The organism is Pseudomonas sp. YQ_6, from assembly GCF_043103245.1.
Classification (GTDB): Bacteria; Pseudomonadota; Gammaproteobacteria; order Pseudomonadales; family Pseudomonadaceae; genus Aquipseudomonas; species Aquipseudomonas alloputida.
The window spans coordinates 1-102,899 of the sequence record NZ_JBICJR010000007.1; the positions used below are offsets into that span (position 1 = coordinate 1).

Here is a 102,899-nt window from a genome sequence, read left to right on the forward strand (position 1 = left end):
AAGCGAAAAGCGAAAAGCGCTTAGCGCCGCACCTGCTTGAGGGTTTCGGCAATCAGGAATGCCAACTCCAGCGACTGATCGGCATTCATCCGCGGATCACAATGGGTGTGATACCGGTCAGACAACGCATCCTCGGTGATCGGCCGGGCACCGCCGATGCATTCGGTGACGTTCTGCCCAGTCATCTCGATATGGATACCGCCGGCATGGCTGCCCTCGGCCTGGTGTACCTGGAAGAACTGCTTCACCTCATCCAGAATCTGCGCAAAATCGCGGGTCTTGTAACCGCTGCTGGCCTTGATGGTGTTGCCGTGCATCGGATCGGAACTCCACAGCACCTTGCGCCCCTCGCGCTCGACAGTGCGGATCAGCCCCGGCAAGTGGTCGCCAACCTTGCCCGCGCCCATGCGCACGATCAGGTTCAAACGCCCCGGGTCGTTGGCCGGGTTGAGCGTGTCGATCAGGCGGATCAGCTCTTCGGGGTTCATGCTCGGGCCAACCTTGACCCCGATCGGGTTGTGCACGCCACGCAGGAACTCCACATGAGCGCCATCGAGCTGGCGGGTGCGGTCGCCGATCCACAGCATGTGCGCCGAGCAGTCGTAGTAGTCGCCAGTCAGGCTGTCCTGGCGCACGAAGGCTTCTTCATAGTTCAGCAGCAGCGCTTCGTGGGCCGTGAAGAAGCTGGTTTCGCGCAGTTGCGGCGCACTGTCCAGGCCACAGGCACGCATGAACGCCAGGGTTTCATCGATGCGATTGGCCAACTGGTGGTACTTGTCGGCCAGCGCCGAGTTGGCAATGAAGTCCAGGTTCCACTTGTGCACCTGGTGCAGGTCGGCAAACCCGCCTTGGGCGAACGCGCGCAGCAAGTTGAGGCTGGCGGTGGCCTGGTGGTAGGCCTGCAGCAGGCGTTCCGGGTCCGGAATGCGGCTTTTGGCGTCGAAACCGATGCCGTTGACGATGTCGCCACGGTAGGCGGGGAGGGTGACGTCGCCGATGGTTTCATCGCCAGATGAGCGCGGTTTGGCGAACTGCCCGGCCATACGCCCCACTTTCACCACCGGGCAGCCGGCGGCAAAGGTCATGACAATGGCCATTTGCAGCAACACCTTGAAGGTGTCGCGGATTTTTGCAGCCGAGAACTCGGCGAAGCTCTCGGCGCAATCGCCGCCCTGAAGCAGAAAGGCACGGCCTTCGGTGACCTCGGCGAACTGCCGGCGCAGCTCGCGCGCCTCACCCGCGAACACCAGCGGCGGGTAGCTGGCCAGGGTCTGTTCAACCTTCAGCAGGTGCGCGGCATCGGGGTAGGTCGGTTGCTGCTGGATCGGCAGGGCGCGCCAGCTGTCGGGGCTCCACGGTTGGTTCATCTTGGGCTCGGTCTTGTCGGTTGTAGGCTATGGGCCATGGTAACAGTTGGCGCTGCGCTTGTTGCATCAAGGGTGTTGGCGGACAATGCGCGTTTTTGCGCAGGTGGGTGGTGGACATGACGGCGGAACGGCAAGAGCGGCTGCTGGCACGGGTAGAAGATGCTTTTGGCGTCATCAGCGTGTACGAAGTAGACGACTACCGGTTTCTGGAATTCGGCGATGCGATCGAGCAAAGCTGCGTGTTCACGGCCGACCCCAGCTGGCTGGAGTACGACTACACCCGCGCCATGCTGGTGGGGGCGCTGTGTCACGAACTGCCGGAGAGTGCGCTGTTTCTGGGCCTGGGCGCCGGCACGCTGACCCAGGCCTGCATGAAGTTCCTGCCGCTGGAAGACATCGAGGCCATCGAGCTGCGCCCGGATGTGCCGCGCCTGGCCATGGATTACCTGGGCCTGGACGACGACCCGCGGCTGTATGTGCGCATCGGCGATGCCCTGGAGCTGTTGCCCACGGCAGAGAAGGCCGACCTGCTGTTCGTTGACTTGTACACCGACCATGGTCCTGGGGTCGGGCACCTGGCGTGGAACTTTCTGGAGAACTGCCAGCAGCACCTGAACCCGGGCGGCTGGCTGGTGATCAACCAATGGGCCACTGATGATGGCAGGCCGCTGGGCGCGGCATTGCTGCGCGGGTTGTACCACCGGCATTACTGGGAACTGCCTGTGAAGGAGGGCAATGTGATTCTGCTGGTGCCGGCAGACCTGGAGCAGTCGCTGGACCTGGACGGTTTGAGAGCCCGGGCCGAGGCGCTGGCGCCGCGTTTGGGGTACAGCCTCGAGGGGCTGATCCGCGAGATTCGGCCGGCTACCTGAAAGGCTCAACCGCTCCGACACCGAGCGCGTAAGGCTTAAAGGGATTATCGATTCAGCCTGTTGCGCGCGATGGCCCGATACTGGCCCTGCCTCCATGAAAATTTTCCTCACGTACGCGACTATTTCAGGTATAGTACGCGCCGGTCTTTTAGCGGACCTCAAAATCAGGTGGTGCAAATCCTCCGAGTCCAGCTTCGGCTGCGCGTCCGCTAGGCGGACCTTCCCAAGTTTTCTTTTTCAATCGTTTTCGCAAATCCCCGCCGCCAAAGCTGCCTGGGTGACCTGACGGTCTTTCAAGGCATGTGCAGCTTTGGAGCATGGGTCTTTGCGGATGCACCTAGAGGCAGACCCATGACCCAGGAAACCGGCGGCTTCGCCGCTCTCGATCTTAACCCGAACATTGTTGCTGCCGTTGTGGCTACCGGCTACGAAGAGCCGTCCGCCATTCAGCAACAATCGATCCCGATCATCCTCGCCGGTCACGACATGATCGGCCAGGCGCAGACTGGCACCGGCAAAACCGCTGCCTTCGCCCTGCCGATCCTGAACAAGATCGATGTGAGCAAGCGCGAACCGCAAGCCCTGATCCTGGCGCCAACCCGTGAGTTGGCGCTGCAAGTTGCTACCGCTTTCGAAACCTACGCCAAGCAGATGCCGGGTGTGAACGTTGTCGCCGTCTACGGTGGTGCCCCGATGGGCCCACAGCTGCGTGCGATCCGCAACGGCGCGCAAATCGTCGTGGCCACCCCGGGCCGTCTGTGCGACCACCTGCGTCGTGACGAAAAAGTCTTGTCGACCGTACAGTACCTGGTACTGGACGAAGCCGACGAGATGCTGAAGCTGGGCTTCATGGACGACCTCGAAGTGATCTTCGACGCAATCCCGGCTACCCGTCAGACCGTACTGTTCTCCGCAACCCTGCCGTCGTCGATCCGTTCGATCGCCGAGCGTCACCTGCGTGAACCCAAACACGTCAAGATCCAGACCAAGACCCAGACCGTTACCGCGATCGAGCAGGCCCACCTGATGGTCCACGCGGACCAGAAGATCCCGGCTGTGCTGCGTCTGCTGGAAGTGGAAGAGTTCGACGCGCTGATCGCCTTCGTGCGTACCAAGCAAGCCACCCTGGACCTGGCCGCCGCGCTGGAAGCCAAAGGCTACAAGGCTGCTGCACTGAACGGCGATATCGCCCAGAACCAGCGTGAGCGCGTGATCGACTCGCTCAAGGATGGCCGCCTGGACATCGTCGTCGCCACCGACGTCGCTGCCCGTGGCCTGGACGTACCGCGCATCACTCACGTATTCAACGTTGACATGCCGTACGACCCGGAGTCCTACGTACACCGTATCGGCCGTACTGGCCGTGCCGGTCGCGATGGCCGTGCACTGTTGCTGGTTACCCCGCGTGAGCGCCGCATGCTGCAGGTGATCGAGCGTGTTACCGGGCAGAAGGTTGCCGAAGCGCGCCTGCCGAATGCCCAGGCCGTGCTGGATGCCCGCATCAAGAAGCTGACCTCGAGCCTGGCGCCGCTGGTAGCCGAAGCAGAAGCCACCCATGGCGAGCTGTTCGACCGCCTGACCACCGACCTCGGTTGCAGCGCGCGCGCCCTGGCGTCGGCCCTGCTGCGCAAGGCCACCAATGGCCAGGCGCTGGACCTGGCGGCGGTAGAGCGTGAGCAGCCGCTGGTGCCGAGCTTCGCCCCGCGTGGTGAGCGTACCGAGCGCGGTGAGCGTGGCGAGCGTCCTGATCGTGGTGACCGTGAGCGCCGTGCACCGCTGCCGTTGGCCGAAGGCCGCGTGCGTTGCCGTACCGCCCTGGGTGCCCGTGATGGTATCGCTGCCAAGAACCTGCTGGGTGCGATCCTCAACGAAGGTGGCCTGGCGCGTGACGCTATCGGCCGCATCCAGGTGCGCGACAGCTTCAGCCTGGTCGAGCTGCCGGAAGACGGCCTCGAGAAGCTGCTGTCCAAGCTCAAGGACACCCGCGTGGCTGGCAAGCAGCTGAAGCTGCGTCGCTACCGCGAGGATTGATCCTGGCGTAATGAAAAAATCCCCGGCTTAGGTCGGGGATTTTTTTTGCCTGTACCGGCCCTTTCGCGGGCAAGCCCGCTCCTACAGGTACCCCACAGATTTCAGTACCTGTTTAGTACCTGTAGGAGCGGGCTTGCCCGCGAAGCGGCCCTTCAGTCGAACCGATAGATGTCCATCCCCAGCGCGCCCAGGGTAAATCCCTGATGCACCACGCCGAACTTGCTCCCGGCCCCAAGGGCAAAGAACAGCGGCAGCAAATGCTCATCACTGGGATGGTTGCGCACCGCAAACGGCGCCTGCTGCCGGTAATCCAGCAACGCCGCCTGGTCATCCTCCTGCAGCCGGTCTACCACCCAATCCCTGAACGCCAGCGCCCACGGCTCGATCACATCCGGCCCTGCATGCCAGTCCAGCTCACCCAGGTTGTGGGTAATGCTGCCCGAACCTATCAGCAGTACATCCTCGGCACGCAACCCCGCCAGTGCCTGGCCCACCTTCAGCTGCAGCGCCGGCCCCATGTGGCTGGGCAGGGAAACCTGCACCACGGGAATGCTCGCATCCGGGTACATCAGCGACAGCGGCACCCAGGCGCCATGGTCGAATGGGCGTTGCATGTCCAGCCGCGCGGGTAACCCCGCAGCCTTCAACTGCTCACTGACCTGGCCAGCAAGCCCGGGCTCGCCCGGCGCCGGGTACTGCACCGCATACAGGGCCGGTGGGAAGCCGTAGAAGTCATGCCAGGTTTCGGGCTGTGCGCTGCCGGTGACCAGCAGCTCGCGGCTTTCCCAGTGTGCCGACACCACCACGATCGCTTTCGGCCGAGGCAGCGCGTTGGCCAACCCGGACAGTGCCGGCCCGCTGGCGCCGGGTTGCAGGGCAAGCATGGGGGAACCATGGGAAATGAACAGGCTGGGCAGCATGGCGGGGTCCTGAAGGTTAAGATGCAACCATCTTCGATTAAGTACAGATCGAAATCCAAACCAAGTTTTACCGACAAATCATCAAAAAATCGGGAGTGATCATGGAACCAGCGTTCTGGCAGCAACGGTGGGCCGACAACCAGATCGGCTTTCACCAAGCGCAGGTGAACCCCTATCTGCAGACGTATTGGCCACAGTTGCAGTTGGCGCCCGGCAGCCGTGTGCTGGTGCCGTTGTGTGGCAAGAGCCTGGACTTGGCCTGGTTGGCAGGGCAGGGCCATCGCGTATTGGGTGTGGAGCTGTCGCGGCGGGCGGTGGAGGATTTTTTCCGTGAGCACGGGCTTGAGGCCGAAGTGCGGCAGCAGGGCGCATTTGAGGTTTGGCGCAGTGGAGATGTGCAGCTGTGGTGTGGCGACTTCTTTGCCTTGCGGGCAGAGGATGTGGCTGACTGCGTGGGGCTGTATGACCGGGCGGCGGTGATTGCGCTGCCGGTGCAGATGCGTGCGCGGTATATGCAGCTGTTGTCGGGTTTGCTGCCGGCGAATTGCCGTGGGTTGGTGGTGACGCTGGAGTATGACCAGTCATTGTTGGCCGGGCCGCCGTTTTCGGTCAGGGATGAAGAGCTGAGGCAGGGGTTTGCGGGGTGGCAGGTGGAGCAACTGGAGGCTGTGGAGGTGATTGAGGAGAGCCCGAAGTTTGTGCAGGCCGGGGCGTCGAGTTTGTTGGAGCGGGTGTACCGGCTCAGCCGGTAAGCAGATAGGGCAGGCTGCGCCGGCCCATGTGGGAGCGGGCGTGCCCGCGAAACAGGCGACGCGGTAGATGGCACCGGCTTTGCCGGTGTTCGCGGGCGCGCCCGCTCCCTCAGAAACTGCGTGAGGCCGGGTGAATAAAAAAGGGCGACCGAAGTCGCCCTTTGTTTTTATCAGGTGGATCAGCCGCGCTGGCGCAGGGCCTCGATGCGGTCTTCCAGCGGTGGGTGGCTCATCAGCAACCCAGCCAGGCCGTGCTTGAGGCCGCCATTGATGCCGAAGGCCTTCATGGTGTCCGGCATGTGCACTGGCAGGCCTTGTTCCACGCGCAGGCGCTGCAGGGCGCCGATCATTGCCGCGGTACCGGCCAGCTGCGCACCGGCTTCGTCGGCGCGGAATTCGCGGCGGCGCGAGAACCACATCACGATCATGCTGGCCAGGATGCCAAGGATCAGCTCGGCAACGATGGTCGCCACATAGTAGGCAATGCCTTGGCCCTCTTCGTTCTTGAAGATGACCTTGTCGACAAAGTTGCCGATGATGCGTGCAAAGAACATCACGAAGGTGTTCACCACGCCCTGCACCAGCGCCAGGGTGACCATGTCGCCGTTGGCAACGTGGCCGATTTCGTGGGCCAGTACCGCGCGCACTTCATCGGGCGAGAAGCGCTCCAGCAGGCCCTGGGACACCGCGACCAGCGCGTCGTTGCGGTTCCAGCCGGTGGCGAAGGCGTTGGCCTCGTAAGCCGGGAAGATACCCACCTCAGGCATTTTGATGCCCGCTTCGCGGGACAGCTCTTCGACCGTTTGCAGCAGCCATTGCTCGTGGCGGGTGCGCGGCTGGCTGATGATCTGGGTGCCGGTGGTCATCTTCGCCATCCACTTGGAGATGAACAGCGAGACGAGGGAGCCGGCAAAGCCGAACACGGCGCAGAACACCAGCAGGCTGCTGAGGTTCAGATCGACCCCGTTGGCGGCCATGAACCCGTTGAAACCGAACAGGCTCAGGGTAATGCTTGCAACCAGCACCACCGCGAGGTTGGTGGCTACAAACAACAGAATGCGCATCATGGTTGTTACGTTCTCCTGACGGATGAGTTGTCGCTTACTGCGGGGTATATAAGGGGCCTGCCGCGCCGATTCAATCGGGGGACTATTTCAAACTGTGTACGGCGGAGTATGGCAGAGGATGGCGTGTGGGCTGTGGGATAGAGCGTTGCAGGATGTAAGAAACATTCGGCTTGGGGTTGCGTCAAGGCCGCTGGGTGTTTGCCGCAAGTGGTGTGGCGCCTGTGAGATCGAGCGCCGCTCGCGCGGCGCTTCGCGGGTAAACCCGCTCCTACGTTTGTTTCGGGCCAATTATGCCTGTGGGATTTGCGCGCGAACGCCCTGGCGCATGGCTCGATATCGCGTCGTACGAACAAGGCGATCGCGCGCTCCTGGCACAGGATGGACTGGCCCGAAACAAACGTAGGAGCGGGTTTACCCGCGAAGCGCCGCGCGGGCGGCGCTCGATCTGCGCCCCACCACCACCACCTCGTCGAACCTCTCGTCGCCCCCACGGCGCTCCCATCAAATCCTACTGCGAATAACCCTTCAGGAAATTGCCGATCCGGCCAATTGCTGCTTCCAGGTCATCCACGCGCGGCAAGGTCACCACGCGGAAGTGGTCCGGCCACGGCCAGTTGAACGCCGTCCCTTGTACAATCAGCAGCTTCTCTGACAGCAGCAGGTCAAGGGCGAACTTCTCGTCGTTGAGGATCGGGCAAACCTTCGGATCGATCCGCGGGAACGCATACAGCGCCCCCATCGGCTTCACGCAGCTGACACCGGGGATATCGTTGAGCAGTTCGTAGGTGCGGTTACGCTGCTCCAGCAGGCGGCCTGGCGGTAGCACCAGGTCGTTGATGCTCTGGTAGCCGCCCAGCGCGGTCTGGATGGCGTGCTGGGCCGGCACGTTGGCGCACAGGCGCATGTTGGCCAGCATGTCGATGCCTTCGATGTAGCTTTGTGCGTGGTGCTTGGGCCCGGAGATGATCAGCCAGCCGGAGCGGAAACCCGCCACCCGGTACGACTTGGACAAGCCGTTGAATGTCAGGCACAGCAGGTCCGGGGCCAGCGAGGCGGTGCTGATGTGCACGGCTTCGTCGTACAGGATCTTGTCGTAGATCTCGTCGGAGAACACCACCAGGTTGTGCTGGCGCGCCAGCTCCAGCATGCCCAGCAGCAGCTCCTTGGAGTAGACGGCGCCGGTCGGGTTGTTCGGGTTGATGATCACCAGCGCTTTGGTGTTCGGGGTGATCTTGGCCTTGATGTCCTCAAGGTCAGGGAACCAGTCGGCCTGCTCGTCGCACAGGTAGTGCACCGGCTTGCCGCCGGCCAGGCTCACGGCGGCTGTCCACAGCGGGTAGTCGGGGGCCGGGATCAGTACTTCGTCGCCGTTGTTGAGCAGCGCCTGCATCGACATGACGATCAGCTCGGACACACCATTACCCAGGTAGATGTCCTCGATGGTGACGCCTTCGATTTCCTTCTGCTGGCAGTACTGCATCACGGCCTTGCGTGCGCTGAACAGGCCCTTGGAGTCGCTGTAGCCCTGTGCGGTGGGCAGGTTGCGGATCACATCCTGAAGGATTTCATCAGGCGCCTCGAAGCCAAACGGCGCCGGGTTGCCGATGTTCAGCTTGAGGATGCGGTGGCCTTCCTCCTCCAGGCGTTTGGCGTGCTTGAGCACTGGGCCGCGAATGTCGTAGCAGACATTGGCGAGCTTGTTCGATTTGCTGAACTGCATGATGGGATCCCGATTGAGAAAACGCGCTACGCCCCGCCGAAAGGTTTGAAAGGGCAGGAAGCGGGTGCCAGACTGAACGCCTGGCACACGAAGCCAACTAATATACGTGCCACCCGCGCCCCGGAAAAGACGGTGTGGGGTGAAATTCAGCCTGCCGAGGTTTCTACATGAAAAAGATCGAAAAAACCCTGGACGAATGGCGGTCGATGCTCGACCCCGAGCAGTACCAGGTCTGCCGCCTCAAGGGCACCGAACGGCCATTCAGCGGCAAGTACAACAGCGAGCGCCGCGACGGCATCTACCACTGTATCTGTTGCGGCCTGCCGCTGTTCGATGCGCAGACCAAGTTCGACGCCGGCTGCGGCTGGCCGAGCTTCTACGCGCCGATCGAGGACAGCGCGATGATCGAGATCCGCGACACGTCCCACGGCATGATCCGCACCGAGGTCACCTGTGCCCGTTGCGACGCGCACCTGGGGCATGTGTTCCCTGACGGCCCGCCACCGACCGGCCTGCGTTACTGCATCAACTCGGTGTGCATCGACCTTCGTCCGCGCGACTGACCGGAGCCCGATCATGGCTGCAACGATGCTGAACATCCCCTGCGTGACCCTGGGCGGCGAGCACAAGACGCTCGGCGACTTCCCGGGCAAGGTGCTGTTGGTGGTCAATACCGCCAGCCAGTGCGGATTTACCCCGCAGTACAAAGGCCTGGAGCAACTGTGGCAGGCCTACCGCGACCGTGGCCTGGTGGTACTGGGTTTCCCGTGCAATCAGTTCGGCAAGCAGGAACCTGGCGATGCGCGGGAAATTGCGCAGTTCTGCGAGCGTAATTTCGGCGTGAGTTTTCCGCTGTTTCGCAAGGTCGAGGTCAACGGCCCGGGCGCTCACCCTCTGTTCGTTGAACTCAAGCAACGCGCCCCGGGTATTTTGGGTAGCCAGAAGATCAAGTGGAACTTCACCAAGTTTCTGGTCGACCCGGCCAGTGGCCAGGTCAAGCGCTATGCCCCCACCACCAAGCCACAGGCCCTGGAGGCGGACATCGAGCGATTGCTCAGCCGCTGAAGGGCACCCAATGGTCGACCAGGGCCAGTAGCTCTTCGCGGCGGAAAGGCTTGGCCAGGTAGTCGTTCATGCCCGCCGCCCGGCAGCGTTCGCGCTCTTCGGGCATCGCGTTGGCGGTGAGGGCGACGATGGGCAACTCGGGCCAGCGGCCGCTTTGGCGGATACGCCGGCTGGCCTCGTAGCCGTCCATCACCGGCATGTTGCAGTCCATCAGCACCAGGTCGAATTCCTCACGCGCCAGCAGCTCAAGGGCTTCCGCACCCTGGGTGGCCAGTTGCACCTGGCAGCCGAGCTTGGCCAGCATGCCCTTGGCCACCAGCTGGTTCACCGGGTTGTCTTCTACCAGCAGTATCCTCGCACGGCCTTGCTCCTGGGTAAGGACCGGGATGGCCAGCGGGTGTTCGGGCTCATGGCCTTGCAACGTGCGGCGCAGGGTCTGGTACAGGGCGTTGCGTGCCAATGGTCGGGCCAGCTGGTGCAGCGGTGCCAAGGCCAAGGACTGCTCGTTGGGCAGGAAGTTGCCGTAGGCAGTCACCAGCAGAATCGGGGTTTTCAATGCCGGGCGCAGTTCGAACAGGTGCTCGACGTCGTCGGTGATCAACAGGTCGACCACTGCCGCATCCAGCGTGGCGTAACTGTCATGGCGCTGGTAGGTCAGGCCCCAGGCGGGCAGCAAGTCATGTAACAGTTCATTGAGCCCGCTGCCGGCTGCGCTCAGTGCGGCCACGCGGCCATGCAAGGGCGCTGGCGGGATGGCTTCGGTGTGCACGGTCAGCGGCAGCTCGGCGGTAAAACTGCTGCCAAAGCCCGGCTCGGAGCGAATGTGCAGGTGGCCTTGCATGGCCTTGCACAGGTTGCGCGTCAGCGCCAGGCCCAGGCCGGTGCCACCGTACTGGCGGGTGATGCCGGCGCCGGCCTGGGTGAAAGGCTGGAAGATGCGCGCCTGGGCGTCTTCGGGGATGCCGATGCCGGTATCCCGTACCTCAAGACGCACACCACCGACAATGGCCGCCAAGCGCACATCGACGCGGCCGAAGCGGGTGAATTTCAGCGCGTTGGACAGCAGGTTGCTGACGATCTGCCGCACACGCGTGGGGTCGCCGAGCACGCTGCTGGGGAAGTCGCTGGCGATCAGGCAGGTCAGCTCCACACTTTGCGCGGTGTTCTGCGACAGCAGGTTGGCAGTGTCTTCCACCATCGAGCCCATGTCGAACGCAATGCGTTCCAGTTCCAGCTGGCCGGCATCGAACTTGGACAAGTCGAGAATATCGTTCAGCAGCTCTACCAGCACCTTGCCCGAGTCGTGGGCGATAGCCAGTTGCTGGCGTTGTTCGCTGGGCAGCGGGTTGTCCAGCGCCAGGGCGATCATGCCCAGCATGCCGTTGAGCGGGGTGCGGATTTCGTGGCTCATGTTGGCCAGGAAGGCGGCGCGAGCCTGGGCCATGTCCAGCGCTCGGCTGCGGGCTTGTTCCAGCTCCTGGTTGGACAGGCTGAGGCTGCTGTTGCTGGCCTTGAGCTCGTTGGTGCGCGCCGACACGATGTCTTCCAGCTCGTTCAGGTACTGGGTCAGACGGTTTTCCGCAGTGCGCCGCTGTTCGATCTCGGTGGCCATGCTGACGAACTGCTGGTTGGCGACCTTCACCAGCACGCCGATTTCGTCGTGCTCATGTCCGTGTGGGCATTCCAGGCGCGTTTGCCGGGGTTTGCGCGGGTCGCTGCCGCTGAGTGCGCCAATCACCGTCACCAGCGGCTTGGTCAGCATCATGTAGAACAGCGCCAGCAGGAGGCCGGTGAGCACCAGGCTGCGGGCAAAACCATTGAGCAGGGTGATGCCGGCACGTTCGAGAAAGCGGCTGCCGAAGGCGAAGGTGTCGATGTCCAGGTACAGGGTGCCCAGGTATTGCTCCGGCATCTGGGTCAGGTACAGGCGCTCCTTGAACTGGCGTTGCTCGCCGAACAGGAAGTCGCTGAGTGGCCGGGAGCGGTCCTGCAGTTTTGGCCGCTCGACATCGGCCAGTACCGTTTCGTTGTTGTCGATCAGTCGTGCGCGGATGACGGCCGGCGACTGCAGCAGGCCGCGGGTCAGCTCCAGCGCCAGTTCCGAGTCGATGTTGTAGGCGATGCGCGAGGCCGGGTTGTGGCTGATTTGCAGCAACGCGTTCACTTCACGGTTGATGGACGCGTCTTCGCTGGCATAATCGATGCCGATCTGGATGAGACTGAGCAATGTTCCCAGGATGAAGCCGACCAGGACTGTCAACCGGGCTTGCTTGTATGACAGGCGATTGGTGAACTTGATATCCATGAGTCCCGAGCCGGTTTCCCGTTCCTTGCGCTGCGCAAGCATAGCCGAATAGCCCCGGCTGCTGGTGGGTCTGTCTGTTCATTTCAGTTGATCGCCAAGCGGGGGCCGCTTGGCGCCCCTTCGCGGGCTTGCCCGCTCTCACAGGTACAGCTTAGCCCCAGGCTGAAGGCAAGCCCTGTGGGAGCGGGCAAGCCCGCGAAGGGGCGCGCAGCGGCCTCCAAAAAACTGAAATTGTTAGGAGTCGTCATGGACGCTCGCTTGATCGCTTTTCTGGACCGCGCCGAATCGGTACTGGCGCGCCTTGAACCCCTGTTGCCGGCACAACGCCCGCACATCGACTGGGGCACCACACTGGCCGCGCGCTGGCAGCGTGATGGCCGCAGCGGCTACCTGCTGCCGCTGGACGTCAGCCTGGACATCCGCCTGACTGACCTGATCGGTATCGACAAACAGCGCGACCAGCTGGGCCGCAACACCCACCAGTTCATCAACGGCCTGCCAGCCAACCACGCGTTGCTGTGGGGCTCGCGTGGTACAGGCAAGTCGTCGCTGGTACGTGCCCTGCTGGCCGAGCACGCCAGCGCCGGCCTGCGCCTGATCGAAATCGAACGTGACCACCTGGCCGACCTGCCGCGGGTGGTCGAGCAACTGCAGAAGCTGCCGCAACGCTTCATCCTGTTCTGCGACGACCTGTCGTTCGAAGCCGGGGAGGGCGACTACCGGGTGCTCAAGAGCGTGCTCGACGGCTCGCTGGAGCAGGCCCCGGACAATGTGCTGCTGTACGCCACCTCCAACCGCCGCCACCTGGTGCCCGAGAAGGAAAGCGACAACGAGAACTGGAAGCGTGTCGACGGCGAGCTGCACCCCAGCGAAGCGGTGGAGGACAAGATTGCCCTGTCTGACCGTTTTGGCCTGTGGCTGTCGTTCTACCCGTTCACCCAGGACCATTTCCTGAATGTTGTGGAGCACTGGATTGGCCAGTTGGCGCAACCTGCAGGCCTTGCCTGGCAGCGCACCGAAGAACTCGACATCCTCGCCGTGCGCTGGGCCACCGGCCGCGGTAACCGTAATGGCCGTTGTGCCTATCAGTTCGCCCGCTACTGGGTCGGGCTGCAATTGCTGGAGCAAAAGTAAATGATCGACCTCAATGCCAGTGGCGCCGGCCTCGAAGGCTATAACCTGCTGGCGGCGCAAGTGCAGGCGCTGTTCGCCGACGAGCGTGACTTCATCGCCAACGCCGCGCAGTTTTCCGCGTTTCTGTATAACCAGGTGGACGACCTGAACTGGGCGGGGTTCTACCTCAACCGCAACGAAGAGCTGGTGCTGGGCCCGTTCCAGGGCCAGGTGGCGTGTGTTCGCATTCCGTTCAGTAAAGGTGTGTGCGGGGCCGCGGCGGCAACGCGGCAGACCCAGCGGGTCGAGGATGTACATGCATTCCCGGGCCACATTGCCTGTGACAGCGCCTCCAACAGCGAGCTGGTGATCCCGTTGGTGAAGGACGGCAGGTTGATTGGCGTGCTGGATCTGGATAGCCCGACGGTCGGGCGGTTCAGCGAGGCGGACCAAGTGGGGCTGGAGCGGTTGGCGGCGATCTTTCTGGCGTTGACTGACTGCTGATCGATGTTGCCTGTGCCGGCCTTTTCGCGGGCAAGCCCGCTCCTACAAGGGCCTGTGTCCGGCCGCCGATGTGTGTCCACCTTTGGTGTAGGAGCGGGTTTACCCGCGAATACGGTGGCGGCGACAGCGATGAATGACCAGGGATATTGGCCAGCAGCCCCGGCCCTTTCGCGGGTAAACCCGCTCCTACAACGGCCTGCGCCCAACACCCGAAGTGGGTACACCGCCGTGTAGGAGCGGGTTTACCCGCGAATACGGTGGCGGCGGCAGCGATGAATGACCAGGGATATTGGCCAGCAGCCCCGGCCCTTTCGCGGGTACAGGTTAACCAATCAGTCGTAGATCACCTTCTTCTTCCAGGTTTCTTCCTCATCGGTCTTGAGCCCATCGGTCAATTCGTTGTGCTCGTCCTCCGCCGGTGCCATGCGGTCCAGCACCTGGGCATTGGCCCGGGCCAACAGTTTCTCAAGATACGTCAGCTGCTCTTCATACACCTTAGGCTCGGGCTGCTTGCGCAAATACTGCACACCGCGCTCGAAGGCCAGGCGCGCCTGGCCGGGCTGGCCTTTTTGCAGGGCCTGTTGGCCGAGGTTGTTGAAGAACTCTATATGCAGCAGCACCAGGATATGGCGGATTTCCTTGACCCAATGCTTGGCCTCGACGGCGGGCAAGAAGCCCTCATGGGCAGCGCGGGTCACCTGATTGTGCAGCGCCTCCAGCAAGAAGCGTACGTCCTTGGCCTTGATCTCGGTGTGGATCGGGTTGGGTGGGTTGTTGACCGGGATCTTGTCACCCAGGGCAATCAGCCCTTCCAGTTCGGCGATGCGCGCCTTGTACTCGGCATTGCGCTTGTCCACCGCCAGCAGGCGCTGGTTGAGGTTCAGCTCCAGGCGGGTCAGCAGCAACTTGAGGGCCGGGGTCATGAACTGGCCGGGGAACGTCTCGGTAATCTCGCCACAGCGGCGCAGGCGGTCGGCGAGCTCGATCTTCATCCGGGCGCGCTCAAGCTTGCCATTCTCGACCACATTGTTGAGGTAGCCGATCACGATCAGCAAGGCGATGCCCGCCACGATGAGCAGGGTGATCAGAAGTGGTGTCACCGTTAATGCCTCATGAATAGGTTTGCATGATTGAGTGTAGGAGCGAGATTGCTCGCGAGAGGCCCTGACAGCCATTCTCTTTTTCTATCGGCAAACTGTGCCATGACTGGATGCTGGCACATTAATGCTGACTTGACGCCAGAAAATCAACGCCAAACCCTGGCAGGGGTACCAAAACAGCGCTGGGTGTACCCGGAAGTCATTGATTTAAATAAATTTCTACAAAGGGGTTGACGCCTTCCCGAACCATCCATAGAATGCGCGCCACTTGCAGCGTAAAGCACACAGCGAAACGCGGCAGGGAGTGAAAGCAGGCAGTAATGCCAGCAGCGTGTCCCCTTCGTCTAGTGGCCTAGGACACCGCCCTTTCACGGCGGTAACAGGGGTTCGAGTCCCCTAGGGGACGCCAATGCGGGAATAGCTCAGTTGGTAGAGCACGACCTTGCCAAGGTCGGGGTCGCGAGTTCGAGTCTCGTTTCCCGCTCCAGTTTCTCCGGCACTGCTTAACGGCGGGGCAGGAAAAGAAAATCCAGGCTGAATCGTGAGGTTCATGTTCTGGTGCACTGAAAAGTGTTGTGTGTCCCCTTCGTCTAGTGGCCTAGGACACCGCCCTTTCACGGCGGTAACAGGGGTTCGAGTCCCCTAGGGGACGCCAAATGCGGGAATAGCTCAGTTGGTAGAGCACGACCTTGCCAAGGTCGGGGTCGCGAGTTCGAGTCTCGTTTCCCGCTCCAGTTTAAATACTGTGGCGTCTATGCGGTGCAGTGGTGGTGAAGGCTGTAAAGGCGCTTCACGCCGAACGTGGTAAAGCTTCAAATTGCGGGAATAGCTCAGTTGGTAGAGCACGACCTTGCCAAGGTCGGGGTCGCGAGTTCGAGTCTCGTTTCCCGCTCCAAATCAAGATCTACAGAGTTCCATGAGATTCTGTAAATCCTCGAAAACAGACGCTTCGGCGTCTTTTTTCGTTTCAGCGCAGTTCGCCCGAATCCATCATCAGCCTTGAAATTCAATGTGCCACTGCTAGGCGCCCTTCGCACAGACGACAGTGCAAAGCCTGCGGGGGCTTTGAGGGCGTGGTTCCTTGTCGAAGCCGGTTTCCTTGATCAGCAGAGGGAGTGGTTTTTGTCAACCCACCAGTGTCACGGGTACGTAAGGGAACGGGATCCAGGTGAGTTTGTTGTCCACGCTGAAATAGCACAGGATGTCGATCTGATAAGAGACCGTGAACACGCTCAGCGCTGCCGGGGTTACCGAACCTACCGTCATGATCCCTGTTGCCGACGTTACCGGGGTCGCGTCTGTGACCACGACAGGAGCGTCGCCTCCATCGTTACGCTTGCCGGTGATGTGCAGCCTGACGAACTGACTGGTATCCCTGAGTGGCCACGTGTTGAGGGTAAAGGTGGCTTGGTCTCCCATCCCACTCAGGCTCAGCTCACCACTCTGGATCGCCTCACACTGAGGCGCGGGCAGATTGGTGGGGGTTCGTACCGTCAGCGTGTGAAGCCCGGATGTATGAGTTGTGCCGCGACGGGTTACCGTGTAATACAGCGCAAGGCTACTGCCCATGCGTGCCGCAACGTTGGTTCTGGGGATGGGGCAGGCAATGTCGCCGGTAGCCACCTCGACGGGGGCGTCATAGGCGCCGTGTTCCCCTGGGTTTGCCCAGTATACCCTCACGCTGTCAGCGGGCTCGAAGGGGTTACCCGCTTTTATGATGATGGTTGCGCCATTCGAGGCCCGAACCGGGTCCAGCGTGCTGCTGCTTCCCGTACTGCCCGTTTCCTTCAGGTAGGGTGTGGAGAAGTTCACGGGTAACGGAGTGGGTTTGGCGTCCAGCAGCACAATTTGCGACTGTAGTTCTGGCGTGCCCAAATAATCCTGAACCGTGTACCGCGCATAGCGTAGGCCGTCAGCCATATCACGGATGTGCTTGCCTGGGATGATCACCTTCAGCGGTTTGTTGATGTCTCCCTGTGTTACGGGCCTGCTCCCCGCCTGGTGCATGCCGGAGGGGGAGGTGGACCAATACCAGGTCAGCACATCACCCACACGGATACCTGAATAAAGGGGCACAGTGGCCTCCAGTTCTTCATTGTGCTCCACCAGATAGGCGTCGGTGACACCGTTTTGGACTACCTCAGGGTCGAACACCAGCATGTTGTCCGCCGGTAGTTGAGGGGGCGTTCGGTCGATGGTGATGTGAAAGGGTAGTGAAGACGAAGGGTTGCCGCTGTAGAGCTTTACATGATGAAACAGGGTATGTCTCCCCTCGCTGAGCAACAGGTGTTGCGGTACGTGGAGGAACAGGTCGTCCTCGGGCACCGGCGCTGTCCATGACTTTTGAGCGACTGCTGTATCGTCCCAGTACAGCGTCAGCGTTTCCTCACCCATTGCGGGATTGGAGTTCTTCCACATCTTGAACCTGACTTCAAGCGGCTGATGCGTTGCGCTGAAACGCAGTAAATGGGTTTCGCCACCCTCAAGGTCTGGTAGCAGCGCCGCGATCTCGGGTGGATCGAGTGGGTCTGCCTGAGTGGTCCGCCCCTTGAGCGAGGACCAGAGTGAACGGATCAGGGTAATCAATGGCATGGCTTGGTCTCCTGTCAAGGACAAGCATTGAGTGCTGATTTGTGCCCTGCGTGCGCCGGACTGCGCCGCAGGGTGCTGCAATCACCAGTTGTAACGGACGCCCACGCTCACCCCCCAAGGCTGTTCGAGCTGCTCGCCGTTGGCATAGTCGAACTCCGCATGTACCTGCCATTGCTGGTCCCAGGCTGCCACCACACCGGCGCCCAGTTCGGCGCGCGAGCCCGCCAGGTCATTGTCGAGGCTGTTGCCGTTCACCTTCACGCGGTTGTTGTTGACGAACTCGTGAGCCCCGGCAACCCGTACATAAGGCTGAATCATGCGGCCCTGGCCGTAGTCGAAGGTGCGCCCGGCAGTTGTACCCAGCTTGCCCTGCAGCGAGCGGGTGTCGTCACCGCTGGCCTGCAAGCCATTGGCCAGGTGATACGACTGACCTTCGATGGCCATGGCTGCCAGTTGGGCATAAGGCTCGATGAAGTAACCATCCTCCAGCTTGATATGCCGACCGGCCTCCAGTGACACCCCGATGCCGTGATTGCTGTAGTCGCCTTTGGTCTTGCTGCCATCACTCAACTGCACATCGGCACGGTTCTGGTAGCGGTTGACTTTTACAACGCCATCGAAGTAGTAGCCGTTTTGCGAGTCGAGCCAAGTGGTGTAGGCCCCCATGTGGTAACTGTCGACCTTGCCCGAGCTGCCGCCCTGCAAGTTGAGGTCTGAGTTGCTGTAGCCCGCTGTGACCCCGATCAGCCAGTTGCCATCGCCGATTGGCAGGCGACCGTCGGCACCGAACGACAGCCCTTGTTGCTGCTGCTTGTAGCCGAAGCCGGAGGTAGAAGCGTTGAACTGGTTGCCATAGCTGCGCATCCAGCCACCCGATGCGCCGTCGTTACGGCGTACCTCACCCATGCGGCTGCGCAAGGTGGTAAGTTCGCCATACCAGACGGTAGGGGCGGTATTGGCCAGTGCCAGGATGGTCTTGGTGCCATTGCTGAGCGAGCGCATCGAGGCGTCCAGGTACCAGTCATTACCGCGCTGGGTCAGGCCATAGGCGAAGGTGCCCAGGTCAACCGGGCCGCCCGCCAGCGAGAAGCTCGCATCGCCTGCGGCGGTATGCACCAGATGCAGTTCGGTGTCGGCCAGCGGGTCTTTGCCTGTGCTGGTCACGCGGATCTCATGGTTGCCGGTGGCGGCACCCGTCACCTCGAGCAGGTCGCTTTTGCCGTCGGCAAAGTCGGCGTTCATGATGAAGGTGCCGCTACCTTCCAGGTTGGCCACCTGCAAGGTGTAGAACTCGCCATCATCACCAAACGCCACTGCGCCGCCGTCCAGCGCCAAGTCCTTGAGCTGTGCGTCGCCAGTCATGGTCCATTGGCCACCGCTGTTCAAGGCCAGCAGGTCAAGGTTGTGCAGGCGGCCTTTGAGGGTTGCCTGGTTGGCCAAGGTCAGCTTGCCGCTGCCGCCTTCGGCGACGACGATATCGCCCTCCAGGGCGCTGGCGCTGACCAGGATATCGGCGGTGCCGACGGCGCCGACTTCCACCAGTGTGCCATTACCGGCCTTGAGGGTGGAGCCGTTCAATACCTCGATCCTGGCACTCGCCGGTGCGTTCCCCGCCGTAGCGACGGCAATGGCAGAACCGTTCAGGCCCTCTACGTGGCTGGCATCCAGTACCACTGTGCTGGTTCCGGCGGGCTGGCCGCTGTCGCCACGCACGCGGAGGCCATCCTGGTCGCCGACGATGCGGCTGCCTGCAGTGGCCTGCAGGTTGCCATCGAACAGGTTGATCCCGGCACTGTTGGTGTTGGTGCCAGTGACTTGGCTGGCTGACAGCGTCAACAGGCTATTGTTGATGACCGCGCCCACCGCGCCGCCGCTGATGGTGCTGTCAAACGCGTCAACCCGTGCGTCGCTGCCTATGGACAGGCCCTGGAAGGCAGATGTCACGCGGCTGTTGCTGATAGTGGCCCCGGCCGCGCTGATGCGCAGGCCTGCGGCGTTGCCAGTGGCGTTTACCTGGCTACCATTGAGCACCAGCCTTGAGCCCTCCAGCACCCTGATGTCACGAGTAATGGCGCCGTTGGCCGTGAGGGTGGCGCCGTCCATTACCGTGTAGTTGTCAAGTGCTGCGCTGCCATCGATCGTTGTGTCATTCTTGATCGGTGTCTGGGCCCAGCTGTCCGGGCTGAGCAGGAGCGCAGGGGCCAATGTGGCTGCGCGCAGAACCTGGCGTAGGGGCAAGGGGGAGAATGCTGACATACGAATACCTGTGTCTTGTCCAAGTCGGAACCGGCCAGCGCCTGTTGCAGGCTGGCCATTGGCGCCGAAGTCTATGGATTTAGCGGATATTTCCTGTAGGAAAAGCCTGATTAAGCTCGCGGCTTTTCCTATCTATGAGCGCGGGCTACCTTGCCAGCCCGTCCTTGGGCGCCCCGTTCATGGAACCGCACAGGTGCCTGTTCCAGCAGTGCCCAGGCTGACCACAGCTTCGGCTGTTTTCGATGTGACGGTTTCTCCCCCGTGCTGGAAGCTGTACTGCACGCGGCCGCGACCATCCGCGCCAAAACCAGTGGGGTCATAGATACTGAGGATGTGGGGATTGTAGGGTTTGACTTCCCAATAAAAGCCCGCAGCCGCTTCTGCTGCGTTGATTGTGCGGGGCTCGGTCAATCTGGCTGCCGGGATCTCATTATCCCCGGTGTAGCCACCCCATCCAGTCCATGTCAGGGTTACCTCAACGCCATTGGGCAGGTACTGGTTCAGTGGTGGCACGAACACCTTGAACGCAGGGTCGCCAGTTGGGTTCAGTGGATCTTCCCAAAGGGATTCACAGTTGAGGAATCTATTATTGTACAGACGTTGAAACTCGGGAGCGTCCGGCTCGATGACAACGGCGTTGGCATTGACCACTGCAGTAGGCGAATTTTGCTCGTTACCTACCCCGGTCGCTTTGCGGATGGTGTAGTGCACCGGTAGCGTGGGGTTATTGCTGGCATTAAGTATGTAGGTCCAGGGAAGCGGCCGCTCGATATCTGCAGGGTGGCTTAAATCGACATCATACCTAGCCTCGGTGACCAGCGTGCCGGCCCAATAGAATTCCATGATGTCAGTATCTTTGGCATCGTCATGACGTTTGACCTTGAACGTTGCCGCCTCGCCGGTATCACTCCGATCCAGCACGTTTTCCTGTTGAGAGTTCTTGCCCCAGACCGCAGGGGCGTCGAGTTTGCTGTTGATGGGGTCTGGCCAAGTGGGGTCGGGGTCGGGGCGGTCGGGGCCTGCGACAGAGAAATCAACCTTCAGTGTGGTGCTTTCTGGGCCATAGGGAACACCATGGCGCAGTACACGATAACTGACGTCGGTCTCTAGTTCGGTATCTGCGGCGCCATAGGCTTCACGCAGGCGATCGGGCGGTACACTGATGTAAAACGGCAGATTACGCGAGCCAATCTCTTCGGTGAAAGGTTTGGAGGCGCCCCAGGTGACCTCGACAATGTCGCTTCTCCGGTAGTTGGTATAGTCGACTTCAACCGTGACGCCTGCCTGCGCATCGGCCAGGTCGATCATGCCATCACCTTGGGCGAGGGGTACTACCGGCGCTTGCAGCGCGGTGGGTAATGACCCAAGGTTTACATAAACCTCTGCGATCTTGGAGATGCGGCTGCGGTTGGTAGCTTTATCCAACAGGATATAAACAATGTAGAAGTGACCGTCACTCAGGCTTTCTATGTCGGTCTTGGTTATCAGCAGTTCCCGGTTCGCGGGTAGTGTGCCATGACCAATGGGGGGCGGTATTTGCCCCTCAACCGGAACGGTGTCAGAGTAATAAAGTGCGTAAGTATCCTTTTCGTCCTGATCAGTATAAGGCGGTAATGTTACTGTCAGGCCGTTTGGGTTGGTGCTGAAAAAAGCGTCTGTCACCACGTTTCCATTGAGTGCCGCTGGTTCAGGTTCAACAGCATCCCACGGTGGTGTTTTATCGAAAATCAGATCGATTGCGGGAGAGTATTCTGGCGTAGGTGTATTGTACCTGTCGATTCTATAGCGCAGTTGGCGCTTGCCATCACGGGGGTAATCAGCTTTGGGGATCTGCAGCGTCGTAGGGAATACACTGTCCTTATCGTATTGGGCGCTGGCGCCAACTTCCAGAAAGTCACCGACACCTGGCCCGTCAACGATAGCCATTTCCAGTTGCAATGTGTCCTTGTCACCCAGGATTGGGTCGGGCAGGTTTAGCCATGCCTGTATGAGCACATCAAGGTCTGCATCGAGGACGTCCTTGTTCAAGGTCCCGTCCGCTAGGTCGACTATCCCTTGGACTTCAGGGGGCGCCAGGGCATCGACCTGCTGCGTCGCCAACCTGGCAATACGCTGTTTTTGATAGTCAAGACGTGCTTTTGCTGCAAGTAGACGTGCCGAGTCATTGCTCATGCGAAGTGCTCCCATACACATCACGATAAGGAGGGGCCGGGTTGGCCTGCTACCGGTTGTTGGTGAGAGAAGGCTAGCGTGGAGTGGAAGTTGTGGATACTGGTAAAAATGCTAGGTGGGTCGATAATAAGTAAATAAAAAGCCGGCTCAGTTTATATGCTGCAGCCCAGGGGCGGGCTGCAGGCACTTGTTGAGCGGGCTTTTAGGTGGTATCTGCCAGTGGTTTGACAATGAGCTGTTTCAGCTTTAAACAAGTACGAGTGGATTGTATTGCTCAGTCAAAAGAGACCACTAAAAATAAAGCGATCGTAGCCAAAGTTTCTTCCCATGAAACTCCTTAATAAAAAACTTGGCCCTTCGCCGCTGCCAGCAGCTGCACCACTAATGTCCTCCGCATTGTTAACTACTTCCGACACTGCACCCGTTGGCGTTGTACTAACCGCTTTGCTGCCAGAGAAAGCCAACTTGCCCACAGAGAATGCTACTTTGCCAACTGCTACAGAGGCAGCTGTTATACCCAGAATCATTGCCGCCGTTCCCGCCGCCTCATCGTTGTTGATGACTGAAACTGCCTGCGCTGCGGTACCGCCAAGGGACAGCCCTGCAAAGAGGGTGTTCGTGAGCGTTCCTTTAATGGTGGTAGCTGCAACCTTGACCAATAATCTTTGCACGAAACCGGCGGTACCTGCTCTGACGGCCATGGTCGCAGCGCTCATCCCGGCTTCCGCGGCAGGGCCGAGTGCCCCTACCGCAGCCAGTGACGCACCTGCGGTAAATACTGCTGCAACGGTAAGCGCTACCCCAAGGCCCAACATGATCCAGTTCAATGTGCCGCCACCAGGCTTCCTGCGCCCCAGCCAGTTAGGGTCATCTTCGTCAGGGCGCCGCGGTCTGCCACCGTCGCCCGTGGCAGTCAAGCCGCTGGGGTCGCGCAGGGCAATCGGGTTGTTCAGGCAGTAGGTGTAGGGGTTCAGTTCACCGGTGTCGAACACGCTGCGCGGATCGGGGCTGTTGAAGCGCCTAAGCCCCGGATTATAGGCACGCATGCCCCGCCCCAGCAGGTACCAGTCACTGCCTTCATCCAGTGCCTCACCGTTGAAGCCCAAGTTACTGTGGACAGGCACCGTGACGTGCCGCTGACCATAGGCGCTGTAGCGTATGTCGCGAACCGCGCCAGCTTCGCATTCGGCGATGACACTGTGGCTGGAATCGGTTTGCAGCAACAATGTTCTGGCGGGGGCATCGCTTTGCTGGGCCAGTGGTATATCGGCATGGAAGCTAAATCGTGTGTAGTTGCCGTCCTGGATGGCCAGACTCAGTCGGTTCTCGTCGAACCACAGTTGCCTTGGCGAGCCACTGGCTGTCTGGCTGGTCAGTAGTTGCCCTTCACCGTCGTATTGATATTGGCTTTGGCCTCTGATTTGCAACAACTGGCTTTCTTCGTCGTACTCCAGCACGCGGCCATGCTGGTCGACCGTCAGGTTACCATTGGCATCATGGAAGAATGTGACGGTTTCTGGCGTACTGCCGCTCGTGGAGAGCGTCAACGATTTCAGCAGGAAACGGTCGTCTTTGTTGTATTCATACGTCGCACTCTCACTGGTGCCGTCATCAAAGCGGGTGAAGCAAACACGAATATTGTCAATGCTGTCGTAATCGAACGCCTGTTGGCGGGGGGTGCGGCCTGCCTCGTCTTTGGGGATCTCGCGGCCGCTGTATTCGACCATGCTCAGTCGCCCCAGCCGGTCGTAGCGGAATGCTTCCCCGAGCACAACATCATCATCAGGCCCGGGCCCGTCGTGCAATACGCGGCTTTGGAGCAAATTGTCCTTGCCCCACACCTGAGTCAACGTAGGCAAAGGCCTTGTGTCTAGCTGCTGGGTGCGCTTGTTTTCACGCCCATGGTCGTCGTACTCAAGAGATGTGGTCAGTGTGCTGTTGTTAACTGTGTCGGTGCTGGTTACGGATATCAGCCTGCCCAGGCCGTTGTAGCCGAAGCATGCCAGCAGGTTGCCTTGGCGTGTCGCCGTGATGAGCCCTTTCTCGTCGTATTCATGGACGGCAGTCATGCCCCCGGCATCTTTGCTCGATGTCAGGCGGTTGTGGAAGGTGCGGACATACTCGGCCGTGCGCGGCACATCGCCTGCCGTTTCGAGGGTTTCGCCGGTCAACTGATCATGCGCATTGTAGTGATAGACCCGTTTGCCGTTGGCACCGCGCGACTCCTTCATCCTGGCTGTGATCGGGTCATAGATGTACTCGTCGCCTTTTTCGTCAGCATTCACGCGCATATGGGTAGGAAGAGGGGAGAGCGCCAGGTTGTACTCGTAGCTGATGGTATCGCGCGCGCCGGTGATCATGGCCGCTGGTTTCGATTGGCCGGGTTTGTACCGCAACTCCTCGGTGCGCTTGCCAATGGTGCGCGAAGTCACCTTGCCCACCCCGTTATAGCACTGGCTGCCCACCTCGAAGGGAGGGTCGGACTCGCGGTTGGAAAAGGCGGTGATACTGGTCGACCATTCGGCGTCCGTGTGGTGGGCATAACGATGCTCGATACGCGTTTCGGTTGGCCGCGTGCTGGCACTCAAGCGGCCGAACGGGTCGTATTCGAATGTTGTCTCATACTGGCGTTCATCGATTTTGCTCACGCACCGGCCAAGGCCGTCGTAGTGCATCACCTGTTCCGCCTCGATCACATCGACAGGGCTCAGGCGTTCTATCCGTACCGCCTTCTCGAACGCGTTGCTCCAGGTCCTGACCTTCTCGCTTTTCTCCGTTTGCTGCGCCACCTGCAACCATGTGGTCTTGCACACATTCCTGTTTTCATCTTCCACGGTGGGGTCGAAAAGCGTGTGTTCCTGAACGTTGTCGTGGCGGATCACCACACTGCGCCCTTCCCAGTTGTCGTACAGGTATCGCTGGGCCAGGTACGGCACGTCGGCAGGGAAGGGTTTGCCCTCCAGCCAGTCGTACTGCCTGTCTTCAATTTCGCGTCCCCAGGCGTCGTGCACCAGTTCCTGGACCTGGAACAAAGCGTTGGGCCTTGTCGGGTCTATATGGCTCGCCAGCACCTGGTGCACGCGGCCCAAACCATCGAACCGCGTTTCAGTGATCACGGATGTAGGTGAGGTATAGCGCTGGCTCGCCTGCTCACCCTCTTCGGCACAAAGCGCATACTCATTACTGCGCACCGCTTCGCTGGCGCCACCCCCTGCCACGACTTCAAAGATCTTGCGGTGCAGTTTGTCGGTGACGATGCGTCTCTCTACCCTGTCCTCGTCGTTGCTCAGCACCAGTTCGCCAGAGAACAGTGAGTGCCCTTCGCTGGTCTGCATGCTGGCCTGGTCATGCCCCACGGTGTCATGCACCGTTTTCAGCACGGTAATTGGAGCCAAATCATGCAAGCGCTCGTCGTGCATCTTGTCCCAATCGAGCGTCTCGAACTGGTAGGCATAGTCAACAGTGCTTTCCAGCATTTCAGGCTGGCCCGGCTCGCCAAAGGCGGGGTTCGGGAAGCCCGTGGTGCGTTTTTGCAGGCGACCATGTTGCAATGGCTCTGCCAGTTGCACTTCTTCATTTTCCTGCTCGTGATAGTCATAGGCCGTGACTTTCAGTGTGCGATCGTTGTGGCTCAGTGTTTCGCTATGAAGGGCACACCAGCTTTCCTGCCCGGTCGCTTCGCTGCTGCTGGCCAGTACTTTGATTTGTTTGTACGTATGCGTCGTGACCAGTGTCTGGGCGTTTCCACCGTGCCCAGCCGCCGGTGTCACGGTTTTGGTGTGTAGGTCGCACACAAAGTTTTCAGCATTGCCTGGGTAACCCGCATCCCCATTTCGGTACCAACGGTTTGTCTCCACGACGCCGGTCGCTGCTTGCTGCATCAACACATTTCCGTGATCGTCGTACTCGACCCTGATGGTTTCCACGCGTTGACGGCCGCTATCGCGCAGCCGCCAACGGGTTTCGATTTTGATCGGGTACTGACAGGCGTTCACTTGCTCCTCGAAGCGCCCGGGCTTCAGGTTATATGTCGTGATTTTCTCTTCAATGAAATTGCCGATGACTTCAGTGTTGTCGGCGTTCAGCTTGGTGCCCCGATACACAGCTTCACGGGTGTTCAGGTGAAACTTGTTGAACTCTCGGACGGTGCTGCGTACGGGCCTTTCATCCACCCAGAGTGTCTCTGTGGTGGCATAGTCATAGTCGATTTCCTTGCGGAACAGGTTGTCCAGGCCATCGTCTATCCACTCCAGTGGTGCATTGCCACCCAGGAAGTTGTGACCGTTGCTGGAATAGGTGTAACGCGTGTCGATCGGAGGTTGCTTATTGCCTGGGTGCTGCACATGCTGTGTAACCCTTGGCAGCGGGTCCAGGCCCGAACCGATCGGGAACTGGTGGCCGTAATCATCGTATTTCAGTTCTTCGAAACCGCCCGCAGGGGTGTACACCGTGCTGATGCAATCGACATTCCTGACGCTGATATAGGAAAAACGCCAGCTCGCCTGGTTGTCGGTGGGCAGTTCGATGCGGGTTACCCGGTTGTTGGTGCCCAACACCATGGTATAGGTGGCGTTACCCGTGTCAGTTGGCATCCTCAGCTGCACATCACCGTTACGAACGGCCTCCAGCAGCGTGACGCCGCGCATGTCGGTGATCTTGGTCAACATCGGGAAGCCGTTATGGGTGCCGTATTCCAGGTTCAGCCAATGCCCCTGGCGGCTGAAGATGCGGGTCGGCACCGCCCTGCCATTCGTGCTTGAACCTTTTCGCTCGAGCACTTCCACCATGCCGGAGCGGTGCACCACCCGCCAGCGGTCTTCAGCGTCCTCATACAGGTGGAACGTGTCGATCTTTTTCTCCGACATCGTCAACTGGTTGGTAGCGCCAACACGGCCGTCGGCTTTGAACGTTTCGCCATTGGCCAGGGAAATGATCCTGCGTTTCTGGGCAGGGTCGAACTCGGTGGTGGGCAGGCTCCAGCCCCTGCCAAAGCCGCGGTCCTGTGTGTTCAGTTGGCTGTAGCGTAGGTTCAATTCGATTTCAGGCGCCAACAGGTCACTGCCGTAAAACGCGGAGAGGGCGATTTGAAAGGAATAAAGGCCCGTTCGCGAGTCAACACCGCTCTGCATGTGATTGAAAAAATTGAAGGCATTGGAATTGATACTGGATTCAGTGGCCATGATGAAGAGCGCTCCAGGGGTGAGGTACGGGATGCATAAGCACGGACACTAGCAAACGGCATAACAGTTGCCACCTGTTAAAAGTGCTAGTTTCGGCAAGGCGGGCCAAGGTGTAAAAAATCCCCATCGAGATCAGCAGTTAAAATCAGTGCTGATCAAAGCAATTAATAGGGTGGGGATTAGCGAATGAAACTTCGCAAGCGGCATGGCGAGCAATCCGAGGGCTTAATGGCTTCAACTGCGGCGCTGCCGCGCCCCGAGATTCCGTTATTGAAGGGTGATTCGCTGAGTCTTGATGACTTAGGGGCTGAAGCGCTGAAAACGTACATCAAGTACCCAGGAATAGACCTGGGGCATTTCGTCGCTCCGCGCTTTTTCGGGTGTGGTGCACTGGGGGAAATTCACGACCGTGACCCAAACCCGCTAGAAGTGACTGATCTGGAGCCTGATGGCAGTTTCTTGATTGAAATAGATAATAGCCTGCTGCAAGGCCTGGACAAGGGCTATGCGTTCTATTCATACGCGCGAACCGATATTCGGGGTAACGTCATGCCAGGCCCGGCCCTGGAAGAGTCATCCGGCCGGCTGTTTTTTTATATCAACAAGCAAGTTGAGCCTGCTCTGATGTTGCCGCCGCCGCACTTTATGGACAGTGACGGTCTTGTAATTGACCTCGAACGCTTGAAGGGAGATGGCCGTGTTGTTACCACCCATTATCCCTTCATGACGGCGGGTGATAACGTTGTGCTTTCATGGAAAGACGAATTTGGTAATTCCGAAAATTACACCAAAGAGCTGGGTGAGGGCTCTGGCGAGCCATTGGTTTGGGTAATTGACGAAATCAAGTTTTTAATAGCCGGTGGGTGGTGCGAGCTGAGCTATACCGTCAACTATAAAAACGGTGGAATAAGCCAGTCTCCGGTCCAGCGCTTCACCATCAAGCTAAACGCGGGGCAGTCGCCAAGTTTGCCCCCCCCGGTAATACCGGGGCACAGTGGCGGCTGGCTCGACCCGGCCAAGTATGGGGACGGCTTACCGGTTGAAGTGGATGATTACGGCATTCGACACGGTGATGAACTGCTGCTTACGGCTGTGAGCAAGAAGGTTAGCCGACACATGCTGCGTATAGACCGTTCAATTCTGGATAGCAAGCGCTTGCGTTTTCTTGTGCCGGCGCAATGGTTGCAAGAACACATCGGTGAAGCGGTAAAGCTGACTTGGCAATGGGCCAGGGTGGGCGGGGCAGCCGACTCCACACCCTTGGATTTTGTCTTGAAGAAGCCGTTGGTTCTTAAGCCTCCGTTCAACCCGGATGCTACACAGCAAGAACCTGAGCCGGGCGAGGAAGTTGATCCAGAGATGGTTTCATTCGCTTTCATCAGCCCGAGTCTTTTGACGTTGGGGACAAAAATCCGAGTGCCGCAGGAGTCGGAAACCAATGATGGCAAGATAACCATGTACTGGGAGGGGTTTGGTACTACAGGTAAGTACCAAACCGATAAACCCACTGTCGGTAATCCCTGGGAGTTCCAGATTCCCCGTGCTGTGATACCTGCCAATTTTGGCAAGCGGGTCAAAGTGTTTTATACCGTTAAAGATGCTGATGATGGCGAGCAACGCTCACCTGCCTATGGCTTGAAAATTCAACCACTGACATCCGATGCTTTTCGAGCGGTTCAGTGCCCGGACTTTGCGACCTCGGACATTCCAGTGTCGCAGGTTATCGATAGTGTAACGTTTACGTTGAACAGTAATAGCTGGCTTTTCTTCGCGCAGGGCCAGATTGTACGCGTTTATGTTACGGGGAAGTCAAAGCCGGGCGAGCCCTCCTTGCCAGAAGAAGTGATACGCGATGACAAGCCGGTCTCTGCGGATGAATGGAATGAGGGTTGGTTGCGAATGAGCCTGAGCAAGGAGTATCTGTTGAAGCTCGAGGAGAATACTCATTTCCATGTGTACGTAAAAGTCAGTTTCGATGAGGGTACAAGCTTTGTTCAAGGCCGGACTGCCGAGTTCAAGGTAGTGCCTTGAATTCCAGGTCTTGCGGCAAGTGTTGGTTAGATGACTCGTGATCGGTGAATGTCACTGATTTGTTATTTTTGTGAGGATAGAACCATGGCTGAATATAGCTTTGAACAATTGTATGCGTGGCTGCTAGAGGAAAAGCGCAGCCTGAAGTGGGGCATGATTTCTTTCATGGACAGGGAAAAGCTGAATCGTCTGCTGCTGCAGGTTTACATTCGTCGGTTCAAAACAGACTCTTACCTCAAGCCCTTGACCGGGAGTATCGAGAATGGCCCGGACCGGCGTTTTGCACTAAACCAATTTACCCTGGATTGGCCGCGATTGGGCTTCCTGGGCGGGGACGCCAACGATTCCACCGCGCGCTTGACCACACAGGTCATGTCGGGAACACAGTTGGGTTTGCGTAACGCAGCCGGGGAGTGGGAAGTTCGGGAAATACGCGAAACCAGTCCGCTGCTGGGGCCGGAACTTAACCTGAAACTGCTACTGGCCAACGTGCCCGGCGTGGTAGGTGAAGAGGGGCGCGTGCGACTTGACTTGAAAGAAAGCTCCGACTTCAGCATTAACGTATCAGACGACCCCGGTGAGCAACGGCTGGTGGGTGAGTGGTTCAAGCAAAAGTTTGACGGGCTGGAGGCCCCAGAACGTGTGTTTACGCTTGGCCAGATAGAAGCAGGTGGTGATCCGTTACTGCGCGCCAAATCGTTTGCCTTGCGCACGCAGGCACGCAAGCGCGACCCAGACGATGACGAAGGCGCGGTACTGGCCATGGTGCGCTTTGAAGGGGATGAAGAAGGGAACATCCCTGGAAATGATTTTCGCTACCTCCTTCCCAATGACATGTCCTATGACGCGACGGTGTTGGTTGAACCCTCGCGAATCATGTTGGCACAGTTGGTCGAATCCCTGAAAACGGTCGTGCGTGGCGTCGAGTTTGACGTTGTTCACGACGAAGAGGGCAGGTTAGTAGGGGCTGTGGCTAAAAGTGGAGAGATGAGCATTGCAGCGCAGACGCTAGAGCATAAATTCACCACAGACCCAGATATGCTCGGGCGAACACTGAACGTGACCTTTAAGGTCTTCATGGATGAGGTTGTAATTAAGCTTGATAAGGTTTTTAAAGTTTCGATCAATGATGATGAGGTAGAGATCGAGTGGCACGTTACAGGTGTAATGGCCATTGAGCCGATATCTCTTGATGATGACACAGGGATGATTGGCAGGACGTTGGATAAAGATTGGGTAGATACTTCTGAGTTTTACCGGCGCACTCAGGATGATTTCAGCTATAAGTTTATTTGTTCATATGAGCTTGATAGTTCAGGTGTTGCCTTGAAGTTTGTTGCTTTGAATCTGGAGGAGATTCATGCGCCGGCGCCTGTGATTGGAAATATTAAATTTCCCGAGGTGCCACCAGTTGATCAAGATTACTGGATTATTGTTAATCTCATGATGTTTTATCTTTCGTTCATGATTGTTCAGATTCACAGTTTTCTGCACGCTGTATTCAGCGCGGTTGAGGGTGTAGAAACCCCAAGTGTTGAGGTGCTCCTGCGTGAAGCGTTTGAGACAAATTTTGAATTTACCAGCCCCCTCCGTGAATTGGTCGATAACACCATCAAGCTTAATTTTGGCAATGCCCTTATCAGCCAGTCTCTTTACGCTCCTGGTGATCTCGTCTTCTTTGGCGCTGTCAATCCGACCGTAACCGCGTTCGCCATCGATCCCATGCAACATACCCTGGTGGCGGGAAGCGCGCCCTTGCAGTTCAACACGGTCCCGGCGCACCCCGGCCTGATTCGCTGGACGTGCGAGCCTGTACTGGATTCTGTTTCCAACGGGCAGATTGGTTCGATCGATGAACATACCGGCTTGTACACACCGCCGGCTGCCTCGGATTTCGATGGCGACTTTGTACGGCTGCGTGTCAATGCGCGGCACATAGACACCGACTTCAGCAGTTCGGCACTGATGACTGTCTTGAGGTCGGGTTTGCACATCAGTCCGCTCCTCTATGTGACACAGGTCAACAGCACGCCCCCCACGGTCAACTTGCGAGCCGGCTACCTGGGTGATGTAACGAACTTGAAGTGGGAGCCGCCTCAATATGGCCAGTTGGCCGCCGACGGTAAGACTGCAGTTTATACCCCCCCTGCAGTGATGCCCCCCCTGGATGGCTACCCTGACGAGCTTGCCTCTTTCGCGCTCGATAAAATTACGCTGAGTGATTCCACTGATGGGGAGACCGCGCGCGTCGCATTGGTAATCACCGAAGGCAATGCGGGGCTGCCAATGAAAATTACGCGTGAAGTGGATGTTGCGGCTGGCACTGTGCAATTGAAAGCCAAGGTGGGTAACGTTGAATTAACTCCGGCTCAAGCCCAATGGAAAGTAGTGTACGGCTCAGGTGTCATCGACCCCAATACCGGTATCTATACCCATGATGCGTCCAGCAGTGATCCATTTGCTGTGATATCAGCAACGCATGATACGGTTTATTACGGCGTTTCTCACCAGTATGTAGTGCAAACTTTGCCCCCGGCGAGGCTGGAGGATGCTGTGCGCGGCGTAGGTGCTTTCCAACTGCCCAAAGTATAAAGGAAGATTCGTCATGAGCATGAACAAACCGTCATTGCTGGGTGATTGGTTGGTCGATAACCCGGACCTGATGAAATGGGACAGTATTACGGGCGTGTGCCTGACCGCAGGCAATACCGCGCTTCGGCAAACCCATGCCACCCATCTAAGCCAGGGACACGAAATTACAGATTTATCTGGCCAGCTTGAAATCGACATGAGCGATATCGTTTACCACTTTGCAGGGTACCAGTTGTCAGGGCCACAAGTGGGCATTAATCGCGCGAGTTACGAGAGCACCCGGTTGGAAATGGTGGCCAACTTGCATGGTGGAACCCTGGTCATGACCGAAGGCGGCAATAAAGTCCTCAGCCTATCCGAGCATGATGCGCTACAAGGCCTTGAGCTTAAACAACAAGCCAGCGCAGATTTCAAGAATGGCGCATTGGTGCTGGATGTGTCCAAAGGCGAAGACATGCGCCTTGCAGTGAGTGAGCACGACAGCGAACAACTGTTGGCGGGTGACTGGTTGCGTCAGCAATTGCCAGTAGAAGCCGAAAAACTTGAGTACCCGCTGGTCAAGGGGTTGCAGGGGCAACCGGAGCTTGAATTGAGGGTTGCCCAGCTTGCCACACAGGCGGATGCCCAGGACAAGGGCGACACCTTGGTCGTGTTTGCGTCTTCGCAGTATGGCAGTGCGGGGGACTTGCCCAATATCAATGGCGATTTCCCACGTCTGCTGCCAGACCCGCCTGAGCCAGAAGATGCGGTGCAGTTGCTCAGTGCACGTGTGCTACACCGTAATGCCTTCCTCGCTGGTTTCACCCAGCTGTTGGACGGGGGGCGTTTCAGCTACCGCAGTGAAGACGGGCGGCTTGTCGAGGTGGTTGCTGAAGCGGGCACCTTGCAGATACCGCCTACGAATTATGAGTCCCAAGGATATATCTTTGCCGCCAAGCCCTTCCAGATAGGCGCGGCAGGTGGGGTTACAGCCACTTTCGAGCTGGACCTGATCACCTTGCAGTGGCATGGCGAGGCCACGATTGACTTCAGCTGCCTAGCCAAGGGTGAAGAGGTACCTTCGGAGTTCAATGCGGATTTTGCCCTGTCGCTGCGACACCGTTTTTATTTGCTACCCAACATTGAAAACGATCAGGGCTTGCTGGAAGGGCAGTTTTTCTCCCCCTGGCCGGAAGCACTGGAAGCCCATGCCCGGCGCGGCCTTCCCGAGGGTGATGAATACGAGGAACTGCGCTTGCAGGCAGGGGACTTTGCGGCCTACGCGGTGAAGCGGGCAATCCTGCTGGCGATTGCAAAAAAACTCAACCCTGCAGCCCCGGAGCAGTGGATGGAAGCGCTGACAATCGGGGGTGGCCATACCATAAAGTTCAACCCTGCCGACCTGGCGTTTCCCGGTGCGCTGTTGGCTTCGGGTTCGCTGAGCCACGATGCTGCGTTTCGCATTCGCGATGACGATGTGAATGTGCTCGCGGGCGGCTTCCATGAATTCATAGTGGATAACCCGCACAACGAGGCGCTGACCTGGACATTGGAAACCCTCCCTGGCGGGCCTTCCGACCCTGGCAGCTTCGTCGATGGCAAATTCCGGGCACCTCCTGCGCACACCTTGCAGAGGCGCTCGGGGCAAGTGCTGGTGATCGCCTCCAACGAGGCGGGCCAGAGAAGCGTTGCCGTCGTTACGGTGCTGCGCCAGCCACTGACGGTCAACCCATTCATCACCGTGATGCAAGCCGGCACACAGCGCCTTTTGAATGCAGGGGTGCTGGACGAAGCGTCCCTCGAAACCAAACCGCTGAAATGGACGATGGTCAATCCTGACCCTGAGTACAGCGGCGAGAAGTTGGAAGAAGACCAGGGGCGTCGTTGCCGCTACATGGCCAAGGCAGCCGATTCGAACGAAGAACAAACCTATTGGGTGGAATCGTTTGAGGTGGAGCTCGAAGAGCCCGCCGGCAAGCAGGCCGTACATGTGCTGGTCACCCTGCGGCAGCCCATGCTCAGGGTGAAGTTGGCCACTGCACCAAAGCGCGATGGCAGCATGCAATTTGAAGCTTACGTAGGTTCGAACAAAGACCCGGTGGCCGCACAGTGGCGCCTGGCAGTGGGGACGGGGCAAATCGACCCTGACACCGGCCTGTACGTGCCCGCGCAGAGTGGGCCGCAATCCCCCGGCATTGTGGTGATTGCCTCCCATGAATCAGAGGGGTACGGGCGCTTTGAAGGGCACCTGATCATGCCCTCGCAGCCCGACCGCTTTACTGCCTTGTGCCAACAGATGCTGGCATCGAAGACGCGCTCGGTATGACCCACTCGCGTTCACTGACAGGAGAATGACATGTCAAACCCCATTTCCTATGTGTTGCAGCGGATGGACAAGCGTCCCATTACCGAAGGTTGGGGGGCCGTTGCGGCGTTCAGCCGCGCGCGCCTTAACGAGGTGCTGCTCGAGCAATACAAACAGCGTTTTAGTGCGTTGAGTTTCGTTCCGCTGTTCAATGCAGACGTCGACCATGAAGACCATATCCGCACACAAAGCGTGTTGCGCGGGATCGAATTTGGCCCGCCGCTGCTTTCATTTGCCAATGCGTCGCTGGAGAACTCCACAGCACAGCTGACCTTCCCTATCCTGGCCGGGGTCTACAGGCGTCAATCGCCATTGGCAGAAAACCTGCAGACGCGCTTCATCATCGATGCGTCCATGGGTTATTCGCTGATGATGAACGTCGACCTCAAGCTGGTGACCGGCGAGATCGACCGGCGCGGGAGGGTCACGCTGGACCTGGCGGAGGCGTCCAGTTTCAGCTGCAACCTGGGGGGTGAAGACGAGCACCTCAATGGCCTGATCACTGCCGCCATGCTGGATTGGTTCAAACGGTTACCCGCGCACCAAGGCCAGTTCGAATTGGGCATGATTGACTTCTCAGGCTACTCGGCTTTGTCGCCCGTCAACTTCACTATCCTGACCCAGCCGGCGCCAGGCGCCAAAGTCTTGGGGGCGGACAATTATGGCGACGGTGCGGTACTCACCTTCATTCAGTTGCGGGCAAATACGCAGCCAGGCCAGATACCAAAGTCGTTTCCCTACCTGATTCCCGATGACCTGGACGAAGACGGAAGCGAGCTTTATTCGGCGACCATCGTTGTGGACAAAGCCCTGCTAGGCCATGTGAGTGACGACAATCTGGATGTTCTGGCATCGATACTGTTCGGGACGTTGCACAAGTTCGAGGAGCGCGAACGGCATACCCCGCACGACCTCGCAGTGTTTGGCAGCATTGTCGCTGTACCCCCGTTATATACCATCGACTCGCCCACCACTACCGTGCCTGCGGGCGGATCAGTCAAGTTTACCCTGCGCGATCAGGCAGGGGAGGAGGTGCAAGCCAGCCAATGGTATGCCCGCAGCCGCCAGAGCCATTTGGCGGTGGGCGATGGTGAAATCGGCCCTGATGGTCTTTACCAGGCTGTTGGGCTTGAGGATATTGGCCATCACAGCCTGACAATCTTTATTACAGCCGAGCTTGATTCTGACGATGGTAAAGAAACGCATCGCGTGACCACCCAACTGATCGTGCAGTTCGAGCAGGTTCAGATCGCGCCGCGGGTGGGTGTGTTTGCCGCGCGCACGCCGATTGCACTGAGCGCGGCCATGCCGGGGGGCAATATCGAGTGGTCGCTGCTCGGAGATCCGCGCGGTCAGCTTGCGCAGACCCACGGCCACCGAAATTCCTATACCGCCGAAAAGGCGGCCAGCCGGCGCCAGCTGACTGTCCAGCAAGTGCAAGCCACAGGCAGCCAGCAGCGTATGTCGACACTGGTCATGCTCAATGGTTTGCAATCGATGGTCATCGACCCTGTACGTGCAACCGGCCTGAAGCCAGGTGAGGTCGTGCCGCTGATAGAGCGAGACCCGGAATTACTGCCAGACGCACGTCGGCGCTGGAAACTGATCGGCCCGGGTACCCTGGATGGCGAAGGTAACTATATCGCCCCTTCAGGTGAAGAACAGGGCGCCAGTGTCGTGACCTGCGAGTTGGTGGAGAATGGCGTGGTGCTGGCGTCAGGCTACAGCTTGCTCGAATTTGGCGAAGCGCAATTGGTGGAAGAGGGCACCTGGATCAGGTTGAAGAGCTATACCATCACCGTACCGGGAGGGACCGAGCAAGGTGCCAAGGGCGAACTGCTGAGGAACGGGTTCCAGTCTTTACGGCTGCAGGTAGTTATCGAAACCGAGCCTGTGGATGGCCAGTACTATAAATTGACTGCAGACGAACGCGCCACCATCGGCTTGACCATCAAGCAAGATAAACAGGAAGTGGCTTCGCTGCCTGATCACAACAACCCCAGTGGCGGCTTGGATGCAGCCGACAAGAGAGTTTGGGGTATCCGTCGTGTGGCTAACCGTTTTGATTTGGTGTATTCGCAATTGGCCGAGGCGCTTCCTGCCAGAAACGAAGAAGCGATAACCCGGCAGGATCTCTACCTTCATACCAAGGCGCGGGCAGGGCAGGCGACCACCTTCTACAGTATGTTCTTAGCCGACGCGGGGGGGCCCTATCAATCCGATGATAACAGCGGCAACGTGGGGGCCACGATTGAAATAACGCCCAAATCACCTCCTGTCTTCGGGGAACAAAACTATTCCTGGACGCGCGTGCGTGTAGAAGGTAGTACGGGTCTCCCGAACGAACCCGGTGACCCGGCGTTCGATTATAATTTGGTAACGCAGGATTACTGGATACTCAAGTTGATTAACAGCAGCTTCGAAACCATCGAGTTTCTGGCGCGGAACGCATCGGACCCCCATATCAGCACTTCCATGATTCGTTGGGAGTCCGAAAACAAAAACGAGGTAATGTTCAGTTTTACCGGTTCTATCTTCCGGGACAGCGAAGCCAAGGACGCCGCTAAATGGAATTCAGGGGAGGCTAATAGCGTCCCTATCGACTTTGATGAGAACTTGTCAAAGCTCATGGCCAACCGAGAGGAACTGAAAAAAACAGTATTTGACGATGTTTTTGAACAGGGTACCTTGGTAATCACTAATCATCGGGTGATGGATTTCGACTACGTCGGGGGAGAAAACGCTACGCGTGATCAACTTTCGAGATCCCTGGTGGTTTTGCTACGGGATCGACAGGGTAATGCCCATTATCGGCGCTTCGCCTACAGAGGCCCCACTACGCTCGGTCATCGAAACTACATCGACCATACTTTGTTCACGCCAGTTTAAGCGGATGGGCCGCCTGCTGCGCGGGCGGCCTGTTAAATATATTGAAAGGAGTGTAATCATGAAACTCTGCCAGTCTGCGTGGTGCGTTGGTATGCTCTCGGCTTTGTTGTCAGTGGTGACAGGTGTTTATGCACTTGACAATCCTTCCGAGGCGAAAAGCACGGCACAAGTGTATTTTGCGGGTGGTAAGGATGAGCCTGATGCTGGAAACACCTGCTCAATTGAAATAGAACCGAATGGACCTCATAAATTTAATTTTCCGAATAATGGTTGTAAAAACGACGATATGTATTGGTATCGAGTCGAGAACGCCCCGTCGGGTACATTGATCACAATGTACTCCGAGGCTCACTGTCCCGATGGCGAAAGTTGGTGGTTCACAATTAGAACATATATACAGCCGACAACAACCGGCTGGCGAAAGATCGCAGATTTAGGGCCGGCCGCACTGAAATCTATTGTTACGGGAGGTGTTCTTCTTGATCAAAAGAAATATTCAGAGGGTTCCCAAGTGGGCGGTAAACTCTCTTGCGTGAAAATTGACCTCTAATCCCGAGCTACTCCAAGGAGAACGATGATGTCCGATGAACGTTCGGTGCATTCCAACGCCTTCAACTTCATGAGCCACTTGACGGGCGGCGTCGATTCACGCACGGGCTTGTACACTTTCACCGCCAAGCTTCGCAGCATTTCGGGCAACGACCAGTCGGGGCCCGAGTTTGACGTGACGTTGCGCTATAGCCCGCTCAGCCTTGCCGACAGTGGTTTTGGTACAGGCTGGAACCTGCGCACCACCGAATTCGACCCTGCCCAGAACCGCCGGATCATTTCCCTGGCCAATGGCGAAACGTTCAAAGCCGACGGCCGTGCCGGCGCTACCAACCAGTTGACGATGTCGGAGAAAAAGATCGACACGTTCCACCTTTATGAGGACGCTGAAGACCGCTGGCGGGTGGTGCACCGCTCCGGCGTGGTGGAAGTGCTCGAGCGAAAAGGTTCGAGCCCGTACGTCAGGGCAGTGCCGACCCGCATCTTCAGTCGCCAGGGCCATTGGCTGAACCTGGAATACGGCACCCATAACGGCTTTCCGATGTTGACCAAGATTACCGACATGCGCGATGTCACCTTGTTGGAAGTCGTTCGCAATGACAATGTGCAGTTGACGATGCCGACAGACACGGGTATCGCCACCTATACCCTGGTGTTGGGTACCGGCAACCGGGTGGACCGCATCGAACTGCCCATCGACAACCCGGTGGACCGCGCCGGGCTGCGCATCGAAAAACCGCCGAGGTGGGGCTTTACGTATAGCCGCATCAGAGATATCTATTGCATCAGCACGGTCTACACCCCTTCGGACGGTAAGGATGAACTCACCTATGGTGATGGCGGCCACCAGTTCCCGATCGGTTCGGGCCTGGACCCCCTGCCAAGGGTTACACGGCATGTGCAGCACCCAGGCCATGAGCAACCTTCGATCGACACGCGTTATACCTATTCCAGCAACGGTTACAACTTCCTGGGTGGCAATGCACCGCTGACCTGGGTAAACGATGGCCTGGACAATCTGTTCCGCCAGGTTATCGACTATGACTATGCCACCACAGAGACACTCTGGGTTGATGAAAAGCCCGTACGCAGCACCGTCCGCGAGTTCAACAAGTTCCACCTGCTTACCAGGGAAACGACCTATGTAGGTGAGGCGCTGAATGCCGACGAAACCGAAGTTATCGGCAACCAGATCAAGGAAGTCCAGACGGGGTATAACCTCAAGCCTGGCGCCCTGTTCAAGGAGCAGCCAAAGTATTGTCAATTGGTCCACAGCATCGATACGTCCTGGTGGTTGAAGGACGACCCGTCCGCCAGGTTCACGTTGGCGGAAGCCAGCACCTACGACGATCACGGCAACCTGAAGACGCATAGGGCCGTCACTGGTATTGAAGAGACTTACACTTGGTATGAGGCAGAAGAGCCGGGCTTCCCAGGCCATGCAGAAGGCTTCGTTACCTACCTGAAGGAAAAAATCCAGAAGCCGGCAGCCGGCTATCCCGGCAGTGCTGCGGTTCGCACCACGCATTACACCTATCAGCAGTTGCCAACGCTGACCAGTGCCCAACCGCATACCCAGCAACAGAACTGGCTGGAAGTGCAGGTCGAAACCTATACCAGTGGCAATGAAACAAAAGCTACACACCATGCTTTTGAGCAGGCTAAGGATGAAACGGGCAATGAGGCTGATAAACCATTGCAACATGGTCGCCTCAAGAGCCAGCAAACGCGCTACCCGAACCCGAAAAAGGGTGAACCGAACGAACCGGACACGCTCGACACCCTGATGGCGCATACTTACACCTTCGAAACACTCAGCTGGGATGCTGCCGAGGGTCGGGGCCCCTTGGTCAAGGGCACCATGAAAGTGCTGCAGGACAAGCAGCTACTGACTGGCTACGACGGCACCAACAAGGAAATCAGAGTGCAGCGCTCCCTGGCATCGGGAGAAACGGTGCTCAGCCGTGATGAAACCAATACGGAAATCATGACCGTATGGGACGCACTGCTGCGCGTCGAGCGGGAGATTGTCAGCCCGGGCAAGGAAGAAGAGGCGTTTAAACGCTACGAATATCAACTGAGCAACGACGAGGGCGTTCAGGCCACCCAGACACAATACGATGTGAAGGGTGTGATGACTGTGGCCTATTTCGATGGTGCCCATCGCACGATCAGGGAAGAACGGGAAGACCCGGACAATGGTCTGCCCAAAGGGGGTACCAAACCCATCTACACGGCCCGGTTCGACGCATGGGGCAGGTTGCTGGAAGAGACTGAAATTGACTGGCTCAAGGGCCGTGACCTGCCTTTGAAAAGCGGCTACAAGTACGATGCCTGGGGTGAGCAACTATGTGTCGTCGGCCCTGATGGCGTAGGCGAGTTCGCGCAAACCAACCCGATCGGCGATGGAGAAACCGGCCCGATCAAACGCGAGTGGCGGCAGAAGGTGCTGGACGCTGAGGGGAACGAACTGGAAAACGGCGCCAAGACCGGGGTCACTGAAACCCAGCTGAACCGCTTTGAGTTGCCTGTGCAGGTTCGACGGTGGGTGCAGGAGAAGCCGACTGATGAACAGGAAACCGTACTCAAGAGCGAGACGCTGACCCAATACGATGGATTGGGTCGCAAACATCAGGAAGAGTCAGGGCTGGGTAACGCGGAGCAAAAGCAGAGAGAAAAATTCACCTACGATGGTCTCGATCGCCTGCTGGCTCATGAACTACGTAAGGATGAGGTTGTTTACAGAACCTTTGCGGCACACACCGACAAGGACTTACCCATCACCATTCGGGTGAATGACCTTGAGCTGCTGGGTGAGCAACACTTCAACGGCCTGGACCTGATGGATTGGTCGAAAACCGGTGGCCGTTTACAGGAATATGAATACAAGACGGGTGAGCTCAAACCCAACAAGGTAAGCACGCCATTGGGTGTTATCGAATACGATTATCGTCCCTACCTGACAGAAGAACCTGTGCTACGAAAACTGGGGGGCAAAGAAGCCAATTATGTGTTCGACAAGCAGAACGCACGCCTGGAAAGCTGTGTCGAGGCCCAAGGGCAATCGATTTCGCGCACGTACTACAGCACGGGTGAAGTACGCGTTGAAACGCGTGGTGAATACGACATGGAGTATGGCTATAGCTACAGGGGGCGAATGGAGTCGTACCGGGATGTGCTGAACCAGACCCAGATCAATGAATACGACAATGTGGGTCGGCTTGATACCACCACACTGGGAGACCTGTCGAGCCAATTCGCATACGACGACCTGGGGCGTACAGCGAGCTATGCAACCACTGATGCATCAAGCGACCCGGTCAATACGCTTAAAACGACGTTGGAATATGATGACCTGGAGCGCGAGCGTTCGCGAACGTTCACCTTCAGCCAAGGGCCCGAGCAAGTACTTACCCAGGAATATGACGAATTTGACCGCATCATTGAACGCGTTCTTGCAGAAGGCCCTGCGACACCGCCCACCGTGCTGCGTAAAGAAACGTACAGGTATGATTTGCGCGGTCGGCTGGTCGATTATACCTGCGAGGGCGACCTGTGCCCAATTGACCCTCATGGCAAGAAGATAGCCCGCCAGGTGTTTGGCTTTGACGCGGTGGATAACATTCGTCAGGTTGTGACGCAATATGACGGCGGTGGGCGTAATCTGGCGATCTACCATTTCACAAACCCTGCGGATCCTGCTCAGCTTTCAGGCATTGAAAACAAAGTCGACGATCTTGAGCCCACTCATACAGAGCTTTTTTACGATGAAAATGGCAACCTGACACACGACGAAGCTGGTCGTATTCTGGAATATGATGCGCTCAACCGTCTGATCAAGGTGACAGACCCTGAAAAAGGGGAGTGCCTGTACGGTTATGACCCGCAGAATATTCTGAGTTCGACCGAGAGTGAGGCTTGATACTGCAACCTGAACCTGGATCAATCCGGCGCCCAAGTCCTTAATGGACGTTGGGCGCCTTTTTGTCCGCTCGGTTCAACGGTAGCGAAGGGTGAAGTTCAAAGCGCCGAACGCGTCGCCGGCAACGACTGCGCTGGCCTCGTCAGTCTGGTAGAAGCGTGCGCCAAAATTCAGCACGGTGGTGTTTTCCTGGATCGGTTGGAGGTGCTCTTCCCGTTGCAGCGGTAGGGGGGTACCGTCATCTTTCAGCACCTGGATGCCAACCCCTTCCGCTGTGGAGTCAGTGGTGAGCGTGAATACGCCGTCCAGCCCCGGTACGGGGGTCGACCCCTTGGTGGGTTCGAGTTCGATGGTTGCCATGGTCAGTCCCCCCGGGTCTGTCTTGCAGTTGCTCAGGGTAATTGAAAACGGCACGGTCGCTGTTGTGGTGCCTTTGCCGACGAAATGTGATTTGTCCCATGTCTGCAGCTCTACGGGGGTGTCGCTTATCGGGTCGCCGATGAGGGCGCATTGGGTTTGCAACACCTGGGCCTGTAACCGATAGCGCAGTACCAGGCCCAAGCCTGTGGCATCGAAATGCCCGGTGAACAGTTCGGTGTCTATCGTATGCTGGCCGGGGGCAATATCCCCCGTTTTGACCAGGGTGACCTCGCTCGTGATACCGCTGAGCTTGAAGCCCCCAAGCTGGTTGTTGGCCTGCATGGTCGACCGCATCGGGATGAAAGGGTTGTGTGGGCCACCCTCTGGCATGAAGAAAGTGGGGACTGCGCCGTTGAAAGGTGCCCGTAGCCGGATGCGCGCGCCGACCCCGTCGATGTTGGTTTTCAGGATATAGCCATCGGAGGGCTCACCTTCAACGGGGGGGAGCGGGTCGGGAAATACATCCCTGGCGTTCATGTCGAAACGCCAGAGTACGTCGCCATCGTTGAAGCAGAGCAGTTCCGAGCGTGGCATGGACTGGGTATACGAGGACAGGTTGGGTGTGCCGATGGCGCTGCCTGGCTCGGCGTTCGCAGGGACATGCATCACGCCGCTGAGTATGCGCGTTATGGTCATTGGCTGGCTGCCGACGGTCCAATTGCAGCGGTCGGCGGCGTGGGCTTGATAGCTGCTGAGCAGCGCTATGGGCAGCGCCCAAGGCATGAGGCGTTTCATTCGCAGTTCCTGGTGTTGAGCGGCCGTTCTGGGCACGAGTTGCATGGCGAGAAGGGCGCGGGTGAAGTCATTCACATGTCAGCGATAGCACGCGATAGCCTTGCTGTTGAGCAATGGTCTGCGGGTCCAGCGCGAAGCTGCAGCGGTTTTCGGACGCTTCGCCCCAGCGCGCTTCAAGGCGCTGCAGGCCGTCGGCAACAGACACCATCACGCGGCCTGCCGGGCCGATCATGCCCAACACGTTTTCATTGGCGTCGTGGAGCTGGCTGCCAAAGGGCAAAGGCTGCTGGTCTTTGGTGGCAAGGGTCAGCACCACACGGTTGGCGCGACGGGCCTGGAACTGGGTTTTGATGACTGCGCCGCGGCGAGGTATGGCATTGGCGATGCCGTTGCTGATCTCGACCTCCGGGTTCAGCCGGTCGGTGTCGAGCACGAGCTGGTTCAGCCGGTAGGGACGCAAATGGGGAACCAGGGCATAGCCTTTGGTGTTGGTGCGCACGGCGCCGTGGCTCTGTAACCCCACGTCAGCGGTATCGGGGACATGCAGCAGACCAATGGTTTCGCCCAGGTAGGGCCCGAATTCCAAACCATCAGCGTGCAGCAATGCCGCGCCACTCATATTCAGCGACAGGCTGCTGTAGTCATCCGATACCGAGAGGCCGGCGCCGAGGGTTGCCTGAGGTGCCTGGTAGGCCACGGAAAGGCCGGCGCTTTGTTGCCGCTGTTCGCTGGATGCGACTGTGGCATTGTAGCTTACGCGGTCCACTTGGCCGTTCAACGCTGCCCGCTGCGAAGTACCGTGGGCAGAGTTTTGCAAGTCAAGGCTTAAACTGCTGCTGCGGCCGAACTCCAGCGGCAGGGATACGCTCAGGCCAAACTGACGGTCACTGCCCGAACTGTTTTGCGTCAGTGATTGCGACCCGTAGAGGTTGTAGCTGACGCCGTTGTGCGAGGTGTTGAAATTGAGTTGGAACTGACGCTGGCTATCGCTGCGTTGCCAGTAATCCTGCTGCGAAAGCGTAAGGCTGAGTGTGCTGCGCTCGCCCACACGCTGGTTGATCGAGCCCTCTATTCGGCTACGCCGGCTGCCCAGGAACAATCGGTCGCTGCTGCGCTGGCTGACCCACTCGTCGAAGTCTCGATAGCCTTGGGTGGAATAGCGATACCCGGCAAAGCGCAAGTGTGTGCCGTTGTTGAAGGCTTTGCTGTATCTGGCGCCATAGCTCATGCCTTGCAGGGAATGATGTTCCATGGGGGCGATATCGCTGCGTGCATGGGTGATATCGAAGGAAAGCGCCCCAATTGTCCCCAGGTCCCGTGCGATGCCGATGGCGCCGGCGGTGTAGCCTTGGCTGGCCATCAAGCCGCCATACAGGGTGGCATTCCAGACCATGCCCAAGGCCATTGTTCCTTGCCACAGCAGCGGGTCATCTTGGCTTTGGGCCGGGTTGTAGCGGCCCAGCGTGGTGCTGTAGCGCCAGACCCCGGGACGAAGCAGGTTGGTAATGCTGGCATAGGGCTGGATGAACCGCCGCACCTGGCCATCGGCTTCGGTCAGTACCACCTCCAGCTCGCCCGTGGCGCCCACGTTCAGGTCGTCGATAGCGTACGGGCCAGGGCTGACATACGTTGAGTAGATCGGGTAGCCGTTCTGCCACACTTCGAGTTTGGCGCGCGATTGCGCCACGCCGCGCAGGGTGGGGGCATAACTGCGCATCGCGTCAGGCAGCATGTCGAAATCGGAGGCAAGACGCACGCCGGTGACTGGCACGCTGCGGAATATGTCGCTGCTGGTGAAGGTTTCGCCCAGCGTGATGTTGCCCCAACTGCCTGGCAGGTCGTGCTGGGCGTAGGTGTAGGAACGGTCCCAGGTTTGCCGGCCCTGCTCGTCGCGGCGCCAGGACTGGTTGCTGCGCAAACGCCAGCCGGCGAGGTTGATGCCGCTGTTCAGGAACAAATCCTGGCTGTTCTGGCTGCCGCGTCCGCGGCTTTGGCTTTGCTGCGTGGCCGCCTGGTAACTGACGAAGGCGGCCGGTATGCCATCTTCCCAGCGCGCCGGGTCTACCTGGCCTGCCATATCGCGCTGCAGTGCGATTTGCGGTATGGAAATAGCCAGTTGCAATAGGCTGGCATCGAAGTCGACGCGTGCGCCCGGCACCAGCCTGGGCAGGTCGAGGCAGGCGTTTTCAAGTGTGGTGGGGTCAGAAATGGCATCCAGTCGCAGCCCCAGTTCGGCCATCAGGCCGGGGGGCAGGCACGGCTGCAATTGCCCATCCCCGGCTGGCGGCTCGAACGCAAGTTCATGCACGCCGGCGGGGCTCAGGTTGACCAGCACTTGCACGGGATAGCGCCCGGGCGGCAACTCTTGCTGTTCGGACAGCGCGTGCAGGGCCTGAGCGGCGTTCGTCCTGGGCTGCCCAGGGGACAGGTACAGAAAGCTTGCCTCGAACTCGGCGCCTACCGGTGGTGTGGGTGTTGCCAGCACCTTGCCGGACGCCAGGCAGAGAACCATTGGGCAAACGTGGCGCAGGCGAATACGCCTGCACCCGTGGGGTTGCAGGATCATTGTGGTTCCTTCAGGAGTGGCCGGAGGTCAGGGGGTGTCGTGCACCGGAAGCGTCAGCGGTTTGCTGATGCCGCCGTAGTCATTGATCACCGCTACGATGGCCTGCAAGCCGGGGCCTTCCAGGCTGGGGGGCAGCAGGTAGCTGAGCTCGGACATGGGGGGCACCATGTCTACACCCGGCAGGGCTTCCTGTTGCTTGCCCTTGACCAGGTCCAGCCGGTTGAAGGTGTAGTGATAGGGCGTGGGGTTGTGCAAAGTCAGGTGTGGGCGGCCGTCGCGCAGGGTTCTGACCAGGCGTAGCTCCTTGAGCCTGTGCTCCGGATTACCTTGAACCTGCGTCGGGCGGTAGAACAATTTAATCCGCGTGCGCAGGGCAATGTTCAGGGTGTTCTGTTTACCGTCGATGGCCTGGGGAATTTCTTGCAGGTTGAAAAAGAACAACGATTCGCGGTCCTGGGGCAGGTCGTTTGGCAGGCCGCTGATCTGAACCGACTGGTCCTTGCCTGCAGCCAGCCTGAACAAGGCCGGGGCGGTCATGAGCGGTACGGCCGTGGTGGTGTCATCGGCCTGGGTATTGACCCAGGTCTGGGCGGCGAAGGGGCGCTGGCTGGGGTTGGCAACTACCACCGAAGCGCTGCGCTGACTGCTTTCGTAGATGATGCGCGTGCTGCTGATGGTAAGGGCGGCCTGGGCGCTGTTCAGCAAGCTGGCCAGAAGCAGCAGGCAACCGCCCAGCATCGTCGAAGTGCGGGTGACGGGGAGCATGGAAAATGACCGATTTTGAGTGACAGTGGGATCCAGGTGCGCGAAGGCACCTGGCAGGGCATCAAGGCAGCGTGATACTGAAGTTCACATCTGCGTTGGCATCACCATCGGTCACTGTGCCGGTCTTCAAGTACGAAGCGTAGAACTTGAGGTCTGTTACGCCTGTGGATGCAATGTCGTACTCCTTGGATGGCGTTCGCGGAGCGACATTTCCCAACATATCATCCTTGATGGCCAACGCCAGGCCCTGCGCTAATCCACCGCCGCTGCGAATGGCATAGTAAGCATTTCCAGGGCCTGCATCGCCGTGGTGAGAGTTGAATGTGACTTGGGTTTTGTAAGGACTTGGAATATTGCAGGTGCCTACATCTGCATCAACGCGTAACGCGAATGGGATGTCGGGGGTGACGGTGTTGGTGTCGAAGTATTTGACCGCGTAGTTTCCAAGCTCAACGGCGCCAATTGCGCCCGAGCCCGGTATGACAATCTCGATCGGGCAAGTACCGCCGCCGTTGATATGCCCTTTGAAAAGGATCTGGCCTCTTTCATCGGCAAAAGCCGTGGTACTTGCCAGGCCCAAGGCTAGCGTCATGAAGATCTTGTTCATGGTTCAATCCATACGTTGATAGGTTGGCTGGCTGCGTGAAGGCACGCAGCGTTTCAGGGTTGCCAGGGCATCCTTGAAACGAGCGACAGCGTACGGGCGGGGGGGCGAAGCGGATGTAGGGCGGAGTGCGACCAGCGTGTTGAAATGTCGACAACCACCCGGCTAGAGCGCCGGGTGCATGGAAAGATCAGTGACGGGAGGCTGGGCCGGTTGGGCTCAATAGCTGTTTTTCAGCATGCCAGTCGAAGGGTTCGTCATTCTGCTCTGCCTCGTAGCGGCGCTCCTCCAGTTGCTGGTAAACGGACAGTTCTTCATCGGGCATGTAGTGCAGGCAGTCGCCGCCGAAGAACCACAGCAGGTCCCGTGGCACCAGGTGGGCGATTTGCGGGTAGCGCTGAATCACCTGGCATGTCAGGTCCTGGCCCAGGTATTGGCTTTCCAGTGGGTTTTGCGGCAGTAGGGTCAGCAGTTCGTCGAAGCGTTCGAGGAACAGGGCGTGGCTTTCCTCCGGCACCTGCTCGGCTTCACCCAGGGCCACCAATATGGTGCGCAGGTGGTTCAGCAGTTGCAGGTGATATTCCAGGTGGGGGTTAGCCATTGGGGTGGTCCTCGAGGTGGTTGAAACGGGGCGCGGAGTATACGCCGGTTGGGGAAGGGGCCGCAAAACGGCCCCTGTCTCAGCGTACCTTGCCTTGCTCCGGTAGCAGCTGTGCCTTGTCGAAGGCATCCACGTCGATCACCGCACGGCGCGCCTGCTCGGCAGCATGCAGGTGTTGCGCCTGATCAGGCTGAAGTACACCACTGTCGACTGCCGCATCGATCACCGACTGCCCGGGCGCTGGCTGTACCTTGCCTTCCTTGATTGCCCGATGCAGCGTGTTGTGCAGCGGCGTCGCCTCCTCCAGCAGGTCGCAGGCCCGTTGCAGGGCTGCCACCGGGTCGCCGTCGGCTTGCGGCCTGAAGCAACCGGCAAGCAGCTCTTCCAGCGCAGGGTCGCCTTTGCTGCGCCCGATCAGCGCTGCCACCTCGGCGTCCAGTTCATCGCTCGGCCCGGTGTGCCGGCGGCCGAAGGGGAATACCAGCACCCGTAGCGCGCAGCCGACGAAGCGGTTGGGGAAGTTGTCGAGCAACCGGTCCAGCGCGTGCTCCGCCTGGCCCAGGCTTTCTTCCATCGCCCAGCGCAGCAGGGGCTGCATGTGCTCGGGCGAACCGAGATCGTGGTAGCGCTTGAGCGCGGCACTTGACAGGTACAGGTAACTGAGTACATCGCCCAGCCGGGCACTCAGGCGTTCCCGGCGCTTTAGCGCGCCGCCGAGCAGCATCATCGACAGGTCCGCCAGCAGGGCAAAGGCGGCGGCCTGGCGGTTGAGGGCCCGGAAGTAGCCTTGGCTCAGCGTGTCCCCCGGTACTTTCTCGAAAAGCCCCAGCCCCAGGTTGAACACCAAAGTGCTGGCCGCATTGCCGGCGGCGAACAGGATGTGTTTCATCAGCAGGTCATCGAATTCCTGAAGCGCCTGATCGTGGTCTTCACGCCCGGCCAATGCCATTTCCTTGAGCACGAACGGATGGCAGCGAATGGCGCCCTGGCCGAAGATCATCAGGTTGCGCGAAAGGATGTTGGCGCCTTCGACCGTGATGAAGATCGGCGCCCCTTGCCAATTACGGCCCAGGTAGTTGTTCGGGCCCATGATGATGCCCTTGCCACCGTGCACGTCCATGGCGTGCTGGATGCATTCGCGGCCACGCTCGGTCAGGTGGTACTTGAGGATCGCCGACAGCACCGAGGGTTTCTCGCCCAGGTCCACGGCCTTGGCGGTCAGCAGGCGGGCACTGTCCATCAGCCAAGCGTTGCCACCGATGCGTGCCAGTGATTCCTGGATGCCTTCGAAGGCCGCCAGTGGCACGTTGAACTGCTCGCGGATATTGGCGTACTGGCCGGTCACCAGGCTGGTGTACTTGGCGGCACCGGTGCCCACGGCTGGCAGGGAGATGGAGCGGCCCACCGACAGGCAGTTCATCAGCATCATCCAGCCTTTGCCAAGCATCGCTTGGCCGCCAATGAGGAAGTCCAGCGGGACGAACACGTCCTTGCCGCTGTTGGGGCCGTTCATGAACGCAGCGCCCAGTGGCAGGTGGCGTTTACCGATTTCCACCCCGGGGGTATCGGTGGGGATCAGCGCCAGGCTGATGCCCAGTGCTTCCTCATCGCCCAGCAGGTGGTCCGGGTCGTAGGCCTTGAATGCCAGGCCCAGCAGGGTGGCGACCGGGCCGAGGGTGATGTAGCGCTTTTCCCAGTTCAGGCGCAGGCCGATCACTTCTTCGCCTTGCCACTGGCCTTTGCAGATGATGCCGGTGTCGGGCATGGCGCCAGCGTCGGAGCCGGCCAGTGGGCCGGTGAGTGCGAAACAGGGGATTTCCTCGCCACGGGCCAGGCGCGGCAGGTAGTGGTTGCGTTGTTCGTCGGTGCCGTAGTGCAGCAGCAGTTCGGCAGGGCCGAGGGAGTTGGGCACCATTACCGTGGAGGCCAGGTCACCGCTGCGGGTGGCCAGTTTCATCGCCACCTGGGAGTGGGCGTAGGCGGAGAAGCCCTTGCCGCCGTATTCCTTGGGGATGATCAGGGCGAAAAAGCCATGTTGCTTGATATGTGCCCAGGCTTCGGGCGGAAGGTCCAGGTCCTGGCCAATCTGCCAGTCGCTGACCATGGCGCACAGCGCTTCGGTAGGGCCATCGATGAAGGCCTGCTCTTCTTCAGTCAGCTTCGGTGCGGGGTAGGCCAGCAAGGTGCGCCAGTCGGGGCGGCCACTGAACAGTTCGCCGTCCCACCACACGGTGCCGGCGTCGATGGCTTCGCGCTCAGTCTGCGACATGGGCGGCAGGGTGCGCTGGAACCAGCGGAATACCGGGGCGGTAAATACTTTGCGTCGCCACTGCGGGAGCGCAACCAGGGCGATCTTCAGGGCCAGCACCACCCAGATCAGGGCCAGCAGCCAGCCCGGGGCACTGCTGAAAATACCCATCAGCAGCACATAGGCCGCCATGATGCCGAGAATCTGCAAAGGCGCCAGGCGCCGATGCGTGAGGTACGCCGCGCCGATCACCAGCACCACCAACCACAACAGCAACATAATCGGTCCTCCTTGGAACCAAGGGCTTGAGCCGTCCCAGACAGCTTAGACGCAATGCTGTGAACGGCATGTTCAGAACAGTGACAGAGTGTGGCGGTGGGAGTTTCAGTTCATTTATTCGCCTGTACCGGCCCATTCGCGGGTAAACCCGCTCCTACAACGGCAGGTGTCGATCCGATCAATGTAGGAGCGGGCTTGCCCGCGAATGCGGTGGCGGCTGCGACGGTGAATGACCGGGGATATTGGCCGGCAGGTCTGGCCCATTCGCGGGTAAACCCGCTCCTACAACGGCAAATGTCGACCCAGATCAATGTAGGAGCGGGCTTGCCCGCGAATGCGGTGGCGGCTGCGACGGTGAATGACCGGGGATATTGGCCGGCAGGTCTGGCCTCTTCGCGGGTAAACCCGCTCCTACAACGGCAAATGTCGACCCCCGATCAATGCAGGAGCGGGCTTGCCCGCGAATGCGGTGGCGGCTGCGACGGTGAATGACCGGGGATATTGGCCGGCAGGTCTGGCCCATTCGCGGGTAAACCCGCTCCTACAACGGTACGTGACGACACCACCGATGGATGTAGGCGCGGGCTTGCCCGCGAAGAGGCCAGTACAGGCGGCGAAGGTCTGGAGTAGACTGTGCCACCTCCGCATTCAAAAGGATGTTGCCATGCTGAAGATCTGGGGCCGCAAGAATTCGAGCAATGTGCGCAAGGCGCTGTGGATCGCCCACGAGTTGGGCCTGGACTTCGAATCCATCGACGCCGGCGGCGCCTTCGGCGTGGTCAACGAGCCGCACTACCGCGCCCGCAACCCCAACGGCCTGGTGCCGATGCTCGAAGACGGCGACCTGACTTTGTGGGAGTCCAACACCATCGTTCGCTACCTGTGCGCGGAGTATGGCACGGAGCAGGGCTGGTATCTGGCAGACCCACGCCAGCGCGCCCTGGCCGACAAGTGGATGGACTGGACCACATCGTCCTTCGCCGCACCCTTCCGCCCGCTGTTCTGGGGCCTGCTGCGCACGCCGGAAGACCAGCGCGACTGGGTGGCAATCAACGCCGCGCACAAGCAGTGCGCGCAATTACTGGCTATTGCCGACGAAACCCTGGCCAATCAGCCGTACCTGTCCGGTGACCAGATCGGCATGGGCGACATCCCACTGGGTAGCTTCATTTATGCCTGGTTCGAACTGCCCATCGAGCGCCCGGCCATGTACCACCTTCAAGCCTGGTATGAACGCCTGAAGCAACGCCCGGCCTACCAGGCCGCAGTGATGACCGCGCTCACTTGAACCCGCTTCGATAGTCATTATCAATAGATGTGACTGTACTTGTGCAGCCTGGCCTAGCACCATGGCTGCACTCACTGCGCCAGTGACTTTACCTGGCGTGTCCTGCACCTTTTTCTTCGGTAAGTGACCCGCTATGAGTTCCGCCCTGTCCATCCGACAGCTGACCAAGACCTACGGCAATGGCTTTCAGGCCCTCAAAGGCATCGACCTCGATGTTGCCGAAGGCGACTTCTTCGCCTTGCTCGGCCCCAACGGCGCCGGTAAATCCACCACCATCGGCATTCTCTCGACCCTGGTGAACAAGACCAGCGGCACAGTGAACGTGTTCGGTCACGACCTGGACCGCGAGCCCTCCGCGCTCAAGCGTTGCCTGGGCGTGGTGCCGCAAGAGTTCAACTTCAACCAGTTCGAAAAGACCTTCGACATCGTCGTCACCCAGGCCGGGTACTACGGCATCCCGCCCAAGCTGGCCAAGGAGCGCGCCGAGCAGTACCTGACCCAGCTGGGCTTGTGGGACAAACGTGATGTGCAGTCGCGTTCGTTGTCCGGCGGCATGAAGCGGCGTCTGATGATTGCCCGTGCATTGATCCACGAACCGCGGCTGCTGATCCTGGACGAACCTACCGCCGGGGTGGATATCGAGCTGCGCCGCTCGATGTGGAGCTTCCTCACCGAGCTGAACCAGAAGGGCATCACCATCATCCTCACCACCCACTACCTGGAAGAGGCTGAACAGCTGTGCCGTAACATCGGCATCATCGACCATGGCACCATCGTCGAGAACACCAGCATGCGCCAGTTGCTGGGCAAGCTGCATGTCGAAACCTTCGTGCTCGACCTCAAGCAGGACCTGGCCGCGGCGCCGGTACTGCAGGGCTACCCGTGCCGGCTGCTGACCCCGCATACCCTGGAAGTGCAGGTGGAGAAGGACATCGGCATCACCGCGCTGTTCGGCCAGCTGGCGCTGCAGAACATCGAAGTGCAGAGCCTGCGCAACAAGACCAACCGACTCGAGGAGCTGTTCGTGTCCCTGGTGGAAAAAAACCTGTCGAAGGTGGCCGTATGAGTGTGGAACTGCGCACCAACTGGGTCGCCCTGAACACCATCGTCTACCGCGAAGTGCGGCGCTTTCTGCGCATCTGGCCGCAAACGTTGCTGCCGCCAGCGATCACCATGGTCCTGTACTTCGTCATCTTCGGTAACCTGATTGGCCGGCAGATCGGCGACATGGGTGGCTTCACCTACATGCAGTACATCGTGCCGGGGCTGATCATGATGTCGGTGATCACCAACTCCTACGGCAACGTGGTGTCGAGCTTTTTCGGCAGCAAGTTCCAGCGCTCGATCGAAGAACTGATGGTGTCGCCGGTGTCGCCGCACACCATTCTCGTCGGCTATGTGCTGGGTGGGGTGCTGCGTGGTTTGGCGGTGGGTGTGATCGTGACCATCCTGTCGATGTTCTTCACCGACCTGCAGGTGCACCACCTGGGCGTGACCGTGGTGGTTGTGCTGCTGACGGCCACCATCTTTTCGCTGCTTGGGTTCGTCAACGCAGTGTTTGCGCGCAACTTCGACGACATCTCGATCATCCCGACCTTCGTGCTGACGCCGCTGACCTACCTGGGCGGGGTGTTCTACTCGATCAACCTGCTGCCGCCGTTTTGGCAGACCGTGTCGTTGGCCAACCCGGTGCTGCACATGGTCAACTCGTTCCGCTACGGCATTCTAGGGGTGTCGGATATCAGCATTGGCACGGCGATCACCTTCATGCTGGTGGCTACTGCGGTGCTCTACGTTGTTTGCGTTCGCTTGCTGGTCAGCGGCCGCGGCATGCGGGCCTGAAGCCTTGCACCGGCATTGGCGACGACGCCACTGCCGGCCCACCCACCAGCGCCAGTAGAACATGGTGGAGAAGTAGGCAAGGATGCCCAGCACCACGCCGCACACCACCGAGCCGAGCAGGAAGGGTTGCCACAGCGTCGACAGCTGGTCGGTGATCCACTGGAAGGTCAGTTCGTCGGGCAGGGTGCGCGGCGGTACCTGCATCAGCCAGGCACCGGTCATGTAGGTGACGAAGAACACCGGCGGCATCGTCAACGGGTTGGTCAGCCACACCAGGCTGACGGCGACCGGCAGGTTGCCGCGCACCGGGATCGCCAAGGCCGCCGCCAGCAGCATTTGCATCGGGATGGGAATAAGCGCCGCGAACAGGCCCACACCCATGGCTCTGGCCACCGAATGGCGGTTCAGGTGCCAGAGGTTGGGATCGTGCAGCAACTTGCCGAAAAAGCGTAAGGACTTGTGTTCCCGAATGCTGGTCGGGTCCGGCATGTAGCGTTTGAAAAGTCGGCGCGGCATGTAGGCTCCCGGAGCGTTGACCCTGGCAGTATGCCCTTAATCCTGCTCCGACTCGTTTAGAGTTTGTGACAATTGTTGAGCAAGCGTTGCCGGCAATTGGGCTATGCCTCAGGAGGTGATTCGCCTTCTGGAGCTCTACCTCATGCGCACAGGGATGTTTGCGCTCGCGCTCGGGCTGTTGTGCCTGGGCTTTCTTCCTGCATTGCCATCGGTCGGATGGTTGATAACCCTGGCAGCCTGCGCTGTCGGCAGCCTGTTTACCCGCGTCTGGCCACTGGGTTGGTTTCTGCTGGGCTTGTGTTGGGCGTGCGGGTCTGCTCAGCAGGCCCTTGATGATCGTCTGGCTGCCGGCCTGGAGGGGCGCACCTTGTGGCTGGAAGGGCGGGTGGCGGGTTTGCCGGCCCGCACAGCACAAGGCGTGCGTTTCGAACTGGAAGCGCCACGCTCGCGGCGGGCCGAACTGCCTCAGCGCTTGCAACTGCGCTGGTTCGACGGGCCGCCGCTGCGGGCGGGCGAGCAGTGGCGGCTGGCGGTGACCTTGCAGCGCCCGGACGGGCTGCTGAACCCGCATGGGCCCGACCGTGAAGCGCAGTTGCTGGCGCGACGGGTGGGCGCTACGGGTACGGTCAAGGCGGGGCAGTTGCTGGCGCCAGTCGCCGGTGGTTGGCGCGATGCGCTGCGTCAGCGCTTGCTGATGGTCGAAGCCAATGGCCGACAGGCAGCGCTGGTGGCCCTGGTGCTTGGCGATGGTGCGGGCCTGGCCCGGGAGGACTGGCAGACGTTGCAGGCCACCGGCACGGTGCACCTGCTGGTGATTTCCGGCCAGCACATCGGCCTGGTCGCCGGTTTGCTCTATGGCCTGGTTGCCGGGCTGGCGCGTTGGGGGCTATGGCCGGCAAGGCTACCGTGGTTACCCTGGGCCTGCGGCCTGGCCATGGCCGCAGCGCTGGCCTACGGGTGGCTGGCTGGCGGTGGGGTGCCAGTGCAGCGGGCCTGCCTGATGCTGGCCGTGGTGCTGCTCTGGCGTCTGCGCTTTCGCCACCTTGGCGTTTTTTTTCCGTTGCTGGTTGCACTGGTCGCTGTGCTTGTCTTCGAGCCACTGGCGGCGTTGCTGCCTGGGTTCTGGCTGTCGTTCGCCGCCGTGGCCACGCTCATCTACTGCTTCAGTGCCCGGTTGGGTGGTTGGCGGCCCTGGCAGGCCTGGACGCGTGCGCAATGGGTGATCGCCGTCGGCTTGCTGCCGGTGTTGCTGGCCACCGGCTTGCCGGTGAGCCTCAGTGCGCCGCTGGCCAACCTTGTGGCGGTGCCGTGGGTCAGCCTGGCGGTCTTGCCGTTGGCGTTGCTGGGCACGCTGATGTTGCCGCTGGCGGGCGTTGGCGAGGCGTTGCTCTGGCTGGCAGGTGGCCTGCTGGATGTGCTGTTCCGCGGGCTGGCGCTGGTGGCGCAGCAGCGCCCGGCATGGGTGCCGCCGGCCCTGCCGTTGTGGGCCTGGCTGCTGGTATGTCTGGGTGCGCTGTTGATTTTGCTGCCCCGTGGTGTGCCGCTGCGCGGGTTGGGAGGGGTGATGCTGCTGGCGCTGTGGGTGCCCAGGGAGCCGGTGCCGTTTGGCCAGGTCGAGGTCTGGCAGCTGGATGTTGGCCAGGGGCTGGCGGTGTTTTTGCGTACGCGGCATCACAGCCTCCTCTACGATGCCGGGCCGGCCAGGGGGGAAAGCGACTTGGGGGAACGCGTGGTGCTGCCAACCTTGCGCAAGCTGGGGGTGGGCGGCCTTGACGTGATGGTGATCAGCCATGCGCATGCCGATCATTCGGGCGGGGCCGGAGCCATCCAGCGTGGTTTGCCGATCAAGCGGATAATCGGTGGGGAAGCGCTGGTTGATGTTCCGTTGCAGCCTTGTGTCAGTGGCGAGCAATGGGATTGGGATGGCGTGCGCTTTTCGCTGTGGCGCTGGGTGGACGGGCAGAGCAGTAATGACCGTTCCTGTGTCTTGTTGGTCGAAGCGCAGGGTGAGCGCTTGCTGCTGGCAGGGGATATCGAGGCTGCTGCCGAAAGGGCCTGGCTGGCGGACACTGAAGTGCCGCGTATCGACTGGCTGCAGGCGCCGCATCATGGCAGCCGCAGTTCGTCCACCGAGGCGTTCGTCCGGGCTACCGCACCGCGCGGGGTATTGATTTCGCGGGGGCGCAACAACAGCTTCGGGCATCCGCACGTGCAGGTGGTCGAGCGGTATGGGCGGCATGGAGTGGTGATGCATGATACGGCAGTGGAGGGGGCATTGCGGTTGGTGCTGGGGCGGCACGGGGAGGTTGAGGATGTGCGCCGACAGCGGCGATTCTGGCGTGATGTTGGTGGTGGCTGATCTGGCCCTTTCGCAGGTAAACCCGCACAGTTACTGCACGACCCAGAGGCCCGACCCGGTCGCCTGACAGCCGAATTCCCTGACCTCCGGCAGATGAGCCCTCGGCGCGCCTATGGTAGAGTGGCGACCTTTTTCCGAAGGGGCGTTTATTGTGTGGGAATTGGTCAAGTCCGGTGGTTGGATGATGCTGCCGATCATTCTGAGCTCCATCGCTGCCATGGCTATCGTCGTCGAACGCCTGTGGACCTTGCGCGCCAGTCGCGTCACCCCGCCGCACCTGCTGGGCCAGGTATGGATGTGGATCAAGGACAAGCAACTGACCAGTGACAAGCTCAAGGCCCTGCGTGCCGATTCGCCACTGGGTGAAATCCTCGCGGCGGGCCTGGCCAATTCGCGTCACGGTCGGGAGATCATGAAAGAGTGCATCGAGGAGGCCGCCTCGCGCGTCATCCATGAACTGGAGCGCTACATCAGCACCCTCGGCACCATCGCCGCCATGGCGCCTCTGCTCGGCCTGCTGGGCACCGTGCTGGGCATGATCGACATTTTTAGCGCCTTCATGGGCTCGCAGATGACCGCCAACGCCGCCGTGCTGGCCAGTGGCATCTCCAAGGCCCTGGTCACCACTGCGGCTGGCCTGATGGTCGGTATCCCGGCGGTGTTCTTCCACCGCTTCCTGCTGCGCCGCATCGATGAACTGGTGATCGGCATGGAGCAGGAGGCGATCAAGTTGGTGGAAGTGATCCAGGGTGACCGTGAAGTGGAAGTGGCCGGAGGCAAGGCGTGAAGTTCCGGCGCAATCGCCAGCGGGAGAACGTCGACATCAACCTGGCGTCGCTGATCGACGTGGTGTTCGTCCTGCTTCTGTTCTTCGTGGTTACCACTACCTTCACCCGCGAAACGCAACTTCGCGTCGAGCTGCCCGAAGCCACCAGCGCCGAGCCGGCGCCGGCCGACCCGGGCAAGCTGGTAGAAATCACCATCAGCGCCGAAGGCGTGTATTCGGTGAACAACCACCTGCTGCCCAAAAGCGACCTGGCCACCCTGAGCGAGGCCATAGAGCGCGAGTCGGGCGGCGACAACACGCTGCCGCTGGCCATCAGCGCCGACGGCAAGACCCCGCACCAGGCTGTGGTCACCGCAATGGATGCTGCCGGCAAGCTCGGTTTCAGCCAGTTGCGCATGACCACCGTCGAGGCGGCCCAGGGCACGCCTTGATGGCGTTCGCCGACCGCTTGCTCGCTGCCTGGTACGCCGGGCATCCGGCGCTGGCGCTGCTGCGTCCGCTGGAGGCCTTGTATCGCCGCGTGGTCACGCGCAAGCGGGCACGTTTTCTAAGGGGTGACAGTGCCAGCTACCGGGCACCGGTACCGGTCATTGTGGTGGGCAACATCACCGTCGGTGGCACCGGCAAGACGCCGATGATCCTCTGGCTGATCGAACACTGCCGCCAGCAGGGGCTGAAGGTGGGTGTGGTCAGCCGCGGTTATGGTGCCAAGCCTCCACAGCTGCCCTGGCGGGTGCAGGCCGATCAGGCGGCCGATCAGGCGGGCGATGAGCCGCTGCTGATCGTGCAACGCACCGGCGTGCCACTGATGATCGACCCCGATCGCTCCCGTGCCGTGCAGGCACTGCTGGCAAGCGAACCCCTCGACCTGATCCTGTGCGACGACGGTATGCAGCATTACCGCCTGGCCCGTGACCTGGAACTGGTGCTGATCGACGCTACCCGCGGCCTGGGCAATGGCCGCTGCCTGCCGGCGGGGCCCTTGCGTGAGCCGGCCGACCGCTTGCGTGAGGCTGACGCGGTGCTGTTCAACGGCGCCAGCGAAGACCGCACCGATGGTTTCGGTTTCCGCCTGCAGCCGTCCGCCCTGGTCAACGTGCGCAGTGGCGAGCGCCGTGCGCTCGACCATTTCCCCGCCGGCCAGCGCCTGCATGCGGTGGCCGGTATCGGCAACCCGCAACGTTTCTTCAACACCCTGCTGGGGCTAAACTGGCAGCCGGTGCCGCATCCCTTCGCCGACCATGCGCAGTTCAGTGCCCGGAGCCTGGCTTTCAGCCCGCCACTGCCGCTGGTCATGACCGAAAAGGACGCGGTGAAATGCCGGGCCTTTGCCGCTGACGACTGGTGGTACCTGGCCGTCGAAGCGCAGCCTACGCCGGCTTTCAGCGCCTGGTTCGACAACCAGTTGCAACGCTTGTTGCGCAAACCCTGAGCCCGTTTTCAATTTCCGGCCACCTGGCCTAAAGGAAGCCTCCAATGGACACCAAACTGCTCGATATCCTGGCCTGCCCGATCACCAAGGGCCCGCTCAAGCTGAGCGCCGACAAGACCGAGCTGATCAGCAAGGGCGCTGGCCTGGCCTACCCGATTCGCGACGGTATCCCGGTCATGCTGGAAAGCGAGGCACGCACCCTGACCGACGACGAGCGTCTTGACAAATGAGCCTTGAATTTACGGTTGTAATCCCCGCCCGGCTGCGCTCCACCCGCCTGCCAGGCAAACCGCTGCTGCTGATTGCCGGCAAGCCGATGGTGCAACATGTGTGGGAGCAGGCCCGCAAGAGCGGTGCCAGCCGTGTGGTCATCGCCACCGACGACACCAGCATCCTCGAAGCCTGCCAGGCCTTCGGCGCCGAAGTGCTGATGACCCGTGCCGATCATGAATCGGGCACTGACCGTCTGGCCGAAGTGGCCGCGTATCTCGGTTTGCCGGCTGACGCCATCGTGGTCAACGTGCAGGGCGACGAGCCGCTGATCCCGCCGGTGATCATCGATCAGGTGGCGGCCAACCTGGCTGCGCATCCGGAAGCGGGCATCGCCACCTTGGCCGAGCCGATCCATGAGCCGGAAACCGTGTTCAACCCTAACGCGGTCAAGGTGGTGAGTGACAAGAACGGCCTGGCCCTGACGTTCAGCCGAGCGCCGCTGCCCTGGGCCCGCGATACCTTTGCCAAGGCCCGCGACGTGCTGCCGGAAGGGGTGCCATATCGCCGCCATATTGGCATGTACGCCTACCGTGTCGGCTTCCTGCACGACTTCGTCAGCTGGGGCCCATGCTGGCTTGAGCAGGCTGAAGCGCTGGAGCAGCTGCGTGCCCTGTGGCACGGCGTGCGCATTCACATCGAGGACGCCATCGAGGCACCTGCCGTGGGTGTCGATACCCCTGAGGATCTGGAGCGCGTACGGCGCTTGCTGGAGGCCTGATGCGCGTCCTGTTCGTGTGCCTGGGCAATATCTGCCGCTCGCCCACTGCCGAAGGCGTGCTGCGCTATCAATTGCAGGCCGCCGGGCTCGCCGACAAGGTGCAGGTGGCTTCTGCCGGCACCGGCGATTGGCATGTCGGCAAGGCCCCAGACAGCCGCACCTGCAAGGCGGCGCTGGCGCGTGGTTATGATCTGTCGCAGCAACGCGCCCAACAGGTCAAGGCATCGCACTTCGCCGAATACGACCTGGTGTTGGCCATGGATGAGCACAACCTGCGCGATCTGCGGGCCCTGCGCCCGTCCACGGCAGAGGGTGAACTCGACCTGTTCCTGCGCCGCTACGGTGCAGCACTGGATGAAGTGCCAGACCCTTACTACGGTGGCGCCGATGGCTTCGAGCAGGTGCTGGATCTGGTGGAAGCGGCTTGCCAGGCGCTGGTACTGGAAATCAAGGGGCGTCTATGACAGTGCAGTGGCAGGAGCAGGTATCGCTCAAGCCTTACAATACCTTCGGCATCGACGTGAAGGCGCGCTATTTCAGCCAGGTGCAGGACGACCAGCAGGTGCGTCAGGCGCTGGGCCAGGCACAGCAAAGAGGCTTGCCGGTACTGGTGATCGGGGGTGGCAGCAACCTGCTGCTGACCCGTGATATCGATGCACTGGTGCTGCACATGGCCAGCCGCGGTCGGCGTGTGCTCAGTGACGATGGCGAGTGTATCGTGGTCGAAGCCGAGGCCGGTGAGCCGTGGCACGCGTTTGTGCAGTGGGCGCTGGCGCAGGGCTATTGCGGGCTGGAGAACCTCAGCCTGATCCCCGGCACCGTCGGTGCTGCGCCGATGCAGAACGTGGGCGCATACGGGGTGGAGATCAAGGACGTATTCGCCGGGTTGACAGCCCTGGACCGTGAGACGGGCGAGCTGCGTGACTTCGGTTTGGCAGAATGTGCTTTCGCCTATCGCGACAGCCTTTTCAAGCGCAACCCCGGCCGCTGGTTGATCCTGCGTGTGCGCTTTGCCTTGACCCGCACCCTGCACGCTCATCTGGATTACGGCCCGGTGCGCCAACGCCTGTCTGAGCAGGGGGTGATCGAGCTGACCGCGCAAGCGATCAGTGATGCAATCTGCAGCATTCGCCGCGAGAAGCTGCCAGATCCGGTAGAGCTTGGCAATGCCGGGAGCTTCTTCAAGAACCCGGTGGTAACGGCTGATCTGGTCGAGCGAATTCGTGCGCAGTATCCCGCGGTTGTGGCTTACCCCCAAGCGGATGGCCAGGTGAAACTGGCGGCGGGCTGGTTGATTGAGCAGGCGGGCTGGAAGGGTCATCGTGAGGGTGATGCTGGCGTGCATCGCTTGCAGTCGCTGGTGCTGGTCAACTATGGCCAGGCGAGCGGGGCGCAGATGCATGCGCTGGCGCGCAAGATTCAGGCGGATATCTTCGAGCGGTTTGGGGTTGAGTTGGAGATGGAGCCTAATCTTTACTGATTTGCCGGCTGTGAACCTCCCGTAGGAGCGGGTTTACCCGCGAAGAGGCCAGTCAGGCAAACCAAAAAAAGCCCCGCCAGTTCGCACTGGCGGGGCTTTTTCATTCAGCTTTGGCTATCAGCCGTGATGAGGTTTGTGCTCATCGGCGGTTTCCAAGGCTGGTTCCTGGGAAGCTGCAGCAGCTTCCTGTGCCGCTTTGGCAGCAGCCTCGGCCTCGCGCTTGCGGCGACGCACTTCACGTGGGTCGTTCGGTGCGCGGCCGTTGGCCAGCATGACAGTGGCAGGTTCGACCACTGCAGGTGCCGGTGCAGGCTCGGCCACCACTTCTGGCTGGGCTTCGACAACCGGGGCAGGCTGTACGGCAACCGGAGTGACTTCGGCCACGGCCGGGGCCTGTTCGATTTCACCGGCTTCTACCGCTGGGGCTTCTGCTGGGGTTTCAGTGACCACGGTTTCTGCAACCACGACCGGCTCAACAGCAGGTGCATTTTCAGCGACAGGCTGCGGGGCCATTTCGACCACAGGCTCGGCAGTTGCCGCGGCTGCGGCCACTGGCTCGGTGACCGGCTGCTCGACCGCTGGGGCCACGGACGCTTCTTCAGCTTTGGTGACCGCTTCGACCTGCTCGACCGGTTGGGCGGCTTCGCTGTTGTCGGTTTCTGCAACGGCGGCGACTTCAGCGGTGGCGCGCTCGGCCTGCTGGTTGGCCTGGGCTTCTGCGTCGGAGCTGATGTTGCTGCTTGCGACAGCAGCCGTCACGGCAAGGCCGGCAGCCAGTTCGGCACCCAGCTCGGTGGCCTGGTGCTGTTGTGGCTGCTCTTCGCTGCCTTCTTCTTCACTGCCGTCGATCAGCTCGCCATTGGCATTGCGCTGACGCTCACGACGGTTGCTGCGACGACGCTGGCCACGGGAGCGGCGGCGCGGGCGCTCGCCATCGGTGCCTTCCTGCTCGTCTTGCAGCAGCTCTTCGCCTGGCAGTTGCTCTTCGGCCAGTTCGGCTGCCTGTTCGGTTGCTTCTTCGGCAGCGCGTGGTTGGCGCTCTTCGCGTGGTGGGCGCGGGGCGCGTTCTTCGCGTGGAGCACGTTCTTCGCGTGGAGCACGTTCTTCGCGAGGGGCGCGTTCTTCACGTGGGGCACGTTCTTCGCGAGGGGCGCGTTCTTCACGCGGTGCCCGTTCTTCACGTGGGGCACGCTCTTCGCGCGGTGCGCGTTCTTCACGTGGAGCACGCTCTTCACGCGGTGCGCGCTCTTCACGTGGCGCTCGCTCTTCGCGGGCTACACGTTCTTCACGCGGCTGGCGCTCTTCGCGTTCGGTTGGCGGGGTAGCGTCCAGCGGCTCGCGCAGTTCGCGAACGCGCTCTTCGCCGCGGTTGCTACGGCGGTCTTCGCGTGGCTGGCGCGGAGCACGTTCTTCACGCGGTGCACGCTCTTCACGTGGGGCACGTTCCTCACGCGGTGCACGCTCTTCGCGCGGGGCGCGTTCCTCGCGCGGGGCACGCTCTTCACGCGGTGCGCGCTCGGCACGCTCTTCACGCGGTTTGCGTTCTTCGTCGCGGCGGCCGTTGCGGTTGCGGCTTTGCTGGCGGCCGTTGCGGCGTTCTTCGTTGCGCGGGCTGCGCTCGGCAGCCGGTTTTTCGGCGGCGGGAACCACTGGCGCGGCGGCAGGCTCGTCCTTGCCGGCGAACAGGCTCACCAGTGACTTCACCAGGCCTTTGAACAGGCTTGGCTCCGGAGCGCTCGGGGCAGGGGCGACTGGAGCGGCAGCCTGGGGCTCTTCAGCGGCGGCCGGTACCGGTGCGTTGGCGCGGGCCGGGGCCGTCTTCACTGCGGCTTCCTGGCGTACCAGGGTGCGGGTGGCGGTCGGTTGCGGCGCTTCTTCGGCTTCGGCGGCAGCGATTTCGTAGCTGGACTGGTTGTTCAGCACTTCAGGGTTGTCGTCGCGCAGGCGCTGGACTTCGAAGTGCGGGGTTTCCAGGTGGTCGTTCGGCAGGATGATGATGCGCGCACGGGTGCGCAGCTCGATCTTGGTAATCGAATTACGCTTTTCGTTCAGCAGGAAAGCGGCTACCGGGATCGGCACTTGAGCACGTACTTCGGCGGTGCGGTCCTTCAGGGCTTCTTCTTCGATCAAGCGCAGGATGGCCAGCGACAGCGATTCGACGTCACGGATGATGCCGGTGCCGGAGCAGCGTGGGCAGACGATGCCGCTGCTTTCGCCCAGCGATGGGCGCAGGCGCTGACGGGACATTTCCAGCAGGCCGAAGCGCGAGATGCGGCCTACCTGCACGCGGGCGCGGTCGGCTTCCAGGCATTCACGAACGCGCTCTTCAACGGCGCGCTGGTTCTTCGCCGGGGTCATGTCGATGAAGTCGATGACGATCAGGCCGCCGATGTCACGCAGGCGCAGCTGGCGGGCGATTTCCTCGGCCGCTTCCAGGTTGGTCTGCAGGGCGGTTTCTTCGATGTCGCTGCCTTTGGTGGCGCGCGCCGAGTTGATGTCGATCGACACCAGGGCTTCGGTCGGGTCGATCACGATCGAACCGCCGGACGGCAGGTCGACCACGCGCTGGAAGGCCGTCTCGATCTGGCTTTCGATCTGGAAGCGGTTGAACAGCGGTACGCTGTCTTCGTACAGCTTGACCTTGCTGGCGTACTGCGGCATCACCTGGCGGATGAAGGTCAGCGCTTCTTCCTGGGCGTCGATGCTGTCGATCAGCACTTCGCCGATGTCCTGGCGCAGGTAGTCGCGGATGGCGCGGATGATGACGTTGCTTTCCTGGTAGATCAGGAATGGCGCGGCGCGGTCCAGGGACGCTTCCTTGATGGCGGTCCACAGCTGCAGCAGGTAATCCAGGTCCCACTGCATTTCTTCGCTGCTGCGGCCAAGGCCGGCAGTGCGCACGATCAGGCCCATATCGCCCGGTACGGTCAGGCCGTTCAGGGCTTCGCGCAGTTCGTTGCGCTCTTCGCCTTCGATGCGGCGCGAGATGCCACCGGCGCGCGGGTTGTTGGGCATCAGCACCAGGTAGCGGCCGGCCAGGCTGATGAAGGTGGTGAGGGCGGCGCCTTTGTTGCCGCGCTCTTCCTTCTCGACCTGAACGATGACTTCCTGGCCTTCGCTGAGCACTTCCTTGATGTTGACCCGGCCTTCTGGGGCCTTCTTGAAGTACTCGCGGGAGATTTCTTTCAGCGGCAGGAAGCCGTGACGTTCGGAACCGAAGTCGACGAAGGCGGCTTCGAGGCTGGGTTCGATGCGGGTGATCTTGCCTTTGTAGATGTTGGCCTTTTTCTGCTCGCGCGCGCCGGACTCGATGTCCAGGTCGTAGAGACGTTGGCCGTCCACCAGGGCTACACGCAACTCTTCGGGTTGAGTCGCGTTAATCAGCATTCTTTTCATGTTGTACCGTCGGTTTCCGGGCTGCCGGAAACGGCGTTCGGCACACACGACGTCTCATGGTCGGTGCCAAGGTGCGCAAAGGGTGGCCGGGCCACCCCCGTGTCGAGCGACGTTCGGCACCAGCCGGTTGCCCAGCCTGCCGTTGTCGCGACGACGCGTCCTGTTTGCTGCGGTGCCAACAAGGCCCCGGTGGCTTCGAATAGGTATCCGAATCAACCAAGCGGGCCTTGTGCACTCAGTCAGGAGGAGGAATCAACCGTCAGCCGTGGACGCCCGGAGGGCATCTGTTCAGGACCTTATCCGCTCACCAGCCGTCAGTGGGCTGGTGGCCGGACGCGGTGCTACACGGTCCGAGGGCTGTGCATCTCCACCCTGCACGTATCCCTGATAATTCGGGTGCTGCCGCGCGCTGAATCCGCAACGGGTTGCATTTTTCGCCAGCGCTGGTTCTGCGCTGGCGCCATTCATGTCCAAGGCAGGTATTTCCGAAGCATTCGCCGGGCGATGCGTGGAAGCGACTCGCGGGCAGAGGTGCAGCGAAAAGAATCGGGTAAGCAGGTGAAACACCGCACTTGTCGTTTTTTTTCGGTCTTCTCTACACGGCGCTGGTGGCGATTCCAGGCATTTCGGTAAACTGGCGAAAACCCCGTAGGACGGCCTCGCGTCCTGGAGAATTGCGAAGGTCAGGGACCGGCAAAGAGCCTGGTGCCGCTGGCCTGCCGCTTTTGGCGGCGTTCGCGACTATAGCAGCAATGATTAAGTGCTTCAATTCCATAAAAAATTGTTATGATCCCGCAATGACGACCAATACCCCTCCGACTTCCGGCGTTCAGCTGATCGAAGTCGCGCCGGAGCTTGCCGGCCAACGCATCGATAATTTCCTCATCACGGCCCTCAAGGGCGTGCCCAAGACGCTGGTCTACCGCATCCTGCGCAAGGGTGAGGTGAGGGTCAACAAGGGCCGCGTCAAGCCGGAGTACAAGATCCAGGCCGGCGACATCGTGCGGGTTCCGCCCGTCCGCTTGCCGGAGCGAGACGAGCCGGCGCCGGTGGCCCAAGGCCTGCTGCAGCGCCTGGAAGCCGCCATTGTCTACGAAGACAAGGCGCTTATCGTGATGAACAAACCGGCCGGCATTGCCGTGCACGGCGGCAGTGGCCTGAGCTTCGGGGTGATCGAGGCGCTGCGCCAGTTGCGCCCGGATGCCAAGGAGCTGGAGCTGGTGCATCGCCTGGATCGCGACACGTCTGGCCTGTTGATGATCGCCAAGAAGCGCAGCATGCTGCGCCACCTGCATGCCGCCCTGCGCGGCGATGGTGTCGACAAGCGCTACATGGCGCTGGTGCGCGGCCACTGGCCCACCTCGAAAAAGCAGGTCAACGCGCCGTTGCTCAAGAGCAACCTGCGCTCCGGTGAGCGCATGGTCGAAGTGAACGATGAAGGCAAGGAGGCGCTGACCCTGTTTCGCGTGCTGCGCCGCTTTGGCGACTTTGCCACCATTGTCGAGGCGCGCCCGATCACCGGTCGTACCCATCAGATTCGCGTGCACACCTTGCATGCCGGGCACATGATCGCTGGCGACAGCAAATACGGCGACGAAGACTTCAGTCGCGAAATTCGCGAGTTGGGTGGCAAGCGCCTGTTCCTGCATGCCTACGCGTTGACTGTACCGCTGCCGGACGGCGGTGAATTGAAGCTCGAGGCGCCTGTGGATGAGGTCTGGGCGAAAACCGTTGAACGTCTGAGTGCGTCCTGACCCATGAAAAAAGGCTATGAGCTACTGATCTTCGACTGGGACGGCACCCTGGCCGATTCCATTGGGCGTATCGTCGAGGCCATGAATGTCGCCGCAGAACGTGCCGGCGAGGCGCAGAGCAGCGACAATGCGGTCAAGGGCATCATCGGCCTGGCCTTGGACGAGGCGATCCACACCCTGTACCCGCACCTGGCGCCTGCAGAGGTTGCCAGCTTCCGCCAGCACTATGCCGATGTCTATGTTGCGCTGGATCAGCAGCCTTCGCCGTTGTTCGATGGTGTGGTCGAGTCGCTGGATGCCTTTCGCGCCGAGGGTTACCGCCTGGCGGTGGCCACCGGCAAGGCCCGTCGTGGGCTGGATCGGGTGCTCAAGGCCAATGGCTGGGAGCGGTTCTTCGACATCACCCGCGCCGCTGACGAGACCCGTGGCAAGCCACACCCGCTGATGCTTGAGGAAATCCTCGGGCATTGTGGCGTCGAACCGTCGCGTGCGCTGATGGTCGGAGATTCGGCATTCGACCTGCAGATGGCCAGCAATGCCGGCATGCATTCGGTTGCGGTTGGCTATGGTGCCATGTCGCTGCAGGCGCTGGCCGAGTTTGGCCCGCAGGTATGCATCGATCACTTTTCCCAGTTGCGCGAGTGGCTGGGTGGTTCCGCAATTCCATTTCCAAGGTAGGTAAGCATGGCAGACGAATGGAAAGCCCCTGAGGCCGAGCCCGGGGAGCGCGAAGAGCGCAACAGCTGGAGGCTGCTGGAAAAGACCTTGCTGGCCAGCGTGCAGGAGCAGCGACGGTCGCGGCGCTGGGGGATCTTCTTCAAGCTGCTGACCTTCGTCTACCTGTTTGGCATTCTGGCGTTGTTCTCGCCGCTGATGGACATGGACAAGGCCGCTTCGCGCAGTGCCAGCCATACCGCGCTGGTCGAAGTGCGCGGGGTGATTGCCGATCAGGAGGCTGCCAGCGCCGATAACATCGTCAAGAGCCTGCGCGAAGCGTTCAAGGACGACAAGACCAAGGCGGTGGTGATGCGCATCAATAGCCCGGGTGGCAGCCCGGTGCAGGCGGGTTACGTGTATGACGAAATCCGTCGCCTGCGTGCCGAATATCCCGCCATCAAGCTGTATGCGGTGATCGCTGACCTTGGTGCTTCCGGTGCCTATTACATCGCCAGTGCGGCGGACGAGATCTATGCCGACAAGGCCAGCCTGGTGGGTTCCATTGGGGTGACGGCGGCGGGTTATGGCTTTGTTGGCACCATGGAGAAGCTAGGGGTCGAGCGGCGTGCCTATACATCGGGTGAGCACAAGGCGTTCCTTGATCCGTTTTCGCCGGAAAAACCAGAAGAAACCCGGTTCTGGCAGGGCGTGCTGGATACCACGCACCAGCAGTTCATCGCGATGGTCAAGCAGGGGCGGGGCGAGCGCCTGAAGGATAAACAGCACCCGGAGTTGTTCAGCGGCCTGATCTGGTCGGGTGAGCAGGCCAAGGCGCTGGGGCTGGTGGATGGCTTGGGCAGTGCCAGCTATGTGGCGCGTGAGATCGTGGGCGAGAAGGAGTTGGTTGACTTCACCGTTCAGGAGTCGCCTTTTGATCGCTTCTCAAAGCGCGTGGGTGCCAGTGTGGCAGAGCACCTGGCGATGTGGATGGGGTTCCAGGGGCCGCAGTTGCGTTGAGTTCGTCGCAGTTCTTGTGGTGCCTGGCAGGTCGAGCGCCGCCCGCGCGGCGCATTGCGCGCAGGCTCGCTCATCGATCGGGGTGCCCAGCGGTGCGTTGTAGGAGCGGGTTTACCCGCGAATAGGCCGGACCCGCGGTCCAATATCCCCGATCGTTCACCCTCCCGGGCGGCGCTCGAACTGTCGGGCGCCAAAATCTCCAGCCAGGTTACGGAACCATCACCCCTTCCTTGGTCAGCATATCCACCAGCCGAATCAGCGGCAGCCCGATCAGGCTGGTTGCATCGCACCCATGGGTGCTCTGGAACAGGCTCACCCCCAACCCCTCCGCCTTGAAGCTCCCTGCGCAATCCAGCGGCTGTTCCGTCGCGACGTAGCGCTCCACGCGCTCGCGGCTCAATTCGCGCATCGTGACAGTAAACGGCACGCAATCCACCTGGCATTGCCCGGTGGCGCTGTTCAGCAGTGCCAGCCCAGTCAGAAAGCTCACCTGCTGCCCGCTACACTCCAGCAGTTGCTCGCAAGCCCGTTCGAAGGTGTGCGGCTTACCCAGCACCTGTTCGCCCAGCACAGCTACCTGGTCCGACCCGATAATCAGGTGCCCGGGATGGCTGCCCGCCAAGGCCTCGGCTTTTTGCCTGGCAAGGCGGCGTACCAGTTCAACGGCTGGCTCGTCTTCCAGGCGCTGCTCGTCTATATCGGGGCTTGCCCAGGTGAAGGGCAGATGCAGGCGAGCGAGCAGTTCGCGGCGATAGGCAGAGCTGGAAGCCAGTAACAAAGGAAGCATGGTAGACTCCGGGTTCGGTTGAACCAATTCTATCACGCACGATGCCGCCTAATTTCCTTTGACAGGGGCGGGGGGCATCCCTAGAATGCTGCGCCTATGTTGAATGACCCGATTCCACCTCACGTTGACCCGCGCAAATTAGCCGATCGTGGCGTAACCCTTAACGGTTCGCTGCAACTCGCTGATTTGGAAAGACTCTGCGACCCGCTTTCCGACAATGTCGGTACGGTGCAGGCGAAGTTCGATTTTGAACGAGATGAACAGCACGTGGTGGTAATCCACAGCGAGCTGGACGTCGAAGTCAAGATGGTTTGCCAGCGTTGTCTTGAGCTGGTCACCCTACCGATCCACAGCGAATGTACATACGCCGTGGTGAAGGAGGGTGCGAATACCCAGTCGTTGCCGAAAGGCTATGACGTGCTGGAACTGGGCGAAGATCCTTTGGATCTGCAGGCATTGGTCGAGGAGGAGCTTTTGCTCGCCTTGCCAATCGTGCCTGCTCATCATCCGGAAGAATGCCAGCAGCCGGCGGGCGCAGACGAGCCCGAATCGAGCAAGGACGAGGTATCGCGGTCCAACCCGTTCAGTGTTTTGGCGCAGTTAAAGCGTGACCCAAACGTTTAGGAGTTAATCAATTATGGCTGTTCAGCAGAACAAAAAATCCCGCTCTGCCCGTGACATGCGCCGTTCGCACGACGCTCTGTCGGAAAACGCGCTGTCGGTAGAGAAAACCACCGGTGAAGTTCACCTGCGCCACCACGTTTCGCCAGAAGGCGTATACCGTGGTCGTAAAGTGGTCGACAAGGGCGCTGACGAGTAATCCTTGTCCGCTCAGGTCATCGCGATCGACGCAATGGGCGGGGACTTCGGTCCCCGCAGCATTGTCCAGGCTAGCATTGCCTGCCTTTCGGCTACCCCCTCGCTCCATCTGACCCTCGTCGGTCAACCCTCCCTCCTTGAAGATCTCGTCAGTGGCCTGCCAGCTGCGGATCGCGCGCGCCTGCAGATTGTCGCCGCCAGTGAGGTAGTCGGCATGGACGAGCGGCCATCCCAGGCGTTGCGCGGCAAGCCGGATTCGTCGATGCGCATCGCCCTCGAACTGGTGCGCGACGGAAAAGCCCAGGCCTGTGTCAGTGCCGGCAATACCGGGGCGCTGATGGCGTTGTCGCGCTTCGTGCTCAAGACCCTGCCGGGTATCGACCGGCCGGCCATGGTGGCGGCGATCCCGACCCAGACGGGTTACTGCCAACTGCTCGATCTGGGCGCGAATGTGGACTGCAGTGCCGAAAACCTCTACCAGTTCGCGGTAATGGGCTCGGTGGCCGCTCAGGCCCTGGGTGTGCATCGGCCACGCGTGGCGCTGTTGAATATCGGTACCGAGGACATCAAGGGTAACCAGCAGGTCAAGCTGGCTGCCACGTTGTTGCAGAACGCCCGCGGCCTCAACTATGTCGGTTTCGTCGAAGGGGATGGCCTGTACCGGGGCGAGGCAGACGTGGTGGTGTGCGACGGTTTTGTCGGCAACATACTGCTCAAGTCCAGCGAGGGCCTGGCGACGATGATCGGTGCGCGCATCGAAAAACTGTTCAAGGGCGGTGCTTTTGCCCGCATTGCCGGGGCCGTTGCCATGCCGCTGCTCAAGCGTCTGCAGGCCGACCTGGCGCCGGCGCGGCATAATGGGGCGAGCTTCCTGGGGCTGCAGGGCATCGTCATCAAGAGTCATGGCTCGGCGGGCGTGCAGGGGTTTCAGAGTGCCATCCAGCGGGCGCTGATCGAAATTCAGGAAAACCTGCCGCAGCGGCTGCATGGCCGCCTTGAAGACCTGTTGCCTTAGGCATTTCGCCGATGAAGTGCTTAAATGTGACCGCTTGGTCTGTGTTTCCATCCAAGTTTTCAGATTCCGCGCCTGGCCTCGGGCTTGGCGCACACTATCCGACGACAAGATCATAAGGGCTTGTTCAATGTCTGCATCCCTCGCATTCGTCTTTCCCGGTCAAGGTTCCCAGTCGCTGGGCATGCTCGCCGAGCTCGGCGCCGAGAAGCCAGTGATCATCGAAACCTTCAAGGAAGCGTCCGAAGCGCTCGGCTACGACCTGTGGAAGTTGGTCCAGGACGGCCCGGAAGAGCAACTTAATCAGACCGACAAGACCCAGCCGGCAATCCTTACTGCGTCCATCGCACTGTGGCGCCTGTGGCTGGAAGAGGGCGGCGCCAAGCCTGCCTTCGTTTCCGGGCACAGCCTGGGCGAATACAGCGCCCTGGTCGCCGCTGGCAGCATCAGCCTGAAAGAGGCTGTTCGCCTGGTCGAGCGCCGCGGTCAGCTGATGCAGGAAGCCGTACCGGCCGGTCATGGCGCCATGGCTGCCATTCTCGGCCTGGACGATGCTGTGGTCGTGGAACTCTGCGCCGAAGCCGCTGAGGATGAAGTGGTCAGCGCCGTGAATTTCAACTCGCCTGGCCAAGTGGTGATCGCCGGTAACAAGGCAGCGGTAGATCGCGCCATGGAGCTGTGCAAGGCCAAAGGTGCCAAGCGCGCCCTGCCGCTGGCGGTCAGCGTTCCGTCGCATTGCGCCCTGATGAAGCCCGCCGCTGAGCGCTTTGCCGATTCGGTCAATGCCATCGAATGGAAGGCCCCGCAGATTCCGGTGGTGCAGAACGTCACTGCCGCCGTCGCCGCCGACCTCGATGCCCTCAAGCACGACCTGCTGGCACAGCTGTACCAGCCGGTACGCTGGGTCGAGTGCGTGCAGACCCTGGCCGCCAACGGTGCGGTCAACCTGGTCGAGTGTGGCCCGGGCAAGGTCCTGGCTGGCCTTAACAAGCGTTGCGCCGACGGCGTGACCACCTACAACCTCAACACCCCTGACGCCGTTGCTGCCACCCGCGCGGCACTGGCCTGATTTGGAGAAGCTTGCATGAGCCTGCAAGGTAAAGTTGCACTGGTTACCGGCGCCAGCCGTGGCATTGGCCAGGCCATCGCCCTCGAGCTGGGGCGCCAGGGCGCGACCGTGATTGGTACCGCCACTTCGGCGTCCGGCGCCGAGCGCATCGCTGCCACCCTGAAAGAACACGGCATCACCGGCACCGGCATGGAGCTAAACGTGACCAGCGCCGAATCGGTTGAAGCAGTACTGGCCGCCATTGGCCAGCAGTTCGGCGCGCCGGCCATCCTGGTCAACAACGCTGGTATCACCCGCGACAACCTCATGCTGCGCATGAAAGACGACGAGTGGTTCGATGTCATCGACACCAACCTGAACAGCCTCTACCGTCTGTCCAAGGGCGTGCTGCGTGGCATGACCAAGGCACGTTGGGGTCGTATCATCAGCATCGGCTCGGTCGTCGGTGCCATGGGTAACGCGGGTCAGGCCAACTATGCGGCTGCCAAGGCCGGTCTGGAAGGCTTCAGTCGCGCCCTGGCGCGTGAGGTGGGGTCGCGTGGCATCACCGTCAACTCGGTGACCCCGGGCTTCATCGATACCGACATGACCCGCGAGCTGCCGGAAGCTCAGCGCGAAGCCCTGCAGACCCAGATTCCGCTGGGCCGCCTGGGCCAGGCTGACGAAATTGCCAAGGTGGTTTCGTTCCTGGCGTCCGACGGCGCCGCCTACGTGACCGGCGCTACCGTGCCGGTCAACGGCGGGATGTACATGTAATACTGCAACTCAATGTGACGGGTTTCGTAAAAAAAGAGTCATACTGCGAGCCTAAAATCCGTTATAAAGCTGCAACCAGATTCCAGGCAGCGGGTGTGGTGACTAGCCTGAAGGTGCGTTTAGCTTGAAAAGCGAACGTCTTTCTATAAAATTAGCCACCGGCCAGCTGCCTGACATATATCCATTAGGAGTGAAAACTAGGTATGAGCACCATCGAAGAACGCGTCAAGAAAATCGTCGCCGAGCAACTGGGCGTCAAGGAAGAAGAAGTGACTGAGACTAAGTCCTTCGTCGATGACCTGGGTGCCGATTCGCTTGACACCGTTGAACTGGTGATGGCTCTGGAAGAGGAATTCGAGACCGAAATCCCTGACGAAGAAGCCGAGAAGATCACTACCGTTCAAGCTGCCATCGACTACGTCAAAGCCCACCAGGCCTAAGACGCTACAGTCGACGTTTCTTGTCGGGGAAAACCGCACTGCCTTCGCCGGCGTGCGGTTTTTTCTTTGCGAGCGCCTCGCATTTTTCAGGCGGCTTCGTTCACCGCGCACCAAGAGCCTGTTGCCATTTCATTCCAGCACTTGAATGCAATGGCAAGAGACTCTGTTATTAGAAAAGGAGAGTACTGTGTCGCGTAGACGCGTCGTGGTCACCGGTATGGGTATGCTGTCGCCACTGGGTACCGATGTACCGAGCACCTGGCAGGGCATTCTGGCTGGCCGCAGTGGCATCGGTCCGATCGAACACACGGACCTGTCTGCCTACTCCACCCGTTTTGGCGGCTCGGTGAAAGGCTTCGAGGTTGAGCAGTACCTGTCGGCCAAAGAGGCCCGCAAGCTCGACCTGTTCATCCAGTACGGCCTGGCGGCTGGTTTCCAGGCCGTGCGTAATGCCGGCCTGGAGGTCACCGATGCCAACCGCGAGCGTATTGGCGTGGCCATGGGCTCGGGTATCGGTGGTCTGACCAACATCGAAGAAACCAGCCGCACCCTGCACGATTCAGGGCCGCGCCGCATTTCGCCGTTCTTCGTGCCGGGTTCGATCATCAACATGATCTCCGGTTTCCTGTCGATCCACCTGGGTCTGCAAGGGCCGAACTATGCCATCGCCACTGCGTGCACCACCGGCACTCATTGCATCGGCATGGCCGCGCGTAATATCGCCTACGGTGAAGCTGACGTGATGATCGCCGGTGGCGCCGAAATGGCTGCTTGTGGTCTGGGCATGGGCGGTTTTGGCGCTTCGCGCGCACTGTCTACCCGCAACGATGAACCAAGCCGGGCCAGCCGCCCGTGGGACAAGGGCCGTGACGGCTTTGTGTTGTCCGACGGTGCTGGAGCCCTGGTGCTCGAGGAGCTGGAGCACGCCAAGGCCCGCGGGGCGACTATCTATGCCGAGCTGGTTGGCTTTGGCATGAGCGGCGACGCCTACCACATGACTTCGCCGCCCGACTCTGGCGAAGGCGCTGCCCGCTGCATGGCCAACGCCTTGCGCGATGCCGGTATCCAGCCGGAAGAAGTCAGCTACATCAACGCCCACGGCACTTCTACCCCAGCGGGCGATGTGGCCGAAGTGGCGGCGATCAAGCGCGTGTTCGGCGAACATGCCTACAAGCTGGCGGTCAGCTCGACCAAGTCGATGACGGGCCACCTGCTGGGCGCCGCAGGCGCGGTGGAAGCGATCTTCAGCGTGCTGGCAATCAATAGCCAGATGGCCCCGCCGACCATCAACTTGGACGAGCCGGACGAAGGGTGTGACCTCGACTTCGTTCCCCACCAGGCGCGCAGCATGCCGATCGACGTGGTGCTGTCCAACTCGTTCGGCTTTGGCGGCACCAACGGCTCGCTGGTATTCCGCCGGTTTGCCGACTGATGCACAGCTGGATCGACGGCCAGCCGGCGACTGCACTCAACCTGCAGAACCGCGGCCTGGCCTACGGCGATGGCTTGTTCGAAACCATCGCCGTGCGAGGTGCCCGGCCCAGCTTGCTGGACGGCCACCTTGCACGCCTGGCACTGGGTTGCCAGCGCTTGGCGATCAACACCGATCTGGCGCTGGTGCGCGACGAGCTGCTGCGTTACGCCAGTCAGCTGGGTGAGGGTGTCGTCAAACTCATCCTTACCCGTGGCGATAGCCAGCGTGGCTATGCGCCAGCTGTCGATGCAGCGCCGCGGCGTATCCTGCAAGGCAGCCCATTACCCCGTTATCCTGTCGAGCATGCCGAGCATGGCGTGCGTTTGTTCCCTTGCCAGACCCGGCTTGGGGAACAACCACTGTTGGCCGGCCTCAAACACCTTAACCGCCTGGAGCAGGTGCTGGCCCGTGCCGAATGGCAGGACAGCGACCATGCCGAAGGCCTGATGCGTGACGCGCAGGGCAGGGTGATCGAAGGGGTTTATAGCAATCTGTTTCTGGTGCGTGATGGCGTGCTGCTTACCGCCGATCTTAGCCGTTGTGGCGTGGCGGGCGTGATGCGTGCCGCACTGCTGGAGCAGGCCCCGCTGCTGGGTATTGCGGTGCACGTCTGCGACCTGTCGTTCGAGGCGCTTGAGCAAGCGGATGAAGTATTTGTTTGCAATAGCGTTTACGGCATTTGGCCCGTGTGTGGCGTAGCCACGCTAAACTGGTCGCCGGGCCCGCTCACTCGTAAACTGCAGGCCGTTGCCCGTACGTTACTGGAAACCTGAATTCGTGAGACGTAAATTCCTGCTGTTGCTGGAAATGGGCTTGATCCTTGCCGGCCTGGCGTTTGGCTGGTCGGCCTGGAAGGTCAACTCGGTCCTGGAGCAGCCTCTGCACGTCACGCAGGAACGCCTGCTGGATGTGCCCAATGGCACTAACCCCAACCGCATGTTCTACAGCATGCAAAGGGAAGGTTTGCTTGACGATGCTGTCTGGTTGCGTTTGTACTGGCGCTTCAACATGGCCGGCACCCCCCTGCACACCGGCGAGTACCGTCTTACCCCTGGCATGACCGTCGAGCAGTTGTTCGACGCCTGGCGCCGTGCCGACGTGGTGCAGTACAACCTCACCCTGGTCGAAGGCTGGACCTTCCGCCAGGTGCGTGCGGCCGTGGCCAAGCATGAAAAGATCAAGCATACCCTGGACGGCTTGTCGGATGCCGAGGTCATGGACAAGCTTGGCCATACCGGTGTATTCCCCGAAGGCCGCTTCTTCCCCGACACCTACCGTTTCGTGCGGGGTATGAGCGATGTCGAGTTGCTGCAGCAGGCCTACATGCGTCTGGACGAAGTGCTGGCCAAGGAGTGGGCCGAGCGTTCCACCGACCTGCCGTATCGTGATCCGTACCAAGCGCTGATCATGGCCTCTCTGGTCGAAAAGGAAACCGGCATTCCGCAGGAGCGCGGGCAGATCGCCGGTGTGTTCGTGCGGCGCATGCGCCTGGGTATGATGCTGCAGACCGACCCGACGGTTATCTATGGCATGGGTGAACGCTACAACGGCAAGATCACCCGCGCCGACCTGCGCGAGCCAACGCCCTACAACACTTACACCATGACTGGGCTGCCACCGACCCCGATCGCCATGGTCGGCCGCGAGGCGATTCACGCGGCGCTGAACCCGTCCAATGGCACCAGCCTTTACTTCGTCGCCCGCGGCGATGGCAGCCATGTGTTTTCCGACGACCTCGACGACCACAATTCGGCAGTGCGCGAGTTTCAGCTCAAGCGCCGGTCGGACTACCGCTCCAGCCCTGCGCCGCAGCAAGAGACCAAGCCAGGTGCTGATGATGCCGAACAGGCATCGGGCGCCGACGATGCGCAGCGCCCTGAGCCCCCAGCAGCGGACCCGTCAGCAGCGGACGAGCCAACTGCGCAGCCAGCCCCCGATGAAGCGCCCGCGCAGGATGCCCCTGCCGGCGGTGCGCAAGCGGCCGAGCGGCCGACGCCTGACGAACAACATTAAGGACTGCCTGTGAGCGGCTTGTTTATTACTTTGGAAGGCCCCGAAGGCGCGGGCAAGAGCACCAATCGCGACTACCTGGCCGCGCGCCTGCGCGAGCACGGCCTGGACGTGGTGCTGACCCGTGAGCCAGGCGGTACGCCGCTGGCGGAAAAGGTGCGTGAACTGTTGCTGACGCCCAGCGACGAAGGCATGGCGGCCGACACCGAGCTGCTGCTGGTGTTCGCCGCTCGCGCCCAGCACCTGGCACAGGTGATCCGGCCGGCGCTGGCCCGCGGGGCTGTGGTGCTGTGTGACCGTTTCACGGACGCCACCTATGCCTATCAGGGCGGCGGTCGTGGTTTGTCGGTCGAGCGTATCGCGGTTCTGGAGCAATTCGTCCAGGGCGACCTGCGCCCAGACCTGACCCTGGTCTTTGACCTGCCGGTAGAAGTGGGCCTTGCCCGCGCCGCCGCCCGTGGCCGCCTGGACCGATTCGAGCAGGAAGGGCAGGCCTTCTTCGAAGCGGTGCGCCAGGCATACCTGCAGCGCGCGCAAAGCGCGCCACAGCGCTACAGCCTGCTTGATGCGGCACAATCCCTGGAGGCGGTGCAGCGTGACATCGACGCACTGCTGCCAGGCATTCTGGAGCGTTGCCGTGGCTGAGGCCTACCCTTGGCAGCAGGCGCTGTGGCAGCAACTGGCCGGTCGCAGCCGGCACGCCCACGCTTATCTGCTGCATGGGCCGCAGGGTATTGGCAAGCGGGCCATGGCCGAGCGCCTGATGGCGCGCCTGTTGTGCCAGCAGCCGCAGGGCCTTGACGCTTGTGGGGCGTGTAAGTCGTGCCTGTTGCTCAAGGCCGGCAGCCACCCGGACAACTTCGTCCTCGAGCCGGAGGAGGCTGACAAGCCGATCAAGGTCGACCAGGTACGTGAGCTGGTGGCCTTTGTGGTGCAGACCGCGCAGCTGGGCGGGCGCAAGGTGGTGTTGATCGAGCCGGTGGAGGCGATGAATGTCAACGCCTCCAACGCCCTGCTCAAAAGCCTTGAAGAACCTTCCGGTGACACCGTGTTGTTGCTGGTGACGCACCAGCCCAGCCGACTGTTGCCGACGATCAAGAGCCGCTGCCAGCAGGTAGCCTGTCCGCAGCCCAGCCTGGCCCAGAGCCAGGCATGGCTGGCTGGCGCTTTACCCGACTGCGACGAGGTCGAGCGCGATGAGCTGCTGACGCTGGCAGCAGGTTCGCCATTGATGGCGGTCAGCCTGCAGGCGCAGGGTGTTCGCGAGCAACGCGCGCTGGTAACCGACGGGGTGAAGAAGCTGCTCAAGCAGCAGCAATCGCCCAGCCAGCTGGCCGATGCCTGGAGCGGTGTGCCGTTGTTGCTGCTGTTCGACTGGTTCTGCGATTGGACGCACCTGATCCTGCGCTACCAGTTGACCCAGGACGAAGAAGGGTTAGGCTTGGCCGATATGCGCAAGGTCGTGCAATACCTGGCGCAGAAGAGCCGCCAGGCCAAGGTGCTGGAGGTGCAGGCATGGATCCTCGAACAGCGCCAGAAGGTACTGGGCAAGGCCAACCTCAACCGCGCCTTGTTGCTTGAATCGCTGCTGGCTCACTGGCTGCAACTGCCGGGTGCCCGCTGATTTTCCATTTTTCATGTGTGCCGTTATCCCATGCTCGTAGATTCCCATTGCCACCTCGACCGTCTTGACCTCACTGCCCACCAGGGCTCCCTCGACGCTGCCCTGCAGGCGGCGCGTGAGCGTGGGGTCGGGCATTTCCTGTGCATTGGCGTCAGTGCCGAGAATGCGGGTGCAGTGAAGGCGCTGAGCGAGCAGTACGCTGACGTCGACTGCTCGGTGGGCGTGCACCCGCTGGACCTGGCCCCTGGCGAAACCCCGGCGTTGGAATGGTTGTTGCGCGAACTGGCCCACCCGCATGTGGTGGCGATTGGTGAAACCGGGCTGGATTACCACTACGAGCCGGAGGCTGCCGAGCTGCAGCAAGCCTCGTTCCGCCTGCATCTGGAGGCCTCCAGGCAGACCGGCAAACCGGTGATCGTGCATACCCGGGCGGCACGTGCCGATACCCTGGCGCTGCTGCGTGAGGCGAACCTGCCGCAAGCGGGCGTGCTGCACTGCTTTACCGAGGACTGGGACATGGCCAAGGCGGCGCTGGACCTGGGTTATTACATTTCGCTGTCGGGCATCGTTACCTTCCGCAATGCCGAAGCGTTGCGGGAAGTGGCGCGGCAGGTGCCGGTCGATCGCTTGCTGGTGGAGACCGATTCGCCCTACCTGGCGCCGATTCCGCATCGGGGCAAGCCGAACCTGCCGCAGTATGTGCGGGAGGTGGCGGAGTATGTGGCTTCGCTGCGTGGGGCCAGTTATGAGCAGTTGGCCGAGCAGACTACCGCCAACTTCAAGCGGCTGTTCCCGTTGGCGCGGGTGGATTGATTCACCGGGGTTAGCGATTGTGTGAGGGTCACAAGGTGCCTGCCACAGCCCTTGCAGCGCCTGTGAGATCGAGCGCCGCCCGCGCGGCGCTCGATCTCACAGGCGCTGAAAATCATGCGTCACGCACCCGACAGCCGTCACACCATCCTCCCCACAAAAACACAAAAAAAACCCGGGTTCTGGGGGAGGAATCCGGGTTAAGACCATTAGGAGTAAAACAAAGGTACGCGGTCCCTGAGCACCTTTATCGGCGCGCCACTGGGGGGGATGCGCCGCGCCAACACTTCAAGTATTGGTCAGGTTTGGCGCAGTGCCAGTGCATATTGGACGTTTTTTAAACAGATTTGGAATACGCCAACGTTTCATTCCTCCCGCAGCGTATGGCCGTATGCATCGTGAAACACAGACATGCGTGGATGATCCGTGCAATTTCCCGCAAGTTAGGCATAATAAACCGCTTCGATTGTCATCCAGTCCTTCCCATGCAGAAAGAACCTCGTAAGGTCCGTGAGTTTCGCCGTCGCGAACAGGAAATCCTCGATACCGCGCTCAAGCTGTTTCTCGAGCAAGGTGAAGACAGCGTCACCGTCGAGATGATCGCCGACGCCGTGGGCATCGGCAAAGGCACGATCTACAAGCACTTCAAGTCCAAGGCGGAGATCTACCTGCGCCTGATGCTCGACTACGAGCGTGACCTGAACGAGCTGTTGCACTCGGCCGACGTCGACCGTGACAAGGAAGCGCTGTCGCGCGCCTACTTCGAGTTCCGCATGCGCGATCCGCAACGCTACCGGCTGTTCGACCGCCTTGAAGAAAAGGTGGTCAAGGGCAATCAGGTGCCGGAAATGGTCGAGCAGCTGCACAGCATCCGTGCCTCCAACTTCGACCGCCTGACTCAGCTGATCAAGGGCCGTATCAGCGAAGGCAAGCTCGAAGACGTGCCGCCGTATTTCCACTACTGCGCTGCCTGGGCTCTGGTGCACGGCGCTGTGGCGCTGTACCACTCGCCGTTCTGGAGCAACGTGCTGGAAGACCAGGAAGGCTTCTTCCAGTTCCTGATGGACATTGGCGTGCGTATGGGCAACAAGCGCAAGCGCGACCCGGAACCCTCAAGCTGAGCATTTAGCGAAACTGCGTCGTGCGTCCTCTGCGCGGCAGTGCAGCCCGAAGCGTTGGCTATCGTTTGGAAATTCGGCATTGCGCATTGGGGCTTGCAAAAACCTGATTTATGAGTCAGGTTTTGCCGGCCCCTTCATCCATGCCGGAGTCATTCATGATTGTCGATCGTCAAGGCAGGCGGTTTCGCAACCTGCGCGTCAGCCTGACGGCTGCCTGCAACTACGCCTGTACCTACTGCGTACCTGACGGAAAGCGGCTGGTGGCGGCGCAGGACGAGCTGTCGGCGGATGCCTTGGCCCGTGGCGTGGCCTATCTGATCGAAGCCGCCGGCATCGAGCGCCTGCGGATTACTGGCGGTGAGCCACTGGTCAGCCCGCGCCTGGATGCCTTTCTGGCTGCCGTGGCCAAACTCGACCTTGATGACGTCTCGCTGACCACCAACGGCCAGTTGCTGGCGCGCAAGTTGCCGCAACTGCAGGCGGCTGGGATTCGTCGGCTGAACGTTTCCCTCGACACCCTCGACCCGCTGGCGTTCCGCCAGATTGCCCGTGGCGGCGACCTGGGCACTGTGCTGGATGCAATGGAGCAGGCCAGCGCTCTGGGTATGCGAATCAAGGTAAACATGGTGCCGATGCGGGGGAAAAACCTTGATCAGGTACTGCCGCTGCTGGATTACTGCCTCGCGCGCGGCTTCGAGCTGCGCTTCATCGAGCTGATGCGCATGGGCCACCTTTCTCACGATCGCAACGCCTTCCTCCAGCAGTTTGTAGGCCTCGACCAGCTGCTTGCGCTGATCGGCGGCCAGCATACCTACGCCCAAGTGAATGCGCCGCTGGATGCCACTGCCATGCGTTACCACATCCCCGGCAGGGGCCACTTCGGCGTCATTGCCAACGAAAGCGTTCCGTTTTGCCGTACCTGCTCGCGGCTGCGCCTGTCTTCTACGGGCTGGCTGCATGGCTGCCTGTCGTCAGGTAACCGGCACTTCGTCGGCGACCTGCTGGAAAAACCACGTCATCAGGCGCTGCCGGCCTTGCAGCGGTTGTTGGTCAAGGCTTTGGCTGACAAGCAAGACGTAGCCTTTTCTGGCGGCGTGACAGTCATGAAAGTGATCGGTGGCTGAAGCTGGCGCAAAAGCTGCATCCGCCGGCTATTCGCCGGTTTTTCGTCGCCGGCCACTGGAGGAAAGATGCGTAGCCTGGTCTTGCTGCTGGCGCTGATGGCGCTGGGCGGCTGCATGAATGTCAGCGATATGGGCGAAGGCGTCCGCTATCACATGAGCGATGCCGGTCTGCTGGACCACAGCGAAACCCGTCGCACCTTGTCGATCCGCCTGCAGCCTGATTCGTTCATCTTCATTGGCCAGGGTGCGTTCGTGCCGCCGGGCGAGGGGCCGGTGCCTCGGCAGAATGCAGTGGCCCAGCAGGCCTTCAAGAGCTTCGTCGAATACTTCCCGATGGTACGTCGCGCCCAGGGCCCGCTGGGCCTCGAAGAGGCCATCGCCCAGGCGCGTTCGGTGGGTGCGGACTACGTGTTGTACACGCGCTTCGCACGTACCGACGATCGCATCGGCAATGGTGACGAGTGGTATGACGAGCAGGCCGTCGACCGCTTGGGCTGGGACACTGGCGTGGTGCAGATGATGCTGATCGAAACCAGTACCCGCTACCTGATCGACACCGCACGCATCAAGAGCCGTGGCGGTTTGTTGACGTTCCACGACAACACCCCGGAGGATTTGCTTGGTGCGCCGATGCGCGAGTACGCTCGTAGCCTTCTGGGCATGAGTGAGTGAGGCAAGCGTGATGAGCGACTCCGGCAAGGCCAATGACCTTCTGGCACAGATCCCCAAGGCCAAGGGGCTGCCGCCGGTGCACCTGTGGAACCCGGATTTCTGTGGTGACATCGACATGCGCATCGCCCGCGACGGCACCTGGTATTACCTGGGTACGCCGATCGGGCGCAAGCCGATGGTGCGGCTGTTTTCTACCATCATTCGCCGCGACGGCGATGACTACTTCCTGATTACGCCGGTAGAGAAGGTCGGCATTCGTGTTGACGATGCGCCATTCGTGGCCGTGTTGCTGGAAGTGCAGGACGAAGGCGAACAGCAGGTGCTGCGCTTTACCAGCAATGTCGAGGACCAGGTCGAGGCGGGGCCGGATAACCCCCTGCGGGTAGTGATCGACCCGGTGACGCAGGAGCCATCACCGTATGTGCTGATGCGCAGCAACCTGGAGGCGCTGATACATCGCAATGTGTTTTACCAGCTGGTGGAGCTGGCGGTGCCGCGTGTGATCGATGGTGAGGAATGGCTTGGGGTGTGGAGCAAGGGGGCGTTTTACCCGATCGGGCGCAGTGGCTGAGGCCTATGTTAGCGATGCCGGCCTCTTCGCCGGTAAACCCGCGAAAGGGCCGGGCCTGCTGGCCAATCTCCACCCTTCGTTCACCATTGCCGCCGCCACCGTATTCGCGGGTAAACCCGCTCCTACACACGCATTGAGGGCGGCACAGGCCGTTGTAGGAGCGGGTTCACCCGCGAAAAGGCCGGTACAGGCGAAAATCGGCCCCCTGCTTTTCCCCCGGATTGGCCATTTTTCTTCAGCCAGTCAGGGCCTAACCTGCAGGCACTAGTCCTCCAGGAAAGCTCATGAATCCACTAGCCATCATCCTCTTCGCGCTGCTCGCCGCCCAAACGCCCGCTTGGGCCCACGGTGATGTCGCCGACCAGGTCAGGGTCCTGCAACAACAGCAGCCCTCTAATGCCCCCGGCAAAACCGCCGTCATGCTCACCGTCAGCTACGCCCCGGGCGAGGCATCACCCGCGCATCAGCATCCGGGCGCAGTCATGGCTTACGTCCTGGAAGGGGCGGTGGTATCGAAGCTCAACAGCGAGCAGGAAAAGACCTACAAGGCCGGCGATTATTGGTACGAGGCGCCGGGCACCGTGCACAGCGTTTCACGCAACGCCAGCAAAACCCAGCCGGCCAGTTTGCTGGTCTGGAGCCTGGTGGACGAGGGCAAGCCAGTGACCGAGGTGCTTGGCCAATAATTCCAGCGCAACGAAAAAGCCCCCGGTTGCTTACGCAACACGGGGGCTTTTCAATGTCTGGCTCCGCGACCTGGACTCGAACCAGGGACCCAATGATTAACAGTCATTTGCTCTACCGACTGAGCTATCGCGGAATCTGCGCGTATCTTACTGATTGCCTGGGAGAAGTCAACCCACCCCCAGGCAAAACAATGAGTTACAGCACTTCCACGATCGCTTTGGTCACCACGTGGATGTTGCTCTGGTTCAGCGCGGCCACCGCGATACGGCCGGTGTCCAGGGCATAGATGCCGAAGTCGTTCTTCAGGCGGGTGACCTGTTCAACGGTCAGGCCCGAGTAGGAGAACATGCCGACCTGGCGGCCAACGAAGCTGAAGTCGCGGTTGGCACCGTATTCGGCCAGCAGCGATACCATCTGCTTGCGCATGCCGTGGATGCGCTCGCGCATTTCGGCCAGTTCGGTTTCCCACATCTGGCGCAGTTCTGCGCTGTTCAGCACGGTGGCAACAATGGTTGCGCCGTGGGTTGGCGGGTTGGAGTAGGTGGTGCGGATCACGCGCTTGACCTGCGACAGCACGCGGGTGCTCTCGTCCTTGGAGGCGGTGACGATCGACAGTGCGCCGACGCGCTCGCCGTACAGCGAGAACGATTTGGAGAACGAGCTGGAAACGAAGAATTCCAGGCCCGACTCGGCGAACAGGCGCACGGCGAAGGCGTCTTCGGCGATACCGTCACCAAAGCCTTGGTAGGCCATGTCGAGGAACGGCACGTGGCCCTTGGCCTTGACCACTTCCAGGACGTTCTTCCAGTCGTCCAGGTTCAGGTCGACACCGGTCGGGTTGTGGCAGCAGGCGTGCAGCACCACGATCGAACCGGATGGCAGGGCGTTGAGGTCTTCGAGCATGCCCGCGCGGTTGACGTCGTTGGTCGGCGCATCGTAGTAGCGGTAGGTCTGCACCGGGAAGCCGGCCGATTCGAACAGCGCACGGTGGTTTTCCCAGCTAGGGTCGCTGATGGCAACCACGGCATTGGGCGAGAGGCGCTTGAGGAAGTCGGCACCGATCTTCAGCGCGCCGGTACCACCGACGGCCTGCACGGTGACCACGCGGCCGGCGGCCAGCAGTGGCGACTCGGCGCCGAACAGCAGCTTCTGCACAGCCTGGTCGTAGGTGGCGATGCCGTCGATCGGCAGGTAGCCGCGCGAAGCGTGCTGGGCGGCACGCTGGGTTTCGGCTTCGATCACGGCGCGCAGCAGCGGAATGCGGCCTTCCTCATTGCAGTACACGCCTACGCCCAGGTTGACCTTGTCGGTACGTGGGTCGGCGTTGAATGCTTCGTTGAGGCCCAGAATAGGGTCGCGGGGTGCCAGCTCGACAGCGGAAAACAGGCTCATTGTTACCTTGGCTCTGATTGGAGTGTGATAGGGCGTACACGCTCCAGCCGAATGCACTGAAGCGGTGCACAAACGGGGAGTCAGTATAGTGATACCGACCGGTCACCGCGACACTCTGGCGCAGCTTTTGGGGCTATTTGCGCAAATATTTTTCGACCATTGGTCTAAATGCCGTGTCCACCGTTGCATGCGCCCACACCTGTGCCTTTGAAAGCGCCCCCGAACGCGCGCATTTGGGTATAGACTACTGGCTAAATTTACAGCTGCTGCACCGCGAGGTCCTTCATGTCCGAGTTCCAGCTCGTCACACGTTTCCAGCCGGCCGGCGACCAGCCCGAGGCTATCCGCCAGTTGGTCGAAGGCATTGAGGCGGGGCTGTCACACCAGACGTTGCTCGGGGTGACCGGTTCGGGCAAGACCTTCAGCATTGCCAACGTCATCCAGCAGGTGCAGCGGCCAACGCTGGTGCTGGCGCCCAACAAGACGCTGGCCGCCCAGTTGTACGGGGAGTTCAAGGCATTCTTCCCCAACAACGCGGTGGAGTACTTCGTTTCCTATTACGACTACTACCAGCCGGAAGCCTACGTGCCGTCGTCAGACACCTTCATCGAGAAGGACGCCTCGATCAACGACCACATCGAGCAGATGCGCCTGTCGGCGACCAAGGCGCTGCTGGAGCGGCGTGACGCGATCATCGTGACCACTGTGTCGTGCATCTACGGCCTGGGCAGCCCCGAGACCTACCTGAAAATGGTCCTGCACGTGGACCGTGGCGACAAGCTCGACCAGCGCGCGCTGCTGCGCCGCCTGGCCGACCTGCAGTACACCCGCAATGAAATGGACTTTGCCCGCGCCACCTTCCGGGTACGCGGCGACGTGATCGACATCTTCCCGGCCGAATCGGATCTGGAAGCCATCCGCATCGAGCTGTTCGACGATGAAGTCGAGAACATCGCCGCCTTCGATCCGTTGACCGGCGAGGTTTTCCGCAAGTTGCCACGCTTCACTTTCTACCCCAAGAGCCACTACGTCACCCCGCGGGAAACCCTGCTGGAAGCGGTGGAGGGCATCAAGGAAGAACTGAAGGAGCGTCTGGAATACCTGCACAAGGCCAACAAGCTGGTCGAAGCGCAGCGTCTGGAGCAACGCACCCGCTTCGATCTGGAGATGATCCTCGAGCTGGGCTACTGCAACGGCATCGAAAACTACTCGCGCTACCTGTCCGGGCGCCCGGCCGGGGCGCCGCCGCCCACCCTGTACGATTACCTGCCGCCCGATGCGCTGTTGGTGATCGACGAATCACACGTCAGCGTTCCGCAGGTCGGCGCCATGTACAAGGGCGACCGTTCACGCAAGGAGACCCTGGTCGAGTACGGCTTCCGCATGCCTTCAGCGCTGGACAACCGGCCGATGCGTTTCGACGAGTGGGAGGATGTCAGCCCGCAGACCATTTTTGTTTCGGCCACTCCGGGCCCCTACGAGGCTGAGCATGCCGGGCGCGTGGTGGAGCAAGTGGTGCGCCCGACCGGGCTGGTCGACCCGCAGGTAGAGGTGCGCCCGGCGCTGACCCAGGTCGACGACCTGCTGTCCGAGATCCGCAAGCGTGTCGCGGCAGGCGAGCGAGTGCTGGCGACCACGTTGACCAAACGCATGGCCGAGGACCTCAGCGATTACCTGGCCGACCACGACGTGCGGGTACGCTACCTGCACTCGGACATCGATACGGTAGAGCGGGTGGAGATTATCCGCGACCTGCGCCTGGGCACCTTCGACGTGCTTGTGGGCATCAACCTGCTGCGCGAGGGCCTGGACATGCCCGAGGTGTCGCTGGTGGCCATTCTCGATGCGGACAAGGAAGGTTTTCTGCGTTCCGAGCGCTCCCTGATCCAGACCATTGGCCGCGCGGCACGTAACCTCAATGGCCGGGCCATCCTGTATGCCGATAACGTAACAGGCTCGATGCAGCGGGCCATCGACGAAACCGAGCGTCGCCGCGAGAAGCAGATCGCCTTCAACGAAGCCAACGGTATCGTGCCCAAGGGCGTGGTCAAGGACATCACCGACATCATGGAAGGTGCCACCGTGCCCGGTGCGCGCAGCAAGAAGCGCAAGGGCATGGCCAAGGCGGCGGAGGAGAGCGCCCGTTACGAGGCCGAACTGCGTACGCCGGGCGAGATCACCAAGCGCATCAAGCAGCTGGAAGAGAAAATGATGCAGTTCGCCCGCGACCTGGAGTTCGAAGCTGCGGCGCAGTTGCGTGACGAGATTGCGCAACTGCGGGAGCGGTTGATTACCAGTTGACCCCTTTGTTGCCCATGAACGGTCAGAAAGTGGCCTGACTGGCCGCCACCTTGGCCTGGTCGGCGGGCTATCGTTCCATACATGTAAACAAATTTGACGGCGGCGCAGGGCCCGTCGACAAGTGACGTTCGCGCCATTGCTGGAGCCCGGTGCCCGCCTCCTGCTAACATCCCGCCTTTGTTTCATCTTTCGTTCGAGACTCTCCATGACCACCGTACGCACGCGTATTGCGCCATCGCCTACCGGCGACCCCCATGTCGGCACTGCCTACATCGCCCTGTTCAACTACTGCTTTGCCAAGCAGCACGGCGGTGAGTTCATCCTGCGCATCGAAGACACCGATCAGCTGCGCTCCACGCGTGAGTCGGAGCAACAGATCTTCGACGCCTTGCGCTGGCTTGGCATCGAATGGAACGAAGGCCCGGATGTCGGCGGCCCACATGGCCCTTACCGGCAGAGCGAGCGTGGCGAAATCTACGCCAAATACGCCAAGGAACTGGTAGACGCCGGCCACGCCTTCTATTGCTTCTGCACTGCCGAAGAGCTGGAGCAGATGCGTGCCGAGCAGCAGGCTCGCGGCGAAACCCCGCGTTACGATGGCCGTGCGTTGCTGATGAGCGCCGAAGAAGTGCAGCGCCGCCTGGATGCTGGCGAGCCGCACGTGATCCGCATGAAGGTGCCGAGCGAAGGGATCTGCGTGGTGCCGGACATGCTGCGCGGCGATGTCGAGATCCCGTGGGATCGCATGGACATGCAGGTACTGATGAAGAACGACGGCCTGCCGACGTACTTCCTGGCTAACGTAGTCGACGACCACCTGATGGGCATCACCCACGTGCTGCGTGGGGAAGAGTGGCTGCCATCGGCGCCCAAGCTGATCAAGCTGTACGAGTACTTCGGCTGGGAGCAGCCCAAGCTGTGCTACATGCCGCTGCTGCGCAATCCGGACAAATCCAAACTGTCCAAGCGCAAGAACCCGACCTCGGTCACCTTCTACGAGCGCATGGGCTTCATGCCTGAAGCGATGCTCAACTACCTTGGCCGCATGGGCTGGTCGATGCCTGACGAGCGCGAGAAGTTCTCGCTGGCCGAAATGGTCGAGCACTTCGACCTGTCACGTATCTCACTGGGCGGCCCGATCTTCGACATCGAGAAGCTGTCCTGGCTCAACGGCCAGTGGCTGCGCGAGCTGCCGGTAGAGGAGTTCGCCGCACGCCTGCAGAAATGGGCGTTCAACAGCGACTACATGATGAAGATTGCCCCGCACGTGCAAGGCAGGGTCGAAACCTTCAGCCAGGTTGCCCCGTTGGGCGGGTTCTTCTTCGAAGGCGCGCTCAAGCTGGACGCCAAGCTGTTCGAAAGCAAGAAACTGTCGGCCGACCAGGTGCGCCAGGTGATCCAGCTGATCCTGTGGAAGCTTGAAAGCCTGCGTCAGTGGGAAAAAGAGCGCATCACCGGTTGCATCCAGGCTGTGGTCGAAGCGCTGGAGTTGAAGCTGCGTGACGCCATGCCGCTGATGTTCGCCGCCATCACGGGCCAGGCCAGCTCGGTTTCGGTGCTGGACGCCATGGAAATCCTCGGCCCCGACCTGACGCGCTACCGCCTGCGCCAGGCCTTGGACCTGCTGGGTGGGGTGTCGAAGAAAGAAAACAAAGAATGGGAAAAGCTGTTGGCTTCCATTGCCTGACTGCGTTCCGAAGACCGCTGTTGAGCACTGTGGGAGCGTCCTTGTGTCGCGAAAGGACCGCAACGCGGTCCCACAATCTTTGACTCGACGCAAAACCGCCGGGGCCGCTTTGCGGCCCTTTCGCGACACAAGGCCGCTCCCACAGGCATTTCCCTGAGGGCCAAGTGGCCGGTTTGAGTGGAGCGGGGCGGTAAGTGATTGTTATCTGTGAAAAAATTTTTGAATATTTTTGAAAATTAGTTTGACAGCCCTGCAATCCGATCTTAATATGCGCCCCGTCCACAGCGATGAACGAAAACGAAGCGCCAGGCACCCAGCCAGCGATTCAGTTCAAAGCGACATTGTGGGGCTATAGCTCAGCTGGGAGAGCGCCTGCATGGCATGCAGGAGGTCAGCGGTTCGATCCCGCTTAGCTCCACCAAATTCCGCTTAGCAGCCGAGGCTGATAAGCAAGATCGGGTCCAGCAAACCGGTCTTGAAGGTAAGAAGGTTCGTCCCCTTCGTCTAGTGGCCTAGGACACCGCCCTTTCACGGCGGTAACAGGGGTTCGAGTCCCCTAGGGGACGCCAGTTTTACACAAGCGATGTTGTTATGTCGCTGGGCCGCGAGGCTAAAAATCCGGGGCTATAGCTCAGCTGGGAGAGCGCCTGCATGGCATGCAGGAGGTCAGCGGTTCGATCCCGCTTAGCTCCACCAATTTTGCCGCGGTTCGCGTTAGCGGATCGGCACGAAGGTTACGTCCCCTTCGTCTAGTGGCCTAGGACACCGCCCTTTCACGGCGGTAACAGGGGTTCGAGTCCCCTAGGGGACGCCACTTTTCCTGCGTTTTGCAGGGCTTTAAAAGGCTCGTCGATTATTGATGAGCCTTTTGTTTCGGGGCTATAGCTCAGCTGGGAGAGCGCCTGCATGGCATGCAGGAGGTCAGCGGTTCGATCCCGCTTAGCTCCACCATTTCTGCCAGGGTTCACGCAAGTGGATCTTCGCGAAGGTTACGTCCCCTTCGTCTAGTGGCCTAGGACACCGCCCTTTCACGGCGGTAACAGGGGTTCGAGTCCCCTAGGGGACGCCACGTTTACCCGCGTTTTGCGGGACTTTAAAGGCTCATTCGCTTATTGAATGGGCCTTTTGTTTTTTCCCTCCCAACATTTTCCTCCGACAAGCGGCTGCCGATTTTGCTTGCCAAAAAATATGATGAGAATAATATTTCGATCATCATATTTTGTTTGGTGTGTGCCAGATGAGCGACAAGAAGAGCAGAACCCGCGAACGCATTCTGGAGGCTGCGCGCAGTGCGCTGATCCAGCACGGCCCGGCCGAGCCCAGCGTCAGTCAGGTGATGGGGGCGGCAGGCCTGACCGTCGGCGGCTTCTATGCGCACTTCGACAGCAAGGACGAGCTGATGCTCGAAGCGTTCCGCCAGTTGTTGGGTGAGCGCCGTGCCTTGCTCGCCCAGGTCGACCCCAATCTCGATGGCGCCGGGCGGCGAGCGCTGGCCGGGGCCTTCTACCTCTCCCGTAAGCACCGTGACTGCGAAATACATGCTTGCCCGCTGCCTAACGCGTTGGGCGAAATGCAGCGCCTGCCGGAGGTCTTCCGTGAGGTGCTGGCCGAGCACATCGAGTTGATGACTGCCGCGATGGTCGACCGCCCTGAGGATGCCGACAAAGCGCTGGCCGACCTGGCCCTGATGGTGGGAGGGCTGGCGCTGGCCCGGGCCTTGGGGACCAGTGACCTGTCTGACCGTATTCTGCGCGCCGCCAAATCGGCGGTGCTTTAACCCTGGAGCATGGCGATGACCACCCTGAGCTGGATTCGCGGTGTCAATGGCACCTTGGGCCGTCTGGCCCCCGAGCATGTCGCGGGCAAGATGCGCCGTGCCTTCATGACCCCGCGCAACCTGCCGCCGCGGGATTGGGAGCTGCCTGTGCTGGCCAGCGCCGAGCGCATTACACTGCGCTTCGGCCTGTCTGCCTTGCGCTGGGGTCAAGGGCCGACCGTGCTGCTGATGCACGGTTGGGAAGGGCGCCCGACGCAATTTGCCGCCTTGATCGAGACCTTGGTTCAGGCAGGGCATACGGTGGTGTCGCTGGAAGGGCCTGGGCATGGTCGTTCGCCTGGCGAGCAAGCGAATGTGGTGCTGTTTGCCCGGGCGCTGCTTGAGGCTGCGGCTGAGTTGCCGCCCTTGCGTGCAGTCATTGGCCATTCCATGGGTGGGGCAAGCGTGCTGCTGGCTTTGCAGATGGGGCTGCGTACAGAGTCGGCTGTCAGCATTGCAGCGCCGGCGCGGTTGCTCGGTGTGTTGCGTGGTTTTGCCCATCGCCTGGGGCTGCCAGCACGGGCACGGGCAGCGTTCATTCGCCAGATCGAGCGCGATGTGGGCATGCAGATTGCGCGGCTGGATGTCACGGGTTACCAGCTGGAACTGCCAGGGCTGGTGGTGCATGCTTCCGATGATGCTCTCGTGCCCGCAGATGAGGCACATGTCATCCACAAGGCCTGGTTTGACAGCCGGCTGATGCTGCTGGACGAGGGTGGCCACCAGCGAGTTCTGGCCGACCCACGGCTGAGTGAAGCCGTGCTCGAATTGCTGGCTCGGGCTGAAGCGGTCAGTGTCGGGGCGCCTTCAGCCGCGAACATCGGCATCGCCGCCGGTGCCATCCACCGTGGTGTCTGATTCGCGGGCAAGCCCGCCCCTAAAACGACCGCCTCAGGCTCACAGGGGCTGGACATTGCCCCGCAGATCGCTGCTAAATCGCCTTTTGCGCCAAGGAAGCGAAAATGAGCTGGGACCTGGCAACACCCTTCGTCATCGACCTGCGCGTCGGCAGCGAGGACATCGACGGCCTTGGCCACGCCAACAATGCCGTCTACGTCACCTGGCTTGAGCGCTGCGCCTGGCGCCACTCCCAGCGTCTGGGGCTGGACCTGGCCGAGTACCGGCGCCTTGACCGGGCGATGGCTGTGGTGCGCCACGAAATCGACTACCTGGCCGCCGCCTATGTAGACGACGAACTGCAACTGGCCACCTGGATCATTGACTGGGACCAGCGCCTGCGCATGACGCGGCGGTTTCAGCTCAAGCGCCCGCGCGATGGTGTGACGCTGCTGCGCGCGCAAACCACCTTTGCCTGCATCGAGCTGTCCAGCGGCAAGCCCAGGCGCATGCCGGCGGAATTCGTCGAAGGTTACGGTCCGGCGCTGATCGGCGCCTGAGTCGCCGGCATTTTTGTTAAACTGCCGGCTTTTTCCGCTGAGACCCCGACATGCAAATTGCCCTGGCCCCCATGGAGGGGCTGGTCGACAACATCCTGCGCGACGTATTGACCCGTGTGGGCGGTATCGACTGGTGCGTCACCGAGTTCATTCGCGTGTGCGACCGCCTGCTGCCGGCGTCCTCGTTCGACAAGCTGGCGCCTGAACTGCGTCAGGGCGCGCGCACGGCTGCCGGTGTGCCCATGCGCGTGCAATTGCTGGGTTCGGACCCTGTATGCCTGGCGGAAAACGCCGCACTGGCTTGCGAGCTTGGGGCGCCGGTGATCGACCTGAACTTCGGTTGCCCGGCAAAAACGGTGAACAAGTCGCGCGGTGGTGCGGTACTGCTCAAAGAGCCGGAGTTGCTGCATGCCATTGTGCGTGAAGTGCGGCGGGCGGTGCCGGCGAATATCCCGGTGACCTCGAAGATGCGCCTGGGCTTCGACAGCCCCGACGGGGCACTGGAGTGCGCCACGGCGCTGGCCGAGGGCGGTTCGGCGCACCTGGTGGTGCACGCACGGACCAAGGTTGAGGGCTACAAGCCGCCAGCGCACTGGGAGTGGGTGGCGCGGGTGCAGGATGTGGTCAAGGTCCCGGTGTTTGCCAATGGCGAGATCTGGACGGTCGATGACTGGCGGCGTTGCCGCGAGGTCAGTGGCGCTGAAGACATCATGCTTGGGCGTGGGCTGGTATCGCGCCCGGACCTGGGCCTGCAGATTGCGGCGGCGCGGGACGGGCGCGACTATCAGCCGATGAGCTGGCATGACTTGTTGCCTCTGTTGCGTGAGTTCTGGCGCCAGGCCCAGGCCAAACTGTCGCCGCGTTATGCGCCGGGGCGGATGAAGCAGTGGCTGGCGATGCTGACTCGCAGTTACCCTGAAGCGGTGGTGTTGTTTGCCGAGTTGCGCCGGGAAGATGACTGCGCGCGGATCACTCGGTTGCTGGGGGTAGAGGCTCAAGCCTTGGAGGCTTGCGTCGCCTGAACAGGCCTCTGGTACTGCACCTGTAGGAGCGGGTTTACCCGCGAAAGGGCCGGCCCTGCTGGCCAATCCCCACCCGCCGTTCACCGATGCCGCCGCTACCGTATTCGCGGGTAAACCCGCTCCTACGCCGGATCGGGGGTAGACACAGGTCGGTGGCGGGGCACAGGCCGCCGTGTAGGAGCGGGTTTACCCGCGAAAGGGCCGGCCCTGCTGGCCAATTACCACCCGCCGTTCACCGTTGCCGCTGCTACCGTATTCGCGGGTAAACCCGCTCCTACGCCTGATCGAGGATGGACACAGGTCGGTGGCGGGCGCAGGCCGTCGTGTAGGAGCGGGTTTACCCGCGAAGAGGCCATCAAACCCCGTGCAAAAAACAAATTTTTTCTAACTACCCCTTGAAAGCATTTCCCTCGGCCATATCTTTTGAGTACGCGATGCCGAAGCCGGGTCGCGTAATGACTTACTTGCTGAATCTCAGGAGTTTATGACCATGACTACTGCTTTCTCTCTTGCTCCACTGTTCCGTCATTCCGTTGGTTTCGACCGTTTCAACGACCTGTTCGAATCCGCGGCACGTAACGAGGCCGGTAGCAGCTACCCGCCCTACAACGTGGAAAAGCATGGCGATGACCACTACCGCATCGTGGTTGCTGCAGCTGGTTTCCAGGAAGAGGACCTCGACCTGCAGGTCGAAAAAGGTGTCCTGACCGTGACCGGTGGCAAGCGCGACAATAGCGCCGCTGAAGTGACCTACCTGCACCAGGGTATCGCACAACGCGCCTTCAAGCTGTCGTTCCGCCTGGCAGATCACATCGAAGTGAAGGCCGCCGGCCTGGCCAATGGCCTGCTCAGCATCGACCTGCTGCGCATCGTGCCTGAAGAAGCCAAGGCCAAGCGCATTCCGATCAATGGCGAAAAACCAGCGCTGAACTGACCGCGCAGCACTGAAAAAGGGCACCTCCAGAGGTGCCCTTTTTCGTGCTTCTCACACGGTCCCGCGTAGGCGCGCGGCCGTCATGCGATCAGTAATCTGCCGGCGCCTCCAGCAACATCTGCCGAAACTCCAGCAACGGCAATGGCCGGCTGTGCAGATAACCCTGGTACAGATGGCACCCCAGCCGCTCGAGAAACGCCAGCTGTTCGGTCAGCTCTACCCCTTCGGCAATCACCGCCAGGTCCAGGCTGCGCGCCATGGCGACAATGGCGCGGACAATTTCTGCGTCGTTGGGGTCGACCGGTGCATCGCGTACGAAGCTTTGGTCAATTTTCAGCGCATCGACCGGCAGGCGCTTCAGGTAAGTCAGCGAGGAATAGCCGGTGCCGAAGTCATCCATGGCAAAACTCACCCCGTAGCGCTTCAGCTCGCGCATCTTGCTGATGGTGTCTTCCAGGTTCTGGATGACGATGCCTTCCGTGATTTCCAGCGTCAGCATCTGCCGCGGCAGGCGGTAATCGTCCAGGCTGCGCAGCACCCGCCCGACAAAGTCGTTCTGGCGGAACTGTCGCGGGCTTATGTTCACGCACAGGCTGAAATCATCAGCGTCGATCAACCCGTCGGTGAGCATGCGGGCGCAGGCGTCGCAGGCTTCGTCGAGAATCCAGCTGCCAACTTCAAGGATCAGGCCGCTTTCTTCCAGTACCTGAATGAACTGCGAGGGCGGTTGCTGGCCCAGAAGCGGGTGGTGCCAGCGCAGCAGTACTTCAGCACCGACAATGCGGTTGTCGCGGGCATCCACCTGCGGCTGGAAGTGCAGCGCCAGTTCGCCACGGGCCAGGGCCAGGCGCAGGTCGTTTTCCATGCGCAGGCGCTCGCTGGCGGCCTTCTGCATGGTGGTGTGGAACAGCTGTGTGGTGTTTCGACCGGAGTCCTTGGCCCGGTACAGGGCGATATCGGCACGCTTGAGCAGGTCGGCCGGTGTGGTGCCGTGGTCCGGGATCAGCGCCACGCCGATGCTGGGCGTTACTTGCAGGCGCTGGCCATCCAGTGACATTGGCTCGGCCAACAGTTCGCGCAGGGTGTCGGCCAGCTCGCGCACTTTCTCTTCCACGTGTTCGCGGCTCCCTTCCAGGCCGCTGAGCAGCACCACGAATTCGTCGCCCCCCAGACGCGCCACGGTGTCCTCCAGGCGCACGCTGGCCTCAAGGCGGGCGGTGATGATCTTCAGCACAGTGTCGCCCACCGGGTGGCCCAGCGAGTCGTTGATGTGCTTGAAGTGGTCGAGGTCGAGGAACAGCAGGGCGCCACGCAGGTTATGGCGCTTGAGCAGGGCGATCTGCTGGCTCAGGCGGTCCATCAGCAAGGCGCGGTTGGGCAGGTTGGTCAGCGGGTCGTGATAGGCCAGGTGGCGTATCTGCGCCTGGGCGTTCTTCAACTGGCTGACGTCGCGGGCGGTCAGCAGCAGGCAATCCACTTCGTTGAGGGTGATCGGTTCCACCGAAACCTCGACCGTGAGGATATCGCCACGCTTGTTGCGCCCGAGCATCTCGCGGTGGTGTACCCGGCCGCGCTCGCGCAACTCGGCCAGCAGCGCGCCGCGCTGCTTGTCGTCGGCCCAGATGCCGATCTCATACACCGTGTGGCCGATCACTTCATCAGTGCTGTAGCCGGTCAGGCGGCAGAAGCCGTCGTTGACCTCCAGGTAGCGGCCGCTGTGGCGTTCGGTGATGGTGATAGCGTCGGGACTGGAGTGGAAGGCCTTGGCGAACTTCTCCTCGCTGGACTTCAGCGCGGCTTCGGCGCGCTGTTGCTGGGTGATGTCGCGCAGGGTGGTCACGCTGCAGGGCTGGTCGTCGACGGTGATCAGGCGGCTGGAAATCACACAGGTCAGCGGGTCGCCGTTGCGGTGGTTGAGTACCACGGCGACGTTGCTCAAGGCCTGTTCGCGGATCACCTGCTCGATACGTTTCGCGCGCTCGACGGACTCGGCCCACAGGCCGATTTCCTCGGCGGTACGCCCAAGCACCTGCGCGCTGCTCCAGCCGAAGGTCTGGGTGAACGCCGGATTGATCTCGATGAACTGGCCAGTGTCCTGGCGGGTGACGCAGATCGGGTCGGGGCTGACCTGGAACAGGCTGGCAAACTTCTCTTCCGAGGCGCTCAGGCGCTGTTCGCGCTCCACCTGATCTGTAATGTCGAGCAAGGTGCCCGCCATGCGCAGGGGGGCGCCCTGGTCGTCGCGATACAGCCGCGCGCGGCTTTCGATGTAGCGTGAAGTGCCGTTTTCCAACTGTACCCGGTAGGTGATCTGATAGTTGCCGGCAGGCCCTTCGCGCAGGCTACGGTAGGCCTGTCGCATCGAGTTGCGCTCTTGCTCCGGCACACCTTCGAAGAACGCATCGAACGATTCATGAAAAGGGATGGGCGGCAAGCCATGCAGCTGCGCCGCGCGGGCTGAGCCGTAGAGCATGCCGCTTGGGATGTGCCAGTCCCAGGTGCCCAGTTGCGCCGAGTCCAGGGCCAGGTCCAGCCGCTCCTGGCTGTCCTTCAGGGCCTGCTCGGCACGCTTGCGTTCGGTGGTGTCGACGAATGTACTGATCAGGAAGGTCACGCCTTCCAGCTCGATGCCCTGGGTGCACAGGATGCCGTCATGCACCTTGCCGCTGGTCGCACGAAATTGCACCTCCATGATCAACGGGCCGCCGTTGGCGCAGGTCGACTCCATGATCTGGTGGCGCTGTTCGGGGTTGACCCACAGGCCCAGTTCCAGGCTGGTCTTGCCGATCACCTGACTGCCGGGCCAGCCGAACATGTTTTCGAAGTGCTGGTTGACCTCGAAGATCATGCCATCGTGGCGACGGGTCAGCAAAATGGCGTTGGGGCTCAGGTGGAACAGCGTGGCGAAGCGCTTTTCCGAATTGATCAGTGCTGTTTCCCGTTCGCGCTGGCGGGTGATCTCGCGGATCACGCCGATCATCTGCGGTCGGCCGTGCGGGTCGTGGGTCAGGCTGCCGTTGATCTCCAGCCAGTGCAGGCTGCCGTCCGGCCAGCGGATACGGTGGCGCATGGCTTGCTCCACCGGCTCGCCATTGACCACCGCCTGGAACACCTGGCGCGTGCGGGCGCGGTCCTCCTCGGGCAGCAGGTCGAGGTAATCGATATCGGCGGGCAGTGGCCGCTGTGGATCGAAACCGAACAGGGCCTGGGTGCCCCGCGACCAACTGACCCTGCCGCTTTCGATATCCCACAGCCAGGCACCCAGGCGCGCACCGTTGAGCGCTGCCAGCAGTTGTGGGGCGTTCTGCCAGGCCTGCTCGGACTCCTGGGGATCAGCTGCAGGTATGCGCGGCAGGCGCAAAAAGCGGTTTGCTGATTTGGGCATCGGTACCAGACCTTTGGCGTATGGCGTGTCCTTGGAATCGGAATAGCGGGCTGGCAGCCAGTCAGGTGGGCCCTGAGTGGCTGTCGAGCAGGGCCATGAAAGCCCTGGCCGCATTCGATAGCGTACGCTCCGTGTGCAGAATGTAGCCTAGCTGGCGCGACAGCTGTATGCCGGGCAAAACGATGGGTGCAACCTGTTCGTCGAGCATGGTGCGTGGCAGCACGCTCCAGGCCAGGCCGATCGACACCATCATCTTGATGGTTTCCAGGTAGTTGGTGCTCATGGCGATGTTCGGCGTCAGGCCCTGGCTTTCGAACAGGCGCTGGACAATATGGTGGGTAAAGGTATTGCCGCCGGGGAATACCGCCGGATGGCGGGCGATGTCAGCCAGGCTGACCGAATGGTTGTTGGCCAGCGGGTGCTCGGGGGCGGCGACAAAGTCCAGGGCGTCATCCCATACCGGCACGGCCTTGACCAAGTGGTGCGGCTCGGGCGCAAGGGTGATCACGGCGATTTCGGCACGGCCATGCAGAATCTCGTCGTAGGCCTGTTCCGAATCCATGAACTGAATATCCAGTGCCACTGCCGGGTACTGGCGGGTGAAAACCCGTAACAACGGGGGCAGGCGGTGCAGGCCGATGTGGTGGCTGGTGGCCAGGGTCAGGCGACCGCTCACGGCCCCGGTCAGATTGGTCAGCGCCCGTCGGGTATCATCCAGGACGTTGAGGATCTGGTAGGCCCGCGGCAGCAGTGCGCGCCCGGCTTCAGTCAGGGTCACCTCGCGGCCCAGGCGGTCGAACAGGCGCACGTCCAGTTGCTGCTCCAGGCCGGCGATGCGTTTGCTGATGGCCGGCTGGGTCAGGAACAGACGTTCGGCTGCGCCGGAAAAGCTGCCGGTTTCGGCAATGGCGATGAAGGCACTGAGGTTGGCCAGGTCCATGGTGTTGTATTCCTTTGGGTTATCCAAAGCATAAAAATTATGAATTTGAGTTATTCAATCTAACCCCCTAGCATCGTCCGTACAAGCCAAGGGGTCTTTGGCATAGAAAGACGCTGATGAGGAACAGTCTGATGGCTGGCAAAACGCTCTACGACAAACTCTGGGAAGCCCATGAGGTCAAGCGCCGTGATGACGGCTCGTCCTTGATCTACATCGACCGCCACATCATCCACGAAGTGACGTCGCCCCAGGCCTTCGAAGGCCTGCGCCTGGCCAACCGCAAGCCATGGCGTATCGACGCCAACATCGCCACACCTGACCACAACGTGCCGACCACGCCAGAGCGCAAGGGCGGTATCGAGGCGATCGTCGACCAGGTGTCGCGCCTGCAGGTGCAGACCCTCGACGAGAACTGTGACGAATACGGCATCGTCGAATTCAAGATGAACGACGAGCGCCAGGGCATCGTCCACGTCATCAGCCCGGAGCAGGGCGCCACCTTGCCGGGCATGACCGTGGTCTGCGGTGACTCGCACACCTCCACCCACGGCGCTTTCGGTGCCCTGGCCCACGGCATCGGCACCTCCGAGGTCGAGCACGTGCTCGCCACCCAGTGCCTGGTCGCCAAGAAGATGAAGAACATGCTGGTACGCGTGGAAGGCCAATTGCCGGCCGGCGTTACCGCCAAGGATATCGTGCTGGCCGTGATCGGCAAGATCGGCACCGCCGGTGGCAACGGTCACGCCATGGAATTCGCAGGCAGTGCCATTCGCGAATTGTCGATGGAAGGCCGCATGACCATCTGCAACATGTCCATCGAAGCCGGTGCCCGTGTGGGCCTGGTGGCGACCGATGCCACTACCGTTGCCTACGTCGAAGGGCGTCCTTACGCGCCGAAGGGCGAGCAGTGGAAGCAAGCGGTCGAGTCGTGGAAGGACCTGGTGTCGGATGACGATGCCGTATTCGACACTGTGGTCGAGCTGGATGCCAGCCAGATCAAGCCACAGGTCAGCTGGGGCACTTCGCCCGAAATGGTCCTGGCCGTCGACCAGCGTGTGCCAGACCCGGCTGCCGAGACCGACCTGGTCAAGCGTGGTTCGATCGAACGTGCCTTGAAGTACATGGGGCTGACCGCCAACCAGGCGATCACCGATATCAAGCTGGACCGTGTGTTCATCGGCTCGTGCACCAACTCACGAATCGAGGACCTGCGCGCTGCGGCGGAAATCGCCAAGGGCCGCAAGGTGGCCGCCAGCGTCAAGCAAGCCATCGTCGTGCCGGGTTCAGGTCTGGTCAAGGCCCAGGCCGAGCGTGAAGGCTTGGACAAGATCTTCCTCGAAGCCGGTTTCGAATGGCGTGAACCAGGCTGCTCGATGTGCCTGGCGATGAACCCGGACCGCCTGGAAAGCGGCGAGCACTGTGCGTCCACCTCCAACCGCAACTTCGAAGGCCGTCAGGGCGCCGGTGGCCGTACCCACCTGGTCAGTCCGGCCATGGCCGCCGCTGCTGCTGTAGCGGGCCACTTCATCGATGTTCGCGAGTTGATCCAAGGGAGCGCAGCATGAAAGCCTTTACCCAGCACACTGGCCTCGTCGCGCCGTTGGACCGTGCCAACGTCGACACCGACCAGATCATCCCCAAGCAGTTCTTGAAGTCGATCAAGCGCACCGGCTTCGGCCCGAACCTGTTCGACGAGTGGCGTTACCTGGACGTGGGTCAGCCCTACCAGGACAACAGCAAGCGCCCGGTCAACGAAGAGTTCGTGCTCAACCACGCGCGCTACCAGGGCGCCAGCGTGTTGCTGGCGCGGGAAAACTTTGGTTGTGGCTCCAGCCGTGAGCATGCCCCTTGGGCGCTGGATGAGTACGGCTTCCGCAGCATCATTGCGCCGAGCTTTGCCGACATTTTCTTCAACAACAGCTTCAAGAACGGCTTGCTGCCGATCATTCTGAACGATGAGGAAGTCGACGAGCTGTTCAAGCAGGTCGAAGCCAACCCGGGCTACCAGCTGACCATCGACCTGCAGGCGCAGGCTGTGACCCGCCCGGATGGCAAGGTGCTGCACTTCGAAATCGATGCGTTCCGCAAGCACTGCCTGCTCAACGGTCTGGACGATATCGGCCTGACCCTGCAGGACAGCGACGCGATCAAGGCCTTCGAAGCCAAGCACCGCGCCAGCCAGCCTTGGCTGTTCCGTGATGCCTGAAGTTCGTAGGTGACAGTGCGGGCCTCTTCGCTCCTACAGACAGTTACGCGGTCGTTGTAGGAGCGGGTTTGCCCGCGAAGAGGCCGGCACAGGCAACAAAAATCTAAAGGAACGAGACATGACCAGCACCCAGCACATCGATGTGGTCCAGCGCCAGTTCGGCGAGCAGGCCAGCGCCTACCTCAGCAGCACCGTGCACGCCCAAGGCAGTGAATTCGCCCTGCTGCAGGCTGAGCTGGCAGGGCAGGCCCATGCCCGCGTGCTGGACCTGGGCTGCGGTGCCGGTCATGTCAGCTTCCACGTCGCCCCGCTGGTTGCCGAAGTGGTCGCCTACGACCTCTCGCAGTCCATGCTCGACGTGGTCGCCAGCGCCGCCGCCGAACGCGGCCTGGCCAATATCACGACCGAACGCGGCGCTGCCGAACGCCTGCCGTTCGCCGACGCGTCGTTCGAGTTCGTCTTCAGCCGTTATTCGGCCCACCACTGGAGCGACCTGGGCCTGGCCCTTCGCGAGGTGCGCCGGGTGCTCAAGCCAGGTGGAGTGGCGGCGTTCATCGACGTGATGTCGCCGGGCAGCCCGCTGCTCGACACTTACCTGCAAACGGTCGAAGTGCTGCGCGACACCAGCCACGTGCGCGACTACTCCGCCGCCGAGTGGCAACGCCAGGTCAGCGAAGCCGGCCTGCACGTGCGCAGCCACACCCGCCAGCCGTTGCGCCTGGAGTGGAGCACCTGGGTTGAGCGCATGCGCACCCCCGAGCCGATGCGTGTGGCCATCCGCCAATTGCAGCAAGCCATGGGCGAAGAAGTACGGCAGTATTACCAGATCGAGGCCGACGGCTCGTTCAGCACCGATGTGCTGGTGTTGTGGGCCGAGCGTTAAGCACTTTTCGGTGGGGCCCGCTTGGCCACGCCGCGTGAATGGATAGAGGAAAGCATGAGCAAGCAGATTCTGATTCTCCCAGGTGACGGTATCGGCCCGGAAATCATGGCCGAGGCAGTCAAGGTACTGGAGTTGGCCAACGACAAGTTCCAGCTCGGCTTCAGCCTGGCGCACGACGTGATTGGCGGTGCCGCCATCGACAAACACGGTGTGCCGCTGGCCGACGAAACCCTGGAGCGTGCGCGCAAGGCCGATGCGGTGCTGCTGGGAGCTGTGGGCGGGCCGAAGTGGGACAAGATCGAGCGAGACATTCGCCCCGAGCGCGGCCTGCTGAAGATCCGCTCGCAACTGGGCCTGTTCGCCAACCTGCGCCCAGCCATCCTTTACCCGCAACTGGCCGATGCCTCGTCGCTGAAGCCGGAAATCGTATCGGGCCTGGACATCCTCATCGTCCGAGAGCTGACCGGCGGCATCTACTTCGGTGCCCCGCGTGGTCAGCGCGAGCTGGAAGGCGGCGAACGCCAGGCCTACGACACCCTGCCGTACAGCGAAAGCGAAGTGCGCCGCATTGCCCGTGTCGGCTTCGACATGGCCCGCGTGCGCGGCAAGAAGCTGTGCTCGGTGGACAAGGCCAACGTTCTGGCCTCCAGCCAGCTGTGGCGTGAGGTGGTCGAAGACGTGGCCAAGGACTACCCGGACGTGGAACTGAGCCACATGTACGTCGACAACGCTGCCATGCAGCTGGTGCGTGCCCCCAAACAGTTCGACGTGATGGTGACCGACAACATGTTCGGTGACATTCTGTCGGATGAAGCTTCCATGTTGACCGGTTCCATCGGCATGCTGCCGTCGGCGTCCCTGGATGCCGACAACAAGGGCATGTACGAGCCGTGCCACGGCTCGGCACCGGACATCGCTGGCCTTGGTATCGCCAACCCGCTGGCGACCATCCTGTCGGTGTCGATGATGTTGCGTTACAGCTTCAATCAGTCGGCTGCCGCCGAGGCGATCGAGAAGGCCGTGAGCCTGGTTCTGGACCAGGGGCTGCGTACCGGCGACATCTTCTCGGAAGGCTGCCGCAAAGTTGGTACGCAGGAAATGGGCGACGCAGTAGTCGCAGCGCTGCGGAATCTGTAATCTCTCTGGCCCGCCCCCCAAAATTCCCGGTGGCGGCCCACTTTTAGCAAAGGTGTAGTTGCGATGAAACGTGTAGGTCTGATCGGTTGGCGCGGTATGGTCGGTTCCGTGCTCATGCAGCGGATGCTGGAGGAGCAGGATTTCGACCTTATCGAGCCGGTGTTCTTCACTACCTCCAATGTTGGTGGCCAGGGTCCGAACGTGGGCAAGGATACAGCGCCCCTCAAGGACGCTTATTCGATTGAAGAACTCAAGACCCTCGACGTGATCCTGACCTGCCAGGGCGGCGACTACACCAACGAGGTCTTCCCCAAGCTGCGTGAAGCCGGCTGGCAGGGTTACTGGATCGACGCCGCTTCGTCCCTGCGCATGCAGGATGACGCGGTGATCATCCTTGATCCGGTCAACCGCAAGGTCATCGACCAGCAGCTGGACGCAGGTACCAAGAACTACATCGGTGGCAACTGCACCGTCAGCCTGATGCTGATGGGCCTGGGTGGCCTGTTCGAGGCCGGTCTGGTCGAGTGGATGAGCGCCATGACCTACCAGGCGGCTTCGGGTGCCGGTGCGCAGAACATGCGCGAACTGATCAAGCAGATGGGTGCTACCCACGCGGCAGTGGCCGATGACCTGGCCAACCCGGCCAGCGCCATTCTCGATATCGACCGCAAGGTTGCCGAGACCATGCGCAGCGAAGCGTTCCCGACCGAGAACTTCGGCGTGCCACTGGCGGGCAGCCTGATCCCGTGGATCGACAAGGAACTGCCGAACGGTCAGAGCCGCGAAGAGTGGAAGGCCCAGGCCGAAACCAACAAGATCCTTGGCCGCTTCAAGAGCCCGATCCCGGTCGATGGTATCTGTGTGCGCATCGGCGCCATGCGTTGCCACAGCCAGGCGCTGACCATCAAGCTGAACAAGGACGTGCCGATCGCCGACATCGAAGGCATGATCAGCCAGCACAACCCTTGGGTGAAGCTGGTGCCGAACCAGCGTGAAATCAGCATGCAGGAACTGACCCCGACCAAGGTCACCGGCACCCTGAACATCCCGGTTGGCCGCCTGCGCAAGCTGAACATGGGTTCACAGTACCTGGGCGCGTTCACCGTGGGTGACCAGCTGCTGTGGGGCGCCGCCGAACCGCTGCGCCGCATGTTGCGGATTCTGCTGGAGCGCTGATCGTTCAGGCTTTACCTGAAAAATACCGCACTGGTGACAGTGCGGTATTTTTTTGCCTTATACATTGGCGAAATGTCTGATCTGACAGAGTCCTTGCCCTTGCTTTTGCTTGTAAGTGCGCGATAGTTCAAGCGACGCAGATTGCGACTTCAGGAGGCCGAGCGCAGGGCTTGCGGAGGGAGGTGACGGGCATGGATGCCCGTCAAGCGCTGGGCCCCAGGATGGGGCCTGCAGCGCGGTCCTCCCGGGAGCAAGCCCGGAGCGAGGGGACCCCGGAGCGTAGCGCAGGGGTCGGATGATGGGAGCCGACGGTTTTTGTGGGCCTGCCCCGTGACAACGGACGCCAAGAAGCGATACTTACATCGCTATCTTGGAGGTTGTCATGTACCCAACCACTCGCCGCAATTACACCGATGAGTTCAAGATTCAGGCCGTTGCGCTGGCTGAAACGCTTGGCAGGACGGAAGCTGCTCGCCAGCTGGAGATGTCTGTGAAGACGTTGGACAACTGGGTCAACGCTTCCCGCAACGGCCAGCCGTTGAGCTCTCCTGACCGTCGCGCAATCAC

At 61.0% G+C, this 102,899-nt stretch carries 77 protein-coding genes, 12 tRNA genes and 2 pseudogenes; 68 read left to right on the plus strand and 23 right to left on the minus strand.

Going from position 1 to position 102,899, the window contains the following annotated elements:
• Positions 1–20 precede the first annotated feature (20 nt).
• A complete protein-coding gene (locus tag ACF8FG_RS01980; protein WP_010952895.1) occupies positions 21–1,367 on the minus strand; it encodes a class II 3-deoxy-7-phosphoheptulonate synthase in 1,347 nt (448 codons plus the stop codon).
• A gap of 116 nt (positions 1,368–1,483) precedes the next feature.
• Here ACF8FG_RS01980 and ACF8FG_RS01985 point away from each other — a divergent pair, with 116 nt between their 5' ends.
• Entirely contained in the window at positions 1,484–2,239 is a 756-nt protein-coding gene (locus ACF8FG_RS01985; protein ID WP_003247095.1) for a spermidine synthase, read from the plus strand.
• 317 nt (positions 2,240–2,556) lie between these two features.
• Positions 2,557–4,270 (plus strand): annotated as a pseudogene (locus tag ACF8FG_RS01990) (DEAD/DEAH box helicase).
• A 152-nt stretch (positions 4,271–4,422) separates the two neighbouring features.
• Here ACF8FG_RS01990 and ACF8FG_RS01995 read toward each other — a convergent pair.
• On the minus strand, positions 4,423–5,190 hold the full coding sequence (locus tag ACF8FG_RS01995; protein ID WP_392518595.1) for a DODA-type extradiol aromatic ring-opening family dioxygenase: 768 nt from the start codon (positions 5,188–5,190) through the stop codon (positions 4,423–4,425).
• A 101-nt stretch (positions 5,191–5,291) separates the two neighbouring features.
• Between ACF8FG_RS01995 and ACF8FG_RS02000 the strand changes: the two genes are divergently transcribed.
• Complete coding sequence (locus ACF8FG_RS02000; RefSeq protein WP_014591951.1) at positions 5,292–5,942, plus strand: thiopurine S-methyltransferase; 651 nt, start codon at positions 5,292–5,294, stop codon at positions 5,940–5,942.
• 179 nt (positions 5,943–6,121) lie between these two features.
• Here ACF8FG_RS02000 and htpX read toward each other — a convergent pair whose 3' ends face one another.
• Both htpX and ACF8FG_RS02010 read right to left on the minus strand, forming a co-directional pair.
• Positions 6,122–7,009: a protease HtpX gene (gene htpX / locus ACF8FG_RS02005; protein ID WP_010952899.1), complete on the minus strand. Its 888-nt coding sequence runs from the start codon at positions 7,007–7,009 to the stop codon at positions 6,122–6,124.
• A 508-nt stretch (positions 7,010–7,517) separates the two neighbouring features.
• Positions 7,518–8,729: a pyridoxal phosphate-dependent aminotransferase gene (locus ACF8FG_RS02010; protein WP_012271123.1), complete on the minus strand. Its 1,212-nt coding sequence runs from the start codon at positions 8,727–8,729 to the stop codon at positions 7,518–7,520.
• 167 nt (positions 8,730–8,896) lie between these two features.
• Here ACF8FG_RS02010 and msrB point away from each other — a divergent pair, with 167 nt between their 5' ends.
• Together msrB and ACF8FG_RS02020 are read left to right on the plus strand one after the other, a co-directional pair.
• Complete coding sequence (gene msrB / locus ACF8FG_RS02015) at positions 8,897–9,292, plus strand: peptide-methionine (R)-S-oxide reductase MsrB (RefSeq protein WP_010952901.1); 396 nt, start codon at positions 8,897–8,899, stop codon at positions 9,290–9,292.
• 13 nt (positions 9,293–9,305) lie between these two features.
• Positions 9,306–9,794, plus strand: a complete 489-nt coding sequence (locus ACF8FG_RS02020) for a glutathione peroxidase (RefSeq protein WP_010952902.1) — start codon at positions 9,306–9,308, stop codon at positions 9,792–9,794.
• Here the strand turns inward: ACF8FG_RS02020 and ACF8FG_RS02025 are convergent.
• Positions 9,784–12,141 carry a response regulator gene (locus ACF8FG_RS02025; protein ID WP_318082109.1) on the minus strand — a complete coding sequence of 786 codons (2,358 nt, stop codon included), beginning with the start codon at positions 12,139–12,141 and terminating at the stop codon, positions 9,784–9,786. The two genes, ACF8FG_RS02020 and ACF8FG_RS02025, sit on opposite strands and share 11 nt — an antisense overlap.
• A 204-nt stretch (positions 12,142–12,345) precedes the next feature.
• Between ACF8FG_RS02025 and ACF8FG_RS02030 the strand changes: the two genes are divergently transcribed.
• Together ACF8FG_RS02030 and ACF8FG_RS02035 are read left to right on the plus strand one after the other, a co-directional pair.
• Positions 12,346–13,233, plus strand: a complete 888-nt coding sequence (locus ACF8FG_RS02030) for an ATP-binding protein (RefSeq protein ID WP_014591948.1) — start codon at positions 12,346–12,348, stop codon at positions 13,231–13,233.
• Positions 13,234–13,716 carry a GAF domain-containing protein gene (locus ACF8FG_RS02035; RefSeq protein ID WP_014591947.1) on the plus strand — a complete coding sequence of 161 codons (483 nt, stop codon included), beginning with the start codon at positions 13,234–13,236 and terminating at the stop codon, positions 13,714–13,716.
• A gap of 332 nt (positions 13,717–14,048) precedes the next feature.
• On the opposite strand, the gene ACF8FG_RS02040 is transcribed toward ACF8FG_RS02035, so the two are convergent.
• Positions 14,049–14,816 (minus strand): hypothetical protein, encoded by a 768-nt coding sequence (locus ACF8FG_RS02040; RefSeq protein WP_267273729.1) that lies wholly within the window; start codon positions 14,814–14,816, stop codon positions 14,049–14,051.
• 333 nt (positions 14,817–15,149) lie between these two features.
• Between ACF8FG_RS02040 and ACF8FG_RS02045 the strand changes: the two genes are divergently transcribed.
• The 5 genes from ACF8FG_RS02045 to ACF8FG_RS02065 all read left to right on the plus strand — a co-directional run bounded on the left by ACF8FG_RS02045 (position 15,150) and on the right by ACF8FG_RS02065 (position 15,711).
• A tRNA-Glu gene (locus ACF8FG_RS02045) sits at positions 15,150–15,225 on the plus strand.
• A 2-nt stretch (positions 15,226–15,227) separates the two neighbouring features.
• A tRNA-Gly gene (locus ACF8FG_RS02050) sits at positions 15,228–15,303 on the plus strand.
• A gap of 92 nt (positions 15,304–15,395) precedes the next feature.
• Positions 15,396–15,471: transfer RNA gene (locus ACF8FG_RS02055), tRNA-Glu, on the plus strand.
• Between the two features lie 3 nt (positions 15,472–15,474).
• A tRNA-Gly gene (locus tag ACF8FG_RS02060) sits at positions 15,475–15,550 on the plus strand.
• A gap of 85 nt (positions 15,551–15,635) precedes the next feature.
• Positions 15,636–15,711 (plus strand) — tRNA-Gly (locus ACF8FG_RS02065).
• Between the two features lie 230 nt (positions 15,712–15,941).
• Here the strand turns inward: ACF8FG_RS02065 and ACF8FG_RS02070 are convergent.
• The 4 genes from ACF8FG_RS02070 to ACF8FG_RS02085 all read right to left on the minus strand — a co-directional run bounded on the left by ACF8FG_RS02070 (position 15,942) and on the right by ACF8FG_RS02085 (position 27,016).
• Positions 15,942–17,408 carry a hypothetical protein gene (locus ACF8FG_RS02070; RefSeq protein ID WP_019437429.1) on the minus strand — a complete coding sequence of 489 codons (1,467 nt, stop codon included), beginning with the start codon at positions 17,406–17,408 and terminating at the stop codon, positions 15,942–15,944.
• 81 nt (positions 17,409–17,489) lie between these two features.
• Positions 17,490–19,664: an autotransporter outer membrane beta-barrel domain-containing protein gene (locus tag ACF8FG_RS02075; RefSeq protein WP_019437428.1), complete on the minus strand. Its 2,175-nt coding sequence runs from the start codon at positions 19,662–19,664 to the stop codon at positions 17,490–17,492.
• 177 nt (positions 19,665–19,841) lie between these two features.
• Positions 19,842–21,836 carry a hypothetical protein gene (locus tag ACF8FG_RS02080; RefSeq protein ID WP_318078795.1) on the minus strand — a complete coding sequence of 665 codons (1,995 nt, stop codon included), beginning with the start codon at positions 21,834–21,836 and terminating at the stop codon, positions 19,842–19,844.
• Between the two features lie 278 nt (positions 21,837–22,114).
• Positions 22,115–27,016 carry an RHS repeat-associated core domain-containing protein gene (locus ACF8FG_RS02085; protein WP_019437426.1) on the minus strand — a complete coding sequence of 1,634 codons (4,902 nt, stop codon included), beginning with the start codon at positions 27,014–27,016 and terminating at the stop codon, positions 22,115–22,117.
• A gap of 186 nt (positions 27,017–27,202) precedes the next feature.
• Between ACF8FG_RS02085 and ACF8FG_RS02090 the strand changes: the two genes are divergently transcribed.
• From ACF8FG_RS02090 to ACF8FG_RS02115, 6 genes are all read left to right on the plus strand, one after another.
• Positions 27,203–29,047 carry a hypothetical protein gene (locus ACF8FG_RS02090; protein ID WP_019437425.1) on the plus strand — a complete coding sequence of 615 codons (1,845 nt, stop codon included), beginning with the start codon at positions 27,203–27,205 and terminating at the stop codon, positions 29,045–29,047.
• An 84-nt stretch (positions 29,048–29,131) separates the two neighbouring features.
• Positions 29,132–31,639, plus strand: coding sequence for a hypothetical protein (locus ACF8FG_RS02095; RefSeq protein WP_019437424.1), 2,508 nt, complete (start codon positions 29,132–29,134; stop codon positions 31,637–31,639).
• 13 nt (positions 31,640–31,652) lie between these two features.
• Positions 31,653–33,944: a hypothetical protein gene (locus ACF8FG_RS02100; RefSeq protein ID WP_019437423.1), complete on the plus strand. Its 2,292-nt coding sequence runs from the start codon at positions 31,653–31,655 to the stop codon at positions 33,942–33,944.
• 30 nt (positions 33,945–33,974) lie between these two features.
• Positions 33,975–36,872: a hypothetical protein gene (locus ACF8FG_RS02105; RefSeq protein ID WP_019437422.1), complete on the plus strand. Its 2,898-nt coding sequence runs from the start codon at positions 33,975–33,977 to the stop codon at positions 36,870–36,872.
• A gap of 58 nt (positions 36,873–36,930) precedes the next feature.
• Positions 36,931–37,422 (plus strand): hypothetical protein, encoded by a 492-nt coding sequence (locus tag ACF8FG_RS02110; RefSeq protein ID WP_134698102.1) that lies wholly within the window; start codon positions 36,931–36,933, stop codon positions 37,420–37,422.
• Positions 37,423–37,449: 27 nt separating this feature from the next.
• Positions 37,450–41,343, plus strand: coding sequence for an RHS repeat domain-containing protein (locus ACF8FG_RS02115; RefSeq protein ID WP_392518596.1), 3,894 nt, complete (start codon positions 37,450–37,452; stop codon positions 41,341–41,343).
• 75 nt (positions 41,344–41,418) lie between these two features.
• On the opposite strand, the gene ACF8FG_RS02120 is transcribed toward ACF8FG_RS02115, so the two are convergent.
• From ACF8FG_RS02120 to ACF8FG_RS02145, 6 genes are all read right to left on the minus strand, one after another.
• Positions 41,419–42,498 carry a fimbrial protein gene (locus ACF8FG_RS02120; RefSeq protein ID WP_019437419.1) on the minus strand — a complete coding sequence of 360 codons (1,080 nt, stop codon included), beginning with the start codon at positions 42,496–42,498 and terminating at the stop codon, positions 41,419–41,421.
• A 67-nt stretch (positions 42,499–42,565) separates the two neighbouring features.
• Complete coding sequence (locus ACF8FG_RS02125) at positions 42,566–45,064, minus strand: fimbria/pilus outer membrane usher protein (RefSeq protein WP_026031865.1); 2,499 nt, start codon at positions 45,062–45,064, stop codon at positions 42,566–42,568.
• Between the two features lie 27 nt (positions 45,065–45,091).
• Complete coding sequence (locus tag ACF8FG_RS02130) at positions 45,092–45,829, minus strand: molecular chaperone (RefSeq protein WP_019437417.1); 738 nt, start codon at positions 45,827–45,829, stop codon at positions 45,092–45,094.
• A gap of 61 nt (positions 45,830–45,890) precedes the next feature.
• The gene (locus ACF8FG_RS02135) at positions 45,891–46,436 is read right to left on the minus strand and encodes a fimbrial protein (protein ID WP_019437416.1); all 546 of its coding nucleotides are present in this window, start codon (positions 46,434–46,436) and stop codon (positions 45,891–45,893) included.
• Positions 46,437–46,623: 187 nt separating this feature from the next.
• The gene (locus ACF8FG_RS02140) at positions 46,624–47,034 is read right to left on the minus strand and encodes a PA2817 family protein (RefSeq protein WP_014591942.1); all 411 of its coding nucleotides are present in this window, start codon (positions 47,032–47,034) and stop codon (positions 46,624–46,626) included.
• A gap of 79 nt (positions 47,035–47,113) precedes the next feature.
• Entirely contained in the window at positions 47,114–49,561 is a 2,448-nt protein-coding gene (locus tag ACF8FG_RS02145; protein ID WP_019437415.1) for an acyl-CoA dehydrogenase, read from the minus strand.
• A 664-nt stretch (positions 49,562–50,225) separates the two neighbouring features.
• On the opposite strand from ACF8FG_RS02145, the gene ACF8FG_RS02150 reads away from it, so the two are divergent.
• The 3 genes from ACF8FG_RS02150 (at position 50,226) to ACF8FG_RS02160 (ending at position 52,691) form a co-directional block, all read left to right on the plus strand.
• Complete coding sequence (locus tag ACF8FG_RS02150) at positions 50,226–50,849, plus strand: glutathione S-transferase (protein ID WP_014591940.1); 624 nt, start codon at positions 50,226–50,228, stop codon at positions 50,847–50,849.
• A 133-nt stretch (positions 50,850–50,982) separates the two neighbouring features.
• Positions 50,983–51,915: an ABC transporter ATP-binding protein gene (locus ACF8FG_RS02155; RefSeq protein WP_010952922.1), complete on the plus strand. Its 933-nt coding sequence runs from the start codon at positions 50,983–50,985 to the stop codon at positions 51,913–51,915.
• Positions 51,912–52,691, plus strand: coding sequence for an ABC transporter permease (locus ACF8FG_RS02160; protein WP_003247128.1), 780 nt, complete (start codon positions 51,912–51,914; stop codon positions 52,689–52,691). Before ACF8FG_RS02155 ends, ACF8FG_RS02160 begins: the two co-directional genes overlap by 4 nt.
• A 9-nt stretch (positions 52,692–52,700) precedes the next feature.
• Here the strand turns inward: ACF8FG_RS02160 and ACF8FG_RS02165 are convergent.
• Positions 52,701–53,207: pseudogene (locus ACF8FG_RS02165) on the minus strand (DUF2062 domain-containing protein); the annotation flags it as partial.
• Between the two features lie 142 nt (positions 53,208–53,349).
• Here ACF8FG_RS02165 and ACF8FG_RS02170 point away from each other — a divergent pair.
• From ACF8FG_RS02170 to murB, 8 genes are all read left to right on the plus strand, one after another.
• Complete coding sequence (locus tag ACF8FG_RS02170) at positions 53,350–55,566, plus strand: DNA internalization-related competence protein ComEC/Rec2 (protein ID WP_318078791.1); 2,217 nt, start codon at positions 53,350–53,352, stop codon at positions 55,564–55,566.
• Between the two features lie 151 nt (positions 55,567–55,717).
• A complete protein-coding gene (locus ACF8FG_RS02175) occupies positions 55,718–56,353 on the plus strand; it encodes a MotA/TolQ/ExbB proton channel family protein (protein ID WP_026031862.1) in 636 nt (211 codons plus the stop codon).
• Positions 56,350–56,784, plus strand: a complete 435-nt coding sequence (locus ACF8FG_RS02180) for a biopolymer transporter ExbD (RefSeq protein WP_014591937.1) — start codon at positions 56,350–56,352, stop codon at positions 56,782–56,784. Before ACF8FG_RS02175 ends, ACF8FG_RS02180 begins: the two co-directional genes overlap by 4 nt.
• Complete coding sequence (gene lpxK, locus ACF8FG_RS02185; RefSeq protein ID WP_119713410.1) at positions 56,784–57,785, plus strand: tetraacyldisaccharide 4'-kinase; 1,002 nt, start codon at positions 56,784–56,786, stop codon at positions 57,783–57,785. The genes ACF8FG_RS02180 and lpxK overlap by 1 nt, the downstream gene beginning before the upstream one ends.
• Before the next feature lie 44 nt (positions 57,786–57,829).
• Positions 57,830–58,015 carry a Trm112 family protein gene (locus ACF8FG_RS02190; RefSeq protein WP_003247142.1) on the plus strand — a complete coding sequence of 62 codons (186 nt, stop codon included), beginning with the start codon at positions 57,830–57,832 and terminating at the stop codon, positions 58,013–58,015.
• A complete protein-coding gene (gene kdsB, locus ACF8FG_RS02195; protein ID WP_003247143.1) occupies positions 58,012–58,776 on the plus strand; it encodes a 3-deoxy-manno-octulosonate cytidylyltransferase in 765 nt (254 codons plus the stop codon). Before ACF8FG_RS02190 ends, kdsB begins: the two co-directional genes overlap by 4 nt.
• A complete protein-coding gene (locus ACF8FG_RS02200; RefSeq protein ID WP_014591934.1) occupies positions 58,776–59,240 on the plus strand; it encodes a low molecular weight protein-tyrosine-phosphatase in 465 nt (154 codons plus the stop codon). Before kdsB ends, ACF8FG_RS02200 begins: the two co-directional genes overlap by 1 nt.
• On the plus strand, positions 59,237–60,256 hold the full coding sequence (murB, locus tag ACF8FG_RS02205) for a UDP-N-acetylmuramate dehydrogenase (protein ID WP_019437412.1): 1,020 nt from the start codon (positions 59,237–59,239) through the stop codon (positions 60,254–60,256). The genes ACF8FG_RS02200 and murB overlap by 4 nt, the downstream gene beginning before the upstream one ends.
• 117 nt (positions 60,257–60,373) lie before the next feature.
• Here murB and rne read toward each other — a convergent pair whose 3' ends face one another.
• Entirely contained in the window at positions 60,374–63,652 is a 3,279-nt protein-coding gene (gene rne, locus ACF8FG_RS02210; protein ID WP_019437411.1) for a ribonuclease E, read from the minus strand.
• A gap of 797 nt (positions 63,653–64,449) precedes the next feature.
• On the opposite strand from rne, the gene rluC reads away from it, so the two are divergent.
• From rluC to ACF8FG_RS02225, 3 genes are read left to right on the plus strand one after another with little or no spacing between them, the layout of a single operon-like run.
• Entirely contained in the window at positions 64,450–65,406 is a 957-nt protein-coding gene (gene rluC, locus ACF8FG_RS02215) for a 23S rRNA pseudouridine(955/2504/2580) synthase RluC (protein ID WP_003247149.1), read from the plus strand.
• 3 nt (positions 65,407–65,409) lie between these two features.
• The gene (locus ACF8FG_RS02220) at positions 65,410–66,084 is read left to right on the plus strand and encodes an HAD family hydrolase (protein WP_019437409.1); all 675 of its coding nucleotides are present in this window, start codon (positions 65,410–65,412) and stop codon (positions 66,082–66,084) included.
• A 6-nt stretch (positions 66,085–66,090) separates the two neighbouring features.
• Positions 66,091–67,080, plus strand: coding sequence for a S49 family peptidase (locus ACF8FG_RS02225; RefSeq protein ID WP_014591929.1), 990 nt, complete (start codon positions 66,091–66,093; stop codon positions 67,078–67,080).
• A gap of 208 nt (positions 67,081–67,288) precedes the next feature.
• On the opposite strand, the gene ACF8FG_RS02230 is transcribed toward ACF8FG_RS02225, so the two are convergent.
• Positions 67,289–67,867 carry a nucleoside triphosphate pyrophosphatase gene (locus ACF8FG_RS02230; RefSeq protein ID WP_014591928.1) on the minus strand — a complete coding sequence of 193 codons (579 nt, stop codon included), beginning with the start codon at positions 67,865–67,867 and terminating at the stop codon, positions 67,289–67,291.
• Between the two features lie 96 nt (positions 67,868–67,963).
• Here ACF8FG_RS02230 and ACF8FG_RS02235 point away from each other — a divergent pair, with 96 nt between their 5' ends.
• The 17 genes from ACF8FG_RS02235 to ACF8FG_RS02315 all read left to right on the plus strand — a co-directional run bounded on the left by ACF8FG_RS02235 (position 67,964) and on the right by ACF8FG_RS02315 (position 82,055).
• A complete protein-coding gene (locus ACF8FG_RS02235) occupies positions 67,964–68,491 on the plus strand; it encodes a YceD family protein (RefSeq protein ID WP_010952934.1) in 528 nt (175 codons plus the stop codon).
• A 13-nt stretch (positions 68,492–68,504) separates the two neighbouring features.
• A complete protein-coding gene (gene rpmF, locus ACF8FG_RS02240) occupies positions 68,505–68,687 on the plus strand; it encodes a 50S ribosomal protein L32 (protein WP_003247154.1) in 183 nt (60 codons plus the stop codon).
• A gap of 3 nt (positions 68,688–68,690) precedes the next feature.
• Positions 68,691–69,701: a phosphate acyltransferase PlsX gene (plsX, locus tag ACF8FG_RS02245; RefSeq protein WP_019437406.1), complete on the plus strand. Its 1,011-nt coding sequence runs from the start codon at positions 68,691–68,693 to the stop codon at positions 69,699–69,701.
• Positions 69,702–69,828: 127 nt separating this feature from the next.
• Positions 69,829–70,767, plus strand: a complete 939-nt coding sequence (gene fabD, locus ACF8FG_RS02250; RefSeq protein WP_014591926.1) for an ACP S-malonyltransferase — start codon at positions 69,829–69,831, stop codon at positions 70,765–70,767.
• Between the two features lie 15 nt (positions 70,768–70,782).
• Positions 70,783–71,523, plus strand: a complete 741-nt coding sequence (gene fabG, locus ACF8FG_RS02255) for a 3-oxoacyl-ACP reductase FabG (protein ID WP_014591925.1) — start codon at positions 70,783–70,785, stop codon at positions 71,521–71,523.
• Between the two features lie 203 nt (positions 71,524–71,726).
• Entirely contained in the window at positions 71,727–71,963 is a 237-nt protein-coding gene (acpP, locus tag ACF8FG_RS02260; RefSeq protein ID WP_003247161.1) for an acyl carrier protein, read from the plus strand.
• Positions 71,964–72,150: 187 nt separating this feature from the next.
• Positions 72,151–73,395 carry a beta-ketoacyl-ACP synthase II gene (gene fabF, locus ACF8FG_RS02265; protein WP_014591924.1) on the plus strand — a complete coding sequence of 415 codons (1,245 nt, stop codon included), beginning with the start codon at positions 72,151–72,153 and terminating at the stop codon, positions 73,393–73,395.
• A complete protein-coding gene (pabC, locus tag ACF8FG_RS02270; RefSeq protein WP_014591923.1) occupies positions 73,395–74,210 on the plus strand; it encodes an aminodeoxychorismate lyase in 816 nt (271 codons plus the stop codon). The genes fabF and pabC overlap by 1 nt, the downstream gene beginning before the upstream one ends.
• 4 nt (positions 74,211–74,214) lie before the next feature.
• The gene (mltG, locus tag ACF8FG_RS02275) at positions 74,215–75,450 is read left to right on the plus strand and encodes an endolytic transglycosylase MltG (RefSeq protein WP_014591922.1); all 1,236 of its coding nucleotides are present in this window, start codon (positions 74,215–74,217) and stop codon (positions 75,448–75,450) included.
• Between the two features lie 9 nt (positions 75,451–75,459).
• Entirely contained in the window at positions 75,460–76,092 is a 633-nt protein-coding gene (tmk, locus tag ACF8FG_RS02280) for a dTMP kinase (protein WP_014591921.1), read from the plus strand.
• The gene (locus ACF8FG_RS02285) at positions 76,085–77,071 is read left to right on the plus strand and encodes a DNA polymerase III subunit delta' (protein WP_010952985.1); all 987 of its coding nucleotides are present in this window, start codon (positions 76,085–76,087) and stop codon (positions 77,069–77,071) included. Before tmk ends, ACF8FG_RS02285 begins: the two co-directional genes overlap by 8 nt.
• A gap of 30 nt (positions 77,072–77,101) precedes the next feature.
• Entirely contained in the window at positions 77,102–77,884 is a 783-nt protein-coding gene (locus ACF8FG_RS02290; RefSeq protein WP_014591920.1) for a TatD family hydrolase, read from the plus strand.
• A 482-nt stretch (positions 77,885–78,366) separates the two neighbouring features.
• Positions 78,367–79,002 carry a TetR/AcrR family transcriptional regulator gene (locus ACF8FG_RS02295; RefSeq protein ID WP_014591919.1) on the plus strand — a complete coding sequence of 212 codons (636 nt, stop codon included), beginning with the start codon at positions 78,367–78,369 and terminating at the stop codon, positions 79,000–79,002.
• Positions 79,003–79,157: 155 nt separating this feature from the next.
• A complete protein-coding gene (locus ACF8FG_RS02300) occupies positions 79,158–80,126 on the plus strand; it encodes a GTP 3',8-cyclase MoaA (RefSeq protein ID WP_014591918.1) in 969 nt (322 codons plus the stop codon).
• Positions 80,127–80,192: 66 nt separating this feature from the next.
• A complete protein-coding gene (locus ACF8FG_RS02305; RefSeq protein ID WP_010952988.1) occupies positions 80,193–80,798 on the plus strand; it encodes a DUF4823 domain-containing protein in 606 nt (201 codons plus the stop codon).
• Between the two features lie 10 nt (positions 80,799–80,808).
• Positions 80,809–81,369, plus strand: a complete 561-nt coding sequence (locus ACF8FG_RS02310; protein WP_014591917.1) for a DUF1285 domain-containing protein — start codon at positions 80,809–80,811, stop codon at positions 81,367–81,369.
• Positions 81,370–81,653: 284 nt separating this feature from the next.
• A complete protein-coding gene (locus ACF8FG_RS02315) occupies positions 81,654–82,055 on the plus strand; it encodes a cupin domain-containing protein (protein WP_012053285.1) in 402 nt (133 codons plus the stop codon).
• A gap of 58 nt (positions 82,056–82,113) precedes the next feature.
• Here ACF8FG_RS02315 and ACF8FG_RS02320 read toward each other — a convergent pair.
• Together ACF8FG_RS02320 and ACF8FG_RS02325 are read right to left on the minus strand one after the other, a co-directional pair.
• Positions 82,114–82,189, minus strand: a tRNA-Asn gene (locus ACF8FG_RS02320).
• Positions 82,190–82,251: 62 nt separating this feature from the next.
• Positions 82,252–83,448, minus strand: a complete 1,197-nt coding sequence (locus ACF8FG_RS02325) for an amino acid aminotransferase (protein WP_010952990.1) — start codon at positions 83,446–83,448, stop codon at positions 82,252–82,254.
• Between the two features lie 285 nt (positions 83,449–83,733).
• Between ACF8FG_RS02325 and uvrB the strand changes: the two genes are divergently transcribed.
• The 13 genes from uvrB (at position 83,734) to ACF8FG_RS02390 (ending at position 92,605) form a co-directional block, all read left to right on the plus strand.
• Positions 83,734–85,749 (plus strand): excinuclease ABC subunit UvrB, encoded by a 2,016-nt coding sequence (gene uvrB / locus ACF8FG_RS02330; RefSeq protein WP_019437399.1) that lies wholly within the window; start codon positions 83,734–83,736, stop codon positions 85,747–85,749.
• 205 nt (positions 85,750–85,954) lie between these two features.
• Positions 85,955–87,436 carry a glutamate--tRNA ligase gene (gene gltX, locus ACF8FG_RS02335; RefSeq protein ID WP_010952995.1) on the plus strand — a complete coding sequence of 494 codons (1,482 nt, stop codon included), beginning with the start codon at positions 85,955–85,957 and terminating at the stop codon, positions 87,434–87,436.
• 345 nt (positions 87,437–87,781) lie between these two features.
• Positions 87,782–87,857 (plus strand) — tRNA-Ala (locus ACF8FG_RS02340).
• 72 nt (positions 87,858–87,929) lie between these two features.
• Positions 87,930–88,005: transfer RNA gene (locus tag ACF8FG_RS02345), tRNA-Glu, on the plus strand.
• Positions 88,006–88,056: 51 nt separating this feature from the next.
• Positions 88,057–88,132 (plus strand) — tRNA-Ala (locus ACF8FG_RS02350).
• 42 nt (positions 88,133–88,174) lie between these two features.
• Positions 88,175–88,250: transfer RNA gene (locus ACF8FG_RS02355), tRNA-Glu, on the plus strand.
• A 61-nt stretch (positions 88,251–88,311) separates the two neighbouring features.
• A tRNA-Ala gene (locus ACF8FG_RS02360) sits at positions 88,312–88,387 on the plus strand.
• Between the two features lie 42 nt (positions 88,388–88,429).
• Positions 88,430–88,505: transfer RNA gene (locus ACF8FG_RS02365), tRNA-Glu, on the plus strand.
• 168 nt (positions 88,506–88,673) lie between these two features.
• Positions 88,674–89,213 carry a TetR/AcrR family transcriptional regulator gene (locus tag ACF8FG_RS02370; RefSeq protein ID WP_014591915.1) on the plus strand — a complete coding sequence of 180 codons (540 nt, stop codon included), beginning with the start codon at positions 88,674–88,676 and terminating at the stop codon, positions 89,211–89,213.
• Positions 89,214–89,228: 15 nt separating this feature from the next.
• Positions 89,229–90,110, plus strand: coding sequence for an alpha/beta fold hydrolase (locus tag ACF8FG_RS02375; RefSeq protein ID WP_014591914.1), 882 nt, complete (start codon positions 89,229–89,231; stop codon positions 90,108–90,110).
• Between the two features lie 104 nt (positions 90,111–90,214).
• Positions 90,215–90,649, plus strand: coding sequence for a thioesterase family protein (locus tag ACF8FG_RS02380; RefSeq protein WP_014591913.1), 435 nt, complete (start codon positions 90,215–90,217; stop codon positions 90,647–90,649).
• 50 nt (positions 90,650–90,699) lie between these two features.
• Positions 90,700–91,671 (plus strand): tRNA-dihydrouridine synthase, encoded by a 972-nt coding sequence (locus ACF8FG_RS02385; RefSeq protein WP_014591912.1) that lies wholly within the window; start codon positions 90,700–90,702, stop codon positions 91,669–91,671.
• Positions 91,672–92,161: 490 nt separating this feature from the next.
• Positions 92,162–92,605 (plus strand): Hsp20 family protein, encoded by a 444-nt coding sequence (locus ACF8FG_RS02390; protein ID WP_019437397.1) that lies wholly within the window; start codon positions 92,162–92,164, stop codon positions 92,603–92,605.
• A gap of 88 nt (positions 92,606–92,693) precedes the next feature.
• On the opposite strand, the gene ACF8FG_RS02395 is transcribed toward ACF8FG_RS02390, so the two are convergent.
• Both ACF8FG_RS02395 and ACF8FG_RS02400 read right to left on the minus strand, forming a co-directional pair.
• Positions 92,694–95,990 (minus strand): bifunctional diguanylate cyclase/phosphodiesterase, encoded by a 3,297-nt coding sequence (locus tag ACF8FG_RS02395; protein ID WP_014591911.1) that lies wholly within the window; start codon positions 95,988–95,990, stop codon positions 92,694–92,696.
• Positions 95,991–96,051: 61 nt separating this feature from the next.
• A complete protein-coding gene (locus ACF8FG_RS02400; RefSeq protein WP_014591910.1) occupies positions 96,052–96,930 on the minus strand; it encodes a LysR family transcriptional regulator in 879 nt (292 codons plus the stop codon).
• 131 nt (positions 96,931–97,061) lie between these two features.
• On the opposite strand from ACF8FG_RS02400, the gene leuC reads away from it, so the two are divergent.
• From leuC to ACF8FG_RS02430, 6 genes are all read left to right on the plus strand, one after another.
• The gene (gene leuC / locus ACF8FG_RS02405) at positions 97,062–98,495 is read left to right on the plus strand and encodes a 3-isopropylmalate dehydratase large subunit (RefSeq protein WP_010953002.1); all 1,434 of its coding nucleotides are present in this window, start codon (positions 97,062–97,064) and stop codon (positions 98,493–98,495) included.
• On the plus strand, positions 98,492–99,136 hold the full coding sequence (leuD, locus tag ACF8FG_RS02410) for a 3-isopropylmalate dehydratase small subunit (RefSeq protein ID WP_014591909.1): 645 nt from the start codon (positions 98,492–98,494) through the stop codon (positions 99,134–99,136). The genes leuC and leuD overlap by 4 nt, the downstream gene beginning before the upstream one ends.
• 118 nt (positions 99,137–99,254) lie before the next feature.
• The gene (locus ACF8FG_RS02415; RefSeq protein ID WP_318081765.1) at positions 99,255–100,019 is read left to right on the plus strand and encodes a methyltransferase domain-containing protein; all 765 of its coding nucleotides are present in this window, start codon (positions 99,255–99,257) and stop codon (positions 100,017–100,019) included.
• Positions 100,020–100,073: 54 nt separating this feature from the next.
• The gene (gene leuB / locus ACF8FG_RS02420) at positions 100,074–101,156 is read left to right on the plus strand and encodes a 3-isopropylmalate dehydrogenase (protein WP_003247194.1); all 1,083 of its coding nucleotides are present in this window, start codon (positions 100,074–100,076) and stop codon (positions 101,154–101,156) included.
• A gap of 63 nt (positions 101,157–101,219) precedes the next feature.
• Positions 101,220–102,332, plus strand: a complete 1,113-nt coding sequence (asd, locus tag ACF8FG_RS02425) for an aspartate-semialdehyde dehydrogenase (protein WP_003247195.1) — start codon at positions 101,220–101,222, stop codon at positions 102,330–102,332.
• Between the two features lie 382 nt (positions 102,333–102,714).
• A partial coding sequence (locus ACF8FG_RS02430; RefSeq protein ID WP_392518597.1) for a transposase occupies positions 102,715–102,899 on the plus strand: 185 nt, incomplete at its 3' end.

Excerpts from the sequence above, each read along its gene's own strand:
- ACF8FG_RS02125 (WP_026031865.1), bottom strand. The coding sequence starts at position 45,064 with ATGATCCTGCAACCCCACGGGTGCAGGCGTATTCGCCTGCGCCACGTT.
- ACF8FG_RS02395 (WP_014591911.1), bottom strand. The coding sequence starts at position 95,990 with ATGCCCAAATCAGCAAACCGCTTTTTGCGCCTGCCGCGCATACCTGCA.
- ACF8FG_RS02300 (WP_014591918.1), top strand. The coding sequence starts at position 79,158 with ATGATTGTCGATCGTCAAGGCAGGCGGTTTCGCAACCTGCGCGTCAGC.
- ACF8FG_RS01995 (WP_392518595.1), bottom strand. The coding sequence starts at position 5,190 with ATGCTGCCCAGCCTGTTCATTTCCCATGGTTCCCCCATGCTTGCCCTG.
- ACF8FG_RS01985 (WP_003247095.1), top strand. The coding sequence starts at position 1,484 with ATGACGGCGGAACGGCAAGAGCGGCTGCTGGCACGGGTAGAAGATGCT.
- ACF8FG_RS02160 (WP_003247128.1), top strand. The coding sequence starts at position 51,912 with ATGAGTGTGGAACTGCGCACCAACTGGGTCGCCCTGAACACCATCGTC.
- ACF8FG_RS02325 (WP_010952990.1), bottom strand. The coding sequence starts at position 83,448 with ATGAGCCTGTTTTCCGCTGTCGAGCTGGCACCCCGCGACCCTATTCTG.
- ACF8FG_RS02140 (WP_014591942.1), bottom strand. The coding sequence starts at position 47,034 with ATGGCTAACCCCCACCTGGAATATCACCTGCAACTGCTGAACCACCTG.
- ACF8FG_RS02380 (WP_014591913.1), top strand. The coding sequence starts at position 90,215 with ATGAGCTGGGACCTGGCAACACCCTTCGTCATCGACCTGCGCGTCGGC.
- ACF8FG_RS02415 (WP_318081765.1), top strand. The coding sequence starts at position 99,255 with ATGACCAGCACCCAGCACATCGATGTGGTCCAGCGCCAGTTCGGCGAG.
- ACF8FG_RS02085 (WP_019437426.1), bottom strand. The coding sequence starts at position 27,016 with ATGGCCACTGAATCCAGTATCAATTCCAATGCCTTCAATTTTTTCAAT.
- ACF8FG_RS02390 (WP_019437397.1), top strand. The coding sequence starts at position 92,162 with ATGACTACTGCTTTCTCTCTTGCTCCACTGTTCCGTCATTCCGTTGGT.
- ACF8FG_RS02315 (WP_012053285.1), top strand. The coding sequence starts at position 81,654 with ATGAATCCACTAGCCATCATCCTCTTCGCGCTGCTCGCCGCCCAAACG.
- ACF8FG_RS02035 (WP_014591947.1), top strand. The coding sequence starts at position 13,234 with ATGATCGACCTCAATGCCAGTGGCGCCGGCCTCGAAGGCTATAACCTG.
- ACF8FG_RS02025 (WP_318082109.1), bottom strand. The coding sequence starts at position 12,141 with ATGCTTGCGCAGCGCAAGGAACGGGAAACCGGCTCGGGACTCATGGAT.
- rpmF (WP_003247154.1), top strand. The coding sequence starts at position 68,505 with ATGGCTGTTCAGCAGAACAAAAAATCCCGCTCTGCCCGTGACATGCGC.
- ACF8FG_RS02075 (WP_019437428.1), bottom strand. The coding sequence starts at position 19,664 with ATGTCAGCATTCTCCCCCTTGCCCCTACGCCAGGTTCTGCGCGCAGCC.
- ACF8FG_RS02150 (WP_014591940.1), top strand. The coding sequence starts at position 50,226 with ATGCTGAAGATCTGGGGCCGCAAGAATTCGAGCAATGTGCGCAAGGCG.
- murB (WP_019437412.1), top strand. The coding sequence starts at position 59,237 with ATGACAGTGCAGTGGCAGGAGCAGGTATCGCTCAAGCCTTACAATACC.
- ACF8FG_RS02400 (WP_014591910.1), bottom strand. The coding sequence starts at position 96,930 with ATGGACCTGGCCAACCTCAGTGCCTTCATCGCCATTGCCGAAACCGGC.
- leuC (WP_010953002.1), top strand. The coding sequence starts at position 97,062 with ATGGCTGGCAAAACGCTCTACGACAAACTCTGGGAAGCCCATGAGGTC.
- ACF8FG_RS02370 (WP_014591915.1), top strand. The coding sequence starts at position 88,674 with ATGAGCGACAAGAAGAGCAGAACCCGCGAACGCATTCTGGAGGCTGCG.
- ACF8FG_RS02155 (WP_010952922.1), top strand. The coding sequence starts at position 50,983 with ATGAGTTCCGCCCTGTCCATCCGACAGCTGACCAAGACCTACGGCAAT.
- ACF8FG_RS02385 (WP_014591912.1), top strand. The coding sequence starts at position 90,700 with ATGCAAATTGCCCTGGCCCCCATGGAGGGGCTGGTCGACAACATCCTG.
- acpP (WP_003247161.1), top strand. The coding sequence starts at position 71,727 with ATGAGCACCATCGAAGAACGCGTCAAGAAAATCGTCGCCGAGCAACTG.
- ACF8FG_RS02130 (WP_019437417.1), bottom strand. The coding sequence starts at position 45,829 with ATGCTCCCCGTCACCCGCACTTCGACGATGCTGGGCGGTTGCCTGCTG.
- asd (WP_003247195.1), top strand. The coding sequence starts at position 101,220 with ATGAAACGTGTAGGTCTGATCGGTTGGCGCGGTATGGTCGGTTCCGTG.
- ACF8FG_RS02115 (WP_392518596.1), top strand. The coding sequence starts at position 37,450 with ATGTCCGATGAACGTTCGGTGCATTCCAACGCCTTCAACTTCATGAGC.
- ACF8FG_RS02095 (WP_019437424.1), top strand. The coding sequence starts at position 29,132 with ATGGCTGAATATAGCTTTGAACAATTGTATGCGTGGCTGCTAGAGGAA.
- msrB (WP_010952901.1), top strand. The coding sequence starts at position 8,897 with ATGAAAAAGATCGAAAAAACCCTGGACGAATGGCGGTCGATGCTCGAC.
- fabD (WP_014591926.1), top strand. The coding sequence starts at position 69,829 with ATGTCTGCATCCCTCGCATTCGTCTTTCCCGGTCAAGGTTCCCAGTCG.
- ACF8FG_RS02000 (WP_014591951.1), top strand. The coding sequence starts at position 5,292 with ATGGAACCAGCGTTCTGGCAGCAACGGTGGGCCGACAACCAGATCGGC.
- htpX (WP_010952899.1), bottom strand. The coding sequence starts at position 7,009 with ATGATGCGCATTCTGTTGTTTGTAGCCACCAACCTCGCGGTGGTGCTG.
- ACF8FG_RS02190 (WP_003247142.1), top strand. The coding sequence starts at position 57,830 with ATGGACACCAAACTGCTCGATATCCTGGCCTGCCCGATCACCAAGGGC.
- ACF8FG_RS02295 (WP_014591919.1), top strand. The coding sequence starts at position 78,367 with ATGCAGAAAGAACCTCGTAAGGTCCGTGAGTTTCGCCGTCGCGAACAG.
- ACF8FG_RS02230 (WP_014591928.1), bottom strand. The coding sequence starts at position 67,867 with ATGCTTCCTTTGTTACTGGCTTCCAGCTCTGCCTATCGCCGCGAACTG.
- ACF8FG_RS02220 (WP_019437409.1), top strand. The coding sequence starts at position 65,410 with ATGAAAAAAGGCTATGAGCTACTGATCTTCGACTGGGACGGCACCCTG.
- ACF8FG_RS02070 (WP_019437429.1), bottom strand. The coding sequence starts at position 17,408 with ATGCCATTGATTACCCTGATCCGTTCACTCTGGTCCTCGCTCAAGGGG.
- ACF8FG_RS02235 (WP_010952934.1), top strand. The coding sequence starts at position 67,964 with ATGTTGAATGACCCGATTCCACCTCACGTTGACCCGCGCAAATTAGCC.
- ACF8FG_RS02080 (WP_318078795.1), bottom strand. The coding sequence starts at position 21,836 with ATGAGCAATGACTCGGCACGTCTACTTGCAGCAAAAGCACGTCTTGAC.
- rne (WP_019437411.1), bottom strand. The coding sequence starts at position 63,652 with ATGAAAAGAATGCTGATTAACGCGACTCAACCCGAAGAGTTGCGTGTA.
- ACF8FG_RS02170 (WP_318078791.1), top strand. The coding sequence starts at position 53,350 with ATGCGCACAGGGATGTTTGCGCTCGCGCTCGGGCTGTTGTGCCTGGGC.
- ACF8FG_RS02010 (WP_012271123.1), bottom strand. The coding sequence starts at position 8,729 with ATGCAGTTCAGCAAATCGAACAAGCTCGCCAATGTCTGCTACGACATT.
- lpxK (WP_119713410.1), top strand. The coding sequence starts at position 56,784 with ATGGCGTTCGCCGACCGCTTGCTCGCTGCCTGGTACGCCGGGCATCCG.
- ACF8FG_RS02225 (WP_014591929.1), top strand. The coding sequence starts at position 66,091 with ATGGCAGACGAATGGAAAGCCCCTGAGGCCGAGCCCGGGGAGCGCGAA.
- ACF8FG_RS02290 (WP_014591920.1), top strand. The coding sequence starts at position 77,102 with ATGCTCGTAGATTCCCATTGCCACCTCGACCGTCTTGACCTCACTGCC.
- ACF8FG_RS02200 (WP_014591934.1), top strand. The coding sequence starts at position 58,776 with ATGCGCGTCCTGTTCGTGTGCCTGGGCAATATCTGCCGCTCGCCCACT.
- ACF8FG_RS02090 (WP_019437425.1), top strand. The coding sequence starts at position 27,203 with ATGAAACTTCGCAAGCGGCATGGCGAGCAATCCGAGGGCTTAATGGCT.
- gltX (WP_010952995.1), top strand. The coding sequence starts at position 85,955 with ATGACCACCGTACGCACGCGTATTGCGCCATCGCCTACCGGCGACCCC.
- kdsB (WP_003247143.1), top strand. The coding sequence starts at position 58,012 with ATGAGCCTTGAATTTACGGTTGTAATCCCCGCCCGGCTGCGCTCCACC.
- ACF8FG_RS02030 (WP_014591948.1), top strand. The coding sequence starts at position 12,346 with ATGGACGCTCGCTTGATCGCTTTTCTGGACCGCGCCGAATCGGTACTG.
- pabC (WP_014591923.1), top strand. The coding sequence starts at position 73,395 with ATGCACAGCTGGATCGACGGCCAGCCGGCGACTGCACTCAACCTGCAG.
- ACF8FG_RS02310 (WP_014591917.1), top strand. The coding sequence starts at position 80,809 with ATGAGCGACTCCGGCAAGGCCAATGACCTTCTGGCACAGATCCCCAAG.
- ACF8FG_RS02110 (WP_134698102.1), top strand. The coding sequence starts at position 36,931 with ATGAAACTCTGCCAGTCTGCGTGGTGCGTTGGTATGCTCTCGGCTTTG.
- ACF8FG_RS02135 (WP_019437416.1), bottom strand. The coding sequence starts at position 46,436 with ATGAACAAGATCTTCATGACGCTAGCCTTGGGCCTGGCAAGTACCACG.
- ACF8FG_RS02120 (WP_019437419.1), bottom strand. The coding sequence starts at position 42,498 with ATGAAACGCCTCATGCCTTGGGCGCTGCCCATAGCGCTGCTCAGCAGC.
- leuD (WP_014591909.1), top strand. The coding sequence starts at position 98,492 with ATGAAAGCCTTTACCCAGCACACTGGCCTCGTCGCGCCGTTGGACCGT.
- ACF8FG_RS02100 (WP_019437423.1), top strand. The coding sequence starts at position 31,653 with ATGAGCATGAACAAACCGTCATTGCTGGGTGATTGGTTGGTCGATAAC.
- fabG (WP_014591925.1), top strand. The coding sequence starts at position 70,783 with ATGAGCCTGCAAGGTAAAGTTGCACTGGTTACCGGCGCCAGCCGTGGC.
- uvrB (WP_019437399.1), top strand. The coding sequence starts at position 83,734 with ATGTCCGAGTTCCAGCTCGTCACACGTTTCCAGCCGGCCGGCGACCAG.
- ACF8FG_RS02020 (WP_010952902.1), top strand. The coding sequence starts at position 9,306 with ATGGCTGCAACGATGCTGAACATCCCCTGCGTGACCCTGGGCGGCGAG.
- leuB (WP_003247194.1), top strand. The coding sequence starts at position 100,074 with ATGAGCAAGCAGATTCTGATTCTCCCAGGTGACGGTATCGGCCCGGAA.
- ACF8FG_RS02375 (WP_014591914.1), top strand. The coding sequence starts at position 89,229 with ATGACCACCCTGAGCTGGATTCGCGGTGTCAATGGCACCTTGGGCCGT.
- rluC (WP_003247149.1), top strand. The coding sequence starts at position 64,450 with ATGACGACCAATACCCCTCCGACTTCCGGCGTTCAGCTGATCGAAGTC.
- ACF8FG_RS02105 (WP_019437422.1), top strand. The coding sequence starts at position 33,975 with ATGTCAAACCCCATTTCCTATGTGTTGCAGCGGATGGACAAGCGTCCC.
- ACF8FG_RS02305 (WP_010952988.1), top strand. The coding sequence starts at position 80,193 with ATGCGTAGCCTGGTCTTGCTGCTGGCGCTGATGGCGCTGGGCGGCTGC.
- ACF8FG_RS02145 (WP_019437415.1), bottom strand. The coding sequence starts at position 49,561 with ATGTTGCTGTTGTGGTTGGTGGTGCTGGTGATCGGCGCGGCGTACCTC.
- ACF8FG_RS01980 (WP_010952895.1), bottom strand. The coding sequence starts at position 1,367 with ATGAACCAACCGTGGAGCCCCGACAGCTGGCGCGCCCTGCCGATCCAG.